This window comes from Streptomyces sp. NPDC004327, assembly GCF_042873935.1.
Taxonomy (GTDB): Bacteria; Actinomycetota; Actinomycetes; order Streptomycetales; family Streptomycetaceae; genus Streptomyces.
This window is the reverse complement of record NZ_JBIAME010000006.1, coordinates 449,348-561,331: the sequence shown is the minus strand read 5'-3', so window position 1 is coordinate 561,331 and position 111,984 is coordinate 449,348. Positions and strand designations below refer to the sequence as shown.

The 111,984-nt window shown below is 72.3% G+C and carries 102 protein-coding genes, 3 tRNA genes and 1 riboswitch (2 of these 106 only partly in view); of the genes, 51 read left to right on the top strand and 54 right to left on the bottom strand.

Translation table 11 applies throughout. The features are described 5' to 3' along the window. The 8 genes from ACFYU9_RS23320 to ACFYU9_RS23285 form a co-directional block, all read right to left on the bottom strand. Positions 1-1,285, bottom strand: the 5' portion of a protein-coding gene (locus ACFYU9_RS23320) for a sensor histidine kinase (RefSeq protein ID WP_389345865.1). The gene continues 221 nt to the left of window position 1, outside the view; the window shows 1,285 of its 1,506 coding nt (coding positions 1-1,285); it begins with the start codon at positions 1,283-1,285; its stop codon lies beyond the left edge, outside the window. 12 nt (positions 1,286-1,297) lie between these two features. After that, complete coding sequence (locus tag ACFYU9_RS23315; protein WP_389210569.1) at positions 1,298-2,038, bottom strand: response regulator transcription factor; 741 nt, start codon at positions 2,036-2,038, stop codon at positions 1,298-1,300. A 23-nt stretch (positions 2,039-2,061) separates the two neighbouring features. Continuing rightward, positions 2,062-2,979 (bottom strand): amidohydrolase family protein, encoded by a 918-nt coding sequence (locus ACFYU9_RS23310; RefSeq protein WP_389345864.1) that lies wholly within the window; start codon positions 2,977-2,979, stop codon positions 2,062-2,064. Further along, on the bottom strand, positions 2,972-3,307 hold the full coding sequence (locus tag ACFYU9_RS23305; protein ID WP_389210572.1) for an antibiotic biosynthesis monooxygenase family protein: 336 nt from the start codon (positions 3,305-3,307) through the stop codon (positions 2,972-2,974). The genes ACFYU9_RS23310 and ACFYU9_RS23305 overlap by 8 nt, the downstream gene beginning before the upstream one ends. Positions 3,308-3,433: 126 nt before the next feature. Beyond that, entirely contained in the window at positions 3,434-4,291 is an 858-nt protein-coding gene (locus tag ACFYU9_RS23300) for a DUF2797 domain-containing protein (protein WP_389345863.1), read from the bottom strand. A gap of 232 nt (positions 4,292-4,523) precedes the next feature. Next, positions 4,524-5,369, bottom strand: coding sequence for a Bro-N domain-containing protein (locus ACFYU9_RS23295; protein WP_389345862.1), 846 nt, complete (start codon positions 5,367-5,369; stop codon positions 4,524-4,526). 56 nt (positions 5,370-5,425) lie between these two features. Beyond that, complete coding sequence (locus tag ACFYU9_RS23290; protein ID WP_389345861.1) at positions 5,426-6,031, bottom strand: histone deacetylase; 606 nt, start codon at positions 6,029-6,031, stop codon at positions 5,426-5,428. A gap of 134 nt (positions 6,032-6,165) precedes the next feature. Beyond that, positions 6,166-6,645, bottom strand: a complete 480-nt coding sequence (locus tag ACFYU9_RS23285; protein ID WP_389210580.1) for a cupin domain-containing protein — start codon at positions 6,643-6,645, stop codon at positions 6,166-6,168. 113 nt (positions 6,646-6,758) lie between these two features. Between ACFYU9_RS23285 and ACFYU9_RS23280 the strand changes: the two genes are divergently transcribed. Further along, positions 6,759-7,406 (top strand): TetR/AcrR family transcriptional regulator, encoded by a 648-nt coding sequence (locus ACFYU9_RS23280; RefSeq protein WP_389210582.1) that lies wholly within the window; start codon positions 6,759-6,761, stop codon positions 7,404-7,406. A 100-nt stretch (positions 7,407-7,506) separates the two neighbouring features. Here ACFYU9_RS23280 and ACFYU9_RS23275 read toward each other — a convergent pair. Then, positions 7,507-7,579 (bottom strand) — tRNA-Arg (locus ACFYU9_RS23275). Positions 7,580-7,924: 345 nt separating this feature from the next. Continuing rightward, positions 7,925-8,015: transfer RNA gene (locus ACFYU9_RS23270), tRNA-Ser, on the bottom strand. 221 nt (positions 8,016-8,236) lie between these two features. On the opposite strand from ACFYU9_RS23270, the gene ACFYU9_RS23265 reads away from it, so the two are divergent. Both ACFYU9_RS23265 and ACFYU9_RS23260 read left to right on the top strand, forming a co-directional pair. After that, the gene (locus ACFYU9_RS23265; protein WP_389345860.1) at positions 8,237-8,671 is read left to right on the top strand and encodes an SSI family serine proteinase inhibitor; all 435 of its coding nucleotides are present in this window, start codon (positions 8,237-8,239) and stop codon (positions 8,669-8,671) included. A 187-nt stretch (positions 8,672-8,858) separates the two neighbouring features. Beyond that, positions 8,859-12,509, top strand: coding sequence for a PAS domain S-box protein (locus ACFYU9_RS23260; RefSeq protein ID WP_389345859.1), 3,651 nt, complete (start codon positions 8,859-8,861; stop codon positions 12,507-12,509). Between the two features lie 61 nt (positions 12,510-12,570). On the opposite strand, the gene ACFYU9_RS23255 is transcribed toward ACFYU9_RS23260, so the two are convergent. The 9 genes from ACFYU9_RS23255 to ACFYU9_RS23215 form a co-directional block, all read right to left on the bottom strand. Next, a complete protein-coding gene (locus ACFYU9_RS23255) occupies positions 12,571-14,223 on the bottom strand; it encodes a long-chain fatty acid--CoA ligase (protein WP_389345858.1) in 1,653 nt (550 codons plus the stop codon). Between the two features lie 204 nt (positions 14,224-14,427). Further along, positions 14,428-14,961, bottom strand: a complete 534-nt coding sequence (locus tag ACFYU9_RS23250; RefSeq protein ID WP_389211475.1) for a SigE family RNA polymerase sigma factor — start codon at positions 14,959-14,961, stop codon at positions 14,428-14,430. A gap of 238 nt (positions 14,962-15,199) precedes the next feature. Beyond that, positions 15,200-16,312 carry a DUF1906 domain-containing protein gene (locus ACFYU9_RS23245; protein WP_389345857.1) on the bottom strand — a complete coding sequence of 371 codons (1,113 nt, stop codon included), beginning with the start codon at positions 16,310-16,312 and terminating at the stop codon, positions 15,200-15,202. Positions 16,313-16,364: 52 nt separating this feature from the next. Further along, the gene (locus ACFYU9_RS23240; RefSeq protein WP_389210593.1) at positions 16,365-17,531 is read right to left on the bottom strand and encodes a lipid-transfer protein; all 1,167 of its coding nucleotides are present in this window, start codon (positions 17,529-17,531) and stop codon (positions 16,365-16,367) included. Next, a complete protein-coding gene (locus tag ACFYU9_RS23235) occupies positions 17,528-17,935 on the bottom strand; it encodes a MaoC family dehydratase (protein WP_389345856.1) in 408 nt (135 codons plus the stop codon). The genes ACFYU9_RS23240 and ACFYU9_RS23235 overlap by 4 nt, the downstream gene beginning before the upstream one ends. Further along, positions 17,935-18,927, bottom strand: coding sequence for an acyl-CoA dehydrogenase family protein (locus ACFYU9_RS23230; protein WP_389210597.1), 993 nt, complete (start codon positions 18,925-18,927; stop codon positions 17,935-17,937). The genes ACFYU9_RS23235 and ACFYU9_RS23230 overlap by 1 nt, the downstream gene beginning before the upstream one ends. Position 18,928: 1 nt before the next feature. Continuing rightward, positions 18,929-19,990 (bottom strand): bifunctional MaoC family dehydratase N-terminal/OB-fold nucleic acid binding domain-containing protein, encoded by a 1,062-nt coding sequence (locus ACFYU9_RS23225; RefSeq protein ID WP_389345855.1) that lies wholly within the window; start codon positions 19,988-19,990, stop codon positions 18,929-18,931. Then, positions 19,987-21,153, bottom strand: a complete 1,167-nt coding sequence (locus tag ACFYU9_RS23220; protein ID WP_389210601.1) for an acyl-CoA dehydrogenase family protein — start codon at positions 21,151-21,153, stop codon at positions 19,987-19,989. Before ACFYU9_RS23220 ends, ACFYU9_RS23225 begins: the two co-directional genes overlap by 4 nt. Before the next feature lie 261 nt (positions 21,154-21,414). Next, positions 21,415-21,723: a hypothetical protein gene (locus ACFYU9_RS23215; protein ID WP_389210603.1), complete on the bottom strand. Its 309-nt coding sequence runs from the start codon at positions 21,721-21,723 to the stop codon at positions 21,415-21,417. A gap of 362 nt (positions 21,724-22,085) precedes the next feature. On the opposite strand from ACFYU9_RS23215, the gene ACFYU9_RS23210 reads away from it, so the two are divergent. After that, on the top strand, positions 22,086-23,084 hold the full coding sequence (locus tag ACFYU9_RS23210) for a bifunctional DNA primase/polymerase (RefSeq protein ID WP_389345854.1): 999 nt from the start codon (positions 22,086-22,088) through the stop codon (positions 23,082-23,084). 128 nt (positions 23,085-23,212) lie between these two features. Here ACFYU9_RS23210 and ACFYU9_RS23205 read toward each other — a convergent pair. The 3 genes from ACFYU9_RS23205 to ACFYU9_RS23195 all read right to left on the bottom strand — a co-directional run bounded on the left by ACFYU9_RS23205 (position 23,213) and on the right by ACFYU9_RS23195 (position 25,248). After that, positions 23,213-23,297, bottom strand: a tRNA-Ser gene (locus ACFYU9_RS23205). 69 nt (positions 23,298-23,366) lie between these two features. Beyond that, positions 23,367-23,768, bottom strand: coding sequence for a hypothetical protein (locus tag ACFYU9_RS23200; protein WP_389345853.1), 402 nt, complete (start codon positions 23,766-23,768; stop codon positions 23,367-23,369). A 16-nt stretch (positions 23,769-23,784) separates the two neighbouring features. Then, positions 23,785-25,248, bottom strand: coding sequence for a S1C family serine protease (locus ACFYU9_RS23195; protein WP_389345852.1), 1,464 nt, complete (start codon positions 25,246-25,248; stop codon positions 23,785-23,787). A 151-nt stretch (positions 25,249-25,399) separates the two neighbouring features. On the opposite strand from ACFYU9_RS23195, the gene ACFYU9_RS23190 reads away from it, so the two are divergent. The 3 genes from ACFYU9_RS23190 to ACFYU9_RS23180 all read left to right on the top strand — a co-directional run bounded on the left by ACFYU9_RS23190 (position 25,400) and on the right by ACFYU9_RS23180 (position 28,272). Then, positions 25,400-26,221: a glycerophosphodiester phosphodiesterase gene (locus ACFYU9_RS23190; protein WP_389345851.1), complete on the top strand. Its 822-nt coding sequence runs from the start codon at positions 25,400-25,402 to the stop codon at positions 26,219-26,221. Positions 26,222-26,450: 229 nt separating this feature from the next. After that, positions 26,451-27,056, top strand: coding sequence for an ATP-binding protein (locus ACFYU9_RS23185; protein WP_389210612.1), 606 nt, complete (start codon positions 26,451-26,453; stop codon positions 27,054-27,056). Between the two features lie 238 nt (positions 27,057-27,294). Further along, entirely contained in the window at positions 27,295-28,272 is a 978-nt protein-coding gene (locus ACFYU9_RS23180; protein WP_389210614.1) for a DUF5926 family protein, read from the top strand. A 219-nt stretch (positions 28,273-28,491) separates the two neighbouring features. Here the strand turns inward: ACFYU9_RS23180 and ACFYU9_RS23175 are convergent, their stop codons facing one another. Together ACFYU9_RS23175 and ACFYU9_RS23170 are read right to left on the bottom strand one after the other, a co-directional pair. After that, on the bottom strand, positions 28,492-29,106 hold the full coding sequence (locus ACFYU9_RS23175; RefSeq protein WP_389345850.1) for a hypothetical protein: 615 nt from the start codon (positions 29,104-29,106) through the stop codon (positions 28,492-28,494). Positions 29,107-29,293: 187 nt separating this feature from the next. After that, positions 29,294-30,049: a bifunctional DNA primase/polymerase gene (locus ACFYU9_RS23170; protein WP_389210617.1), complete on the bottom strand. Its 756-nt coding sequence runs from the start codon at positions 30,047-30,049 to the stop codon at positions 29,294-29,296. 380 nt (positions 30,050-30,429) lie between these two features. Between ACFYU9_RS23170 and ACFYU9_RS23165 the strand changes: the two genes are divergently transcribed. Together ACFYU9_RS23165 and ACFYU9_RS23160 are read left to right on the top strand one after the other, a co-directional pair. Then, positions 30,430-31,962, top strand: coding sequence for a PP2C family protein-serine/threonine phosphatase (locus ACFYU9_RS23165; RefSeq protein WP_389345849.1), 1,533 nt, complete (start codon positions 30,430-30,432; stop codon positions 31,960-31,962). A 183-nt stretch (positions 31,963-32,145) separates the two neighbouring features. Then, a complete protein-coding gene (locus ACFYU9_RS23160) occupies positions 32,146-33,621 on the top strand; it encodes an aminopeptidase P family protein (protein WP_389210621.1) in 1,476 nt (491 codons plus the stop codon). A gap of 58 nt (positions 33,622-33,679) precedes the next feature. On the opposite strand, the gene ACFYU9_RS23155 is transcribed toward ACFYU9_RS23160, so the two are convergent. After that, a complete protein-coding gene (locus tag ACFYU9_RS23155) occupies positions 33,680-34,132 on the bottom strand; it encodes an ATP-binding protein (protein WP_389345848.1) in 453 nt (150 codons plus the stop codon). Positions 34,133-34,387: 255 nt separating this feature from the next. Here ACFYU9_RS23155 and ACFYU9_RS23150 point away from each other — a divergent pair, with 255 nt between their 5' ends. From ACFYU9_RS23150 to ACFYU9_RS23110, 9 genes are all read left to right on the top strand, one after another. Next, positions 34,388-35,206, top strand: a complete 819-nt coding sequence (locus tag ACFYU9_RS23150; RefSeq protein ID WP_389210625.1) for a hypothetical protein — start codon at positions 34,388-34,390, stop codon at positions 35,204-35,206. 116 nt (positions 35,207-35,322) lie between these two features. Further along, positions 35,323-36,087: a YcnI family protein gene (locus tag ACFYU9_RS23145; RefSeq protein ID WP_389210627.1), complete on the top strand. Its 765-nt coding sequence runs from the start codon at positions 35,323-35,325 to the stop codon at positions 36,085-36,087. 31 nt (positions 36,088-36,118) lie between these two features. Beyond that, positions 36,119-36,838, top strand: a complete 720-nt coding sequence (locus tag ACFYU9_RS23140) for an SCO family protein (protein ID WP_389210629.1) — start codon at positions 36,119-36,121, stop codon at positions 36,836-36,838. Next, positions 36,835-37,308: a copper chaperone PCu(A)C gene (locus ACFYU9_RS23135; protein ID WP_389345847.1), complete on the top strand. Its 474-nt coding sequence runs from the start codon at positions 36,835-36,837 to the stop codon at positions 37,306-37,308. Before ACFYU9_RS23140 ends, ACFYU9_RS23135 begins: the two co-directional genes overlap by 4 nt. A 39-nt stretch (positions 37,309-37,347) precedes the next feature. Further along, positions 37,348-39,399, top strand: a complete 2,052-nt coding sequence (locus tag ACFYU9_RS23130) for a copper resistance CopC/CopD family protein (protein WP_389345846.1) — start codon at positions 37,348-37,350, stop codon at positions 39,397-39,399. 73 nt (positions 39,400-39,472) lie between these two features. Further along, positions 39,473-40,705, top strand: a complete 1,233-nt coding sequence (efeB, locus tag ACFYU9_RS23125; protein WP_389345915.1) for an iron uptake transporter deferrochelatase/peroxidase subunit — start codon at positions 39,473-39,475, stop codon at positions 40,703-40,705. A 61-nt stretch (positions 40,706-40,766) separates the two neighbouring features. After that, positions 40,767-41,702: a prephenate dehydratase gene (gene pheA / locus ACFYU9_RS23120; protein WP_389210635.1), complete on the top strand. Its 936-nt coding sequence runs from the start codon at positions 40,767-40,769 to the stop codon at positions 41,700-41,702. Positions 41,703-42,018: 316 nt separating this feature from the next. Then, the gene (gene serS, locus ACFYU9_RS23115; protein WP_389210637.1) at positions 42,019-43,308 is read left to right on the top strand and encodes a serine--tRNA ligase; all 1,290 of its coding nucleotides are present in this window, start codon (positions 42,019-42,021) and stop codon (positions 43,306-43,308) included. Then, a complete protein-coding gene (locus ACFYU9_RS23110; protein WP_389210639.1) occupies positions 43,305-44,111 on the top strand; it encodes an HAD family hydrolase in 807 nt (268 codons plus the stop codon). Before serS ends, ACFYU9_RS23110 begins: the two co-directional genes overlap by 4 nt. 77 nt (positions 44,112-44,188) lie before the next feature. On the opposite strand, the gene ACFYU9_RS23105 is transcribed toward ACFYU9_RS23110, so the two are convergent. Together ACFYU9_RS23105 and lpdA are read right to left on the bottom strand one after the other, a co-directional pair. After that, complete coding sequence (locus ACFYU9_RS23105; protein ID WP_389210641.1) at positions 44,189-44,845, bottom strand: rhomboid-like protein; 657 nt, start codon at positions 44,843-44,845, stop codon at positions 44,189-44,191. Positions 44,846-44,977: 132 nt separating this feature from the next. Next, positions 44,978-46,381 (bottom strand): dihydrolipoyl dehydrogenase, encoded by a 1,404-nt coding sequence (gene lpdA / locus ACFYU9_RS23100; protein WP_389210643.1) that lies wholly within the window; start codon positions 46,379-46,381, stop codon positions 44,978-44,980. Positions 46,382-46,516: 135 nt separating this feature from the next. Here lpdA and ACFYU9_RS23095 point away from each other — a divergent pair, with 135 nt between their 5' ends. Together ACFYU9_RS23095 and ACFYU9_RS23090 are read left to right on the top strand one after the other, a co-directional pair. Then, positions 46,517-47,200 (top strand): FadR/GntR family transcriptional regulator, encoded by a 684-nt coding sequence (locus tag ACFYU9_RS23095; RefSeq protein WP_389210645.1) that lies wholly within the window; start codon positions 46,517-46,519, stop codon positions 47,198-47,200. Further along, positions 47,197-48,459 carry a CynX/NimT family MFS transporter gene (locus tag ACFYU9_RS23090; protein ID WP_389345845.1) on the top strand — a complete coding sequence of 421 codons (1,263 nt, stop codon included), beginning with the start codon at positions 47,197-47,199 and terminating at the stop codon, positions 48,457-48,459. The genes ACFYU9_RS23095 and ACFYU9_RS23090 overlap by 4 nt, the downstream gene beginning before the upstream one ends. 64 nt (positions 48,460-48,523) lie before the next feature. Here ACFYU9_RS23090 and ACFYU9_RS23085 read toward each other — a convergent pair whose 3' ends face one another. The 4 genes from ACFYU9_RS23085 to ACFYU9_RS23070 are packed head-to-tail and all read right to left on the bottom strand — an operon-like array spanning position 48,524 to position 52,057. Further along, complete coding sequence (locus ACFYU9_RS23085; protein ID WP_389210649.1) at positions 48,524-49,243, bottom strand: ABC transporter permease; 720 nt, start codon at positions 49,241-49,243, stop codon at positions 48,524-48,526. Between the two features lie 14 nt (positions 49,244-49,257). Beyond that, complete coding sequence (locus tag ACFYU9_RS23080; protein ID WP_389210652.1) at positions 49,258-50,169, bottom strand: ABC transporter ATP-binding protein; 912 nt, start codon at positions 50,167-50,169, stop codon at positions 49,258-49,260. Beyond that, positions 50,166-51,098 carry an ABC transporter permease gene (locus tag ACFYU9_RS23075; protein ID WP_389345844.1) on the bottom strand — a complete coding sequence of 311 codons (933 nt, stop codon included), beginning with the start codon at positions 51,096-51,098 and terminating at the stop codon, positions 50,166-50,168. Before ACFYU9_RS23075 ends, ACFYU9_RS23080 begins: the two co-directional genes overlap by 4 nt. After that, a complete protein-coding gene (locus tag ACFYU9_RS23070; RefSeq protein ID WP_389211479.1) occupies positions 51,095-52,057 on the bottom strand; it encodes an ABC transporter ATP-binding protein in 963 nt (320 codons plus the stop codon). The genes ACFYU9_RS23075 and ACFYU9_RS23070 overlap by 4 nt, the downstream gene beginning before the upstream one ends. Positions 52,058-52,297: 240 nt before the next feature. Here ACFYU9_RS23070 and ACFYU9_RS23065 point away from each other — a divergent pair, with 240 nt between their 5' ends. The 5 genes from ACFYU9_RS23065 to ACFYU9_RS23045 all read left to right on the top strand — a co-directional run bounded on the left by ACFYU9_RS23065 (position 52,298) and on the right by ACFYU9_RS23045 (position 57,150). Beyond that, complete coding sequence (locus tag ACFYU9_RS23065; RefSeq protein ID WP_389210656.1) at positions 52,298-53,158, top strand: M24 family metallopeptidase; 861 nt, start codon at positions 52,298-52,300, stop codon at positions 53,156-53,158. After that, positions 53,158-54,948 carry an SDR family oxidoreductase gene (locus tag ACFYU9_RS23060; RefSeq protein ID WP_389345843.1) on the top strand — a complete coding sequence of 597 codons (1,791 nt, stop codon included), beginning with the start codon at positions 53,158-53,160 and terminating at the stop codon, positions 54,946-54,948. The genes ACFYU9_RS23065 and ACFYU9_RS23060 overlap by 1 nt, the downstream gene beginning before the upstream one ends. 62 nt (positions 54,949-55,010) lie before the next feature. Next, positions 55,011-56,006 (top strand): MerR family transcriptional regulator, encoded by a 996-nt coding sequence (locus ACFYU9_RS23055; RefSeq protein ID WP_389345914.1) that lies wholly within the window; start codon positions 55,011-55,013, stop codon positions 56,004-56,006. Between the two features lie 89 nt (positions 56,007-56,095). Further along, positions 56,096-56,641 carry an RNA 2'-phosphotransferase gene (locus ACFYU9_RS23050; RefSeq protein ID WP_389210660.1) on the top strand — a complete coding sequence of 182 codons (546 nt, stop codon included), beginning with the start codon at positions 56,096-56,098 and terminating at the stop codon, positions 56,639-56,641. A gap of 47 nt (positions 56,642-56,688) precedes the next feature. Next, the gene (locus ACFYU9_RS23045; RefSeq protein ID WP_389210662.1) at positions 56,689-57,150 is read left to right on the top strand and encodes a hypothetical protein; all 462 of its coding nucleotides are present in this window, start codon (positions 56,689-56,691) and stop codon (positions 57,148-57,150) included. 16 nt (positions 57,151-57,166) lie between these two features. On the opposite strand, the gene ACFYU9_RS23040 is transcribed toward ACFYU9_RS23045, so the two are convergent. Then, positions 57,167-58,054: an LLM class flavin-dependent oxidoreductase gene (locus ACFYU9_RS23040; RefSeq protein WP_389345842.1), complete on the bottom strand. Its 888-nt coding sequence runs from the start codon at positions 58,052-58,054 to the stop codon at positions 57,167-57,169. Positions 58,055-58,127: 73 nt separating this feature from the next. Beyond that, positions 58,128-59,039, bottom strand: coding sequence for a serine/threonine-protein kinase (locus ACFYU9_RS23035; RefSeq protein WP_389345841.1), 912 nt, complete (start codon positions 59,037-59,039; stop codon positions 58,128-58,130). An 87-nt stretch (positions 59,040-59,126) separates the two neighbouring features. Here ACFYU9_RS23035 and ACFYU9_RS23030 point away from each other — a divergent pair, with 87 nt between their 5' ends. From ACFYU9_RS23030 to ACFYU9_RS23015, 4 genes are all read left to right on the top strand, one after another. After that, complete coding sequence (locus ACFYU9_RS23030) at positions 59,127-59,672, top strand: RNA polymerase sigma factor (protein ID WP_389210669.1); 546 nt, start codon at positions 59,127-59,129, stop codon at positions 59,670-59,672. Then, positions 59,669-60,547 carry a hypothetical protein gene (locus ACFYU9_RS23025; protein WP_389345840.1) on the top strand — a complete coding sequence of 293 codons (879 nt, stop codon included), beginning with the start codon at positions 59,669-59,671 and terminating at the stop codon, positions 60,545-60,547. The genes ACFYU9_RS23030 and ACFYU9_RS23025 overlap by 4 nt, the downstream gene beginning before the upstream one ends. Before the next feature lie 95 nt (positions 60,548-60,642). Next, positions 60,643-61,338: a hypothetical protein gene (locus ACFYU9_RS23020; RefSeq protein ID WP_389345839.1), complete on the top strand. Its 696-nt coding sequence runs from the start codon at positions 60,643-60,645 to the stop codon at positions 61,336-61,338. 116 nt (positions 61,339-61,454) lie between these two features. Continuing rightward, positions 61,455-62,318: a Cof-type HAD-IIB family hydrolase gene (locus ACFYU9_RS23015; RefSeq protein WP_389345838.1), complete on the top strand. Its 864-nt coding sequence runs from the start codon at positions 61,455-61,457 to the stop codon at positions 62,316-62,318. 60 nt (positions 62,319-62,378) lie between these two features. On the opposite strand, the gene ACFYU9_RS23010 is transcribed toward ACFYU9_RS23015, so the two are convergent. From ACFYU9_RS23010 to ACFYU9_RS22995, 4 genes are all read right to left on the bottom strand, one after another. Next, positions 62,379-64,091, bottom strand: coding sequence for a GAF domain-containing protein (locus tag ACFYU9_RS23010; protein ID WP_389345837.1), 1,713 nt, complete (start codon positions 64,089-64,091; stop codon positions 62,379-62,381). A 149-nt stretch (positions 64,092-64,240) separates the two neighbouring features. After that, positions 64,241-67,894 carry a thiol reductant ABC exporter subunit CydD gene (gene cydD / locus ACFYU9_RS23005; RefSeq protein WP_389345836.1) on the bottom strand — a complete coding sequence of 1,218 codons (3,654 nt, stop codon included), beginning with the start codon at positions 67,892-67,894 and terminating at the stop codon, positions 64,241-64,243. 42 nt (positions 67,895-67,936) lie between these two features. Next, positions 67,937-68,938 carry a cytochrome d ubiquinol oxidase subunit II gene (cydB, locus tag ACFYU9_RS23000; protein ID WP_389345835.1) on the bottom strand — a complete coding sequence of 334 codons (1,002 nt, stop codon included), beginning with the start codon at positions 68,936-68,938 and terminating at the stop codon, positions 67,937-67,939. A gap of 18 nt (positions 68,939-68,956) precedes the next feature. Continuing rightward, positions 68,957-70,462 (bottom strand): cytochrome ubiquinol oxidase subunit I, encoded by a 1,506-nt coding sequence (locus tag ACFYU9_RS22995; protein WP_389345913.1) that lies wholly within the window; start codon positions 70,460-70,462, stop codon positions 68,957-68,959. 214 nt (positions 70,463-70,676) lie between these two features. On the opposite strand from ACFYU9_RS22995, the gene ACFYU9_RS22990 reads away from it, so the two are divergent. Further along, complete coding sequence (locus ACFYU9_RS22990; RefSeq protein ID WP_389210683.1) at positions 70,677-71,054, top strand: cyclophilin-like fold protein; 378 nt, start codon at positions 70,677-70,679, stop codon at positions 71,052-71,054. Between the two features lie 66 nt (positions 71,055-71,120). Here ACFYU9_RS22990 and hisC read toward each other — a convergent pair whose 3' ends face one another. Continuing rightward, positions 71,121-72,233 carry a histidinol-phosphate transaminase gene (gene hisC, locus ACFYU9_RS22985; RefSeq protein WP_389210685.1) on the bottom strand — a complete coding sequence of 371 codons (1,113 nt, stop codon included), beginning with the start codon at positions 72,231-72,233 and terminating at the stop codon, positions 71,121-71,123. 358 nt (positions 72,234-72,591) lie between these two features. Between hisC and ACFYU9_RS22980 the strand changes: the two genes are divergently transcribed. The 3 genes from ACFYU9_RS22980 to ACFYU9_RS22970 all read left to right on the top strand — a co-directional run bounded on the left by ACFYU9_RS22980 (position 72,592) and on the right by ACFYU9_RS22970 (position 76,408). Next, positions 72,592-73,698, top strand: a complete 1,107-nt coding sequence (locus ACFYU9_RS22980; RefSeq protein ID WP_389210687.1) for a LacI family DNA-binding transcriptional regulator — start codon at positions 72,592-72,594, stop codon at positions 73,696-73,698. 460 nt (positions 73,699-74,158) lie between these two features. Next, on the top strand, positions 74,159-75,445 hold the full coding sequence (locus ACFYU9_RS22975) for a metallophosphoesterase (protein ID WP_389345833.1): 1,287 nt from the start codon (positions 74,159-74,161) through the stop codon (positions 75,443-75,445). Between the two features lie 162 nt (positions 75,446-75,607). Then, positions 75,608-76,408 (top strand): hypothetical protein, encoded by an 801-nt coding sequence (locus tag ACFYU9_RS22970; RefSeq protein WP_389345832.1) that lies wholly within the window; start codon positions 75,608-75,610, stop codon positions 76,406-76,408. A 69-nt stretch (positions 76,409-76,477) separates the two neighbouring features. Here ACFYU9_RS22970 and thiC read toward each other — a convergent pair whose 3' ends face one another. After that, complete coding sequence (thiC, locus tag ACFYU9_RS22965; protein WP_389345831.1) at positions 76,478-78,277, bottom strand: phosphomethylpyrimidine synthase ThiC; 1,800 nt, start codon at positions 78,275-78,277, stop codon at positions 76,478-76,480. Continuing rightward, a riboswitch (TPP riboswitch) is annotated at positions 78,272-78,386 on the bottom strand. Its footprint overlaps the gene before it by 6 nt. A gap of 71 nt (positions 78,387-78,457) precedes the next feature. On the opposite strand from thiC, the gene ACFYU9_RS22960 reads away from it, so the two are divergent. After that, positions 78,458-79,891: a YibE/F family protein gene (locus ACFYU9_RS22960; protein WP_389345830.1), complete on the top strand. Its 1,434-nt coding sequence runs from the start codon at positions 78,458-78,460 to the stop codon at positions 79,889-79,891. A gap of 252 nt (positions 79,892-80,143) precedes the next feature. Here ACFYU9_RS22960 and ACFYU9_RS22955 read toward each other — a convergent pair whose 3' ends face one another. The 4 genes from ACFYU9_RS22955 to ACFYU9_RS22940 form a co-directional block, all read right to left on the bottom strand. Then, positions 80,144-80,578 carry an SsgA family sporulation/cell division regulator gene (locus tag ACFYU9_RS22955; RefSeq protein WP_389211484.1) on the bottom strand — a complete coding sequence of 145 codons (435 nt, stop codon included), beginning with the start codon at positions 80,576-80,578 and terminating at the stop codon, positions 80,144-80,146. A 73-nt stretch (positions 80,579-80,651) separates the two neighbouring features. Beyond that, complete coding sequence (locus ACFYU9_RS22950; RefSeq protein WP_389210697.1) at positions 80,652-81,422, bottom strand: IclR family transcriptional regulator; 771 nt, start codon at positions 81,420-81,422, stop codon at positions 80,652-80,654. A 203-nt stretch (positions 81,423-81,625) separates the two neighbouring features. Beyond that, positions 81,626-81,838 (bottom strand): DUF5326 family protein, encoded by a 213-nt coding sequence (locus ACFYU9_RS22945; RefSeq protein ID WP_389211486.1) that lies wholly within the window; start codon positions 81,836-81,838, stop codon positions 81,626-81,628. Between the two features lie 180 nt (positions 81,839-82,018). Then, positions 82,019-82,336 carry a cupin domain-containing protein gene (locus ACFYU9_RS22940; protein WP_389210699.1) on the bottom strand — a complete coding sequence of 106 codons (318 nt, stop codon included), beginning with the start codon at positions 82,334-82,336 and terminating at the stop codon, positions 82,019-82,021. A 59-nt stretch (positions 82,337-82,395) separates the two neighbouring features. Between ACFYU9_RS22940 and ACFYU9_RS22935 the strand changes: the two genes are divergently transcribed. From ACFYU9_RS22935 to ACFYU9_RS22915, 5 genes are all read left to right on the top strand, one after another. After that, the gene (locus ACFYU9_RS22935; protein ID WP_389210701.1) at positions 82,396-82,773 is read left to right on the top strand and encodes a phage holin family protein; all 378 of its coding nucleotides are present in this window, start codon (positions 82,396-82,398) and stop codon (positions 82,771-82,773) included. Positions 82,774-82,781: 8 nt separating this feature from the next. After that, entirely contained in the window at positions 82,782-83,273 is a 492-nt protein-coding gene (locus ACFYU9_RS22930) for a low molecular weight protein-tyrosine-phosphatase (RefSeq protein ID WP_389345829.1), read from the top strand. Beyond that, positions 83,270-84,445: a cystathionine gamma-lyase gene (locus ACFYU9_RS22925; protein ID WP_389210705.1), complete on the top strand. Its 1,176-nt coding sequence runs from the start codon at positions 83,270-83,272 to the stop codon at positions 84,443-84,445. The genes ACFYU9_RS22930 and ACFYU9_RS22925 overlap by 4 nt, the downstream gene beginning before the upstream one ends. 240 nt (positions 84,446-84,685) lie before the next feature. Next, positions 84,686-85,582, top strand: a complete 897-nt coding sequence (locus ACFYU9_RS22920; protein WP_389210707.1) for a LysR family transcriptional regulator — start codon at positions 84,686-84,688, stop codon at positions 85,580-85,582. Positions 85,583-85,634: 52 nt separating this feature from the next. Next, positions 85,635-86,114 carry an NUDIX domain-containing protein gene (locus tag ACFYU9_RS22915; RefSeq protein WP_389210709.1) on the top strand — a complete coding sequence of 160 codons (480 nt, stop codon included), beginning with the start codon at positions 85,635-85,637 and terminating at the stop codon, positions 86,112-86,114. A 33-nt stretch (positions 86,115-86,147) separates the two neighbouring features. Here ACFYU9_RS22915 and ACFYU9_RS22910 read toward each other — a convergent pair whose 3' ends face one another. Beyond that, on the bottom strand, positions 86,148-87,392 hold the full coding sequence (locus tag ACFYU9_RS22910; RefSeq protein WP_389345827.1) for a globin domain-containing protein: 1,245 nt from the start codon (positions 87,390-87,392) through the stop codon (positions 86,148-86,150). Positions 87,393-87,495: 103 nt separating this feature from the next. Continuing rightward, positions 87,496-88,158 (bottom strand): HAD family hydrolase, encoded by a 663-nt coding sequence (locus ACFYU9_RS22905; RefSeq protein ID WP_389210713.1) that lies wholly within the window; start codon positions 88,156-88,158, stop codon positions 87,496-87,498. A gap of 153 nt (positions 88,159-88,311) precedes the next feature. Here ACFYU9_RS22905 and ACFYU9_RS22900 point away from each other — a divergent pair, with 153 nt between their 5' ends. From ACFYU9_RS22900 to ACFYU9_RS22890, 3 genes are all read left to right on the top strand, one after another. Continuing rightward, positions 88,312-89,187 (top strand): GNAT family N-acetyltransferase, encoded by an 876-nt coding sequence (locus tag ACFYU9_RS22900; RefSeq protein WP_389345826.1) that lies wholly within the window; start codon positions 88,312-88,314, stop codon positions 89,185-89,187. Between the two features lie 132 nt (positions 89,188-89,319). Further along, positions 89,320-89,778, top strand: coding sequence for a MarR family winged helix-turn-helix transcriptional regulator (locus ACFYU9_RS22895; protein ID WP_389210717.1), 459 nt, complete (start codon positions 89,320-89,322; stop codon positions 89,776-89,778). Further along, complete coding sequence (locus ACFYU9_RS22890) at positions 89,775-90,227, top strand: GNAT family N-acetyltransferase (RefSeq protein WP_389345825.1); 453 nt, start codon at positions 89,775-89,777, stop codon at positions 90,225-90,227. Before ACFYU9_RS22895 ends, ACFYU9_RS22890 begins: the two co-directional genes overlap by 4 nt. A 69-nt stretch (positions 90,228-90,296) precedes the next feature. On the opposite strand, the gene ACFYU9_RS22885 is transcribed toward ACFYU9_RS22890, so the two are convergent. Further along, a complete protein-coding gene (locus ACFYU9_RS22885) occupies positions 90,297-91,679 on the bottom strand; it encodes a serine hydrolase domain-containing protein (protein WP_389345824.1) in 1,383 nt (460 codons plus the stop codon). Positions 91,680-91,800: 121 nt separating this feature from the next. On the opposite strand from ACFYU9_RS22885, the gene ACFYU9_RS22880 reads away from it, so the two are divergent. Further along, positions 91,801-92,367 carry a dihydrofolate reductase family protein gene (locus ACFYU9_RS22880; RefSeq protein WP_389210723.1) on the top strand — a complete coding sequence of 189 codons (567 nt, stop codon included), beginning with the start codon at positions 91,801-91,803 and terminating at the stop codon, positions 92,365-92,367. Positions 92,368-92,379: 12 nt separating this feature from the next. Here the strand turns inward: ACFYU9_RS22880 and dnaB are convergent, their stop codons facing one another. Next, complete coding sequence (gene dnaB, locus ACFYU9_RS22875) at positions 92,380-93,867, bottom strand: replicative DNA helicase (protein WP_389210725.1); 1,488 nt, start codon at positions 93,865-93,867, stop codon at positions 92,380-92,382. A 375-nt stretch (positions 93,868-94,242) separates the two neighbouring features. On the opposite strand from dnaB, the gene ACFYU9_RS22870 reads away from it, so the two are divergent. Further along, positions 94,243-95,580, top strand: coding sequence for an MATE family efflux transporter (locus ACFYU9_RS22870; RefSeq protein WP_389345823.1), 1,338 nt, complete (start codon positions 94,243-94,245; stop codon positions 95,578-95,580). Between the two features lie 117 nt (positions 95,581-95,697). Here ACFYU9_RS22870 and rplI read toward each other — a convergent pair whose 3' ends face one another. The 4 genes from rplI to rpsF all read right to left on the bottom strand — a co-directional run bounded on the left by rplI (position 95,698) and on the right by rpsF (position 97,399). Next, the gene (gene rplI, locus ACFYU9_RS22865) at positions 95,698-96,144 is read right to left on the bottom strand and encodes a 50S ribosomal protein L9 (protein WP_389210728.1); all 447 of its coding nucleotides are present in this window, start codon (positions 96,142-96,144) and stop codon (positions 95,698-95,700) included. A gap of 18 nt (positions 96,145-96,162) precedes the next feature. Next, positions 96,163-96,399 (bottom strand): 30S ribosomal protein S18, encoded by a 237-nt coding sequence (gene rpsR, locus ACFYU9_RS22860; protein ID WP_128983236.1) that lies wholly within the window; start codon positions 96,397-96,399, stop codon positions 96,163-96,165. A gap of 58 nt (positions 96,400-96,457) precedes the next feature. Then, on the bottom strand, positions 96,458-97,036 hold the full coding sequence (locus ACFYU9_RS22855) for a single-stranded DNA-binding protein (RefSeq protein WP_389210730.1): 579 nt from the start codon (positions 97,034-97,036) through the stop codon (positions 96,458-96,460). Positions 97,037-97,108: 72 nt separating this feature from the next. After that, positions 97,109-97,399 carry a 30S ribosomal protein S6 gene (rpsF, locus tag ACFYU9_RS22850; RefSeq protein WP_004950685.1) on the bottom strand — a complete coding sequence of 97 codons (291 nt, stop codon included), beginning with the start codon at positions 97,397-97,399 and terminating at the stop codon, positions 97,109-97,111. Between the two features lie 249 nt (positions 97,400-97,648). Between rpsF and ACFYU9_RS22845 the strand changes: the two genes are divergently transcribed. From ACFYU9_RS22845 to ACFYU9_RS22835, 3 genes are all read left to right on the top strand, one after another. Continuing rightward, positions 97,649-97,963 (top strand): hypothetical protein, encoded by a 315-nt coding sequence (locus ACFYU9_RS22845; RefSeq protein WP_389210732.1) that lies wholly within the window; start codon positions 97,649-97,651, stop codon positions 97,961-97,963. 98 nt (positions 97,964-98,061) lie between these two features. Further along, positions 98,062-99,180 carry a lipid II:glycine glycyltransferase FemX gene (locus tag ACFYU9_RS22840; RefSeq protein WP_389210733.1) on the top strand — a complete coding sequence of 373 codons (1,119 nt, stop codon included), beginning with the start codon at positions 98,062-98,064 and terminating at the stop codon, positions 99,178-99,180. A 110-nt stretch (positions 99,181-99,290) separates the two neighbouring features. Next, complete coding sequence (locus tag ACFYU9_RS22835; RefSeq protein WP_389210735.1) at positions 99,291-100,322, top strand: alanine racemase; 1,032 nt, start codon at positions 99,291-99,293, stop codon at positions 100,320-100,322. A 70-nt stretch (positions 100,323-100,392) separates the two neighbouring features. On the opposite strand, the gene ACFYU9_RS22830 is transcribed toward ACFYU9_RS22835, so the two are convergent. Together ACFYU9_RS22830 and ACFYU9_RS22825 are read right to left on the bottom strand one after the other, a co-directional pair. Beyond that, positions 100,393-101,871, bottom strand: a complete 1,479-nt coding sequence (locus tag ACFYU9_RS22830; protein WP_389210737.1) for a glycosyltransferase family 87 protein — start codon at positions 101,869-101,871, stop codon at positions 100,393-100,395. Between the two features lie 129 nt (positions 101,872-102,000). Beyond that, entirely contained in the window at positions 102,001-104,736 is a 2,736-nt protein-coding gene (locus ACFYU9_RS22825) for a transglycosylase domain-containing protein (RefSeq protein ID WP_389345822.1), read from the bottom strand. A 407-nt stretch (positions 104,737-105,143) separates the two neighbouring features. Between ACFYU9_RS22825 and ACFYU9_RS22820 the strand changes: the two genes are divergently transcribed. From ACFYU9_RS22820 to ACFYU9_RS22810, 3 genes are all read left to right on the top strand, one after another. After that, complete coding sequence (locus tag ACFYU9_RS22820) at positions 105,144-105,833, top strand: PadR family transcriptional regulator (protein ID WP_389210740.1); 690 nt, start codon at positions 105,144-105,146, stop codon at positions 105,831-105,833. A 47-nt stretch (positions 105,834-105,880) separates the two neighbouring features. Further along, positions 105,881-106,963: an inositol-3-phosphate synthase gene (locus tag ACFYU9_RS22815; RefSeq protein WP_389210742.1), complete on the top strand. Its 1,083-nt coding sequence runs from the start codon at positions 105,881-105,883 to the stop codon at positions 106,961-106,963. A gap of 91 nt (positions 106,964-107,054) precedes the next feature. Further along, a complete protein-coding gene (locus tag ACFYU9_RS22810) occupies positions 107,055-108,317 on the top strand; it encodes an MFS transporter (protein ID WP_389210744.1) in 1,263 nt (420 codons plus the stop codon). Positions 108,318-108,376: 59 nt separating this feature from the next. Here the strand turns inward: ACFYU9_RS22810 and ACFYU9_RS22805 are convergent, their stop codons facing one another. Then, complete coding sequence (locus ACFYU9_RS22805; RefSeq protein ID WP_389210746.1) at positions 108,377-109,822, bottom strand: CCA tRNA nucleotidyltransferase; 1,446 nt, start codon at positions 109,820-109,822, stop codon at positions 108,377-108,379. 203 nt (positions 109,823-110,025) lie between these two features. On the opposite strand from ACFYU9_RS22805, the gene ACFYU9_RS22800 reads away from it, so the two are divergent. Further along, a protein-coding gene (locus ACFYU9_RS22800; RefSeq protein WP_389345821.1) for a DUF6049 family protein crosses the window boundary here: on the top strand, positions 110,026-111,984 show its 5' portion. The gene runs 453 nt beyond the window's last position; the window shows 1,959 of its 2,412 coding nt (coding positions 1-1,959); the start codon lies at positions 110,026-110,028; the stop codon falls past the right edge of the window.

Here is a 111,984-nt window from a genome sequence, read left to right as displayed (position 1 = left end):
CGACCTCGACGACCGCGTGGCCGGGCGCCTCGTGCAGGCGGGCGGTGACGGTGGTGCCGGGCGGGGTGTGGGTGCGGGCGTTGGCCAGCAGGTTGACGAGCACCTGGTGGAGCCGGGCGCCGTCGGCCGGGACCTTCGTGTCGGCGGGGCCGGGGAGTTCGAGGCGCCAGTGGTGTCCGGGGCCCGCGGCGCGGGCGTCGGAGACGGCGTCGACGACGAGCGGGGCGAGATCGGTGCTCTCGTACGAGAGCGGGCGTCCGTTGTCGAGCCGGGCGAGCAGCAGCAGGTCCTCCACCAGGCCCGTCATGCGGACCGCCTCGGACTCGATCCGCCCCAGGGCGTGCCGGGTGTCGGGCCCGTGCTCCTCGCTGCCGCGTTCCTCGGCCCAGCGGATCAGCTCCGCGTAGCCGCGGATCGAGGCCAGCGGCGTGCGCAGCTCATGACTGGCGTCCGCGACGAACTGCCGGACGCGCGTCTCGCTGCGCTGACGGGCGTCGAGCGCCGAATGCACGTGGTCCAGCATGTGGTTGATCGCCGCGCCGACCTGCCCGACCTCCGTGCGCGGATCCGCCTCGGCCTCCGGCACCCGGTGGTCAAGCGCCACCTCCCCGCTGTGCAGCGGCAGCCGGGACACCTGCGCGGCGGTCGCGGCCACCCGCCGCAGCGGCCGCAGCGCGACCCCCACGAGCACCGTCCCGGCGAGCGAGGCGGCGACGAGCCCGGCGGCCGTGACGCTCAGCTCGACGACGACCAGGGTGGACAGGGAGTTCTGCAGCTCGGCCAGCGGCACGCCGGTGAGGAAGTCGCCGCGCTTGCCGCTCGTGTACTGCACCCGGTAGTCGCCGAGCCCGCCCGGCAGGGCGACGGTGTGCGGGTCGCCGTCGCGCGGGACGGAGGCGAGGGCCGCGGTCTGGGCGGCGTCCAGCGGCAGGGCGAGATACCTCGGCCCGTACGGCCCGTCCCCCGGCTGCGCCGACACCGACGCCGAGGTCACCTCACCGTCGACCACCAGCGCGCCGACCGTGCGCAGCGGCGCGCCCGGCCCTATGACGAAGCCCAGCGGCGTGTCGAAGCCGCCGGGCACCGGCCCGGGGGCCGTGGGCGGCGGGCCGGCGGCGCGGTGGGAGACGCCGAGGAGCTGCTCGTCGACCTGCTCGTACAGGTACGACCGGAACGCGATCGTCGTCACCGTCCCGATGACGGCGCAGACGACCGCGATCAGGCCGACGGCGGACAGGACGAGCCGGGTGCGCAGCGACCACGGACCCCGGGGGCGAAGACGCACGCCCACCGGGGCCTACTCCGCCGCCTTGATGAGGTAGCCGGCCCCGCGCCGGGTGTGGATCATCGGCTCGCGCCCGGCGTCGATCTTCCGCCGCAGGTAGGAGATGTACAGCTCGACGACGTTGGCCTGGCCGCCGAAGTCGTACGACCACACCCGGTCCAGGATCTGCGCCTTGCTGAGCACCCGGCGCGGGTTGCGCATCAGATAGCGCAGCAGCTCGAACTCGGTGGCGGTGAGGTGGATCGAGTCGCCGCCGCGGGTCACCTCGTGGCTGTCCTCGTCGAGCGTGAGGTCGCCGACCGTGAGCAGCGACTCGCTGCGCTGCTGGGCGGCACCGGAGCGCCGGATGAGCCCGCGCAGCCGGGCCACCACCTCCTCCAGGCTGAACGGCTTGGTGACGTAGTCGTCGCCGCCCGCCGTGAGCCCGGCGATCCGGTCCTCGACGGCGTCCTTCGCCGTCAGGAACAGCACCGGCACGTCGGGCAGCTCGCGCCGCAGCCGCCCGAGGACCGAAAGACCGTCCATGTCGGGCAGCATCATGTCGAGCACGACGACGTCGGGCCGGAAGCTCCGCGCCGTTCGCAGCGCCCCGGCACCGTCACCCGCGCTGTGCACCTGCCAGCCCTCGTAGCGCAGGGCCATCGACAGGAGCTCGGCGAGCGACGCCTCGTCGTCGACGACGAGGACACGGACGGTGGCGGCGTCGGGGACGCGCGCGGTGGTGCGCGAGCGGGAGGTGGTCGCAGCAGTCATGCGGATCACGGTGTCCGCCGCACTTAAGACGTTTCTTTCGCTTCCCTGTGAATTCCCTGAGAAAGCGCGAAGAGGCGGACGGCGTTGTCGTGGCAGACGGCCCGGAGCCAGTCGCCGCCGAGGCCGAGCCGTTCGAGGGCGTGCAGCTGGTGCCCGTACGGATAGGGGATGTTGGGGAAGTCGGTGCCGAGGAGGATGCGGTCGCCGAGCGCCTCCAGACGCTTCAGCTCGCCGGCCGGGAAGGGCGCCAGTTCCTCGGCGAAGTCGGTGAACGCCATCGTCGTGTCGAGGTGGACGCCCTCGTACCGCTCGGCGAGGTCCAGGAACTCCGCGTACTCCGGCATCCCCATGTGCGCGACGATCAGCCGCAGCCGGGGATGCCGGGCCAGGAGCGCCGCGACCGGCCCCGGGCCGGTGTGCGCGCCGGGCGCGGGCCCGGATCCGCAGTGGATGACGACGGGGGTGCCGGAGTCCGCGAGCAGTCCCCAAACGGCGTCGAGCAGCTCGTCGTTGGGGTCGAAGCCCCCGACCTGGACGTGCACCTTGAAGACCCGGGCGCCGTCGTCCAGGGCCCGGCGGACGTACCCGGCGGCCCCGGGCTCGGGGAAGAGGGTCGCGGTGTGCAGACAGCCGGGGGTGCGGGCGGCGAAGCCGGCGGCCCACTCGTTGAGCCAGCCGGCCATGCCGGGCTTGTGCGGGTAGAGCATCGAGGTGAAGGCGATCACCCCGAACTCCCGCAGCAGCTCGACCCGGCGCTCCTCCTCGGCCCGGTAGGTGATGGGCCACGGCCGGCCGGTGAGCGGCCCGGCGGAGTCGAAGTAGGCCCACACCTTGTCGAGGACGTTCTGCGGCATGAAGTGCGTGTGGACGTCGACGAGCCCGGGCAGCCCGAGCCCGTCGGTCCAGGCCCGCACCCCGGCCGCCTCGGCCGGCTCACTCACGGACGAAGCCGTAGGCCCGCTCGACCTTGCCGACGTGCAGGCTGTACGCGTCGTACCACTCGGCGCGGCCGCGGCGGATGGCGGCGGCGTGCTCCGGGTTCTGCCGCCAGGCGGTGAGGCCGTCCTCGTCGCGGAAGTAGGCGACGGTGATGCCGATGCCGCCGGGGGTGCGGGCGGACTCGTAGCCGAGGAAGCCGGGGATGTCCTTGACGATCTCGCCCAGCCGGGCGGAGGTCTCGGCGTAGCCCTCCGGGGCTTCCGGCCGGATCGAGGTGAAGACAGCGGTGTAGTAAGGCGGTTCGATGCCCGCCACCAGGCTCTGGGTCATGTGATCACCCTGCGGGGGCGGGGCGGCGGGTGTCCATGGATGCCCACTGAAGGGATCCAAGACTTTACGGTTCGGGGCGGCGGGGGCGCGGGTCGGGGCTTCGGGCGGCGGGGGCGGTTCAGGACGTCAGAACAGCGCCGCCTGGCTCTGGCCGGCGGCGGCCAGGGGCACGGTCACGGCCTCGTCGGAAGCGGCGCGGTGCAGCTCCCATCCGGTGAGCAGCCGGGTGTCGAGGACGACGGTCCGTCCGGCGTGGTCGAGCAGGTGCAGATCGGGTCCGGCGGCGGCGAGGAGCCGGCCGGCGACGACACCGCCGTCGACGAGCCCGGTGACCGCGGCGGCGTACGAGGCGAGGGCGTCGAGCCGGAAGAGCCGCCCGTGGTCGTGGACCTCGCAGGGCAGCGCCTCCAGGGTCTCCGCCCAGGCCGGGACGCCGAGCGCCCGCCCGTACAGCTCGGCGACCTCGCGCTCCCGCTCCGCGGCCGGCGGAAGGGCGTGCCGGACGGCGCGCTTGCGGGCGTACGGGACGCGGTCGGGCACGTCGAGCGCGTGCCGCAGCACCTCTTCCGTGCGCCGCGCGGCCATGAGCGGCCCGCGTCCGAGCCAGCTGAACGCGACCGCGCCCTGTTCGAGCAGCCGGGCGTCGCCGCGCTCCTCGGCGGTGATGCCGACCTTCACCATCCCGGGCCCCGACCAGGCGAGATACACGCGGTACGGACGCGGGTCGTCGGCGATCGTGTCGGCGGCCACGGAGTGCGCCCGGTCGAGCCGCGCGCACTCGGCGCACCGCCCGCCCGTACTGCGCCCGGGCACGACGGCGGCGAGCGCGCAGGCGTTACCCCGGGCGCCGGCGCACCGCCGCTCGCCGACGGCCCGGAACGCGATGTCCCGCCCGTACGCGAGCGCGCTGACGCGCCCGCCCGCCCAGCGCAGGGCGGGTGCGCCGCCGCGCCAGGAGATGCCCTTGCTCCGCCAGCCGCTCATGCGTCCAGTGTCGTACGGGCCACTGACAGCGGGGTCGCTCGCGAGGGCGGGTGGGTCGGGGCGGTGCGTGGTGGCGGGAGCACGAGGGCGAGGCCGGGGCGGTACGGGGGCCGGGGCTGTACGAGGGCGCGGCCGGGGCAGCCCGCGGACCGCGGGAGCACGAGCGCCGGGTCACGGCAGCACGCGGGCCGGGTCACGGCAGCACGCGGACCGCGGGAGCACGCGGGCCGGGTCACGGCAGCACGTACAGCAGCCCGCCGTCGCCGCCTCCGTCGCCGCCCGCGCCACCGCCCGCGTACCGCATGCAGCCGCGCTCGACGAGCACCCGGACGCAGTCGCGGACGCGCTCGGCGGTGAGGCCGGTGCGGCGGGCGACCTCTTCGAGGCGGTAGCGGACGCCGCCGCGGACGAGCGCGGGCGCGAGGTAGGCGGCGACGGCGTGGACGTCGGGGCTGACGACGAGGTTGCGGGCGCACCAGGAGTCGAGGAGCTCCTGGGAGGTGAGGGCGGGCGCGCCGCGCTGGGCGGGGATGGCGGGGAGGGGGACGCGCTGGAGGGACTCGGCGATCCGGTGGAGCGTCTGTCCGGCCTCGCGGAGGAGGGCGGTCTGCTCCTCGTCGAGCCGGAGTTCGCCCTCCTCCAGGCGGACGAGGACGTCGAGGAGGGACTGCGGCAGGACGAACCCGGCCGCACGGAGGGGCGAGATCTCCAGCCCGTACGAGCCGTCGCGCTGCAAGCCGGCGACGACCTCGGCGACCCACGCCTTGAAGGGCGCGGCGTCGGAGCGGGTGGAGGCGTTGACGAGCTGGACGAGCCCTTCGAGGCAGACGACCCGGGTGGACGGCTTCAGTCCGGAGTGGTCGTCGTCGCCGTCGCCGGGCAACTCGCCGACGGTGGTGTGGAGTGCGGGGGCGACATGGGCCCGGAGGGCCTGGCGGGCGCTGGCGTATCCGAGCCGGCGGGCCGCGTCCACGGCGGGGAACCAGTGCGTCCCGTCGGGCAGCGTGAGCCTGCGGAGCCGCGCTCCGGTGGCGGCGTACACGAAGTCGTCGACGTCGATGGCATCGGTGGCGTTCATCGGACTTCACCTCCGTATGCACGTTAGGCCGAGGGCATATTCAACTGACATGGAAATCAGCCCGGTTCACTCGAAGGTGTGGGAGCGATCCCAAGAATCGCCTCGGCGGACCACCGCCCGGCGGCACCCGGCCGGGTCGCGAGATAGCCGGCGATCTCGCCGGCGCTCCAGGCGCCGGCCTCCCGCAGCCCGGTCACGATCGTCCGCAGATACGCCTCCGAGGGCGCCAGGTGCTCCACCTCGTCCATCGCCCACGGCGCGGTGAGCGTCAGCAGCGGCAGCCCGTCGAGCTCCCCGGCGCACACCACCGTCTCGTACCGCCCCGGCCCGAACGCCGCCCGCCCGCGCGCCGCGACCCGGGCCAGGTCCCATTCCCCGCCCGCCCCGGCCTCCCGGTACATCTCCTGCGCGGCGATGTCCGCGAACTGCCCCGCGGTCAGCAGATGCGCCCGCGCCCACACGGCGCCGTCGGCGCCCGGGTCGTAGAACGCCCGCCCGCCGCCCCACACGGCCGACTCGGTCGCGAAGTACACGGCCCCCGGCAGCACGACGGCCCGCGACTCCCGCGGCGCCCGCCGGTCCCGGCACTTGGCGAGATAGCGCCCGAGCCGCGCCCCGGACATGTTCGACCCGTAGGCCACGTACCAGACCTCGACGACCATGCCGCCGGACGCTACCGCTTGCGACGCCGGGGCCCGCGGTAGCCGTAGGAGGGCGGGCGCGTCGGGCGGAGGGCGGCGGGACGGGTGCGCCGACCGACCGCCCCCTGGCCCATGGGCCCGAGGCCGGACCTCGGCTAGTCGAGCGTCATCGTCCCCTGCGTGTAGCGCATGCCGTACGGCTCGCCGATGACGTTGACCTTCGCCAGGTCCATGGCGCCCTCGGCGGTCCGGACGGCGGGGCCGGCCGCGAAGAGGTCGGCCAGGAAGTGGTCCCAGCCGCCGGGGGCGGAGATCTGCAGGACGCGGGCCGGGGGTTGGGAGGCGTTGCGCATGGCGTGCGGGATGCCGTGGGGCAGGAGCGCGCACGTGCCGGGTGCGAGGCGATGGGTGGTGCCCTGGAAGTCGATCTCCATCGCGCCTTCGAGCACGTAGACGAACTCGTCCATCTTCTCGTGCACATGGGACGGGATGTCGACGTCGAGACGGTTCTCCAGGACGGCGAGCCGGCCCTCGCTGTCGGTGGTGCCGACCTTGACGCCGAAGCCGGGTGGCAGCGGGACGCGGGTCTGCCGGGTCTCTTCGGGCTGGAGAAGGAAGAAGCGGTCTGCGGACATGCGTGAGTCCTCCCTGGCGGCCGTGGCCATGCCGATGCGTGACCCCACCGTACGCCTGAACCGGAGAAATATCTCCGGTTCGAGCGCAGATCCGTGCCGCCTACGATCGTCGGATGACGACTGAGCCGCCCCTGCGAGCCGACGCCCAGCGCAACAGGGAGAAGATCCTCGCTGCCGCCCGCGCGCTGTTCCGGGAGCAGGGCACCGCGGTCGCCCTCGACGACATCGCCCGCCGCGCCGGCGTCGGCCCCGGCACGCTCTACCGCCGCTTCCCGGACCGCGATGCGCTGGTGCGTCAGGTCGTCGTCGACGGTTTCGAGATCTGTCTGGCGGCGGTGGAGGCGGCCCGCGCGGAACCGGCGGACCCGACGGGCGCGTTGGAGCGGCTCTTCCGGCGCGTGCTCGAACAGCGCGACCGTCTCGTGCTCCCGCTGCTCGGCGGCCCCGTCGTCCGCGACCCCCGCGTCCAGGAACTCCAACACGCCATCCGCGACGCGGTGGAGGACGTTCTCGCGACCGCCCGCGCGGCCGGCGCCGTACGCGACGACATCACCCCGGAGGACCTGATCACCGCGGCCGCCATGGCCTGCCGCCCGATGCCCCACCTCCCGGACGAGGTCACCGCGGCCCTCGCCGCCCGCCACGTGGCCGTCTACCTCCACGGCCTCCGCCCCGAAGCCGCCCGCCCCCTGCCCGCGGCACCGCCCGCCCCCGACGCGATCGGCCGCCACGTGGCCATGGATCCCTCTGCCGAGGAGTGAGCCCCTCGGCCGCCCGCACTCCCGGCGGCGCACGGCGGGCGACGGCACGGGACGACACAACGCAAGAGGCCCGGACTCTCGTCCGGGCCTCTCGACTCTGTGCACTCGGCAGGATTCGAACCTGCAACCTTCTGATCCGTAGTCAGATGCTCTATCCGTTAAGCTACGAGTGCTTGTTTTTAGTTCTTGTCTCCGTTTCCCGGCCCTTTCGGCCCGCTGTCCCGGCGACAGGAAGAACATTACATGAGTCCCGCCGTCATGTGAAATCCATTGGCCGCACCCCCTCTGACCTGCGGAAACGCCATGTTCGGCCGAGTCGGACGGACGGGCTCCAGGCCGAAGCGGAAGGGGCTCGCACGCCGAAAACGAGGCAGAAGAGACCGGGGTCACATCGGTGCCGCGGAAACGTGCCCGGCGGCCGGGCCCGGTGCCGCGGATCGGTGCCGCGTCATCCGCGGCGTGCGTACGCGAAAACGATCGAAGCCCCGGCCGTGAGGGCCGGGGCTTCGATCGTCGTGCGGAGGCGGAGGGATTTGAACCCTCGATGGGCTTTAAGACCCAAACCGCATTAGCAGTGCGGCGCCATAGACCGGACTAGGCGACGCCTCCATGCACCCCGCGCGTACGCGAGTGGTGCGTGCAGATGATGACACAGACGAGCCTCGCGCCACCAATCGCTTTCACCGTACTAGTCCCCGGGGGCCGAGGGCAAAGCCCTCGGGCATCCTCGCGCGCCCCCCGCCCAGGCGCGTCCCGGTTGCGCAACGGAGCGGGGGCGGGAGCGTTAGTCAGGGAAGAACGCCCCGCCCCGCCCCGCTCCAGGAGTCCGCATGCTCAGTCCCCTCCTCCTCGCGACCGTCGCCGCCTCCGCCATCGGGGTCGGGCCGCTGCCGCCGCTGCCGCTGCTCTCGGCACCGGCGCCGGACGCGCTGACGGTCAGCATCGAGCGCAGCGGGTACGCGGAGGCGGACGGGACCTTCCGCCTCGAGTGCGACGAGAACGGGGGGAGGGCGGCGGGCGGGACGCATCCGGCGGCGGAGAACGCGTGCAAGCGGCTCGGACAGCTCGCGGCGGGCGGCGGGGATCCGTTCGCGCCGGTGCCGGAGGGGCAACTGTGCACCCAGCAGTACGGCGGGCCGGCCACCGCGCGCATCACCGGGAACTGGCAGGGGCGGAGCATCGACGCCCGCTTCTCCCGCGCGAACGGCTGCGAGATCGACCGCTGGGAGAACCTCCGGCCCGTACTTCCGCACGTCAAAGGCTGATCACCAAACCCCCACCCCGTGTCCCCAGGCGGAGCGCCGTCCTCCCTTAGACTCCCTCCGTGACAGGCCGGGGCCCCCGGCGGCAAGATGGGGCCCGTCAGCCGGTCGTCGCACACGCACCAGGCACCACGCACCAGGCAGGGGCTGCAGGCACATGCATGCAGTGGGTTCAGGAGGGAAGCGTCTCGTGAGCAGCAGGCCATCCCGAGGCGCTGCTCGCCTCGCCGCCATACTCGACGCGCTCCCCGACGGTCTCGTGCTCGTCAACTGCAACGGCACGGTGGTCAACGCCAACACCATCGCACTCGGCATGTTCGAGACACCCGGCACCGCGCTCGTCGGACGCGGGCTGCTCGATCTGCTGCCGGAGTTCGACTCGCGGCTCATCCCCGGTTCGATGCGCCGGCCCGACCCGGCCGACGACCGGGGCCGCACGCGCCCGAGCCGGATGGTCGCGCGCCGCACGGACGGCAGCGAGTTCCCGGTCGAGGTGACCAGCGCCAGCCTGGAGGACGGCCGCGAGGCGTACGACTCGTACAGCGGCTACACCGGCGACGAGCTGCTCATGCTGGTCGTGCGGGACCTCACCGGCACCGTCGACACCGAGGCCGAACTCGCCCGCTCCCAGCGCCAGACGGAGATGATCCTGCGCGCCGCGTCCGAGGGCGTCGTCGGCACGGACACCGACGGCCGGGTCGTCCTCGTGAACCCGGCCTTCGCGCAGATCCTCGGCTACCGGGCCGGCGAGCTCGGCGGCGCCGAGCTGCACCCGCTGATCCTCGCCAAGCGCGCGGACGGCACCGAGTTCCCGTACGACGAGTCGCCGCTCGCCGACACGCTCAAGTCCGGCCGCAAGCACCGGGTCCGCGGCCAGGTGCTGTGGTCGAAGAGCGGCGACCGGGTGCCGGTCGACCTGACCACCGCGCCGGTGCGGGACGGGGACCAGCTCGTCGGCGCCGTCATGACCTTCAGCGACCGCAGGCCGCTGGAGCAGCTGGCCGAGGAGCACGCCGCCGAACTCGCCGACCGCGCCGAGCGGTACGCGACCGAGATCGAGCAGCAGCAGGAGCGGTACGAGGCGCTCGCCGCCCGGCACGCGCAGCTGACGGCCATGCTCGCCGGCTCGCTGCGCGGGCCGCTGGAGCAGCTGCGCACCGAACTCGGCACGCTCGCCGCGGACGACGCCGGCCAGCTGTGGCCCGAGGCCAACCAGCTGCTGCACCACCTGGCCGCCGGCTACGCCCGGATGACCACCCTCGTCGACAACGTCCTCGCCTTCCAGCGCCTCGACGCGGGCGCGGAGGAGCTGGCGAAGGCCCCCGCCCTGCTCCATCCGGTCGTCACCGGCGGCATCGACGCGGCCGCCGAGCTGATCGGTCCCGGCCGTGCGCAGTTCGCCGTGCACGCGCCGCCGATCGAGGCCGAGGTGGACGCCGCACGGCTCACCACCGCGCTCGCGCACCTCGTCGCGGACGTCGCCGGCGTCGACGCCACCGGCAAGAGCAAGGCCGCGCCCGGCGAGGCGGCCGGCGACTCCACGATCGTCGTGGCCGCCGCCCAGCGCGGTGACGTCGTACGGATCGAGGTGCGCGGCCCGTACGCCGGCGGCGACCCGGTCCACCAGCCCGTCGTGCGCGGGATCGTCGCCGCGCACGGCGGTGTCGTGCAGACCCACGAGGTGCCGGGGACGACCGGCGTCGCCTACGTCGTCGAGGTGCCGATCGGCGCCGGGCGCGGAACGGTCCCCGCGGAGCCCGCACCCCAGCCGGAGTCCGCGCCGCGGACGGCGGAGGAGGGCGGCTCCGAGCAGCTCGCGCTGCCCGCCGCCGCTCCCGTCCTGCCCGCGCAGGCGTCCGCCGACGCCACCCTCGGCAGCGGGCGCCGGCGCGCCCGCCGGGCCGCCTCCACGGACGCCTTCCTGGAGAGCCCGCTGGCTCCCGAGGACGCCCGGCCGACCGGCCGCCGCCGCGGCCGCATGGACGACACCCCGGCCGGCGGTACGCCCAACGAGCTGATCCCGGCCCAGAACGCCGGCGGTACGGACCCCTCCGGGACCGGGCGGCGCCGTGGCCGGCCCGCCGAGGGCGCCGTCGTGACCGCCGCCGAGGGCGCGCAGGCCCGGCCGGCGCTCGGCGCCGCCGTGCCGCCGCAGGGCGTGCCCGTCGAGGCCGCGCCCGCGCACGCCCCGGCGCCCGCCCAGGCGCTCGCGCTGCCCGCCGTCGCGTCGGCCCCGGTGGCCCCCGTGGCCCCGGAAGCCGCCGAGGAGGGCGCACAGCCCACCGGGCGGCGCCGCCGGGCGCTCGCGGCCGCCCAGGAGCGCGCGGCCGCGCAGGAGGCCGGGCCGCGCACGCCGTTCGCGCTGCCGCCCGCCGACGCCGACCGTGGCCCCGAGCAGGAGCAGGAGCAGGCGACCGGGGCGCCGCAGGACGCCCACGGGGCCGTAGGGGCGCTGCCGGAGGACGACCACACGCCGCCGCGGCCGCACCCGCTGTCCGCCACCGCTCCCGCAGCCGCGGGCATCGCCACGGGCACGGGTACGGGCTCGATCCCGCTCCCGCCGGAGGTCCCGGCGGCACCGGCACCGGCCGCACCCGTGGCCCCGGCCCCGGCACCAGCCCCGATCCCGGCCGCCCCCGTGGCCCCGGCCCCGGCGGCCCCTGCGGCCCCGGCACCGGCCGCACCCTCTGCCCCGGCACCTGCCGCTGCCGCCGCGCCCATGCCCGTCCCCGCGCCCCCGCCCACGCCCGCACCCGCACCCGCGCCCAAGGACGCCGCTCAGGGCCGTGCCTTCAGCGTCCGTACGCTCGGCCAGGGCGTGCCCCTCGCGCCGCCCGCGAGCGCCTCCGGCCGCCGCCGCAAGCTCGGCAACCCGGCCGAGGAGAACCGCCCGGAGCCCGCCGTCCAGGAGCAGCCCCAGGCCGTACCGGCCCCGGCGGCCGCGCCCGCTCCCGTACCGGTGCCCAAGCTGAGCCCGGCGCCCGCGCCCGAGGGCCGCGCGTACGCGATAGAGGCGCCCGCCGAGGGGTCGGCGGAGGGGCCGGAGCCGCTGGACGGGCCCGGCGGGGCCGTGGAGGTGGCGAACCAGCCGCAGCCGCAGCACCTGGACGACGAACTGCCCCCGGAGCCGCTGGACAACCCGCGCCGGCTGCTCGTCTGGCCCGCGCCGGACGTCTCCACGCAGCAGGCGCTGAGCGACCGCGGCTACCGGCCCGTGATCGTGCACTCCCGCGAGGAGGTCGACGCGCAGATCGCCGCCTTCCCGGCCGCGCTCTTCGTCGACCCGCTGACCGGGCCCATCACCCGCACCGCGCTGCAGTCGCTGCGTCAGGCCGCCGTGGCCGCCGAGGTGCCCGTACTGCTCGCGGCGGGTCTCGGGCAGGCGACGCGGGAGGCCGCGTACGGCGCCGATCCGGCCGTCCTGCTCAAGGCGCTCGCGCCCCGGGACAGCGAGCAGCACCCGTCCCGGGTCCTGCTGATCGAAGAGCACGAGGACATCGCGCAGGCGCTCGCGGCGACCCTGGAGCGGCGCGGGATGCAGGTGGCGCGGGCGGCGACCGACACGGAGGCGGTCACGCTCGCCCAGCAGCTGCGGCCGAACCTGGTGGTGATGGACCTGATGCAGGTGCGCCGCCGCCGGGCCGGGATCATCGACTGGCTGCGCGCGAACGGGCAGTTGAACCGCACCCCGCTCGTCGTCTACACCTCGGTCGACCTGGACGAGGCCGAGCTGCCGAAGCTGTCCTCGGGCGAGACGGTGCTCTTCCTCGCCGAGCGGTCGAACAGCGGCGAGGTGCAGGCCCGGATCGTGGACCTGCTCGCGAAGATCGGCACCAACTGACCCCTGGGCGGGGCCGGTCGGTGCCGACTGATGCCGACCGGTGCCGGTCGGGCGTCGCGGACTACAGCTGGGTGACGTCCAGTTCGCCGTCCGCGTACTGCTTGCGGATCACCTTCTTGTCGAACTTGCCGACGCTCGTCTTCGGGACGCTCGGCACGATCGCCCAGCGCTCCGGCAGCTGCCACCGCGCGATGCCGCCCTCGGCGGCGAGGAAGGCGCGCAGCTCCTCGTAGCCCGCGTTCGTGCCCTCCTTGAGGACGACGGTCGCGAGCGGCCGCTCGCCCCACTTCTCGTCCGGGACGGCGACGACGGCGGCCTCGGCGACGGCCGGGTGGCCCATGAGGGCGTTCTCCAGGTCGACGGAGGAGATCCACTCGCCGCCGGACTTGATGACGTCCTTGGCGCGGTCGGTGAGGGTGAGGTAGCCGTCGGCGCTGATGACGCCGACGTCGCCGGTCTTGAGCCAGCCGTCGGCGCTGAACTTGTCCTCGGGGCGGAACGCCTCGCCGTTCGCGCCGCCGTAGTAGGCGCCGGCGATCCAGTTGCCGCGGACCTCCAGCTCGCCGGCGGACCGGCCGTCCCAGGGCAAGACCTCGCCGCCGGCGCCGATCAGACGGCCCTCGACACCGGCCGGGAAGCGGCCCTGCGTGACGCGGTAGGACCACGCCTCCTCCGGGGTGACGCCGGCCGGCGGGTGGGCCACGGTGCCGAGCGGGGAGGTCTCCGTCATGCCCCAGGCGTGGACGAGGCGGACGCCGAGCTTGTCGTACGCCTCCATGAGGGAGGGCGGGCAGGCGGCGCCGCCGATGATGACGTCGGCCATCGAGCTGATGTCGCGCGGGCGGGCGGTGACCTCGGCGAGCAGGCCCTGCCAGATGGTGGGGACGGCGGCCGCGTGGGTCGGCCTCACGCTCTCGATCATCTCGGCGAGCGGGGCCGGCTGGAGGAAGCGGTCCGGCATCAGCATGTTGACGCCGGACATGAAGGCGGCGTGCGGCAGTCCCCAGGCGAGCACGTGGAACTGCGGGACGACGATGAGCGAGGTGTCCTCGGCGCTCAGACCCATCGACTCCGTCATGTTGACCTGCATGGAGTGCAGGTAGATGGAGCGGTGCGAGTAGACGACGCCCTTCGGGTCGCCGGTGGTGCCGGAGGTGTAGCAGAGGGCGGCGGCGGTGCGCTCGTCGAGCTCGGGCCAGTCGTACGTGGTGGGGCGGCCGGCGATCAGCTCCTCGTAGTCGTGCACCCGGGGCTCGACCCCGTCGAGGACGGAGCGGTCGCCGGGGCCGGTGACGACGACGTGCTCGACGGTCGGGAGGTGGGCGAGGAGCGGGGCGAGCAGCGGCAGCAGCGAGCCGTTGACGACGACCACGCGGTCGGCGGCGTGGTTGACGATGTACGCGAGCTGCTCGGCCGGCAGGCGCAGGTTGAGGGTGTGGACGACCGCGCCCATGGCGGGGATCGCGAAGTACGCCTCGACGTGCTCGGCGTTGTTCCACATGAGGGTGGCGACGCGCTCGCCTTCGGTGACCCCGAGTTCGTCGCGCAGGGCGCGGGCCAGCTGCGCGGCGCGCGCGCCCGCCTCCGCGAAGGTGCGGCGCTGCGGCTCGGGCTCTCCCGTCCAGGTGGTGATGGTGGACTTCCCGTGGATCCTCGTCCCGTGTTCCAGGATGCGGGTCACGGTCAGCGGTACGTCCTGCATCGTGCTCAGCACGGCGTCCTCCCGGTGGGCGCTACGCGGCAGTAGTGATGGGGTTGACCAGATTCTGGTCACGTACCTCGCGGTATGTCACTACCCGGGAGTAGGGAATTTGCCAGTGATCACTGGCGTAACTGAGGGTAACGCGCCGGGCGCGGGGATTCTCGATGCCGGGCGGGCGTGCGGCGATCGCGCACTCGCCCCGCGGTCACCGCGAGGTCACCGCACGGGGGACAGCTCCGGGTCCTCGCGGAGCTTGCCCAGCGCCCGCGAGACCGCGCTCTTGACCGTGCCGACGGACACCCCGAGCACCTCGGCGGTCTGCGCCTCGCTCAGGTCCTCGTAGTACCTGAGGACGACCATCGCCCGCTGGCGGTCCGGGAGCTTCATGACCGCGCGCCACATGGCGTCGTGCAGCACCTGCCGCTCCGCCGGGTCGGCCTCCGGCAGCCCGGCCGGCTCCGGCAGCTCGTCGCCGCACGCGTACTCCTCGACCTTGCGCTTGCGCCACTGCGAGGTACGGGTGTTCAGCAGCGCGCGGCGGACGTAGCCGTCCAGGGCGCGGTGGTCCTCGATGCGCTCCCAGGCGACGAACGTCTTGGTGAGCGCCGTCTGGAGCAGGTCCTCGGCATCCGCCGGGTTCGCGGTCAGCGAGCGCGCGGTGCGCAGGAGGACGGGGCCGCGGGCCCGTACGTACGACGTGAACGACGGGAACGCGGCCGTGGAGGCGCCGGCGCAGACGGGGCCAGACAGTGGCGGAGTCATGCCTCCACGCTAGGAGCGCGGGGCCGTACCGGGGATCGGCCGCAGGTCCCGACCCGCACTCCCCCTCAGGTTGTAGGGGTGGGGCCAGCCTCACCTCCTCTGGGTGGAGCCGCGCACGCCACGCCTCAGGGTCAGGGGCCCGGGGCCGCGGTCCGTGGTGGCACGGCCGCGGTCTCTCGGCGCGGTCTGTCGGCGCGGTCTGTCGGCGCGATCTGACAGCGCGGTCTCACATCTGCGGGATGACGCGGGCGACCGGGGCGTCGACGACGCTGCGGTCGATCGTCATCCGCCTGCCGCCGTACGTCTCGGTGACGTTGCCCGCGTACTGGTGGATGCGCGCGTGCGGCTGCCAGGCCGACGGGCTCAGCGCGCTCTCCGTGTCGAGCGCCGGCCCGCCGCCCCAGCGCGCGAACCACACCACGGACGGCAGGTCGGGCGTCCCCGCCACCCGCTGCCGCTCGATGTCGCGGATGCCGGTGTCGGCGCTGCTGTAGAAGCCGGGCACGTAGCCGAGCCGGCGGACCTCGCGGTCCCAGGCGCGGACGAAGGTGACGGTGGTCGAGCGGCAGGCGGCGTCGCCGGCGCGGTACGCCTCGATGTCCAGGTAGAGCGGGCTCGCCGCGTCGATCCCGAGCGCCTTCGCGGCCTTCACCGCGTCCCCCGCCTCCTGGGTGCCCTGCCGCCAGGGCGTGCGCCCGATCGCGTACTTCCGCTTCGCCTCGGAGTTCACGCACGGCGCCTGCGAGCCGACGAACAGCGGCAGGAGGTGGAAGCCGAGGGTGTGCACGGTGGAGACCCAGGAGCGGCTGAGCTCGCGCTGGCCGGGGCAACCCCGGCCGCGGCCGCCGAAGTAGATGCCGACGGCCCGGTACGGCGAGGCCCGCCAGGCCCGCATCACCGTGACGGACGGCGCCTCGCAGGTGTCGAAGGCGCCGCCGGAGAAGTAGCTGAGGGCGGGGGACAGGTCCGGGGCCGCCGCCCCCGGAGCGCCCTGGGCAGGGGAGCCCACGGCCGGGGAGCCCAGGGCCGGGGAACCCTGGGCCCGGGAGTCCTGGGCCGGGGAGCCCTGGGCCGGAGAAGGGGTGGTCAGGAGGGCGGTGGTCACGGCGACGAGGGTCACGGCGGCGGCCACGGCGGCGCGGCGGAGAGAGGCCGGGCGGAGGGCGCGAAGGCGGAGGGCGCGCGGGTGGAGGGCGCGCGGGCGCGGGTGGCGGCGGCGCGGCGGGGCGCTCTCGACCGCGGACGGGGCGGGCGGCGGCTGGACGGCAGGCGGCGACGGGATGACGGCGGGCGGCGGCTGGACGGCGGGCGGGGGCGTCATGGGATGCATGGCACTCATGGCGTGAGTGAAGAGCCCCCGGCCCCGACCGGCCACCGCTCAGGCCGTCGCCTCAGCCGTCCGTGCCCAGGATCAACCCGGACGTGGGAACCCCGGTGCCCGCCGTGACCAGTGCCCGGGCCGCGCCCGGCACCTGGTTCACGGAGGTCCCGCGCAGCTGCCGCACCGCCTCCGCGATCCCGTTCATGCCGTGCAGATACGCCTCGCCGAGCTGCCCGCCGTGGGTGTTCAGGGGCAGCGCGTCCGCCGCGACGAAGTCGGCCGCCTCGCCCCGGCCGCAGAAGCCGAACTCCTCCAGCTGCATCAGCACGAAGGGCGTGAAGTGGTCGTAGAGGATGCCGACGTCGATGTCGCCGGGCGCGAGCCCCGAGCCGCGCCACAGCTGACGGGCCACCACACCCATCTCGGGCAGCCCGGTCAGCTCGTCCCGGTAGAAGCTGGTCATCGCCTCCTGGTTGCGGCCCGCGCCCTGGGCGGCCGACACGATCACGGCGGGCGGACGGGCGAGGTCGCGGGCGCGCTCGGTGGAGGTGACGACGATCGCCTGGCCGCCGTCCGTCTCCTGGCAGCAGTCGAGCAGCCGCAGCGGCTCGGCGATCCAGCGGGAGGCGGCGTGGTCGGCGAGGGTGATCGGCTTGCCGAAGAAGTACGCGGCCGGGTTGGTGGCGGCATGACGGCGGTCGGTCACGGCGACGTGCCCGAAGGCGTCCGGCGTCAGCCCGTACGTGTGGAGGTAGCGCTGGGCGATCATCGCGACCCAGGAGGCCGGGGTGAGCAGTCCGAACGGCAGCTGCCAGCCGAGCGCCGCGCCCTCGGCGGACGGCTCGCGCCGCTGCACGCCGGAGCCGAAGCGGCGGCCGGAGCGCTCGTTGAAGGCGCGGTAGCAGACGACGACCTCGGCGACGCCGGCGGCGACGGCGAGGGCGGCCTGCTGGACGGTGGCGCAGGCGGCGCCGCCGCCGTAGTGGACGCGCGAGAAGAAGGACAGCTCGCCGATGCCGGCGGCCTGCGCCACCGTGATCTCCGGGCTGGTGTCCATGGTGAAGGTGACCAGGCCGTCGACGTCGGCGGGGGCGAGCCCGGCGTCGTCGAGGGCCGCGTGCACGGCCTCCACGGCGAGCGTCAGCTCGCTGCGGCCGGAGTCCTTGGAGAACTCGGTGGCGCCGATGCCGGCGATGGCGGCGCGGCCGCCGAGGGTGTCGGGGGAGCGCAGGCTCATCGGATCTCCTCCGCCGGGATCTCCACGACGACGGTGCCGGTGACGTGGTGGCCGATGCCGTTGGCGCCGACGACCCGGACGTGGACCGTGGATCCGCCGGGGCGGGCCTCGACCGCCGTCACCGTTCCGGTCAACGTCATCGTGTCCCCGGGGTAGTTGGGGGCGCCGAGCCGGATGGCGACCTTGCGCAGGACGGCGCGCGGGCCGAAGTGGTCGGTGATGTAGCGGCCGACCAGGCCGTTGGTGGTGAGGATGTTCATGAAGATGTCCGGGGAGCCCTTGGCCCGCGCCAGCTCGGCGTCGTGGTGGACGTCCTGGTAGTCGCGGGAGGCGATGGCGCCGGCGACGATGAGGGTGCGGGTGACGGGGACGGTGAGCGGTGCCAGCTCGTCTCCGGGTGTCATCAGATGTCTCCCTGTGCGAGCAGGTCGCCGAGTTCGGCGAGGAGTTCGGTGCCACTGCCCAGATACGCGTCGAGCTGCCGTCCCCACAGGAAGTGCCGGTGGACGGGGTGGTCGAGGTCGGCGCCCAGCCCGCCGTGCAGGTGCTGCCCGGCGTGCACGACCCGCTTCCCGGCCTCCGAGGCCCACCACGCGGCCGTCAGGGCGTGCCCGGCGACCGGCAGGGCCCGGTCGTGGCGCCAGGCCGCCTCGTAGGCGGTGACCCGGATGGACTCGGTGTCCATGTGGGCGTCGGCGGCGCGGAGCTGGACGGCCTGGTTCGAGGAGAGCGGGCGGCCGAACTGCTCGCGGACGGAGGTGTACGCGACCGCGCGGGCCAGGGACCCGGCACAGACGCCCGCCTGGAGCCCGGCGAAGGCGATCCGGGCGGCGGCGAGCACGTCGTCGTACGCCTCCGGGCCGCCCAGGCGCTCGCCGGAGGCGCCGTCGAGGAGGAACGCCGGCAACCGCCCGGCGGACCAGGGCGCGGTGAGGTCGACGGGCTCGACGGTGCCGGTGACGGGCACGAGGCGAAGGGTCTTCGCCTCGTCCGGTACGAGGACGTGCGTGGCGTCCCGCAGCCAGGGCACCCACGCTCCTTCGTGCGCCGGGAACGCGCCGGTCACCACGGTCGTACCGGCCCGCAGGCCGGGCAGCAGCCGGGCACGCTGCTCCTCGGTGCCGTGGCGGGCGACGGCGAGCAGCCCGTACACCGCGCTCGCCGTGAACGGCACCTGCGCCGTCGTGCGCCCCTGCTCCTCGGCGAGCAGGACCAGGCCGAGCAGCCCGGTCTCCTCGACGGCCTCGACGAGACCGGCCGCGCACAGCGCCTTCCACAGCTCGGCGTCCGTGCCGGTGCCGGCGGCCGCGAGGCGTTCGTGGGTGGCGAGGTCGCCGAAGATGCGGGCGGCGAGGTCGCGGGCGGCCGCCTGCTCCTCGGTGGGTTCGAACTCCATGTCAGCCCTCGACTCCCTCGGACAGCGCCCGGAACACCGGCAGTTCGAGCTCGTCGTCCACGCGCAGGAACTCCAGCCGCACCGGCATCCCGATGCGGACCTTGTCGTACGGAACGCCGACGACGTTGCTGATCATCCGGACGCCCTCGGCGAGTTCGACGAGCGCGACCGCGTAGGGACCGGCCGCGTCGCCGGCTTCGTCGGACACGGTGAAGGCGGGGAACGGCGGGTGGTGCATGACGACGTACGAGTAGACGGTCGCCTCGCCGCATGCCTCGACCGTGTCCCAGGCGCGCGAGCCGCAGGCGTTGCAGCCGGGCAGCCAGGGGAAGCGGAGGGTCGCGCAGTCGCCGCAGCGCTGGACGAGCAGGCGGTGCTCGGCGACGCCCGCCCAGAAGCCCGCGTTGTCGCGGTTGACGACCGGCCGGGGCCGCAGGGGCCTCGCTTCGGGCTTCCGCCGGGCGGGGGCGTACTTGAGGACGCGGAAGCGGTGCGTGCCGGCGGGTTCGCCGCCGGCGCGGATGTCCATGCGGGTGGTGATGAAGTGGCCGGTGCCGAGCTTGGTGGTCTTGCGGGGCGAGACCGACTCGATGACGGCGTCGAAGGTGATCGTGTCGCCGGGGCGCAGCGGGCGGAGGTACTCCTGCTCGCAGTCGGTGGCGACGATGGAGGTGTAGCCGGCGCCGTCGAGGAGGGCGGACAGCTCCTCGTACGCGCCGGAGGAGCCCTGCGGGGCGGTGGGGTGGCCGGAGAGGCCGCCCATCGTCCACGCCTGGAGCATGGTGGGCGGCGCGACGGCGTCCGGCCCCGCGTACGCCGGGTTGGTGTCGCCCATGGCCTCGCACCAGTGCCGGATCATGGGCGCGTTGACCGGGTCCCGGCCGACGGAGGCGGCGGAGGTGGTCCGGCCCTCGTAGGCCTTGAGCCGCTCGTAGGACAGCTCGGGCGGGGGATCCGTGGTCAGGGGGTCCGTGGTCGCGGGATCCGTGGTCGCGGGATCCGTGGTCCGGGAATCCTCCGTCCGGGAGTCCGTTGTCCGGGAATCCCTCGTCTCCGGGCTCATCGTCGTCCCCGTCCCTTCATCCCGAGCCGCATCGTCGCGACGAGCTCGCGCTGCACCTCGCTGACGCCGCCGCCGAAGGTGTTGATCTGGGCGGCCCGGTTCATCCGTTCGAGTGCGCCGCCGTCGAGCGTTCCGGGGGCGCGGACCAGCGCCTCGGGGCCCGCGATCTCCTGGCAGATGCGGTAGACCTCGACGGCCGACTCCGTGCCGGCGAACTTCACCCCGCTCGCGTCCCCGGGCGCGAGCCGCCCGGCGCCCACGTCGCCGACGAGGCGCCAGTTGAGCAGCCGGGTCGCGGCGAGCCGGGCGTGCGCCTCGGCGGCCCGGATCCGGACCCAGGGCTCGTCGATCCGGCGCCGGCCGGTGGCCGGGTCGGGGGCGCGGGCGGCGGCGAGGGCGGCCTCGTAGAAGTCCTCGGCCTGCATGCCGATGGCGGCCAGCGCGACGCGTTCGTGGTTGAGCTGGTTGGTGATGAGGCCCCAGCCGCCGTTCTCGGGGCCGACGAGGTGGCCGGCGGGGACGCGGACGGAGTCGTAGTAGGTGGCCGTGGTCATCAGGCCGCCGACGGTCTCGATCGGGGTCCAGGAGAAGCCGGGCGCGTCGGTGGGCACGAGGACGATGGAGATGCCCCGGTGGCGGGAGGTCGCCGGGTCGGGGTCGGTGCGGCAGGCGAGCCAGATCCAGTCGGCGTTGTGGGCGTTGGAGGTGAAGATCTTCTGCCCGTCGACCACCCAGTCGTCCCCGTCCCTGACGGCCTTCGTCCTGAGCGAGGCGAGGTCGGTGCCGGCCTCGGGCTCGCTGTAGCCGATGGCGAAGACGGTCTCGCCGCGCAGGATGCCGGGCAGGAAGCGGTCCTTCTGCTCGTCGGTGCCGTACTTCATCAGGGTCGGGCCGACGGTGTTGAGGGTGACCATGGAGACCGGGGCGCCGGCGCGGTACGCCTCGTCGAAGAACACGAACTGCTCGTCGGGCCCGCGGCCCTGGCCGCCGTACTCCTCGGGCCAGCCGATGCCCAGCATGCCGTCGGCGCCGATGCGGCGCAGCAGCGCGCGCTGGGCTGCGGTGTCGGCCGGGGGCGGGGGGCCGTCGGGCATCAGGGCGCGGAAGTACGCGCGGAGCTCGGCGCGCAGCCGCAGCTGGCGTTCGGTCGGGGCGAGGTGCACGGCGTGGCCCTCTCGTCAGGACTGCCCACTAAGGTTTCTGACTGTCCGTCAGATGAGCGAGCCCTGTCAAGGTCACGGAGCCGGTCCGGGGCGGGCCCGGACCGGTCCGCACCGGTCCGGGAGCACGGAGAGGGCCACACCCGCCCTGGAACACGGTAAAGCCCGCGCTCCGGTACCGAAGTACCGTCGCGCGGGCCGTCGTTCACCCCGCGGTCATGCCCCCCGTCGGGCCGGCCGGGCCGTGGTCGGGCCCCGGGCCGGCTACCACCACAGCGGGGAGAAGTTGACCGACGTGGTGTCCTGGTCGATGGCCGTGAAGGCGGAGCCGTTCACGCTCGCCGTGTTGTTCTGGTTGGAGGCACCGGAACCGGTCGCCACCTGCTGCGTGGTGGTCGAGTTGCCGAGGTTGCTGCCGCCGACGCCACTGCCGAGGATCGTGGCGACGCTGGCGTTCGATCCGTTGTCCGCGAATCCGCCGTTGTCGGCCTGGGCCACCCCGGTGAAGAGCGCGGCGGCGAGGGGCAGGGCGGCGGCAGCGGCGAGGACGCGGGCGGTACGGATGCTTGCCATGTGTGTGTTCCTCCAGGAACTGAAGCTCTGTGGCTGAGTGCACTGAACTACTGCTGTCACCAAGGCAGTTGGCCGACTGCTTCGGTCGTTGTGCTCGACGTCGCGAGACCAGAGTTGCCCACCGGATCACCGTCGAACCACCCCGGAGTGCCCGATTCCCCCTCAAGCGTGAGGACAAGTCGATAAACCCCCTCACCACCAAGAAAGCCGCAGGTCGGGCGTGTCGCGATGGAGGAAGGGGAGGAAATCCGGACGGGGCAAGAGAGGAAGCGTTTCGCCGCCTTCCGCCTGATTCGCCCCTCATTCCTCAGGTCGGACCCGCCCCTCTTCCCTTACTCGAACTCGTGTACGAAAATGAATCCATGGCCGCTTCTGCCCGGCGGACCACCGCCGCAGCCCAGAGCACCCCCCCGAGCACCACCCGGGACACCACCTCGCACAGCGCCCGGGACACCGCCCCGAGCACCGCACAGCTCGCGGCCCTGGCCCTCGCGCACGCGCTGACCGCCGCCGAGCACGGACTCCCCGTCTTCCCGCTCTCCCGCTCGAAGCTCCCGGCGCTGCGCTCACCGCACCGCGGCGAACACCGCCCGGTGCCGTGCCGCGGCGAGTGCGGCCTGCCCGGCCACGGGGTGTACGACGCGACGACGGACCCGGAGGCGGTACGGGCGCTGTTCGCGGCGGCGCCATGGGCGACCGGCTACGGCATCGCGTGCGGGAGGGCGCCGCACCGGCTGATCGGGGTGGACCTGGACGTGAAGGAGCCGGACACCGACGGCGTCGCGGCGCTGGACGCCCTCGCCCGCCGGCACGGCTTCGCGCTGCCCCGCACGGTGACCGTGCTGACTCCGGGCGGCGGCCGCCACCTCTGGCTCACCGGCCCGCCGGACACGGTCGTCCCGAACTCGGCCGGCCGCCTCGCCCCTGGCATCGACATCCGCGGCGCCGGCGGCTACCTGGCCGGCCCGGGCTCGACCACCCCGCGCGGCGCCTACCGCCTGGCCCCCGACACGGCGGACCTGCCGCCCGCCCCCTGTCCGCCGTGGCTGCTCGCCCTGCTGGCCCCGGCCCCGCCGCCCGACCCGGCACGCGCCCCGTCCCGGGCGCGCGGCCCCCACCGCGCCCAGGCCCTGCTCGACTTCGTCGCCGCCTCCCCACGCGGCCAGCGCAACACCCGCCTCTTCTGGGCGGCCTGCCGCATGTACGAGAACGGCCTCACCGACCGCCTCCTCGCCCCGCTCACCACCGCGGCCCTCGCCACCGGCCTCACCGGGCCGGAGATCGACGCGACGCTCGCCTCGGCGGCGTCCATCACGGGCCTGCGGCCCCAGTCGCCGGAGAACGCCAACAGCGGCCACTGACACCGCCGTTCGAGCGCTCGACCGGGGTCCGGGTCCGAGGGCCGGCAAACAGGGAGGGCGGACAAACGGAGGAGGCGGGCAAACGGGAGGGCGGGCCCCGGTAACGGGGCCCGCCCTCTTCACTGTTGCGGTGGGTGTGGGATTTGAACCCACGGTGACTCTCGCCACGACGGTTTTCAAGACCGTTCCCTTAGGCCGCTCGGGCAACCCACCTCACTCCCCGCCGCCGGGCGGCCGGGTTGCTACAGCGTACCGGCTGGGGGGGAGGGGGGTGAGCCGCGCTCAGTTCGCGGTCTCGTAGGCGGTCGTCGCGCCGGACACGGCCTTCTGCAGGGGGCCGAGGCGGTCGACGAGCTTCTGGAAGTCGCCGGTGCGGCCGTCGGACCACTGGCCCAGGGTGACGATCATGGCGCGGCCGGTGCCGGCGAAGGACTGCACCATGCCGCTGGTGGGCGGGAGGGTGCGCAGGCCGGAGCCGGCCGGCGTCGCCGGGGCGGTGGTCGGGGTGGAGTCGTCCTCCGGGGCCGCGCCCGTGAACTTCAGGGCCAGGAAGGCCGCGCCCGCCGCCGGCAGTGCCAGCGCCGCGTTGCGCGGCCACACCCGTCGTATGTCGCCGTTGCCGGCGTTGTCGGCGTTGTCGGCGTTGTCGGCGTTGTTGCCGTCGTTGTGATCGTTCCTCGCCATGGCGAGGAACTCCAGGTCAGCTGTCGCCCGTGCGTTCACCGAGGGTGACGGTGGCGGTGGCGGTCTTGCCGCCGCGGACGTAGGTGATCTTGACGGTGTCGCCGGGCTTGTGGGTCCAGATCTCGCTGATGAGCGTCGGGCCGCTGTCGATCTGGCGGTCGTCGAAGGCGGTGATGGTGTCGCCGGCCCTGAGACCGGCCTTCGCGGCCGGGCCGTTCGGGGTGACGGCGGCGGTGCCGCCGGAGCCCTGGTCGGCGATGGTGGCGCCCTCGCCCTTCTCCTGCATGTTCACCGTGGCGCCGATGACCGGGTAGACCGGCTTGCCCGTCCTGATCAGCTGCTCGGCCACGTTCTTGGCCTGGTTGACCGGGATGGCGAAGCCGAGGCCGATCGAACCCGCCTGGGACTGGCCGTAGCCGCTGCTCGCCGACTGGATCGCCGAGTTGATGCCGATCACCGCGCCGCTCGCGTCGAGCAGCGGGCCGCCGGAGTTGCCCGGGTTGATCGAGGCGTCGGTCTGCAGCGCGCTCATGTAGGAGTTCTTGCCGCCGGAGCCGTCACCGGAGGCGACCGGGCGGTTCTTGGCGCTGATGATGCCGGTGGTGACCGTGTTCGACAGGCCGAAGGGCGCGCCGATCGCGATCGTCGAGTCGCCGACGGCGACCTTCTCCGAGTCGCCGAGCGGCAGCGGGGTCAGGTCCGACGGCGCGTTCTTCAGCTTGATCACGGCCACGTCGTAACCCTGCGCGCGGCCGACGACCTCCGCGTCGTAGGTCTTGCCGTTGGAGAAGGTCGCGGAGAGCGTGCCGCCGTCCGCCGCGGAGGCCACCACGTGGTTGTTGGTGACGATGTGGCCTTCCTTGTCGTAGACGAAGCCGGTGCCCGTACCGCCCTCGCCGTCGGCGCCGCCGGACTTCGCCGTGATGGTGACGACGCTGGGCAGCGCCTTCGCGGCGACCGCGGCGACCGTGCCCGGGTCGCGCTTGAAGGAGGACGGGGCCTCGCCGGAGGCGACCGTCGTCGAGCTCGTGGAGTCGCCGTCGCGCTGGGACGCCGCCCAGTAGCCGATGCCGCCGCCGACGCCGCCGGCCACCAGTGCCGCGACGAGGACCGCCGCGACCAGGCCGCCGGTCCGCTTGCGCGGCGGCTCGGGGGCGTACGGCTGGGGCACGCCCCAGGCCGGGGTCGCGGGCGGGGCGGGCGGCCAGCCGCCCGCTCCGGCCGCGTGGGCAGTCGCCGGCGCGGCCGGGGAGGGGGTCGCGTGGGCGGCTGCCGGCACCGGCTCCTGGACCGCCGTCACCGGCTCGGTCGGCGCATCGGCCGGCGGCTCGGCCGCCGGCCGGTCCGCCTGCGGTGCGGGCCCCGCGGGCGCCGCCGCCGGAGGGGTGGCGGGCGGCGCGGGCGGGGTGGGAGGAGTCGCGGGGGCGGACGGGGCAGTCTGGTCCGCCGGAACCGCCGTGCCCTCGTTCTCGGTGCTCACAGCTCTCTCCTCGCTCACTGGCGATCGGTCGTTTGTCGCAGGTGCTGGGGTCAGCTTTTCCCACAGCACGTCAGGCCACTGTAAGCCGGAGCTGTGCGTCCGCACCCTATTGTTTACTTGCGGGCAAACCGGACGCCCGTACCATGACGCGGTGACCCACGCACCGCAGCCGCCGAGCCGCCCGCTCCCCGTCCAGGTGGTCGCCCACCGCGGCGCCTCCGACGACGCCCCCGAGCACACCCTGGCCGCCTATGTGAAGGCCATCGAGGACGGGGCCGACGCCCTGGAGTGCGACGTCCGGCTCACCGCCGACGGCCACCTCGTCCTCGTCCACGACCGGCGCGTCAACCGCACCTCCAACGGTAAGGGCGCCGTCTCCGCGCTGGAGCTCGCCGATCTCGCCGCGCTCGACTTCGGTACGTGGAAGGGGCGCGACGAGTCCGGCGAGAGCCCCGACTGGGGCGACCCCGAGGCGACCTCCGTGCTCACCCTCGAACGGCTCCTTGAGCTGGTCTCCGACGCCGGCCGGCGGATCGACCTGGCCATCGAGACCAAGCACCCCACCCGCTGGGCCGGACAGGTGGAGGAGAAGCTGCTCCAGCTGCTCGACCGCTTCGGGCTCGCCAAGCCGGCCACGCCCGAGGAGTCGCCCGTACGCGTCATGAGCTTCTCGGCGCGCTCCCTGCACCGCGTCGCCGCCGCCGCGCCGACGCTGCCGACGGTCTCGCTCTCCCAGTTCCTCACGCCCCGGCTGCGCGCCGGCGCTCTGCCGGCGGGCGCGCGGATCGCCGGGCCCTCGATCCGGATCGTGCGGCACAACCCGGCCGTGATCCTGCGCCTGCAGAAGGCGGGCCACCAGGTCCACGTGTGGACGGTGGACGATCCGGAGGACGTGGAGCTGTGCGTACGTCTCGGGATCGACGCGATCATCACGAACCGGCCGAAGCAGGTCCTCGCGCAGCTGGGCCGCTGACGGGCACCGATCCGGACACCCGGGCGCACATCGGCACGGGCACCGATCCGGACACCCGGGCGGGCATCGGCGCAGGCACCGATTCGGTCACAGGTGCGGGTGCCGATAAAGGCGCCGATAGGGTCGTCGCTTCGGCCGTCGCTTCGGCCGCTTGAGCCCCTTCTGTCACGGCTGTCACGGGCGTGCGGGGTGTGCACCGGCGCGTTCGGAACGTACGCGATCGTCACGAGTGCGTCACCGGAGGCGTACTGGCCGGTTTCCGGTCCAGGCCATTGGGGCATTCACCTCGTGGCGTGGGGCAAAGGAGGTCTCGGGGGTGGCGTTGGTGGTGGCACAGGAGGTGCCCACGTCGTCGAGCATGGCCGTACCTCATGGTCCTGCGGGCGTGGGTGAGGCGCGACACCGGATGCGGGAGCAGCTGAGCCGCAGCGGGATGTCCGAATCGGTCGTCGACGACGCGGTGCTGATCCTTTCCGAACTGCTGAGCAATGCCTGTCGGCACGGCAGGCCGCTGGGCCCCGGCACGGACGTGGGCGACGGTGACGTACGGGCCGCGTGGAGCGTCGACAGACGCGGCGGGCTCACGGTCGAGGTGACGGACGGCGGCGGCCCGACCCGCCCGATTCCGGCCACCCCGTCGGTGACCGCGCGCGGCGGCCGCGGGCTGAACATCATCAGCGCGCTCGCCCAGGACTGGGGCGTCCGCGACAGCGCGACCGGCGAGGTCACCGTCTGGGCCTTCGTCGCCGACAGCCATCGCCGCGAGGACTTCGCGGCGCGCGTGGGCGTCGGCTCGGGCCTGGACTTCCTCGACGCGTACGACGAACTGGACTGAGGCGCGGGGCGTTCGGACGCCAGGGCGCGCGCGTACGGACTGAGGCGCGGGGCGATCGGACGCCACGCGCGTGCGTACGGATCGGGGCCGGGTGCCGAGGGCGCCCGGCCCCCTCCCGTACCCGGGACGCGCGCCCCCCGTCCCGTACGCCACACCGCTCGCCCCGCGCCCCGCGCGGCCCCGGGCGGCTAGGCTCGCGGCCGATACTGGATCGCCGCGATCGGGAGAAAGACCCACCATGGCCAAGAAGCGCCCTCAGACGAAGTCCGGCAAGGCCGGGCAGGCACAGGTCACGAGCGGGGAGATCCCGGTCGTCGGTGCGCGTGAGCCGTGCCCCTGCGGTTCGGGCCGCCGTTACAAGGCGTGCCACGGGCGGGCCGCCGCGCACGCCGTGGCCGAGCTGGTGCAGCGGCCGTTCGAGGGGCTGCCGGGCGAGTGCGACTGGGTCGCGCTGCGCGAGCTGGTGCCGGCCGCGACCGTGCCGCTCACGCTCAAGGACGGGCTGCCCGACGGCGTGCCGTCCGTGACGCTCGCGACCGTGCTGCCGATGGCGTGGCCGGCGCTGCGCCGCGACGACGGCTCCGTGCTGCTCGCGCTGCAGAACGAGTCGTCGACCGGCGACCTGGCCCGCGACCTCGCCGACACCCTGCAGCGCGCCCTGGTGGCCGAGCCGGGCACGCCGGTCGCCCCGCGCCGCGTGGAGGCCGAGGGACCGCGGCTGCAGGAGCTGCTCGACCCGAACAGCGATTTTGCGCCGGAGGTGCACTCGGGATTCGAATTCTGGATTCCGGAGACCGCGGACAATTCCAGCCCGGAGGTAGCCGCCTCCCTGGAGCGCGCCAACGCCGCCGCCATCCCCACCGTGAAGCTGACGAGCGTCGACTCCGCCTACTGGTGCGAGACCCCGGACAAGAACCACCTGCGCTGGGTCATGCCGCACCCGGAGGAGCGGCTGCTCGACGCGCTCGCCCGGCTGCAGGCCGCCGGCACCACCTCGATCGGTCCGGACACCCGCCTGGTGGGCTCCTTCCGGGCGCACGGTCTGATGGTTCCCGTGTGGGACCTGCCGACCTCGATGACCGCGGAGGAGTGCGAGAAGCCGGCCGCCGAGTTCGCCGAGCGGCTCGCCGAGGCGCTCGCGACCGACGCTCCCCTCACGGTCGAGGAGCGTCGTGCGCGCGGCGGTCTCACCAACCGTCAGGTGACGCTCAGCTGATACCCCAGGTGGTATCCGTGACTGACAGACCGACCAGTCGGTGACGTCTGCCACAAGATCTCGCCGTAAGGGCTAAATCCCTGTCCGAATAACCGAGATCGAATTTGCGAACGGCCAATCTCTTGTTACCGTTCTGGAAGCCCGGTCGCTGGTGCATCCCCCGTCGCCAGCGATCGGGCCTTTCCATGCCCTGGATCCGCTCCCGGATCCGTACGAGGCTCAACTTCCCTCCGGCTCCGCCGTGTTGCTCCCCGAGCGCAGCAGCAGCGGCGTGCTGTCACCCTCGCCGGCTCCCGCGAATTCCGCCACGGCCGAATAGTCCTCGTGATCCGCGACCGCACCGCGCCGCCGCCGTTCCCGCGGCGTCTCGCAGGTCCCCGCGTCGTCGCGCGCCGGCGCCGCGCACCGCACCTGCACGGTCCGCCCGGGCGCCATCAGGGTGAGCACGGCGTCGAGCGCCTGACCCGTCGCGTTGCGGTAGTACGTCCGCGCCCAGGTGTCGGCGCCCTCGCTCACCACGCACGTCTGCGCCTCCACGCCGTCGGGAGAGGCGAGTTCGGGGCCGCAGTGGGTGCCGGAGGAGGAGACGGGGGAGGGGGAGGGGGCGGCGGAGAGGCCGGAGGTGCGGGCAGTGGTACGGGCGGCGGTCAGGCCGAGTTCCGCCAGGAGGCCCCGCCCGGACGTCGCGCCCTTCGCACCGTCGCTCGCGCCGCCCTTCGCGCCGCCTTCCGGGACCGCGGTTCCCGACGGGCCGGCCGTCGCCGCGATCAGCACCAGGACGGCGATCGACACGACGGCCCCGAGGGCCGGCACGCGCAGCCGCGCCGGTCTCACGCGCCCTCCTCCGGAAGATCCCCCGCATGATCCTCCGGCGAAGATATCCGCGACCGGCGGGCTCCCGGCCGGCCGCGCGCCCGATTCCCCGGGATGACCGGGCGTTCCTTACCCGTACGGGTGAGCCCGCGGGCGCGTGCTCCGTGCGTGCTCCGTGCGTGTGCCGCCGCGCGGGTCGGCGCCAGGGTCAGTACGCGAGCCGGCTGCCGCCGCCCGGCGTGCTCGTGCTCGCCTCGACGAGGGCGTCCAGGACCGCCTCGACGTCCGGCAGCCACGGCCGCGCCGAGCCTTCGAGCGGCGCCCGCTCCCAGCGGACCTGACCGGTCCCGGTGACCGAGGGCGGCAGCGGCAGATGGCCGCCGTCGCCGTGGAAGCGCAGCGAGCCGGGCACGCTGTCCTTCGCGTAGAGGAGTTCGCCGAGCCGTTCGAGGCCGTAGGGGGCGACGAGGACGGCCAGCCGGTTGGGCGTGGCCACGACCGGGCCGAGCCGCATGCCCTGCGCGTCGAGCGCGGCCAGCGCGCGGGCGCCCGCGGCGGCCGGCAGGCTCACGGCGCACGGGGCGCGGCCGCCGGTGGCGAGCAGGACGGGGGCGTCGGGGCGGCCGCCGAACCACCAGCGGATCATGCGGGCGTCGGTGGTGGCCGCGAGGAGGCCGGGGTCGAAGGGGTGCGCGCCGGGCGCGACGCACTCGGGGTCGGGACACGCACAGCCCGCGGCGACGAGGTCGCCCGCTCCCGTACGGGCCTCGGCGCCCGCTGCCGTCGGACGCGCTCCGCCCGACCGCAGCCCCACGCCGGGGAGCACCGGCCAGGCCCAGGCGGTGGCGTACAGCAGCGCCGCGTCGAGCTGACCTGGGACGGTCTTCGCCACACCCTCCATGCCCGCATCGCGCTTGCCGCGCCGGAACCGGAGCCCGCGTCGCCTTCCGGGGATCTCGCGCATGAGCGCTCGTCCTTTCCGTTGAACGCCAGAATCCACATCACACCACGCGCACATCACACCATGTGCACGTCTCTTCACTGTGCGTACGAGCTGCGCCCGAGCTCCGTGGGCAGTCCTGCCGGAACACGTTCCCCGCCATTCGGGGAGAGGGGTGCGGCCTGCGGTGATGAGGACGCCCGGGTTCCGCGTCCGTATTCAGGGGCGTCGTCAACTGCCCCTGCCCGTCACCGATTACGTACCCGTCACGCTCGGAATGACGCTCTTTCAAACGACGCCAGTCGACCGCAAATGGTGCACACCGGGGGCAATTTTCAGCCAACTTCCCCTAGTCTTCAACCCTCTCGCCCGATCCCGCGGACACCAGAAGTCCCATCGTGACAATGCTGGACATCGATCTACATGTGCGTGTAGATGTGGATCGATGGATAGCTGCGCAGAATGACTTGGGGGTTTGCCATGCTATTGCTGGAAACGCGCAGGTCGGAAAGCCGCATGCCATGACTACACCTCGCGCGCCGAAAGTGGCCGGAATCGATTCCACCGTTCCCTCTCCCCCGCACACTGCGGCGGCCGTCGGCGCGCCGCTCGCCGCACAGGTCTCCTCCATGCCCCTGGGCACGCCGCTGCAGGACCGGCTGGCGGGCTGGGTCTCCGACCTCACCCTGCTCCACGAACTCACCGAGTCCCTGATCAGGACCGCCACGCTCGACGAGGCGCTGCGCGAGCTGCTGCGCGCCGGCGCCGCCCTGGTCGGCGCGCGCCGCGGGATGGCCGTGCTCGAACCGGCCGACGGCCTCGGCCCCGCCAGCACCGTCGGCCTCGGCCTCGCCCACGCCGAGCTCGGCACCATCGAGACCGTGCCGCGCAGCGTCACCTCCTACGGCCGCATCCTCGACGGCCTCGACCCGCTGCCCGAGGGCGCCCTGCCCCGCCCCGTCGCCGTCCCCGACCTGCGCTCCGAGGAGGACCTCGACCCGCGGCTGCGCGAGGTCGCCGCCCGGCTCGGCTACGCCGCCAGCTACGCCCTGCCGCTCGCCACGGCCGAGGCCGGGAAGCTCGGCGCGGTCGTCTGGCTGTACGACGAGCCCGCCGAGCCGGCCGAGCGCCAGCGCCACCTCATCGGGCTCTACGGCCGCTTCGCCACCGAGCACCTCGCCCGCCTCCTGGAGGTCGAGCGGGCCCGGGTGCGGGCCGCCACCATCGCCGAGGAGCTGCTGCCCAGCCGGCTCCCGCGGGTCCCGGGCGTGCAGCTGGCCGCCCGGCACCGCACCGGCCCGCGCGGCGGCGGCGACTGGTACGACGCGCTGCCGCTGCCCGAGGGCGCCCTCGGGCTCGCCGTCGGCTCCGTCACCGGCAGCGGGCCGAGCGCCCTGGCCGCCATGGGCCGGCTGCGCGCCTCGCTGCGCGCTTACGCCGTGATGGAGGGCGAGGACCCGGTCGCCGTCCTGTCCGACCTGGAGCTGCTGCTCCGGGTCACCGAGCCCGCCCGCTCGGCCACCGCGCTCTTCGCCTACTGCGAGCCGGCCGCCCGCCGGATCGTCCTCGCCGGCGCCGGGCACGCCCCGCCGCTGGTCGTCGGCGAGCAGCGCACCACGTACGTGGAGACCTCGCTGTCCGCCCCGCTCGGCATGCTGGCCTGCTGGGAGGCGCCCAGCGTGGAGCTGTCGCCCGCACCCGGAGAAACGGTGCTGCTGTACACCGACGGGCTCCTGCGCCGCACCGGCGAGCCCATGGACCGGGCCTTCGCGCGGCTGCACGCGGCCGCCGCGAGCGTGCCCCGGGCGGACCGGGCCGACCCGGGCGCGGTCGCCGACCACGTCCTGCGGACGCTGTTCCCGGAGTGCCTGGACGGCCCCGAGGGAGTGGCCGCCGACGGCGAGGACGTGGTGCTGCTCGCCGCCCGCTTCGAGTGAGCCCTGGATGAGCCTCGGGTGAGCTCAGGGCGATCCCAGGGCGGTCCCCGGTGGTCTCGGGGTGATTCCCGGGTGAGAAGTGCCACCCGGTGACTTACCGGAAGCGGGGCTTCCGCCTCCGGGTTGCTTCCGCACGAACGTACGATGGTGATGGTTCAGTGTCGTACCAAAGGAGGCAGAACCGTGGCCGATGAGCTCACGACGGAGACCCCGGAGACCCCGGAAGGTTCCGAAGAGCAGGCGATCAAGCAGCGGAAGAACGGTCTGTACCAGGACGTCTCCGACGAGCTCGCCGACAACATGAAGTCCGGCTGGGCCGACACCGAGCTGCACGACCTCGCCCCGATCGCCCAGGCCGCGCACACCGCCGCCCGCCGCGCCGCGCTGTCCGCCCGCTTCCCGGGCGAGCGCCTGGTGATCCCGGCCGGCAACCTGAAGACCCGGTCCAACGACACCGAGTACGCCTTCCGCGCCTCCACCGAGTACGCGTACCTCACCGGCGACCAGACCCACGACGGCGTGCTCGTCCTGGAGCCCGTCGCCGGCACGGACCGCCACGAGGCCACGATCTACCTGCTGCCGCGCTCGAACCGCGAGAACGGCGAGTTCTGGCTCGACGGCCAGGGCGAGCTGTGGGTCGGCCGCCGTCACTCCCTCGCCGAGGCGGAGCAGCTGCTCGGCCTGCCGGCCAAGGACGTCCGCGAGCTGCCCGCGCGGCTGACCGAGGCCACCGGCCCGGTCCGCGCCGTCCGCGGCCACGACGCCGGCATCGAGGCCGCCCTCGCCGACAAGGTCACCGCCGAGCGCGACGAGGAGCTGCGGATCTTCCTCTCCGAGGCCCGCCTCGTGAAGGACGCCTTCGAGGTCGCCGAGCTGGAGAAGGCGTGCGCGTCGACCGCGCGCGGCTTCGAGGACGTCGTCAAGGTCCTCGACAAGGCCCAGGCCACCAGCGAGCGCTACATCGAGGGCACGTTCTTCCTGCGCGCCCGCGTCGAGGGCAACGACGTCGGCTACGGCACCATCGCCGCCTCCGGCCCGCACGCCTGCACCCTGCACTGGGTCCGCAACGACGGCCCGGTCCGCTCCGGCGACCTGCTGCTGCTCGACGCCGGCGTGGAGACCACCGAGCTCTACACCGCCGACGTCACCCGCACCCTGCCGGTCAACGGCCGCTTCACCGACGTCCAGCGCAAGATCTACGACGCCGTGTACGAGGCCCAGGAGGCCGGCATCGCCGCGGTGAAGCCGGGCGCCGCCTTCCGTGACTTCCACGACGCCGCGCAGCGCGTGCTCGCCGAGAAGCTCGTCGAGTGGGGCCTCGTCGAGGGCCCGGCCGACCGCGTCCTGGAGCTCGGCCTGCAGCGCCGCTGGACCCTGCACGGCACCGGTCACATGCTCGGCATGGACGTCCACGACTGCGCCGCCGCGCGCACCGAGGCGTACGTCGACACGACCCTGGAGCCGGGCATGTGCCTGACCGTCGAGCCGGGTCTGTACTTCCAGGCCGACGACATGAGCGTGCCGGAGGAGTACCGGGGCATCGGCGTCCGCATCGAGGACGACATCCTCGTCACGGACTCCGGTCACCGGAACCTGTCCGACGCCCTGCCGCGCACCTCCACCGAGGTCGAGGCGTGGATGGCCGGCCTGCAGGGCTGACCCGTCACCCGCGCGAGGGGCCCCCGCCGACGTCGTCGGCGGGGGCCCCTCGCGTACGTCATGTCAGGGCGAGCGGCGCGTCCGGGCGCCATTTGAGGAGCTTGTCGAAGCTGACCAGCGCGCCGCCGCGGCCCGTACGCCCGACGTGCACGTGGTCGGCGAGCTCCTCGATCAGCCGCAGACCGCGCCCGTTCTCGGCGTCGTCCGCGGCGGGCGGTGCCGGGGCGCCGCCGCGCTGGAAGCCGGGGCCCGAGTCGGCCACCTCGATGCGGCAGGTCTCGCCGTCGAGATAGGCGGTGACGCGGTACGCCTCCGAGGCCGGACCGCCCCGGCGGGCCGGGCCGCCGCCGTGCTCCACGGCGTTCGCGCACGCCTCGGTGAGCGCCACCGACAGGTCGTAGGAGACGTCCGGGTCGACGCCCGCGGTCTCCATCGTGCCGAGCAGCAACCGCCGGGCGAGCGGCACGCTCGCGGCCTCGCGCCGCAGATGCAGGGACCACCAGATGCTCATGCTCCAGCCTCCTGGCTGCGGCTCGACCTGCTGCGGCACGACATACCGATACGTATTGCCCCACCGCGTGGTCCATAAGCCCCCTGGGACCGCGAGCACGCCCGTTCAGCGGATGCGCGGATCCGTGTGCCGGTGTATGCGAGCGGGTGTCAGCTGACCGGTGTGCGCCCGGGTATGCCGCCTGAAGGGGCACAAGGGTGACCTTCCGGACCTGCCGTATGGGCGGGGTGGGCCTGGTGCGATGATGGGCCCGCCATGTCTGCCCCCGCGCTCGCGCCACGCATGCTGAGGGCCGCGGTGTTCACCGCGGTCTGTGTCGTGCTGTCCGCGCTCGGCCACGCGCTGGCCGCCTGTGCGGGGATCGCGCTGTGGTCGCTGGTCGCCGGCTTCCTCTTCGTCTTCGGATGCACGGTGCTCGCCGCGGGACGCGAGCGCTCGCTGGCGTTCATCGTCGGCGCGCTCACCACCGGACAGCTCGCCCTGCACGCCCTGTTCGGGCTCGGGCAGCGGCCGCTGGCCCTGGGCCCGCGGTCGGACGACGCGCTCGTGAACCTGGCCGCCAAGCTGGTCTGCGGGCGCGGCGCCTCCGCGCTGGGACCCGCCGACGCGGCCCGCATCGTCGACGCCGCCGGGATCGCCCCCGCCGCCCCGGTCACGGCCGGCGCGCACGCGCACATGGCGGGCATGACCGGTCTGGTGACCGACTCCGCCGGGGCCGCCGGCGCACCCGCCGAACTGCTGCCGAGCCTGCCGATGCTGCTCGGTCACCTGCTCGCCGCGCTCGCCACCGGCTGGCTGCTGCGCCGCGGCGACCTGGCCCTCGGCCGGCTCGTCCGGCTGTCGGCGGAAGGCGCCGCCGAGTTCGCCTCGTGCGCGCTCGTCCGCTCGCTGCGCGCCGCGCTCTCCCTCGTCCGGGCCCTGCTCGCCGGCCTGCCGGGCGCTCCGGCCACCGGGCCGCGCGGGCCCGCGCGCACCGCCTTCGACTCCTCGCCGCCGCCGGTGGCCGAGGCACTTCAGCACACGGTGATCAGGCGCGGCCCGCCGGCCGCCGCCCGCTGCGTCCTCGCAGCCTGAGCGGACCGCTCCAGCCACGAAGCAATTCGGGAGGGGCGGGTCCGCGGCCGTCCGCGTCCGCACGCGGACCGCACACGCCTGTCTTCCGACCCTTCCCATGAGCTGGAGTGTCCGCCATGAGCGTTTCCCGTACGTTCGTCTCCCGTGCCGCCGTCGCCGCCGGTGTCGCCGCCTCCTCCGTCCTGCTGCTGTCCGGCACCGCGTTCGCGCACGTCAGCGTGCAGCCGCAGGGCCAGGCCGCCAAGGGCGGCTACGCGACCGTCAACCTGAAGGTGCCGAACGAGCGCGACAACGCCTCCACCGTCAAGGTCGAGCTCTCCTTCCCGACCGACCACCCGCTGGCCTCCGTGATGCCGCAGCCGGTCCCCGGCTGGAAGGTCGAGGTCACCAAGGCGAAGCTCGCCAAGCCGCTGGAGATGCACGGCAACAAGATCAACGAGGCCGTCTCCAAGGTGACCTGGACGGCGGACGGTTCGAAGATCGGCCCCGGCCAGTTCCAGCAGTTCCCGCTCTCCCTCGGCCAGCTGCCCGAGGACACCGACCGGCTCGTCCTGAAGGCCCTGCAGACCTACGACAACAACGAGGTCGTGCGCTGGATCGAGGAGCCCAAGGACGGCGCCGCCGAGCCCGAGAACCCGGCGCCGGTCCTGAAGCTGTCCGCCGCCGCGGGCGACGACGACCACCACGACGACGGTGCCGCCAAGGCCGCCGACGACAAGGCCGGCGCGCACGAGGACGGCGAGCACAAGGACGGCGACCACAAGGAGGCCGCCGCCTCCGGGACCGACAACGCGGCCCGCGTGCTCGGCGTCGTCGGCATCGTCATCGGCCTCGCCGGCGTCGCCTTCGGCGTCCTGGCCGGCCGCCGCCGTTCGGCCTGACGCACATCCCCTCCCGAAAGACGCACCAGCCATGTCTGACACCAAGACTGACGGCGGCCGCCCCGGCCGCCGTGCGCCGCTGATCGCCGCCGCCGTGGCGATCGTCGCCGCGATCGGCATCACGGCCGCCGTCGGCCTCGGCGGCGGCAGCGACAGCCCGGACGGCACGTCCGGCAGCAACGCGCCGGTCGCCGACGTCTCCGGCGGCACCGACAACACCAAGGCCGCCACCGTCCTCGACCGGCCGTTCACCAAGCCCGACCTGGTCCTGACCGACACCAAGGGCCAGAAGTACGACCTGCGCGAGCGCACCAAGGGCAAGCCGACGCTGATCTACTTCGGCTACACCCACTGCCCCGACGTGTGCCCGCTGACGATGAGCAACATCGCCATCGCGCGCAAGCAGCTGCCCAAGGCCGACCAGGACAAGCTCCAGGTCGTCTTCGTCACCACCGACCCGGAGCGGGACACCGCCGCCGAGCTCGGCAAGTGGCTGCCCGCCGCCGGCGACCCGTCGTTCACCGGCCTGACCGGCGACTTCTCCGCCATCCAGGCCGGGGCGCGCTCGATCGGCATCGGCATCGACCCGCCGGCCAAGGAGAAGGACGGCACGGTCGTCTCCATGCACGGCGCCCAGGTGATCGCGTTCTCGCCGACGACCGACCAGGGCTACGTCCTGTACGGCGAGGACACCACCGCCGACCAGTACGCCGCCGACCTGCCGAAGCTCATCAAGGGGGAGAACCCGTGACCCGCCGCACCACCACCCTGTCCGCCTCCGCCTCGGCCGTGGCGCTCGCCGCCGCGCTCGCGCTGACCGGGTGTTCGTCCTCGTCCTCGGACGCCAAGAGCGGGCCCGAGCTGAAGGTGAGCGGCGCGTTCATGCCGCAGCCGGTGATGGACATGGCCGGCGGCTTCCTCACCATCACCAACGGCGGGAACACCGCCGACAAGCTCACCTCGGTCACCAGCTCGCTCTCGGACGACATCACGATCCACGAGTCCAAGAACCAGAAGATGCAGGAGGTGAAGTCCTTCGACATCCCGGCGAACGGCGAGCTCAAGCTCGAACGCGGTGGCAGCCACATCATGTTCATGGAGCTGAAGAAGCAGCCCAAGCAGGGCGAGAAGGTCGGCATCGAGCTGCACTTCGAGAAGTCCGCCCCCATCAAGGTCGAACTTCCCGTCGAGGCCCCCAACCACAACCCGAAGCAGCACTGAAAGCCCTGACGGAGTGACAGGAAGGGAGTGACCAAGCCCGTGACCACCACCGCCCCGCGCCTCGGACCGGCCCTCGCCCGGCTGCTGCTCGTCGCCGCCGCGCTCCTGGGCGCCCTGCTCGCCACGGCGGGCCCCGCGTCCGCGCACGCGGCACTGACCGGCAGCGACCCGCAGGACGGGGCGGTGGTCGCCACCGCCCCCAAGGAGGTCGACCTCACCTTCTCCGAACAGGTCGCCATGAGCGGCGACTCCATCCGGGTCCTCGACCCGGCGGGGAAGCGGGCCGACACGGGCGAGATCCGCGACCGGTGCAGCGGCTCGACCGTCCGCTACGGGGTCGCGCTGCTGCCCGGACTGCCCGACGGCACCTACACCGTGGCCTGGCAGACCGTCTCCGCCGACAGCCACCCCGTCTCCGGCGCCTTCACCTTCTCGATCGGCGCCCCGTCGAAGACCGCCGTCGCCCTGCCGGACACCCCGGTGGGCGGCGGTGTCGTCGGCGCGCTGTACGGGATCGCGCGCTACCTGTCGTACGCCGCCTTCGTCGTCCTCGTCGGCGGCGGTGCGTTCGTGCTCGCCTGCTGGCCGCGCGGCGCGGCCGTGCGGCCGGTGCAGAAGCTCGTGGTGCGCGGCTGGCTCACGCTGACCGCGTCCACCCTCGCGCTGCTGCTGCTCCGTCACCCGTACACCCGCACCGGGAAGCTGGCCGACGTCTTCGACCTGGCCGGGCTGCGGGCCGTCCTGGAGACGAAGACCGGGGCCGCGCTCTCCTCGCGGCTGCTGCTGCTCGGCGCGGCGGCGCTGTTCGTCGCCGTGCTGTTCGGCGCGTACGCCCGGAAGGTGGAGCCGCGCGACGAGGAGAACGAGGGCGAGGCGCGGGAGGAGCGCGGGGACCTCACCTTCGGGCTGGCGCTCGGCGGCACCGTCGTCGCCGCCGGCATCGCCGGCACCTGGGCGCTCGCCGAGCACGCCTCGACCGGGCTCCAGCCGGGCATCGCGATGCCCGTCGACATCCTGCACCTGCTGGCCGTGGCCACCTGGCTGGGCGGTCTGACCGCACTGCTCGTGGCGCTGTACCGGGCGCCGTCGGTCGAGCGGTCGGCCGTCGAGCGCTACTCGAAGGTGGCGTTCGGCTCGGTCGTCGTCCTCGCCGCCACCGGGATCTACCAGTCCTGGCGGCAGGTCGGCACCTGGTCGGCCCTCACCGACACCCGGTACGGACAGCTGCTCCTGGTCAAGATCGGCCTGGTCGCCGTGCTCGTGGGCCTCGGCTGGGTGTCGCGGCGCTGGGTGCGGCGCCTCGCCGAGCCGGCCGGATCCGTACAGGCCGGATCCGTACGGGCCGGATCCGTACGGGCCGGGGCGACCGGGGCCGCCGAGGAGACCGGGGAGTCGGCGGAGGGCGCGGAGTCGGCGGAGGGCACCTCGGCCGGGGCGCCTTCGAAGGCCGGGGGCGCCGACGCCGCCGGGGCCGACGAGACCGCCGAGGCCGCCGAGACCGCCGAGATCGACGAGAAGCGGGCCGAGCAGCTCGCCCGGCAGCGGGCCGCCGTCGCCACCGCGCGGCGGAAGAAGGCGCGGGACGCCGACCCCGAGCGGGCCGGGCTGCGCCGTTCGGTGCTCACCGAGGCCGCCGTCGCCGTCGTGCTGCTCGCCGTGACCACCGTGCTGACCGCCACCGAGCCCGCCCGCACGGAGGAGGAGACGGGCGCCGGCCGGGCCGCGGCCGGCTCCACCGCCGTCCCCAACCGCCCGATCGACGTCCGGCTGCCCTTCGACACGGGCGGCGTCGACGGCAAGGGCACCGTCCAGCTCACCCTCGACCCGGGCCGTACGGGCGCCAACGCGCTGCACATCTACGTACTGCGGCCCAACGGCCGGGGCCTGGACGTGCCCGAGGTGAAGGTCGCCTTCACCCTCAAGGAGAAGAACATCGGCCCGCTGCCGGTGCTGCCCGACCGGGTCCAGACCGGACACTGGAGTGCGGCCGGCGTGCAGCTCCCGATGCCGGGCGAATGGCTGATGCAGGTCACGGTCCGCACCTCCGACATCGACCAGACCACCATCGAGAAGAACGTGAAGATCGGCTAGCCCCGTGAACAACCCGAGCAACCCGAGCAACCCGAGCAACCCGAGCAACCCGAGCAGCGACAACACCCTTGAGATCTCCCGGCGACGGGTGCTCGGCACGGTCGGTGCGGCCGGTGCCGCAGGACTGGTGATCGGCGCGGCCGGCGGCGCCGGGATCTCCGCGGCCGTGTCCGGTGACGGCTCCGCCCCCGGCGCGGCGGGCCCGCAGGCCCTCGCCTCGGTCGGTTCGACCGAGGTGATGTTTCACGGGAAACATCAAGCGGGGATCACCACTCCGCTTCAGTCCCGCGGCCATCTGATCGCCTTCGACCTCGCCCCCGGCGCCGGCCGCAAGGAGGCCGCCGCGCTGCTCCGCCGCTGGTCGGCCACGGCCAGGGAGCTGATGGCGGGCAGGCCCGGGACCGACGACACCGGGATCGCGCTCGACGCCGGGCCGTCCTCGCTGACCGTGACCTTCGGCTTCGGCCGCAGCTTCTTCGACCGCACCGGGCTCGCCGCGCGCCGCCCGGCGCAGCTCGACCCGCTGCCCGCCTTCTCGTCCGACGCCCTCGACCCGAAGCGCTCGGAGGGCGATCTGTGGGTGCAGATCGGCGCGGACGACGCGCTGGTCGCCTTCCACGCGCTGCGCGCGGTCCAGAAGGACGCGGCGGGGGCGGCCCGGGTGCGCTGGCAGATGAACGGCTTCAACCGTTCCGCCGGGGCCACGGGCCGGCCGATGACGGCCCGCAATCTGATGGGCCAGGTCGACGGCACGAACAACCCCAAGCCGTCCGAGCCCGACTTCGACCACCGCGTCTTCGTCCCCCAGGGCGCGCCGGAGTGGATGGCGGGCGGCTCGTACGCGGTCGTGCGGCGGATCCGGATGCTGCTCGACGACTGGGAGAAGCTGCCGCTCGACAAGCAGGAGAAGGTCATCGGACGGCGAAAGTCCGACGGCGCGCCGCTGAGCGGCGGGACCGAGACCACCAAGCCGGATCTGAACAAGCTCGGCCCGGACGGCAAGACCGTCATCCCCGACAACGCCCACGCCCGGATCTCCGCCCCCGAACAGAACGGCGGGGCGGCGATGCTGCGCCGGCCGTTCTCCTTCCACGACGGGATCGCGCCCGACGGCACCCCGGACGCCGGTCTGCTGTTCGTCTGCTGGCAGGCGGACCCGCTCCGCGGCTTCGTACCCGTGCAGCGCAAGCTCGACCGGGGCGACGCGCTGTCCGCGTTCGTACGGCACGAGTCGAGCGGTCTGTTCGCGGTGCCGGGCGGTCCGGCCGAGGGCGAGTACGTGGGCCAGCGGCTGCTCGAGTCGTAGGCGGCTTCTCAAGGCGTAGAACGGCCCCGTCGGGACGGACCCGCTCCATTAGGGTGACCGTATGTCCGCCACCCGGTATACGTATCTCGGTCCCGAAGGCACTTTCACGGAGGCCGCGCTGCGTACGCTGCCCGAGGCCGCGACGCGGGAGCTGGTCCCGATGGTCTCGGTGCCCGCGGCGCTGGACGCCGTGCGCAGCGGTGAGGCGGCGGCGGCGCTCGTGCCGATCGAGAACTCGGTCGAGGGCGGGGTGACCGCCACGCTCGACGAGCTGGCCTCGGGCGAGCCGCTGATGATCTACCGCGAGGTGCTCCTGCCGATCGCCTTCGCCCTGCTCGTACGGCCGGGGACGAAGCTGTCGGAGATCAAGACGGTCACCGGCCATCCGGTCGCCCAGCCGCAGGTGCGCAACTGGCTGCGGGCGCACCTCCCGGACGCGGTGTGGGAGTCGGCCGCCTCCAACGCGGACGGCGCCCGGCTGGTGCAGGAGGGCCGTTTCGACGCGGCCTTCGCGGGCGAGTTCGCGGCGGCGACGTACGGGCTCGAACCGCTGGTCACCGAGATCCACGACGCCGAGAACGCGGAGACGCGTTTCGTCCTCGTGGGCCGGCCGGCCCGGCCGGCGGCGCCCACCGGCGCCGACAAGACCTCGGTGGTGATCTGGCTCGGCGAGGACCACCCGGGCGCCCTGCTCGAACTCCTCCAGGAATTCGCGGTGCGCGGGGTCAACCTGATGCTGATCCAGTCGCGTCCGACGGGCGCGGGCATCGGCAACTACTGCTTCGCCGTCGACGCGGAGGGCCACATCTCGGACCGGCGGGTCGGCGAGGCGCTGATGGGCCTCAAGCGGATCTGCCCGAAGGTGCGCTTCCTGGGCTCGTACCCGCGCGCGGGCGTCGCGCCCGAGGACGTGCGGCCGCTGCGGCGCGGGACGACGGACACCGAGTTCACGGCGGCGTCGGACTGGCTGGCCCGGGCCCAGGACGGCCGGGCCTGAGTTATCCACAGGCTCGCCCCCAGGCCTGGGGACAAGTCGACAAGGCGGTCCGCATAGGTCGACAAATCGTCGTCACCCCAGGTCCGGGGCCCCACACTTTGGAGCGAGCAATTCCCACCCGAAGGGGTGGGAAAATGCGTCAAAGATCGACGACTCGCATTCGTCCACAGATCTTTCGCACAGCCTGTGGATAACTCGCCCCGCTGTGCAGAACTCCGGAACAGCTAATTCACCGGAAAGCAAAGCAATTCGGGCAAAGTGACATGCAATCCCATATCGGCTAGGGGCGCCCCTGCCGCACCGGTAGCCTGGTGGGGTGATTGACCTTCGCCTGCTCCGTGAGGACCCCGACCGTGTTCGCGCCTCCCAGCGCGCCCGTGGAGAGGACGTCGCCCTCGTCGACGCCCTGCTCTCCGCCGATGAGCGGCGCAGGTCGTCCGGCGTCCGCTTCGACGAACTCCGCTCCGAGCAGAAGGCGCTCGGCAAGCTGATCCCCAAGGCGTCCCCCGAGGAGCGCGCCGAGCTGCTGCAGAAGGCCGAGCAGCTCAAGACCGACGTCAAGGCCGCCGAGGCCGAGCAGAACGAGGCCGACGAGACGGCCCGCGCGCTGCTGCTCCAGCTCGGCAACATCGTCCACCAGGACGTGCCGGTCGGCGGCGAGGAGGACTTCGTCGTCCTCGAGACGCACGGCACCATCCGCGACTTCGCCGCCGAGGGCTTCGAGCCCAAGGACCACCTGGAGCTCGGCGAGGCCCTCGGCGCCATCGACGTCGAGCGCGGCGCCAAGGTCTCCGGCTCGCGCTTCTACTACCTGACCGGCGTCGGCGCGCTCCTGGAGCTCGCCCTGGTCAACGCGGCGATCGCGCAGGCCACCGAGGCCGGCTTCATCCCGATGCTCACGCCCGCGCTGGTCCGCCCGCGCGCCATGGAGGGCACCGGCTTCCTCGGCCAGGCCGCCGAGAACGTGTACCACCTGGAGAAGGACGACTACTACCTGGTCGGCACCTCCGAGGTCCCGCTCGCCGCGTACCACATGGACGAGATCATCGAGGCCGACAAGCTGCCGCTGCGCTACGCCGGCTTCTCGCCGTGCTTCCGCCGCGAGGCCGGCACGTACGGCAAGGACACCCGCGGCATCTTCCGCGTCCACCAGTTCGACAAGGTCGAGATGTTCTCGTACGTCGCGCCGGAGGACGCCGAGGCCGAGCACAAGCGGCTCCTGGACTGGGAGAAGCAGTGGCTCACCTCCCTGGAGCTGCCCTTCCAGGTCATCGACGTCGCCACCGGCGACCTCGGTGCCTCCGCCTCGCGCAAGTTCGACTGCGAGGCGTGGATCCCGACCCAGGGCAAGTACCGCGAGCTGACCTCCGCCTCCAACTGCGACGGCTTCCAGGCCCGCCGCCTCTCCGTGCGCATGCGCGAGGAGAAGGACGGCAAGAAGACCGTGCAGCCGCTGGCCACCCTGAACGGCACGCTGTGCGCCGTCCCGCGCACCATCGTGGCGATCCTGGAGAACCACCAGCTCCCCGACGGCTCGGTGCGGGTGCCCGAGGTGCTGCGCCCCTACCTCGGCGGCCGCGAGGTCCTGGAGCCGGTCTCCAAGTGACCACGTTCCCCTACCGCCTGGTCGCGACGGACCTCGACGGCACGCTGCTGCGGGCCGACGAGTCCGTCTCCGAGCGGACGCGCGCGGCGCTCGTCGCCGCGACCGAGGCCGGCGCCGCGCACATCGTCGTGACCGGTCGGGCGGTGCCCTGGACCCGGCACATCCTCGACGACCTCGGCTACGAGGGGATCGCGGTGTGCGGGCAGGGCGCGCAGGTCTACCACGCCGGCGAGCACCGGCTGCTGACCTCGCTCACCCTCGACCGGCAGCTCGCCGGGCTCGCCCTCTCCAAGATCGAGGCGGAGGCCGGGCCGCTGGCCCTGGCCGCCAGCCGCGACGGCCTGGAGGGCGAGGTCCTGATCGGCCCCGGCTACCGGACCCAGGACGGGCCGCTGCCGTACGTCCCGTACGAGGACCCGGCCGAGCTGTGGGCGGCGCCGCTGACCAAGCTCTACATCCAGCACCCGACGCTGACCGACGACGAGCTGACCCGGCTCGCCCGGGAGACCGTCGGCGGGCTCGTCGACGTCGTCATGGCCGGCCCGGGCATCGTGGAGATCGTCCCGCTCGGCCTCAGCAAGGCCACCGGGCTCTCGCTGGCCGCGCGCCGGCTCGGCGTGAAGGCCGCGGACACCATCGCCTTCGGCGACATGCCCAACGACATACCGATGTTCGGCTGGGCGGCCCGGGGCGTGGCGATGGCCAACGCGCACGCGGAGCTGAAGGCGGTCGCCGACGAGGTGACCGGCTCGAACGAGGAGGACGGCATCGCCGTCGTCCTGGAGCGTCTGCTCCGGTCCTGACGCGGAAAACGAGAAGCGGGGCGGCCCGCGCGGTTCGCCTCCGCGCGCTCGAAGCGGCCGCCCCGTTTCTCGTACCCCTAGTGTGCGCCGCCCTCCCCGCCGCCCACCAGCGGTTTTCGCCCCGGTCCCGGGCCCGGCCCGCTGCCCGGACCGGGACCCGGCCCCGGTGATCTCGTGAGCGGCCAGAAGGCCAGGCCGATGGCGAGCGAGATCGCGTGCCCGAGGTCCGTGTAGGTGCGGTCGGTGAGCAGCGGCACGACGAAGAAGGCGACCGCCCCGGCGAGGTAGAGCCAGCGCCAGGGGCGCGGCAGCCGGTAGGTGAGGATGCCGGCCGAGGCCGCGAGCCCGTAGCTCACCCCGATGTCGACGACGTGCGCCATGCTGCGCGGCACGTCCTGGTCCCGGATGGCGAGGAGGACCACCTCCTGGCTGACGAGGGTGGCCGCGACGTGCGCGGTGGCGACGACGGTCAGCCATTTCAGCGTGCCGAGCCAGCGCTCGACGGGCGCGTGCAGGACCTCGAAGAGGACGGCGTAGAGGAGCAGGCTCTCCGGGTTCTCGATCCAGAAGGCGCTGCCCAGCAGGGCGCGCATCGGATGGTGGGAGAGCTGGAAGAGATTGCTGCTGTTGCGGTGCAGCAGATAACGCTCCAGCCGGTCGGGCGAGAGCGCGATGACCAGGCTGGTGACCGCGATGACGAACAGCCAGAGGTGCGTACCGGGTGACGAACGCACCCACGACCTGATCGGCCGGGACGGTTCGCCACCCGGGGAGGTTTTGCTCAGCACATATCAGTGCCTATCACCCCGAGCTGGGTGATTTATGAGAGAAACCTTCGCGGTCCCGGAGAAACTCCGGGGAGGACCTCAGAAATTGATCATGTGACCGGCGATGCCGTGGATCGCTTCCTTCACGGCCTCGCCCAGCGTCGGGTGCGCGTGCACGTTGCGCGCGACCTCGTGGACCGTGAGGTCCCACTGCTGCGCCAGGGTCAGCTCGGGCAGCAGCTCCGTGACGTCGGGGCCGATCAGGTGGGCGCCGATGATCTCGCCGTACTTGGCGTCGGCGACGATCTTCACGAAGCCGGTCGAGTCGCCGAGGCCGTGCGCCTTGCCGTTCGCCATGAACGGGAACTTGGCGACCTTGACGTCGTAGCCCTTCTCGCGGGCCTGCGCCTCGGTGTAGCCGAAGCTCGCGATCTGCGGCTGGCAGTACGTGGCGCGCGGGATCATCGGGTAGTCGAGCTCCATCGTCTCGGCGTCCGCGATGGTCTCGGCGGCGATGACGCCCATGGCCTCGGCGGTGTGCGCGAGCATCAGCTTCGCGGTGACGTCGCCGATGGCGTAGATGTGCGGCACGGAGGTGCGGGCCCGGCCGTCGACGTCGATGGCGCCGCGCTCGGTGAGGGCGACACCGGTGTTCTCCAGGCCGTAGCCGGAGACGTTCGGCGCGAAGCCGATGGCCTGCAGGACCTTGTCGGCCTCCAGGACCTTCTGCACGCCGTCCTTGCCGGTGACGGTGACGCGGACCTGCGGGCCGGACTCGTCGATGGCCTCGACCCGGGTCGAGGTGAGGACGTCGATGCCGAGCTTGCGGTACTGCTTCGCGAGCTCCTTGGACACCTCCTCGTCCTCCAGCGGGGCCATGCGGTCGAGGAACTCGACGATGGTGACCTTGGTGCCGTAGTTGTTCAGCACGTACGCGAACTCGATGCCGATCGCGCCGGCGCCGGCGATGATGATCGACTGCGGGGCGTCCTCGGCGAGGATCTGCTGCTCGTACGAGACGACCCGGTCGCTGAGGGCGGTGCCGGGCAGCAGGCGCGGGGAGGCGCCCGTGGCGATGATGCAGTTGTCGAAGGTGATCGTCTGCGTGGTGCCGTCGGCCTTCGCCACCTGGAGGGTGTTCGCGTCGAGGAAGGTGCCCCGGCCGTCGAACTCGGTGATGCCGTTCTTCTTCATCAGGAAGTGGACGCCCTTGACGCGGCCGTCCGCCACCGTGCGGCTGCGGCTGAACGCCTCGCGGTAGTCGAAGGTGACCGTGCCGTCGACCTTGATGCCGAAGGTCTTGGCCTCGTGGTTGAAGATGTGGGCGAGCTCGGCGTTGCGCAGCAGCGCCTTGGTGGGGATGCAGCCGACGTTCAGGCAGACACCGCCCCAGTACTTCTCCTCGACGACCGCGACCCGCTTGCCCAGCTGGGCGGCGCGGATGGCGGCGACGTAGCCGCCGGGGCCAGCTCCGAGTACGACGACGTCGAAGCGGTCTGACATGACTGACTCCCGAGGGTGGTGAGGGTGTTCGGCACACGTACGAGCCCACAGTAGTCCGGTCGGTGCGACGTGGTCGGGGAGGCGAGGGAGGTCACTTGTAGGATGACTGGGCAACCGGGCGAATAGGGGTTTTCGATGGCACTTCAGGCGGCGGGACGGACCTCGCTGGTGGATTCCGTGGTGGGGCAGTTGCGGGCCCAGCTCGCCGACGGCGAGTGGTCGGTGGGCGACCGCATCCCCACCGAGCACGAGCTGGCGGCGCTCCTCGGCGTCGGCCGCAACACCGTCCGCGAGGCCGTCCGGGTGCTCGTGCACGCCGGGCTCCTGGAGTCCCGCCAGGGCAACGGCACCTTCGTCAGGTCCACCGCCGATCCGGCCGCCGTGCTCGGCGCCGTGCGGCACGCGGGCGCCCGCGACGTCCTGGAGCTGCGCGCCGCCCTGGAGGCGGAGGCGGCCCGGCTCGCCGCCGTCCGGCGCGACACCCACGACCTGCTGCGGCTGCGGGCGGCCCTGACCACCCTGCGCGAGGAGGGCGACCGGGACGCGGACGCCGACCTCGCCTTCCACCTGGCCGTCGTCGAGGCCACCCACAACACGGCCTTCCGCGAGGTCTACCGCTTCTTCTCCACCCAGGTCCACGAAGTGCTCGTCGAGGCGCTGTGCGACGCGGAGATGCCGGCGGTCGACATCGACCTGCACGAGGCCGTCGTGGTGGCCATCGAGGAGGGCGACGCCGAGGCGGCGGAGGCGGGCGCCCGGGAGCTGCTGCGGCTGCCGATCGAGACGCACGCCGCGCTGGCCGGGGACGATGCCCGATGACGCGCGACTCCTCGGCCCCGGTCCTCGTCGACGCGGAGGCCGACGTCCTGCCCTCCGCCGCCGGCACGGCCGCCCGGCGGGCCCTGCTCGCGCACCCGGCACTGCTCCTGGCCGGCATCGTGCTCGCCTCGCTCAACATGCGGGCCGCGCTCGCGAGCGTGTCACCGCTGGTGAGCGAGCTGGCGCGGACGTACGGGCTGTCGTCGGCGGCCAGTTCGCTGGTGACCTCGGTGCCGGTGCTCTTCCTTGGCCTCGGCGCGCTGGTGGCGCCCTGGCTCGGCCGCCGCTTCGGCGCCGAGCGGGTGCTCCTCGCGGCGCTGCTGCTGCTCGGCGCGGGCATCCTCGTGCGGATCCTGCCGTCGGCGGCCGCGCTGTACGCGGGCGGTGTCCTGGTCGGCACCGCGATCGCCCTGCTCAACGTCCTGATGCCGGGCCTGATCAAGCGTGACTTCCCGGACCGGGCCGCGTCCATGACCTCCGTCTACACCGGCGCCATGATCGCCGGCGCCACCGTCGTCGCCGCCTCCTCGGTGCCGCTGGAGCGGGCCCTCGGCGGCTGGCGGGCGTCCCTCGGCGTCTGGTCGCTGCTCGCGGTCGTGGCGGCGCTCGCCTGGCTGCCGCAGGTGATCGTCGCCCGGGGCCGTACGGGCCACGAGGTGCGGGCCGCCCGGGCACCGGCCGCGCGGCCGGTGAACGTGTGGCGGTCGGCACTGGCCTGGCAGGTCACGCTCTTCATGGGGCTTCAGTCGCTGTGGACGTACGTGCTGATCGCCTGGATGCCGACGATCTTCACCGACCACGGGATGAGCCGCTCCGCCGCCGGTGTGGTCTTCGCCTTCAACAACCTGCTGCAGGTGGTGGGCGCCTTCGCCGTCCCGCTGCTCGCGGGCCGGATGCGCGGCCAGCGCCCGCTGATCGTGCTCGTCACCTCGCTGGTGGCGGCCGGCTACGCGGGCCTCATCGCGGCCCCGGTGGCGGGCGCCTGGCTCTGGTCGGCGCTGCTCGGCGTCGGGCAGGGCGGGGCGGTGGGCCTCGCGCTCACCCTGATCGTGCTGCGCACGGGCGACGCGGTGACCGCCGCCCGGCTCTCCGGCATGGCCCAGACCGTCGGCTATCTCCTGGCCGCCGCGGGCCCGCTGGCCGCCGGCGCCCTGCACCAGGCCAGCGGCTCGTGGACGCTGCCGCTGGCCGTCGTGCTCGGCGTGTGCGCGACGGCGCTCGGGGTGGGACTGCTCGCGGCCCGGAACCGTACGGTCTGAGGACCTCGACCGGTCCTGCCGTACGCCTCCGGGCCGCGGGCCGGGCGTCAGGGTGCCGTACGGCCTACTCCTCGCCCGCCAGCGTCATCGTCCGCAGCTTGGCGGCCGCGCACCAGGTCGCTCCGACGGTGACCGCGACGAGCAGCACCACGGCCGTCGGCAGCGCCACCTCGGAGGTGATCAGGGCGTCGCCGGTGACCTTCTCGGCGAGCGCGAGCGCCCACTGCTGGACGCTGAGGGTCTTGGCGCCGGAGATCAGGGAGCCGAACAGCGCCTCCCAGACCAGGGCGTAGACCAGGCCGATGACGACGGCGTGCCGGCTGACCGTGCCGAGCAGCAGGAACAGCGCGCTGTAGGCGATGGAGGCCACCAGGGCCGCCACCGTGTAGGCGACCGCGACCTGCTGGCCGTTGCCGTTGAGGATGAAGCCGGCGATCAGGGTCGGCACGGCGGAGAAGACCATCGTGACGGCGACGGCCACGAACAGCTTGGTGACGATGATCGTCGACCGCTTCACCGGCTTGGCGAGGAGATAGACGATCGAGCCGTCGTCGATCTCCGGTCCGATCGCGCCGGTGCCGGCGATCACGCCGATCAGCGGCACCATCGTGGCGAGCGCGAAGCCGCCGAGGACATTGGCGGCGACCTGGTCGTCGGCGCCGTTGAACATCCGGATCGCGGCGGCGATCACGATCAGCATCGCGGGCAGCGCGAAGAGGATCAGTGCCCGCCTGCGGCCGAGGAGGGCCCGGTAGGTGAGCCGGGCGACGGTGGGGTGATACATCGGTCGGGCTCCTTTCAGGCCGCTACGAGGTACGAGAAGACGGATTCGAGGGACTCGTCCGAGGGCGAGACCGTGTGCAGCCGGATACCGCGCTCCTTGGCGACCTTCGGGAGGAGTGCGGTGAACCGGCCGAAGTCCACGGCCTGGACGCGCAGTCCGCCCTCCGTGTGGTCGACCTCGATGCCGGCCGTCGACGGATCGGCGATGAGCGCGGCCGCGAGGGCCCGGTCGTCGCTGGAGCGGACGAGATAGCGGTGCGGCCGGTCGGTCATCAGCCGGCGGATCCGCCGGAAGTCGCCGGAGGCGGCGTGCCGTCCGGCCACGATCACCTCGATGTGCGAGGCGAGCTGCTCGACCTCCTCCAGGATGTGCGAGGAGAACAGCACCGTGCGGCCGTCGGCGCCCATCCGGCGCAGCAGGTCCATCAACTGCATGCGCTGGCGCGGGTCCATGCCGTTGAACGGCTCGTCGAGCAGCAGCACCGACGGCTCGTGGACGAGGGCCGAGGCCATCTTCACGCGCTGCCGCATGCCCTTGCTGTACGTGGCGATCTTGCGGTCCTGCGCGTACTCCATCTCCACCGTGGCGAGGGCCCTGCGGGCCTCCGCGTCGCCGAGGCCCTGCAACTCGGCGTTGGCGACGACGAATTCGCGGCCGGTGAGGAAGTCGTACATCGCCTCCCGCTCCGGCACGACGCCGATCTTCGTGTAGACCGACTCGTTGCGCCAGATCGTCTCGCCGTCGAGGGTGACGGTGCCGGTGGAGGGTGCGAGGAAGCCGCCCATCATGTTGATGAGGGTGGACTTCCCTGCGCCGTTGGGGCCGAGCAGGCCGGTGACGCCCGGACCGATGGTCATGGTGACGTCGTTGACAGCCACGACATTGCCGAACCAGCGCGAGGCGTGGTCGATGTTGAGCACTGTCACAGCCCGACCTTTCGGTAGCGGCGCATCAGCACGCCGTACGAGCCGGCGATGAGCGCGAGGACGACCAGCAGATAGATCGCGCCGACTCCGGTGCCGGGCGCCGCGCCCTCACCGCCGGGGAACTGGGTGGGCGCGCCGAGGAAGGCCGACTGCACGCCGCCGATGAGGGTGACCGGCGAGAACAGGCCGATCCACTTGACGGCGCCGATGTGGTCGGTGCCGTAGGCGATGCCCTGGAGGGTGGAGACCGCCCCGTACGAGATCACCAGCGTGGCGATGACGGCGGCGACGCCGAAGCCGCGGCGCGGGGTCAGGGCCGCCATGACGAGCCCGATGCCACCGAAGAGGAGGGAGAGCAGGGCCACGGACACCAGGCCCTGGCCGAACATCTCGGCCTGGTCGGCGAAGTCCATCTTGGCGAGCAGCGATCCGATCCACATGATCAGCAGGGGTGAGGCGGTCAGGATGAAGAGCGCCGAGGTCATCGCGGCGAACTTGGCGAGGACGTAGTCCACGCGCTCGATCGGGCGGGCGAAGTACAGCGGCACGGTCCGGAAGCGCAGGTCGCGGGAGACGGACTGCGGGGCCTGGGACGCCACGAAGATGCTGATCACCATCTGGAGGAAGACGGCGTACTGGGTGTACTCCATCACCAGCTTCGAGGACTTGGTGAAGACCGCGACCGCGACGATGATCAGCGCGGGCACGCACATCACGGCGAACAGCAGCATCGGCAGCACCTTCGACTTGGCGCTGCGGCCAAGGCCGTACGCGCCGCGCAGCGACTGCGAGAACAGCGCCCGGCGGGCGGCGGAGCGGCCGAGGCGCGGGCCGTCGTAGCTGCGGTAGCCGATGTTGTGGATGCGGGTGTCCGCCGGCGTCGCGGCGGACGCCGCGGCCTGGGCGGGCCCGGGGGTCTGGGGGCTCATCGCGCCGCCACCTCCTCCTGCTGCTTGTCCGCGGCCTTGAAGACCTCGGCGATGTGGTGCCGGCGCTGCTCCATGCGGACCAGGCCGAGGCCGAGGCCGGCGACGGTGTCGCGGACCAGGTCGTAGGTCTCCTCGCCCGGGGCCTCCAGGAGCAGGATGTGCCCGGCGCCCGGCAGCCCGTCCTCCACGCCCGCGTGGAGCGTGACGCCGGCGGCGGTGAGGGCCGTGCGCAGCGCCTCGGTGCCGTCGGGGTGCTCGTCGGAGTCGGTGACCTCGACGGCGAGGGTGGTCGTGCTGCGGGTGAAGTCGCGGGTGGCGCTGGACCGGAGCAGCTTGCCGCCGTCGATGACGACGACGTGGTCGCAGGTGCGCTCCAGCTCGCCGAGCAGGTGCGAGGTGACCAGGACCGAGATGCCGAAGTCCGTCCACACGCGGCGGATCAGGCCGAGCATGTCGTCCCGGCCGACCGGGTCGAGGCCGTTGGTCGGCTCGTCGAGCAGCACCAGCTGCGGGTCGTGGACCAGCGCCTGGGCCAGCTTCACGCGCTGCTTCATGCCCGTCGAGTAGCCGCCCATGGGGCGGTAGCGCTCCTCGTACAGGCCGACGTGGCGCAGGGTGTCGGCGGTCCGCTCGCGGGCGGCGGTCGGCGGCAGCCCGGACATGCGCGCCATGTGCACGACGAACTCGGTGGCCGAGACGTCGGGCGGCAGGCAGTCGTGCTCCGGCATGTACCCGACCCGCTCGCGGATCCGGTCACCGGCGGTGGCGACGTCGAGTCCGAGGACTTCGGCGCGGCCCTCCGTGGCCGGCGACAGACCGAGCAGGATCTTGATCATCGTGGACTTGCCGGCTCCGTTGGCACCCACGAGTCCGGTCACACCGGGCCCGATGTCCAGGGAGAGCCGGTCAAGAGCGGTCACCCGGGGGAACCGCTTGCTGAGGCTTTCGGTCGCGATCACAGTCACGTTTCGAAGGTAGTGGCGTGCGTCACGGCAGTCGTCAGCCCAACGGCTCGATCCCTCTCCGACTCCAGGTGTACACGCCCGCGCGGAAGCCGAGACGAAGGTCTCGTTTTCCACAGGCCGGTGCACACCCCTTGACGCAGCCGCCGGGCATTGTCACATTCATCGATGTCAAGTTACGGACGCGTAGGGCTACCGGGCGCTCACGCGCGCCCACACACGGACGGGCGGGGTGGCATGGCCTCAACAGGCACGGCGGAGACGCGCGGACTCACCGCGGAACTGCGGGGATTCAGGGAGGTCCAGCGGCTCTCCTACGAGTGCGCGGAGGCCGTCTCGGCCCAGCTCAAGCCGGGCGTGACGGAGCGCGAGGCGGCGCGGATGCAGCGCGACTGGCTGTACGAGCGCGGGGTGAAGGACTGGTTCCACCGGCCCTTCGCCTGGTTCGGCGACCGCACCGCCTTCGTCGACTTCAAGATCCCGCTCCAGTTCTTCCCCACGAACCGGCGGCTGGAGGCCGGGATGCCCTTCATCCTGGACATGGCCCCGGTCCACCGGGGCTACACGGCGGACATCGGCTACTCCGGCTGCCTGGGTCTCAACCCGGTCCACGACAAGCTGCTCGCCGACCTCCGGGACCACCGCGAGCTGATCCTGCGCGAGGTGCGCGAGCGCCGCACGCTGCGGGAGATCTACGAGGACGTGGACCGCCTCATGGTCCGCCAGGGCTACGCCAACCGGCACCGCGCCTATCCCTTCGGCGTCATCGCCCACAAGATCGACCGGGTGAAGGAGCGCCGCTGGGCGCCCACCCTGTTCGGCTTCGGCACCCAGTCCCTCAAGGGCCTGGCGAGCGACGCCCTGCACGGCCACCGCGACGGCTGGTCGCCGCTGTGGTCCCCGTACAAGTTCTCCGACCACCCGCCCAGGCCGGGCCTGTGGGCGGTCGAACCGCACCTCGGATTCCGGGGCACGGGCGCGAAGTTCGAGGAGATCCTGGTCGTCACCGACTCCAAGGACCCCGAGCAGAGCGCCTTCTGGCTGGACGACGACCTGCCGCACGTGCGGCGCTGGAACGAGGAAGGGGTGACCGCGTGATGGCGGGGATCGCGACGCTCAAGGGGGCGCGGGAGCGCTGGGTCCGCACGGGCGGGATCGAGCTGTGCGTGGCCGAGCTGGGTGACGACAGCCGGCCCACCGTCCTGCTCGTGCACGGCTATCCGGACTCCAAGGAGGTCTGGTCGGAGGTGGCGGTCCGGCTCGCCGAGTCCTTCCACGTGGTGCTCTACGACGTGCGGGGCCACGGCCGGTCGACGGCGCCGGCGCCGCTGCGCGGCGGGTTCACCCTGGAGAAGCTGACGGACGACTTCCTGGCCGTCGCGGACGCGGTCAGCCCGGACCGCCCGGTCCACCTGGTCGGCCACGACTGGGGCTCGGTGCAGTCCTGGGAGTTCGTGACCGTGCCGCGCACCGAGGGCCGGATCGCCTCCTTCACCTCGATGTCCGGGCCGTCGCTCGACCACTTCGGGCACTGGATCAAGGGCCGGATGGCCCGGCCCACCCCGCGCCGCGTCGGCCAGCTCCTCGGCCAGGGCGCCAAGTCCTGGTACGTGTACATGCTGCACACGCCCGCGCTGCCGGAGCTCGCCTGGCGCGGGCCGCTCGGCAGGCGCTGGCCGCGCATGCTGGAGCGGGTCGAGGGGATCCCGGCCGGCGACTACCCGACGTCCTCGCTGCCCACCGACGCGGCGCACGGCGCCTGGCTCTACCGGGACAACGTGCGCGCCCGGCTGCTCCGTCCGCGCCCCGACGCGTACGCGCACGCGCCGGTGCAGCTGATCACGCCGACCGGCGACGCCTTCCTCTCCGAGCGGCTCTACGACGACCTGGCCTCCTGGGTGCCGGACCTGACCCGGCGCACCCTGCCGGCCAAGCACTGGGTGCCGCGCACCCGGCCCGACCAGCTGGCGGCCTGGATCACCGGGTTCGCCCTGGCCAACGAGGACCCGGCGACCAAGGCCCCGAAGACGGCGGCGAAGAGCGGCGTGCGCCCGGAGTACGCGGAGCGCTTCGGCGGCCAGCTGGTCCTGGTGACCGGCGCGGCCAGCGGCATCGGCCGGGCCACCGCCTTCGCCTTCGCCGAGGCCGGCGCCCGGGTGATCGCGGTCGACCGGGACGCCGAGGGCGCGGCCCGTACGGCGGAGATGTCCCGGCTCATCGGGGCGCCCGCGGCCTGGGGCGAGACCGCCGACGTCGCCGACGAGCAGGCGATGGAGAAGCTGGCCGCGAAGGTCGCCGCCGAGTACGGCGTGGTCGACGTCCTGGTCAACAACGCGGGCATCGGCCTGACCGGCTCCTTCTTCGACACCACGAGCGAGGAGTGGAAGCGGGTCCTCGACGTCAATCTGTGGGGCGTGATCCACGGCTGCCGGGCCTTCGGCGCGCAGATGGCCGAGCGCGGCCAGGGCGGCCACATCGTCAACACGGCGTCGGCGGCGGCCTTCCAGCCCTCGCGCGCGCTGCCCGCGTACAGCACGTCGAAGGCGGCGGTGCTGATGCTCAGCGAGTGCCTGCGGGCCGAGCTCGCCGAGCAGGGCATCGGGGTCTCGGCGATCTGCCCGGGCATCGTGAACACGGGCATCACGTCGACCGCGCGCTTCGCCGGCGTGACCGACGAGGCCGAGGAGAAGCGCCGCCAGAAGAAGGCGTCGCGGCTCTACGGGCTGCGCAACTACCCGCCGGAGAAGGTCGCGGACGCGATCCTGCGCGCGGTGCTGCGCAACGAGGCCGTGGTCCCGGTGACCCCGGAGGCCCGCGGCGCCCGCGCCCTGTCCCGGCTCGCGCCGGGCGTGCTGCGCGGCCTCGCGCGCGTGCAGCCGCCGGCGTAGGCGGGGGGCGGGCGGTCGTACGATCCCTCGACGGGTGAAGGGAGCGGTCGGTGGGAGCGGTTTTGTCGGAGCAGTCGTCGGAGCGGTCGTCCGAACGGTCGCCGGAGCATGCGCCTGAGCGGGCGGGGCATCCGGAGTACCGGATCGAGGATCTGGCCCATCGCAGCGGGGCCACCGTGCGGACGATCCGCGCCTACCAGGACCGCGGGCTGCTGCCCCGCCCGGAGCGCCGCGGCCGGTCGAACGTGTACGGGGACACGCATCTGGCCCGGCTGCGGCAGATCGCCGACCTGCTCGACCGGGGCTACACCCTCGCCTCCATCAAGGAGCTCCTGGAGGCGTGGGACGCCGGGCGCGGGCTCGGCGGAGTCCTCGGCCTGGTCGCCGAGGTCGACGGGCCGTGGACGGACGAGGAGGCCGACCGGATCTCGCGCGCCGAGCTCGACGCGAGGTTCGGCGGCGAGCCCGACGAGGACGCGGTCCGGGAGGCCGTCGAGCTCGGCGTCCTGGAGCGCATCCCGGACCGGGAGGGCGAGGAGTACCTCGTCCCGAGTCCCCAGGAGCTGGCGGTGGCGGCCGAGTTGCACGCGGCCGGCGTGCCGCTCGCCGCGATCACCGGTCATCTGCGGGAACTTCGCGGCCAGGTCGAGCACATCGCCGCCCGTTTCCTGGAGTTCACCAGCGAGCACGTCTTCGCCCGCTACCTGGAGCACCGGCCGCCGACGGACGCGGACGCGGAGGAGGCGACGGACCTGGTGCGCCGGCTCCGCCCGCTCGCCCAGCAGACCGTGGACGCCGAACTGGCCCGTGCGATGCGTCTGTTCGCCACCGCTCACCTGCAGTTCCACCTGTCCCCGGACGCACCCCCGCCGGGCGGCCGCGAGCCGCGCACGGTCGCGCTGCCGCCGGAGACGATCCGGGCCGTACAGCGGCTCGTCGGCCAGGAGAACGTGTCGGCGTTCATCACGGCGGCCGCCGAACGGGAGGTGCAGACCAGGACATTGGACATACTCGCCTCAAATGGCGCAAAAGACAGCCAAGTCGGCCAATCCCCCTGAATCCACACGGCCGTTGTCCACAGAAGCGCCAACTTACCTGTGGATAAATGCAGTTGGCTGTGGATCAAACCCGGAGCTTCAATGAATTCATGAACGACGAGAAACGCACCGTGAAGGTGTCGAAATACCTCTCGAAGCACCTGCGCCACCAGCCCGAAAGGATCGGGCTCGTGCTCGACGCCCACGGCTGGACCGAGATCGACGCGCTCCTGCGCGCCGCCGCCGCGCACGGCTTCCCGATCACCCGTGCCGAGCTCGACCACGTGGTCGCCGCCAACGACAAGAAGCGCTTCGCGGTCGAGGGCACCCGGATCCGGGCCAGCCAGGGCCACACCGTCCCGGTCGACCTCGCCCTGCCGGCGGCCGAACCGCCCGCGTACCTCTTCCACGGTACGGTCGCCGCCCGGCTCCCCGCCATCCGGGCCGAGGGCCTGCGCCCCATGACCCGGCACCACGTCCACCTCTCGCCCGACCGCGAGACCGCCACCCGCGTCGGTGCCCGCCGCGGCCGCCCGGTGGTGCTGAGCGTCGACGCCGGCGCGATGCACCGGGCCGGGCACGTGTTCCACGTCAGCGCCAACGGCGTCTGGCTCACCGACGCCGTACCGCCGCGGTTCATCCGCTTCCCCGGCTGAGGACCGCCACGGGCCCCCTTCCCCGTCCTTCGGGCATGATCGTTCCCATGGGACGACACCAGCACCCGCACCTGCCCACGACCGAATCGGCCGTCGGGGCCATCCGCGCCGTCGCCCAGGAGTTCCATCTGGAGATGCTCGTCACCGACGACATCGGCGCCGACCAGACCTCCCGCCGCACCTCCGCCGGCGCCTTCACCGTCCTCGACCCGGACGGCACCCTCCCCCACGAGGCGTTCGTCGAACTCGGCGGCACCCCCTCGGTCAGCATCCGCCTCTACCCCGAGGACGACGCGCAGATCACCGTCGAAGGAGTCGTCTTCGACGACGTGCCGCGCGACGCCGTCCCCGCCTTCCTCCGCTCCGCCTTCGGCGGCCTCGCCCACGTCAAGGGCCGCTTCTTCCCGCCCGGCTGGTGGCTGGTCGTCCCGCTCCCCGGCGACGAGACCTACAAGGAACTCGTCACCCTCCGCATGCTCTCGCCCTGGCTCTCCGGACGGGTCCGCTGACCCGTCCGGCGCCGCCTCAGCGCAGCTGGTCCAGCGCGTCCGTGGCGATCTTCTCGAAGACCGACTCGTCGGCCGCGAACACCGAGTCCGCGATCGGCATGTGGACGACCAGCTCCGTGAAGCCCAGCTCGAAATGCTTCCCCGCGAAGTCCACGAAGGCGTCGAAGGAGTCCAGCGGGCGGTCCGGGGTGAAGCCCGTGAGCAGGACCTTCTCCATCGGCTCGACGTCCCGGCCGATCTCCGCGCATGCCTTGCCCAGCTTGGCGATCTGCCCGCGCAGCGCCTCCAGGGACTGCTCCGGGGTGCCGTCCTCGAACAGCTTCGGGTCCCCCGTCGTCACCCACGCCTGCCCGTGCCGCGCGGCCAGCCGCAGCCCGCGCGGGCCCGTCGCCGCCACCGCGAACGGCAGCCGGGGGCGCTGCACACAGCCGGGGATGTTGCGGACCTCGTCCGCCGAGTAGAACGTGCCCCGCTCCGAGACCACGTCCTCGGTGAGCAGCCGGTCCAGCAGCGGCACGAACTCGGCGAACCGGTCCGCACGCTCCTTAGGCGTCCACGCCTCCTGGCCCAGGGCCGTCGCGTCGAAGCCGTTGCCGCCCGCGCCGATGCCGAGGGTGATCCGCCCGCCCGAGATGTCGTCGAGCGTGATCAGCTCCTTGGCGAGCGTGACCGGGTGCCGGAAGTTCGGCGAGGTGACGAGCGTGCCCAGGCGCAGCCGCTCGGTGGCCCCGGCGGCGGCGGTCAGCGTCGGGAGGGCCCCGAACCAGGGGCCGTCCCGGAAGCTCCGCCAGGACAGGTGGTCGTAGGTGTACGCGGTGTGGAAGCCGAGGTCCTCGGCCCGCCGCCAGATCTTCTGTCCCTCGGCCCACCGGTGGATGGGAAGGATCACCGTACTCAGACGCATACCACCGACCCTACGGGAACCGCCGGCGCATGGTCGGGGCGCTGGTGGGCGCGGCCCCGGCTCCCCGTCGGATTCAGCGCAGCAGCCAGCTCAGCAGCGTCGTGGCCGTGAACACCGCGCCCGACGCCAGACCGACCGCGCGCGGGGTCAGCAGCCCGGGGCCTTCCGAGGGCGGGGACTGCGGCACCGGAGCCAGCAGCGCGTCCGCGAAGGCCCGTGCGGTCGGCGGGCGGTCCGCCTGCTCGACGGACATCGCGGCCCGCAGCAGCAGGGCGACGTTCGCGGGGAGCTCCGCCTCGGCCGGGAGCGCCGGCAGCGTCGAGGCGGCCGGCTGGTCGGTCATCAGCGCGGTGGCCCGCCCGCCCGGGCCGAACGGCTTCTTCCCGGTCAGCAGCTCGTAGGCCACGACGGCCAGCGCGTACACGTCGGCCCTGCCGTCGAACCCACCGGTCTGGAAAGCCTGTTCCGGTGCCATGTACGCGGGCGTGCCCGTGGTCACCGTCAGCCCGGACGCGTCGGCCAGCTGCTTCGCGCTGCCCAGATCCGCCACCAGCACCGCGGCGGGCGCGGGGCCCGTGGCGAGCAGCAGGTTGGACGGCTTGACGTCGCGGTGCACCACACCCGCCTCGTGCAGGACCTGGACCGCGTAGCCCGCCTCCGCGGCCAGCCGCAGCGCCTCCTGCGGGTCGCACCGGCCGACCCGGTCCTCCAGAGTGCCGCCGCGCACGTAGTCCATGACGAAGTAGGGCCGGTCCTCCTGCACCCCGACGTCGTGCACGCGGACCACCCGCGGGCTGGCGATCCGGCGCAGCAGCCTCGCCTCCGCCAGGAACCGCTCGCGCACATCGGCGTTGGCGGCCCAGTTGTCGGCCAGCACCTTCACCGCGACCTCGGTGTCGAGCTCCGGATCGTAGGCCTTCCAGACCGTCGCGAAGGAGCCGGCTCCGAGCCGCTCCAGGAGGAGGTAACGGCCGAGCTTGCGCATGTGGCAGCATTCTGCCGGAGTCGACGGGGAGTGGGGAACTCCCGTTCGGCGGGCGGGAAGCCAAGCAGGACGAAACGGGGGATCCGGGTGTTCGAGGAAGGCGAGCTGGAACGGCTCGTGGCGGCTGCCCAGGCGGGGGACCCGGGGGCGATGGAGTACCTGCTGGCCAAGCTGCGGCCGATGGTGCTGCGACGCTGCTCGCGCTTCCTGCCCCATCACGCCGACGCGGAGGAGGCCGCGCAGGACGCCCTCCTGGCCATCAGCACGCACCTGGGCGAGTACGGCGGCCACGGCTCCTTCCTGGGCTGGGTGACGGTGATCGCCTCGAACGCCGCCCGGTCCACCTACCGCTCGATGCGCCGACGCGCCGAGGACAGCCACGCCGACCTCCCCGAGTCCGTCGACCCGCGCACCACCAGCGTCATCGCCGGAAGCCGGCTCGACCTGATGGAGGCGTTGGCCGCGCTGGAGCAGCAGCACCCCGCCCTGGTGGAGTCCTTCGTGCTGCGCGACCTGGGCGACCTGACCTACGACCAGGTGGCCGAGCAGCTGGACGCCCCGTTGGGCACGGTCAAGGACCGCATCCACCGGGCCCGCCGCTTCATGCGCGAGCGCCTGGTCGCCGGTCCGTGAAGGGCGGTCCCGCGAGGGGCGGCGGCCGCGCCGTCGTCCGGCCCCGGTCCGCCGTCGCCGCCCTGGTGGCAGCCGCCGCGCTCGGACTGGTGACCGGCCGGTTCGTCCTGCCCTCGCCGCCCGGCGCCGACGCGCACCCGCCGGAGCGGTCGGTCGCCGCGGCCGGCGGGGCATCCCAGGGCGCGTCCGCTCCCGCGACGCCCGGCGCGTCCACCCCGACGCCCTCGGCCTCCGGCTCGGCCTCGGGCTCGGGCTCGGCCTCCGGCTCCGGTTCCGGTGCGCCGGCCGGTGCGACCGGGCCGGTGACGAAGGCGAACCTGCTGGCACCCTCGGCGTTCGGCCCGGACGCCGGCATCGGGAAGATCCACGTCACCGACCGGTACGGCGACGGGCATTACGCCAACGCGGCCTGCACCGGGGAGAAGACCCTCGAGGAGACCCTGGGCGGGCCCGGTGCCCACTTCCGCGGACTGATGACCAGCCCCCGCACCAACCCGAGCGACCCCACGCTGGCCTTGGACGGCGCCGACCAGGTCGCCCGCGAGGTCGCCGCCGAGGCCCGGAGCGCTTCCCTGGCTCAGAACTTCGCCCAGCGCCTGCTGCTGGAGCAGGTGCCCTGCCAGGAGGAGACGCCAGGGCACTGGGTCTACGGAAGGACCACGACGCTGCGGCTCGCCCCGGACGTCACCGCGAGCTGGATGGGCGCCTACCAGGGAACCCTCAACACCACCGGCACGGCGCCCGAGGGCAAGGAGCCCTGCGGCGGCATCGCCGTGCTGCGCAGCGGCACCCACTACGGGGTGCTGGAGGTCAACGCCTGTCTGGGGACGGCCGCGATGGACCGCGTCGTCAGGACCGCTCTGTCACAGCTGTGAAACAGGCGGTCGGCGCTCCAACTTTCCGCTCCCCGCCGGCATCTCCCCCGGTTGTACGAGGACGCAGCAGGCGTCCCGACCAGCAGGGGGACCAGATGACCGAGAACCAGACCGTCCAGCAGAAGTCCGTCCGCCGCAACCGTTTCGCCGCCGCGGCCTGCTTCGCCGCCGCGGTGATCACGGCCACCTTCGTCGGCACCCAGTCGGCCAGCGCCGACGGTGCCGCGGGCGGCGCCACGGCCGGCGCCCGCCCGGCTGCGGTCGCGGTCGCCGCGCCCGGACTCGGCTCCGCCGACCTCGTCCAGAGCGAGGACTACGTCCGGCGGGGCCTGAACCCGGTCGGCGCGACCGTGACGCTGAACGGACGCCAGGGGCTGTCCGCGTGCTCCGGCGAGGAGACGATGCGCGACCTGACCAAGGGCAAGGCCACCGCCTACGCGTCCGTGACCTGGACCTTCGACACCAGCGGCCTGCTGACCGAGTCGGCCGCGAGTGCCCCCACCAAGGCCGCGGCCGCCACGTGGGAGAAGCAGCTCGTCGCGCTCGTCCAGGACTGCCGGCACGAGCCCGCCGGCCACTGGTACTACGGCGCGGCCCACACCCTGACCACCACCGGCGGCACCGCCCGCTGGTACCCGGCCCACAACGGCGACGGCACCGTCAGCGGCGGGGTCGCGGTGCTGCGCAGCGGCACCAAGGTCGCCGTCGTCGAGCTCAGCGGCCGGCCCGCCTACGCCCCGAACTCCTTCGCGGGCCTCGCCGGCGCGGCGCTGAACCGCCTCTCCTCCTGAACGGCCAGTCCCGCTCCGCCCGCGCCGCCGGGCGGAGCGGGACCGCGTCCCACCCCGCCGCACTCAGATGTGCGGCCCCTCGCACGCCCGTGCAGATTGTGCGGAACAATGGGCCGGTGACCTCACCCCACCTCGCGCGCCCCGAAGGCCCCGCCGTCCGGCTGATCGCCACCGACCTCGACGGCACCCTGCTGCGGGACGACAAGTCCGTATCGGAGCGCACGGTCGCCGCGCTCGCCGCCGCCGAGCGGGCCGGCATCGAGGTCTTCTTCGTCACCGGCCGCCCGGCCCGCTGGATGGACGTCGTCAGCGAGCACGTCCACGGCCACGGCCTCGCCATCTGCGCCAACGGCGCCGCGGTCGTCGACCTGCACGCGGGCGGCACGTTCGTGGAGGTCCGCCCGCTGGAGCGGCCGACCGCCCTGGAGGTCGTCCGGACGCTGCGCGCGGCCGCCCCCGGCACCACCTTCGCCGTCGAGCTCACCACCGGCATCCACTACGAGCCGCAGTACCCGCCGTTCTTCCTCGACCCCGGCGCCACCGTCGCCACGGCCGAGAAGCTCCTCTTCGAGGAGGCGCCGGGCGCCGCCGCCCCCGTCCTGAAGCTGCTCGCCCAGCACCCCGAGCTCGACCCGGACGTCTTCCTCGCCACCGCCCGCGAGGCCGCCGGCGACCTGGCCTCCTTCACCCGCTCCAGCCCCACCGCGCTCATCGAGATCAGCGGCCACGGCGTCTCCAAGGCCTCCACCCTCGCCCAGTGCTGCGCCGCCCGCGGCATCGCGCCCGACCAGGTCGCGGCCTTCGGCGACATGCCCAACGACATCGAGATGCTCAGCTGGGCCGGCCGCTCGTACGCCATGGGCAACGCCCACCCCGACGTGATCGCCGCCGCCTCCGGCCGCACGGCCGGCAACAACGAGGACGGCGTGGCCGTCGTCATCGAGCAGCTGGTCGCCGAGGCCGTGCGGAACGCCAGCTAGTCCGGGGCGGGATCGGGCCGGGAGCAGGCCGGGAGCAGAGCGGGGCTCAGGCGGCCGGGATCAGAGCGGGGCCTCCCACACCACCGTCGTACCGCCGCCGTCCTCACCGATGCCCGGGCCGACCCGGCTCGCGCCGCCGAGCGACTCGGCGCGCCGGGCCAGGTTGCGCAGTCCGCTGCGGCGGCCGCCCTCCGGGATGCCGACGCCGTCGTCGGCGACCGAGAGCCGCACGCCCCGGGTGCCGTCCGGCAGGGTGACGCCGGCGTCGACGACCACCTCGATCCGGGTGGCCTCGGCATGCCGGAAGGCGTTCGACAGCGCTTCGCGCAGTGCGGCGATGAGGTTCTTGCCGGTGAGGTCGCCCACGGACGCGTCGATCGCGCCGACGAAGCGGTGCGCGGGCTTGAAGCCGAGCGGCACGGCGGCCATGTTGATCTCCCGCAGCACCCGGGTGCGCAGCCCCGACGGCGCCTCCGCCGGGCCCTGCTGGAGCGCGAAGATCGCCGTACGGATCTCCTGGATGGTCACGTCCAGCTCGTCCACGGCCTTGCCGACGCCCTCCTGCACGGCCGGCACGACCGACTTGCGCTGCGCGCTCTCCAGCATCATCCCGGTGGCGAACAGCCGCTGGATGACCAGGTCGTGCAGGTCCCGGGCGATCCGGTCGCGGTCCTCGTAGACGGCCAGCCGCTCCCGGTCCCGCTGCGCGTCGGCCATCATCAGCGCGAGCGCCGCCTGCGAGGCGAACTGGGTGGCGAGCGTCCGCTCGGCCTCGGTGAACTGCCGGGCGCCGCGGGCCCGCGGGGTGGCGAGCGCGCCGAGCACCCGGCCGCCGCTCTGCAGCGGCAGCAGCATCGCGGGGCCGTAGGCGGCGGAGAGCCGGTTCAGCATCCGCGGGTCGGAGGAGGCGTCGGCGAGGAACACCGCCTCGCCCTCCATCAGCCGCTGCACGACGGCGCTCTCGGGCCCGATCACGACCCCCAGCCACTTGGCCGGCCCCGACGAGGAGACGGCGACGATCTCCAGGCCGCCCTCCTCCGCCGGCAGCAGCACGATGCCGGCGGCCGAGTCGGCGAGCCTGCGGGCCTGTTCGGCGACGACGGTGAGCGCGTCGTCGGCGTCGCCGCCGGACAGCAGGGCGGTGGTGACGGCCACGGAGCCGTCGATCCAGCGCTCGCGCTGCCGGGCCGCCTCGTACAGGCGGGCGTTGCCGATGGCGATCCCGGCCTCGGTGGCGAGCACCCGGACCATGTGGACGTCGTAGTCGTTGAACTCGCCGCCGCCGTTCTTCTCGGCGAGGTAGAGGTTGCCGAAGATCTCGCCCTGGACCCGGATCGGGACGCCGAGGAAGGTCCGCATCGGCGGGTGCCCGGGCGGGAAGCCGGCCGCGCGCGGATCGGCGGACAGATCGGCGAGCCGGATCGTCTGCGGCTCCCGGATGAGCGCCCCGAGCAGGCCCGCGTGCCCGTCCGGGCGGCGCCCGATGCGGCGGGCGACGTCGTCGCCGACGCCGTGGGTGACGAAGTCGGAGAGGCCGTCGCCCTCGTCGTCGACCACGCCGATGGCGGCGTAGCGGGCGTCGGCGAGCTCGGCGGCGGTCTCGCAGATCCGGTCGAGCGTGGAGTGCAGTTCGAGGCCGGTGCCGACGGACCGCATCGCCTCCAGGAGCTGCGGCACCCGCGCGGTGAGCTCGGTGGACAGGCCGTGCAGGCTGCGCGTGGCCCGGGTCGCGGCTTCGAGCGGGTCCGGGGCGTCCGGCACGGCGGCTGTCATGGGGATGAGCCTAGTAAGTCCCATTTGACGGGGAAAGTCGGCTACCTGTTCGGCTACAGGGCCGGCCGCCCGCGTCCGGCTACGGTCCGGTCGCGGGTCCGGCTACGGTCCGGTCGCGGATCCGGCCACAGGTCCGGTCGCGGGTCCGGCTAGCCGGCGGAGGCCAGGTGGAGATCGCTCGCCCGCTCCTGCTCCAGCATCCGCCGCAGCGGCCCGTCGACCGCCGCCAGCTCCGCGTACGTCCCGCGCTGCACGGTCCGGCCGCGCTCCAGGACGACGACCTCGTCGACGGCGTCGAGGCCGTACAGCCGGTGGGTGATCAGGACGGTGGTGCGGCCCTCGGTGGCCCGCAGCAGGTCGTCGGTGAGCGCGTCGGCGGTGGCCAGGTCCAGGTGCTCGGCCGGCTCGTCCAGGACGAGGACCGGGAAGTCGGCGAGGAGCGCGCGGGCCAGCGCGAGGCGCTGCCGCTGACCGCCGGAGAGCCGCGAGCCGTGCTCGCCGACGAGGGTGTCGAGCCCGTCGGGCAGGTCGGCCACCCACTCCAGGAGCCGGGCCCGGCGCAGCGCCTCGCGCAGCTCGTCGTCGCCCGCGCCGGTCCTGGCCAGGCGCAGGTTCTCGCGCAGCGTGCTGTCGAAGAGGTGGGCGTCCTGCGCGCACAGGCCGACGAAGCGGCGTACGTCGTCGCCGTCGAGCTCCGTCGCGGCCGTGCCGCCGATCCGGTACGTGCCCCGCTCCGCGTCCAGGAAGCGCAGCAGCACCTGGGCGAGCGTGGTCTTGCCGGAGCCGGACGCGCCGACGACGGCGACCCGGCGCCCGGCCTCGAGCCGCAGCCCGAAGCCGTCGAGCGCGGGCCGCTCCTGCCCGGCGTGGCGCGCCGTGAGCCCGGCCAGCTCCAGCGGGAACGGGCTCGCCGGGGGAGCGGCGGGCGTGGCCGGCTCGGCCACGGGGACGGGCGCGTCGAGCACGTCGAGGACCCGCTCGGCGCTGCGGCGCACCCGCTGGCGGTACTGGACGGCGAGTGGGAGTCCGGTGACGGCCTCGAACGCGGCGAGCGGGGTGAGCACGACGACGGCGAGCGCGACGCCGTCGAGGCGCCCGTCCCGTACCGCCTGGACGCCGACGAGCGCGGCCCCGGCGACCGTGAGGCCGCAGACCAGGGCGGAGAGCCCGGCGCCGAGGGCGGTGGCGGCGGACTGCCGGGAGGCGATCGCGGTGAGGGTGCGGTCGGCGGTCCTGGCCCCGGCCACACGGCCCTTCAGGGCGCCGGCGACGGTGAGTTCGGCGCAGCCGCGCAGCAGGTCGACGACGGCGGCGGTGAGCCTGCCGCGCGCGGGGGCGAGCTGCCGCTCGGCGCGCCGGGCGAGCGCGCCGGCGGCGAGCGGCACGGCGATCCCGGCGAGCAGCAGGCCCACGGCGAGCACCGCCCCGGCCTCGGGCAGCAGCCAGGCCGTGAACCCGACCGACCCCAGGCCGACAACGAGCGCGGCGCCCACCGGCAGCAGCCAGCGCAGCCAGTAGTCCTGGAGCGCGTCGACGTCCTGGACCAGGCGGTCGAGGAGGTCGCCGCGCCGGGTGCGGCGCAGCCCGGCGGGCGCGATCCGCTCGAGCCGCCGGTAGACGGCGACCCGCAGGTCCGCGAGCATCCGCAGCACGGCGTCGTGCGACACCAGCCGCTCCGCGTACCGGAACACGGCCCGCGCGATGCCGAAGGTGCGGGTGGCGGTGACGGCGACCATCAGATAGAGCACGGGCGGCTGCTCGGACGCCCGCGAGATGAGCCACCCGGACACGGCCATGAGCCCGACGGCCGACCCGAGCGCCACGCTCCCGAACAACAGCGCCAGTACGAGCCGCCCCTTGAGCTGCCCGGCCATGGCGCGGACGCGCCGGAGGGCACTCGACGCGGAGCCGCCCCCGGTGACGGAGCCGCGGTCCCGGTCGTCGCCCCGGCCGTCGGCTCGGTCGTCGGCCCAGTCGCCGCCCCGGCCCTCGGTCCAGTCGCCGTCCCGGCCCTCGCCCCGGCCGTCGGCCCGCGCGTCGTGCCGGTCGGCTCGACCGGCCTGCGCCGGCACGCTCCCGGCACCCGGCACCGTGCCCGCGTCGCCGCCCTGGGGATCGCGCGAGCGTCCCGCGCCGGCCTCTTCGGCCCCCTCGCCGTCCGCCGGAGCCAGCCGCACCACCCGGTCCGCCACCGCCAGCAGCGCCGGCCGATGGACCACGAGGAGGACCGTGCGGCCCACCGCCAGGCGGCGGACCGCGTCCACGACGGCCGCTTCCGTCTCGCCGTCGAGCGCGGCGGTCGGCTCGTCGAGGAGGAGGACCGGGCGGTCGGCGAGGAACGCGCGGGCGAGCGCGAGGCGCTGGCGCTGGCCGGCGGAGAGACCGGCACCGTCCTCACCGAGCAGGGTCCGGTCGCCGTCCGGGAGTTCGGCGACGAAGTCGCCGGCGCCCGCGTCGCCGAGGGCCCGGCGGACGTCGGCGTCGGAGGCGTCGGGGCGGGCCAGGCGGACGTTGTCGGCGATGGTGCCGGCGAAGAGGTAGGGGCGCTGGGGCACCCAGGCGATCCGGGAGCGCCACTGCTCCGCGTCGAGCGTGCCGAGGTCGGCGCCGCCGACCCGGACCGTGCCGCCGGCCTCCGGGACCGCGAAGCCGAGCACCACGTCGAGCAGCGTCGACTTGCCGACGCCGCTCGGCCCGACGAGGGCCACGGTCTCGCCGGGTTCGACGGTGAGCGAGGCCGCGTCGAGCGAGGGCCGCGCGCGGCCCTCGTGCCGCACCGTCACCCGGTCGAGCTCGATCCGCACGGACGGGGGCACCGCTCCCGTACCGCCGGCCGGGAGGGGGTGCTCCAGGACCGCGAAGATCTCATCGGCGGCGGCGAGCCCCTCCGCCGCCGCGTGGTACTGCGTCCCGACCTGTCGCAGCGGCAGATACGCCTCGGGCGCCAGGACCAGGATGACGAGCCCGGTGTAGAGGTCGAACTCGCCGTGGACCAGGCGCATGCCGATGGTGACGGCGACCAGCGCGACTGAGAGCGTCGCGAACAGTTCCAGGGCGAAGGAGGAGAGGAAGGCGATCCGCAGCGTCCGCAGGGTCGCCTGCCGGTAGTCGCCGGTGATCTTCCGGATGTTCTCGGCCTGCGCCTTCGCACGGCCGAAGACCTTGAGGGTGGGCAGCCCGGCGACCACGTCGAGGAAGTGCCCGGAGAGCCGGGAGAGCAGCTGCCACTGACGGTCCATCCGGGCCTGGGTGTACCAGCCGATGAGGATCATGAAGACCGGGATCAGCGGCAGCGTCACCACGATGATCGCGGCCGAGACCCAGTCCTCGGTGACGATCCGGGCGAGGACCGCCACCGGCACCACGACCGCGAGCCCCAGCTGGGGCAGATAGCGGGCGAAGTAGTCGTCGAGCGCGTCCACGCCCCGGGTCGCGAGCGCGGCCAGCGAGCCGGCCCGCTGCCCGCCGAGCCAGCCGGGGCCGAGCCCCGCGGCCCGCTGGAGCAGCCGGCCGCGCAGCTCGGACTTGACCGCCGCGCTCGCCCGGTGGGCGGCGAGTTCGGTGAGCCAGGAGACCAGTGCCCGGCCCGCCGCCACCGCGACGAGCAGCAGCAGCGGGGTGGAGAGCGCGGAAACCGACCGGCCCTGCTGGAAGGCGCCCACCACGACCTCGGCGATGAGCATCGCCTGGGCGATGATCAGCAGCGCCCCGACGAAGCCGAGGGCGACGACCGCCGCCAGGAAGAGGCGGGTGGCCCGGGCGTACCGGAGCAGTCGCGGATCGATCGGTTTCACGTGAAACATCTCCCTGAGGAGCGGGCCGGAGGAGCCGGTTGCTGGAGCTGGCTAGTGGGCGTCGGCGATGTGCCGCGTACCGATCCGCTTGCGGAACACCCAGTAGGTCCAGCCCTGGTAGAGCAGCACCAGCGGGGTCGCGATGGCCGCACACCAGGTCATGATCTTGAGCGTGTACGGGGTCGAGGACGCGTTGGTCACCGTCAGGCTCCACGCCGGGTTCAGCGAGGAGGGCATGACGTTCGGGAAGAGCGTCAGGAACAGCATCGCCACGGCCGCGACGATCGTGATGCCCGAGAGCGCGAACGACCAGCCCTCGCGTCCCATCCGGATCGCCCCGATCGCGCCGACCAGCGCCAGCACGGCGATCACCAGAGCGACCAGGCTTGCGCCGTCCCCCTTGTCGACCTGGGTCCAGACGAGGAAGGCGAGCGCCACCGCGGCGGTCACCACGCCCAGCTTCAGCGCGAGCGCCCGGGCCCGCACACGGATGTCGCCGACCGTCTTGAGCGCCGCGAACACGGTGCCGTGGAAGGTGAAGAGGGTGAGCGTGACCAGGCCGCCGAGCAGGGCGTAGGGGTTGAGCAGATCCGCGACGTTGCCGACGTACTCGTGGTTCTGGTCGATCTTCACGCCGTGGACGATGTTGCCGAAGGCCACGCCCCACAGGAAGGCCGGGAGCAGCGAGGACCAGAAGATGGCCTGCTCCCAGTTGCGCTGCCAGTTCTCCTCGGGCCGCTTCGCCCGGTACTCGAAGGCGACACCGCGGATGATCAGGCAGACCAGGATGAGCAGCAGCGGCAGGTAGAAGCCGGAGAACAGCGTCGCGTACCACTCGGGGAAGGCGGCGAAGGTCGCGCCGCCCGCGGAGAGCAGCCAGACCTCGTTGCCGTCCCAGACGGGACCGATGGTGTTGATGAGCACCCGCTTCTCGACCCGGTTCCGGGCGAGCAGCTTGGTGAGGACTCCGATCCCGAAGTCGAAGCCTTCGAGGAAGAAGTAGCCGGTCCAGAGGACGGCGATGAGTACGAACCAGACGTCGTGGAGTTCCATGCCTCGATCTCCTGAGCCTCAGTACGAGAAGGCCATGGGCCGGTCGGCGTCGTGGTCCCCGCCGATCCGGGTGGGCGGGTTGAGGTCGTTCTCGGTGAGCTCGGGCGGGCCGGCCTTCGCGTACTTGCCGAGCAGCCTCACCTCGATCACGGCGAGCACGGCGTAGAGGAGCGTGAAGACGATCATCGAGGTGATCACCTCGCCCTGGGAGACCCCGGGGGAGACGGCGTCACGGGTGCGCAGCACGCCGTAGACGACCCACGGCTGACGGCCCATCTCGGTGAAGATCCAGCCCCAGGAGTTGGCGATCAGCGGGAAGACCATCGTCCACAGGGCGGCGATCCAGTACCACTTGCCGATCCGCGGGCTGAGCGCCTTGTTCTTGAACAGGACCAGATGCGGTGCCTCGTCCTCGCCCGTCCTCAGGCCGGGGGCCAGCATGAACTTCTTGCGGGTCAGCCAGAGCCCGAGCAGGCCGAGGGCGAAGGACGCCATGCCGAAGCCGATCATCCAGCGGAAGCCCCAGTACGCCACCGGGATGTTGGGCCGGTAGTCGCCGGGCCCGAACTGCTGCTGCTCGGCCTTGTTGATGTCGTTGATGCCCGGGACGTACGAGGTGAAGTCGTCGTTCGCGAGGAAGGACAGCAGTCCCGGGATCTCTATCGCGACCGTGTTGTGGCCCTTGTCGACATCGCCGACGGCGAAGACGGAGAAGGGCGCCGGCTTCTCGCCGTCCCACAGCGCCTCGGCCGCGGCCATCTTCATCGGCTGCTGCTGGAACATCACCTTGCCGAGCAGGTCGCCGCTGACCGCGGTGAGCATGCCGGCGATGACGACGGTGATCAGGCCGAGCCGCAGCGAGGTCTTCATCACCGGGATGTGCCGCTTGCGGGCCAGGTGGTAGGCGGCGATGCCGACCATGAAGGCGCCGCCGGTGAGGAAGGCCGCCGAGAGGGTGTGGAAGACCTGGTTGAGGGTGGTGTTCTGGGTGAGCACCAGCCAGAAGTCGGTCAGTTCGGCGCGGCCGCGGGCCCCGTTGATCTTGTAGCCGACGGGGTGCTGCATCCAGGAGTTGGCGGCCAGGATGAAGTACGCCGACAGGGTCGTGCCGATCGACACCATCCAGATGGTGGCCAGGTGGATCTTCTTGGGCAGCTTGTCCCAGCCGAAGATCCACAGACCGATGAAGGTCGACTCGAAGAAGAACGCGATCAGCGCCTCGAAGGCGAGCGGAGCGCCGAAGACGTCACCGACGAAGCGGGAGTAGTCCGACCAGTTCATGCCGAACTGGAACTCCTGCACGATGCCGGTGACCACACCCATCGCGATGTTGATCAGGAAGAGCTTGCCCCAGAACTTCGTCGCCCTGAGGTACTTCTCCTTCTCGGTGCGCACCCAGGCCGTCTGGAGCCCGGCGGTGAGCGCGGCGAGCGAGATCGTCAGAGGGACGAAGAGAAAGTGGTAGACGGTGGTGATACCGAACTGCCAGCGCGCCAGAGTCTCTGGCGCCAACGCGAGGTCCACATGGTCCACGTCGTCTTCTCCTTACGTCGCCGTGGTGCACATCGGCAGTTTGCCCCTTTGATCCACCCCATTTCGGGAGGAACAAGGACACGCTTGTGAACGCGTTCACATTCACAAGCATTATGGCTCATACGAAATCCGTACCTTTGCTCGGGGGTCCCGTACCGAAGGTCACCTCTTCCCAAGGCCTTCAACATATTGTTGAATCCGGGCCATGAACCTTCGGATACGCATCTCCTGGCCGGCCGGTCACACCACGGCCACCCTCGACGAAACCCCCACGAGCAAGGTGCTCGTGGGGGCTCTGCCGATCTCCGCCACCGCCCGGACCTGGGGCGAGGAGGTCTACTTCGACACTCCGGTCTCGGTCCCGCTGGAGTCCGACGCGCGCCAGGTCGTCGCGCCGGGCACGGTGGCGTTCTGGACGGAGGGCGACGCGCTCGCCCTCCCCTACGGCCCCACCCCGATCTCCACGGGCGACGAGCCGAGGCTCGCCAGCCCGTGCAACCTCCTGGGCACGCTGGACGGGGACCCCAGGATCCTGGCCACCGTCCGGTCCGGCGACCCGATCCGGGTGGAACTCGCCGACTGACCGAACCGGCCGACCGGCCCTGACCGACCGAACCGCCGGCCGACCAGCCCTGCCTGAACCGGCCGATCAGCCCTGGCGGAAACCCTCCGCCGTCTTCAGGAACAGGTCGTTCGCCTCGGACTCACCGATCGTGATGCGCACGCCCTCCCCCGCGAACGGCCGCACCACCACGCCGTGCCGCTCGCACTCCGCCGCGAAGTCCATGGTCCGCTCGCCGAGCCGCAGCCAGACGAAGTTCGCCTGGGTGTCCGGCACGGTCCAGCCCTGGGCCACGAGCCCCGCATGGACCCGCTCGCGCTCGGCCACCAGCGAGCCGACCCGCCCGAGCAGCTCGTCCTCCGCCCGCAGCGAGGCCACCGCCGCGTCCTGCGCGAGCTGGCTCACGCCGAACGGCACCGCCGTCTTGCGCAGCGCCTCCGCCACCGGCTCGTGGGCGACGGCGAAGCCCACCCGCAGACCCGCGAGCCCGTACGCCTTCGAGAAGGTGCGCAGCACCGCCACGTTCGGCCGGTCACGGTAGAGCTCGATGCCGTCCGGGATGTCGGTGTCGCGGACGAACTCCCGGTACGCCTCGTCGATGACGACCAGGACGTCGGAGGGCACCCGGTCCAGGAAGCGCTCCAGCTCGGCCCGGCGCACCGCGGTGCCCGTCGGGTTGTTCGGGTTGCAGACGAAGATCAGCCGGGTCCGGTCGGTGATCGCCGCCGCCATCGCGTCGAGGTCGTGCACCTCGCCCTCGGTCAGCGGCACCTGCACCGAGGTGGCCCCGCTGATCTGCGTGATGATCGGGTACGCCTCGAAGGAACGCCAGGCGTAGATCACCTCGTCGCCCGGGCCCGCGGTCGAGTGGATCAGCGACTGGGCGACACCGACCGAGCCGGTGCCGGTGGCGATGTGCGAGACCGGGACGCCGAAGCGGTCGGCGAGCTCGTTCATCAGCCCGGTGCACGCCATGTCCGGGTAGCGGTTGAAGCTGGCGGCCGCGGCCAGCGTGCTCTCCATGACGCCCGGCAGCGGCGGATACGGGTTCTCGTTGGAGGAGAGCTTGAAGGCGACCGGCCCGCCCGCGGCGGCCGGCTTGCCCGGCTTGTAGGTGGGGATGCCGTCCAGCTCGGCGCGCAGCTTCGGGCCCGCCGTGCCCGTGGTGCCGACCCCGCTCGTCCCGCTGGTCTCGCTCACTGTGGGTCCTCCTCGACCGTCCGTACCACCAATACTCCTCACCTTATGAGGATTCGGCGCTCCTGCGAATGGGCTGTGGACAACGGAGCGGCAACGAGGGGAGCGCGCGCCGGGGTGGCGCGCGCCGGTGGCGGGCGCGGTGGCGCGCATCCCTCGTAGAGGTGAGTTGAGACCTCTTCGAGACCTCGCACCCTCGCCAGGTGCATGGCGGCCAGAGGTACCAGCTCCCATGATCACCCCCAGAACACCCTCTGTTTCCCAGGCTGTTGGGCATTTTTGATCATGCAGAAACGTGCCTGCTGCTGCCTGCATATGCGACCGGCCCGACCCACTCCCTTCGCCCTACTATCGGCTCGCCATGACAGCAGCAGGGAAGCACCAGGTGAGCCGGGCACAGACCCGGGGAAGCCGGCAGGGCCGGGCGGGCATTCGGGACGTGGCCGCCGCCGCCGGGGTCTCGATCACGACTGTCTCCGACGCGCTCAACGGCAAGGGGCGGCTCCCGGACGCCACCCGCCGTCACGTCCGCGAGGTCGCAGACAGGCTGGGCTACCGCCCCTCCGCGGCCGCCCGCACCCTCCGTACCGGCAAGTCGGGGCTCATCGGCCTGACCGTGACCACGTACGGGGATGAACCTTTCACCTTCACCGAGTTCGCGTACTTCGCGGAGATGGCCAGAGCCGCCACCTCGGCCGCGCTCGCCCGCGGCTACGCCCTGGTCATCCTGCCCGCCACCTCCCGTCACGACGTCTGGTCGAACGTCGCCCTCGACGGCACCGTCGTCATCGACCCCTCCGACCACGACCCCGTCGTCACCGAACTCGTCCGCCAGGGCCTGCCCGTCGTCTCCGACGGGCGCCCCGCCGGCACGCTGCCGGTGACCGCCTGGGTCGACAACGACCACGAGGCCGCCGTCCTCGACCTGCTCGACCACCTCGCCGCGGCCGGCGCCCGCCGGATCGGGCTGCTCACCGGGACGACGACCGACACGTACACCCGGCTGTCCACCACCGCGTACCTCAACTGGTGCGAGCGGGTCGGCCAGGATCCCGTCTACGAGGCCTATCCGGCGCACGATCCGTGCGCGGGCGCCGTCGCGGCCGACCGGCTGCTCGCCCGCCCGGACCGCCCCGACGCCGTCTACGGACTCTTCGACCCCAACGGCACCGACCTGCTCGCCGCGGCCCGCCGCTACGGGCTGCGGGTCCCGGACGACCTGCTGCTCGTGTGCTGCAGCGAGTCCACGATGTACGCCAACACCGAGCCGCCCATCACGACGCTCTCGCTCAAGCCGCGCCGCATCGGCACGGCCGTCGTGCAGCTGCTCATCGACGCGATCGAGGGCATCGAGACGGACGGACCGGTCGAGCAGGTGATACCGACCGAGCTGATCGTCCGCACCTCCTCGCAGCGCCGCTCGCCGAGGACAACCGTGAGCCCGCCACGGTCTCCCTCGAAGGACTGAACCGGGAACGAGGGACGGCGACCGCCCGCGAAAGCCCGGAAACAGCAGGAAGAGCCCGAGAAGAGTCCGGGAAAGTCGGGGAGAGGTCCGCGAGGGAGATCGGGAGGGGGCGGGGAGGGGAGCCCTGACGGGGGGCGGGAAAAGGAGCCGGACGGGGCGGCAGGGGCGCCGGACGGGGGCGGGAGGAGGGGCCGGGGAAGGCTGGGGGGAGGGTCGCGGAAGACCGTGGCTCTTCCGGCCGGGTCGGCGCAAACCTTTCGGTGCCCCCGGCCCGACCCTGGTCCGGACCTTCCCAATTCGGGCGAAACAACCGGTGAACCCGGAGTGGACCCGGATTCACCACCCCTGGTGCGTCACACAGGCGGACCCTCATTCCTATGATGGGCGGACGACACCGCGGACCATCACGACCAGACCGGTCCGCGATGTGCAGGGCATCGCGACGGTGGTGGAGGGGTCGATGACACAGGGGGCCGGGCAGGAACCCGTGGTGCGCACAGCGACGTTGCGTGACTTCCGTGTACCTCCGTACGCCCGGGTGCCCGTCCAGGGCCATGCCCCCGAGCCGGTTCCCACGGCCGCCGACGCCACGCTCCACCTGGGCCGGGCGCCCGAGCCGTACGAGCCCCGCGAGGCGCCCGAGCCCCGTGAGCCGTACGAGGCGCCCGAGCCGTACGACTTCTTCGCCGCCGGGTCCGTCGGACCGATCGGCACCGCCGGAGCGACCGGCACCGCAGGACCGGCCGGAGCCGTCGAACCGAGCGGGGCCGTCGGCTCCGGACACCCCGGCAACGCCTTCCCCGACGACGAGCCGCCCGAGGGGTACACGCCGACCGAGCGCGACCTCCCGGTCATCAACCGCGGCGACACCGTCCAGGTCCACGTCACCCCGGTGCCCCAGCCGGCCGCCGCGCGCCCCGACGGCCGCGGCCCGCTGTACGTCGTGGGCGACGTCCACGGCTATCTCGACGAGCTGCTCGAAGCGCTGCGCGCCCAGGGCATCATCGACGAGAACGGCGGCTGGGCCGCCGGCAACACCCGGCTGTGGTTCCTCGGCGACTTCACCGACCGCGGCCCCGACGGCATCGGCGTCATCGACCTCGTGATGCGGCTGTCCGCCGAGGCGGCGGCCGCCGGCGGCTACTGCAAGGCCCTGATGGGCAACCACGAGCTGCTCCTCATCGGCGCCAAGCGCTTCGGCGACACGCCGGTCAGCTCCGGCGCCGGCACCGCCACCTTCCAGGCCGCCTGGCTGCTCAACGGCGGCCAGAAGCACGACATGGACCGCCTCCAGGACGTCCACCTCCAGTGGATGTCCCGGCTCGACTCCATGGCGGAGGAGGACGGCCACCTGCTGCTGCACTCGGACACCACCGCGTACCTCGAGTACGGCGACACGATCGAGGACGTCAACGAGACGGTCAAGGAGACCCTCAACCGCAACGACGCCGACGAGGTCTGGGACCTGTTCCGGAAGTTCACCAAGCGCTTCGCCTTCCGCGACGAGGAGGCCGGCCCGCCGGCCGTCCGCGAGATGCTCGGCACCTACGGCGGCAACCGGATCGTGCACGGCCACAGCCCCATCCCGTACCTTCTCGGCCAGGTCGGCACGGAGGACGGCGAGGAGGGAGAGCGCCCGCAGGTCGAGGGTCCGCACCTCTACGCGGACGGGCTCGCCATCGCGATGGACGGCGGAGTGACCATGGCCGGAAAGCTGCTGGTCGTCCAACTCCCGCTGTCCGCCTGACGCATAACCGTACGCATCCGGGGAAGGCGATTTCCCGAAACACCCTGTCACCACGTGCCGTGACCGCAATACCATCGGCTCATCCGTAGCAGGCTCTCCTCCGTTTCTGCCCGAACCCGCCGTCGAAGACGGCTGGTTCCGGCCCCCACGGAGCATCGGGGGATGCACATGAACGTGGCTCCGCACCTGCTGACCGAGGACCGTGCCGAGTTCGAGCGCGTCCTCGACGAGGCACTGCGCACCGCGCACGACCATCCGGATCTGGCCGGATCCGGGTCCCGGCTGACCACCACTCAGCTGCGCTCGATGGCGCTGAACGCCACGACGCTGATCACGACCGCCGCCGCGGTCGAGTACGACCACTTCGTGAAGGTGCGGGAGCAGGTCCGCGAGCGGGCCCGCGCGGCGAGCGGCACGGACGGCGCGGACGACACCGGTGGTGCGGGCGGCGCCGGCCTCGTCGCCGTCGTCACCGTCCTCGGCCCGCTCCTCGCGGGCACCGCGGCCGTGATCTTCCTGTTCGTCGGCGCGGTCCTGAAGATGCTCGACCCGGCGCCCGCCTTCGCCGACACCCTGCTCACCGCGGGCCTCCTCTTCGGCGCCGTCGCCGCGGCCGGGCTGCTCTTCGCGGCGGCCGGACTGCTGGTCACGGCCCTGCGCAACAGCGCCACCGAGCTCCCCGCCCAGACCCCCGACGACGAGCTGACGCGCGCCCGGGAAGCCTGGTGCCGGGCCCTGACCGAGCGGGGCATCCACCCCTTCCTGCGCGACGCCCTCGCCGCGGCACCGGACGTGCCGCAGCAGTCGGCCCCGCAGTCGCCCCGGTCGCCGGCCGGCCGCATACCCAAGGTCGGCTACAGCGGCCCGGACTTCACCAGCCCGAACGAGGGCTCCCCGGCCCCGCGCCCGACCTACACGAGCCCCGGTTTCACCAGCCCGGACTTCACGAGCCCTGACGCGTGACGCGCCTGACGGCGGGTCACTCACCCCCCGATGAGCGACCCGCCGTCAGTGCCTGTCCGTGCGCGTGCCTCAGTCGGCCAGCGGCAGGTACACCCGGTTCCCGGACGCCGCGAACTCCGCCGACTTCTCGGCCATGCCGGCCTCGATCTCGTCGGCCTTCAGATCCCCGCCGTGCTCGCGGCGGATGTCCTGCGAGATCTTCATCGAGCAGAACTTCGGCCCGCACATCGAGCAGAAGTGCGCCGTCTTCGCGGGCTCCGCCGGCAGCGTCTCGTCGTGGAACTCCCGGGCCGTGTCCGGGTCGAGGGCCAGGTTGAACTGGTCCTCCCAGCGGAACTCGAACCGCGCGTCCGACAGCGCGTCGTCCCACTCCTGCGCGCCCGGGTGCCCCTTCGCCAGGTCCGCCGCGTGCGCCGCGATCTTGTACGTGATGACACCGGTCTTCACGTCGTCGCGGTTGGGCAGGCCCAGGTGCTCCTTGGGCGTGACGTAGCAGAGCATCGCGGTGCCCCACCAGGCGATCATCGCGGCGCCGATGCCCGAGGTGATGTGGTCGTACGCCGGGGCGACGTCCGTGGTCAGCGGGCCGAGCGTGTAGAACGGCGCCTCCTCGCAGATCTCCTGCTGGAGGTCGATGTTCTCCTTGATCTTGTGCATCGGGACGTGGCCCGGGCCCTCGATCATCGTCTGCACGTTGTGGCGCTTGGCGATCGTGTTCAGCTCGCCGAGCGTGCGCAGCTCGGCGAACTGCGCCTCGTCGTTGGCGTCCGCGATCGAGCCGGGCCGCAGGCCGTCACCGAGCGAGTACGTGACGTCGTACGCCGCCAGGATCTCGCAGAGCTCCTCGAAGTGGGTGTAGAGGAAGTTCTCCTTGTGGTGCGCGAGACACCAGGCGGCCATGATCGAGCCGCCGCGCGAGACGATGCCGGTCTTGCGGCGCGCGGTGAGCGGCACGTACGGCAGCAGCACGCCGGCGTGCACCGTCATGTAGTCGACGCCCTGCTCGGCCTGCTCGATGACCGTGTCCTTGTAGATCTCCCAGGTCAGCTCCTCGGCCTTGCCGTCGACCTTCTCCAGGGCCTGGTAGAGCGGCACGGTGCCGATCGGCACGGGGGAGTTGCGCAGCACCCACTCACGGGTGGTGTGGATGTTGCGGCCGGTGGACAGGTCCATGACCGTGTCGGCGCCCCACCGGGTCGCCCAGGTCATCTTCTCCACCTCCTCCTCGATCGAGGAGGTCACGGCGGAGTTGCCGATGTTCGCGTTGACCTTCACCAGGAACCGCTTGCCGATGATCATCGGCTCGATCTCCGGGTGGTTGACGTTGGCCGGCAGCACCGCGCGCCCGGCCGCGATCTCCTCGCGAACGACCTCGGGGGAGACGTTCTCGCGGATCGCGACGTACTCCATCTCCGGCGTGATCTCGCCACGGCGGGCGTACGCGAGCTGGGTCACCGCCTGCCCGGCGCGGCCCCGGCGGGGCAGCCGCGGCCGGCCCGGGAAGACCGCGTCGAGGTTCTTGAGCCCACCGCCGCGGGGCGAGGTGTGCTTGACGCCGTCGTCCTCGGGGCGGACCGGACGGCCCGCGTACTCCTCGGTGTCGCCGCGCGCAATGATCCAGTTCTCGCGCAGCGGCGGCAGTCCGCGCCGCACGTCGGTCTCGACGGCGGGATCGGTGTACGGACCGGACGTGTCGTACAGCGTCACGTCCTTGCCGTTGGTGAGGTGCACCTGGCGGACCGGCACCCGGAGGTCGGGGCGGGAGCCCTCGACGTACCCCTTGTGCCAGCCCGGCGTGCGCTCGCCCTGGCCGCTGCCCTGCGGGGCGTTCTGGTCGGAGGCAGGCGTGCGTGCATCCTGAATGGTCATGAGACCGAATCTCCCTACGCCGGCATTACCCGGTAACAGGTTCGGCGGTCGGCGCAGCGATCTTCAGCGCCCTCTCAGCCCGGTGCTCCGAGCTCCCGCGTGTGCAAAGGTGCCACCACGCTAGCGTCAACCCTGGCGTGCTGAACAGTGGGCCCCCAGCGTTCTTGCGAGGATCGAGCAGTGACTTCGACGCAGCAGACCCCCGAAACGCATGGCCACGAGGGCCATGGCGGCCACGGCCACTCCCCCGGTCCGGCCACCGGCCACTCCGGCCAGTCCCCCGGGCACGGCCATGACCACTCCGACCGCTCCGACCACTCCGCGCCCTCGGGGCACTCCCACGGACACAGCCACAGCCACGGGCCGGCCGCGCCCGTCTCCCGGCATCTGCGGAAGGTCATCGCCGCGATCCTCATCCCCTTCGGCGCCGCCGTGCTCGTCGGGCTCGTGGTGCTGTGGCCGGGCGGCTCGCCGGCGCACCAGCGCACGGGCGTCGGTTTCGACCGGCAGACCGAGCAGGGCCGGGTGGTCGCCGTCGTGCACGTCGACTGCAAGAACGGGAACGCCGAGTCCGCGACGGGCCAGTGCGAGAAGGCCACCGTCGAGGTCGGCACGGGGCGCGACAAGGGCCGCAGGTTCACCGAGATCGTGCAGCCGGACGCGCCCCGGCAGCTCCACGAGGGCCAGGGCGTGGTGGTCGCGTACGCGCCGGACGCGCCGCGCGAGCTGCAGTACTCGGTCACCGACGTGGACCGGAAGTTCCCCGTCGCACTGCTCGCCGGCATCTTCGCGCTCGCCGTCGTCATCGTCGGCCGGATGCGCGGGGTGATGGCACTGGTGGCGCTCGCCGCGAGCTTCCTGGTGCTGACCTTCTTCATCCTGCCGGCGATACTCCAGGGCTCGAATCCGCTGGTGGTGGCCGTCGTCGGGGCGAGCGCGATCATGCTGATCGCCCTCTACATGTGCCACGGGCTCTCGGCGCGCACCTCGGTCGCGGTGCTCGGCACGCTGGTCTCGCTGCTGCTGACCGGGCTGCTCGGCTCGCTCTTCGTCGGCTGGGCCTCGCTCAGCGGCAACACCGACGACAGCACCGGTCTCATCCACGGCCTCTACCCGCACATCGACATGTCGGGCCTGCTGCTCGCCGGCGTCATCATCGGCTCGCTCGGCGTGCTCGACGACGTGACGGTCACCCAGACCTCGGCCGTCTGGGAACTCCACCAGGCCGACCCGGGCATGGGACCGCGGGCGCTCTACCGGGCCGGCATCCGGATCGGCCGGGACCACATCGCCTCGGTGGTGAACACCCTGGTGCTCGCCTACGCCGGCGCGGCACTGCCGCTGCTGCTGCTCTTCTCCATCGCGCAGAGCAGCATGGGGACGGTGGCCAACAGCGAGCTGGTGGCGGAGGAGATCGTCCGCACGCTGGTCGGCTCGATCGGTCTGGTCGCCTCGGTGCCGGTCACCACCGGCCTCGCGGCCCTCGTGGTCGCGGCCGACCGGCCGGCGACCGGCCTCCCTGGGCCGGCGGGACAGCCGGTTCCGGCGGGACGGGCGGCGCGCGGAGCAGCGGCGCGAGGGGGACGGGGCGGCCGGCGGCGACGGGCGAAGTGACCTTGCTGCGCGGGGCGCCTAGCGGGCGGAACGGACGCGGGGACGTACGCGCGAGCGGACGCGGGGACGTACGCGGGGACGTACGCGAGGGAACGGACCGCATGAGCGGGCGCGGGGACGTACGCGCAGGAACGGGTGCGTAGGAATGGGCGCGCAGGAACGGACGCGCAAGAACAGGCGCGCAGGTGGACGCGGTGCGAACCCGGCAGGGGGGCCGGGCGCACGGCCGGGGCTCGGAGACCCGGCCGTGACTCAGCCCGCGTTCTCCTCCGCGAGGATCCGGCCGAGTGCCTCCTCCAGGTAGTCCTCGAAGTCACCGAGGGTCCGCTCCTGACCGAGCGGGACGAGCTTGTCCGTCCGGTCGAGGAACGCGACCAGCGGCGGTGCGCTGGCCCGGAACAGGGCGCGGTCGCCGCCGACCTGGAGCCGGATCATCACGTCGGAGAGGCCCTCGGGGTCGGTCGGCGCGATGTGCACGTCGCCGTCCCCGCTCGGCCTGTTGATCCCGTCGAGCAGCAGCTCCCGCCCGAACGCCCAGGTCACCGGGGCGTCCCCGGGCAGGTGGAAGGTCATCCGCACCGCGTACGGATCGCGGGTCTCGTATCGCAGTTCCACCGGGATCCTGAAGGAGAGCTCCTCGGAGACGAGGAAGCTCATCAGGACCTCGGCCTGAACCGTCTCTCGCATCATGTACCCCGCAGTAGTGGAAGTTTTGACGCAATCGTGCTGTAAGCCCTAGCAGATCACAAGGAGTGATTTTTCAGATACTGATAGAGAACGCGAGTGACGAGAAGAGTCTTCCGATCTCATTACGTAGCCATTCGACTGCGGGAAGCAACCGTTCTTGCTGGTGGAGCGGGAGTGAAATCGCCATCGTGGCCGCCGTGGAGCCCGCGGTGATGGGGATCGCGGCACAGACCGTGCCGAGCGCATATTCCTGACGCTCCACCAGGGGCTCCATTCGCCCCATACCGCCCAAACGCTCCAAAAGAGCACGCTGATTACGCACCGTATATGGGGTGATGGCTTCCACCGGGTGGCGATCGAGGTGGTCTTGACGGCTCTTCGGATCGAGTTGAGAGAGCAGACACTGGCCGATCGCGTGCGCGTGGCCGGTCTCCTTGAAGTTCGCCCATTCCTCGACCGCGGGATTGGACGGGGTGTCGGCGACCGAGACCAGCTCGATCTCGCCCTCGCGGTAGACGGCGAAGTAGACGGGGACACCGATGGTGTCGCGCCAGCGGGCGAGAGAGTCTTCGATCTTGGTGCGACGATTCTGCACAGCTCCGCCGCCGACCAGACGGGCGGCGGCGTCTCCGAAGACGAACACACCCTTGTCGCGGCGCAGATAGCCCTCGTGCGTCAGGGTGCGGAGCAGGTGGTACGCGGTGGGAAGCGGGAGTCCCGCCTCGCGCGCGAGCTGTTTGGCGGGGGCCCCGTCCTCGTGGGAGCCCACGGCCTCGAGGAGTCTCAGGGCCCGCTGCACCGAGCCGATCAGAGTAGGAGCAGCGGGCTGCGAAGCAGTGGCCAAAGGTCACCCCCAGGCGTGTCGACGAGTGCGTCGCACCCGCCCGCGGGGGCCGCCCCCGCGCGCCCGCCGCGGCCTGGGACCGCGGAGGTTTCGCCTGTGGTTCCCGGGGCGGCAGAGGATTTCCACTCTAATGGCAGGCCTCGGAGCCACAGGGGTTTCGACCTGCGCGTTCCCCCGGCCGGGCTAACGCCCGACGGGCAGTGCTACCAGTCCCCGCGCGAGCTGTTCGACGCCGTGACCTTCTTGACGACGTAGATCAGACCGCCGACCAGCGCCACGAAGACCAGCACCTTGAAGAGCAGCCCGAAGACGATGCTCAGGACCGTGGTGATCAGACCGCCGAAGACGGCCAGCGCGATGACGGGTATGGCGATCCACTTCACCCACCACGGCATCCCCGCGAGAATCTCCTTCACCGCCATGGCGCTTACCTCATCTCCGAAGTGCCGGGCCCAGCGGCCCGGTCGGCGCGCTCTGCGCCGGACACACTTCGATGCTAGGGGTGCACCCGGTGTCCGCGGGGGCCTCACGGCCCCCGGTCTTCCCTGATCCGACCCCTAGGGGTCCGGGCCCGCGACCGGGCCGGCCCGTCGGGGTCACGCCTCCGGCGGCGAGAACACCACGAGCACCCGCAGGTCCTCGCTGATGTGGTGGAACTTGTGCGGCACCCCCGCCGGCACGTAGACCACGCTGCCCCGGGCCACCGAGGTCGTCTCGTCCCCTACCGTGATCGAGGCCCGTCCGCTCACCACGAAGTACACCTCGTCCTGCCGGTGCGTCCCCTGCGGGTCGGTCTGTCCCGCATCGAGCGCGTACAGGCCCACCGACATGTTCCGCTCGCGCAGGAACTGCAGATAGGCGCCCTCGTTGGCGGCCCGCTCCGCGTCCAGCTCGTCCAGCCGGAATGCCTTCATCGCTCGTTCCCGTCCTTAGTCCTTGGCTGTGGCCGGATAGTGCTGCCACGATCTGGCACATGAAGAATTTCGTCCTCAAGACCCTCGCGAACGCGGGTGCCCTCGGGGTTGCCGTCTGGCTGCTCCAGGACATCACACTGACCGGTGAGAGCACAGCCAAGAAGGCATGGACGCTGATCCTGGTCGCCCTGGTCTTCGGCCTGGTGAACTTCCTGGTGAAGCCGATCGTGAAGCTGCTGACATTTCCGCTCTTCATCCTGACGCTCGGTCTGATCACCCTCGTCGTCAACGCGCTCATGCTGCTCCTGACGTCCTGGCTGGCCGACAAGCTGGACCTGAGCTTCCACGTCGAGGGCTTCTGGACCGCCGTGCTCGGCGGCCTGATCATCTCGGTCGTCTCCTGGGCGCTGAACGTCGTCCTCCCCGACGGCGACTGAGGCGGGGCATGACGTACCGCGTCTGTTTCGTCTGCACGGGCAACATCTGCCGCTCGCCGATGGCCGAGCACGTCTTCCGGGCCCGGGTCGCCGAGGCCGGGCTCGCCGGCCTCGTGGAGGTGGACAGCGCGGGCACCGGCGGCTGGCACGAGGGCGACGGCGCCGACCCGCGCACGGTCGCCGTACTGGACGAGCACGGCTACGGCTCCGCGCACACCGCCCGGCAGTTTCGTGCCTCCTGGTTCCCCGCGCTCGACCTCGTGATCGCCCTCGACGAGGGCCATGTGCAAGAGCTGCGGCGGCTCGCCCCGACCTCCGAGGACGCCGCGAAGATACGGCTGCTGCGCTCCTACGACCCGGGCGCGGTGGCCGGACTCGACGTGCCCGACCCGTACTACGGCGGCCGGGACGGCTTCGAGGAGTGCCTGGAGATGGTGGAGGCGGCGAGCGAGGGCCTGCTCGCCGCCGTACGCGACCGAGTGAAGGAGCGCACGGCATGAGCGGCGACACGACCGCCGACCGGGGCGGGAGCGGCCGGACCGGCGGCATCGGCGACGGGACCCGGGCGGTACGGGCCGGCCTGCCCGAGCCCGTGAAGTACGAGCCCACCCTGCCGGGCCCCGTCTTCGCCGCCCACTTCCACCTGCCCGGCGAGCCCACCGGCCCGTACACCTACGGGCGCGACGAGAACCCCACCTGGACCCACCTCGAGCGCGCCATCGGCGAGCTGGAGGCACCGGGGGAGAGCGGCGTCGAGACACTGGTCTTCGCGTCGGGCATGGCCGCCATCTCCGCCGTGCTGTTCTCCCAGCTGAGGGCCGGCGACACCGTCGTCGTCCCGTCCGACGGCTACCAGGCCCTGCCGCTGGTGCACGAGCAGCTGCGCGCGTACGGCGTCGAGGTGCGCTCAGCGCCGACCGGCGGCGACGCCCAGCTGACCGTGCTGGCCGGGGCGAAGCTGCTGTGGATCGAGACCCCGTCCAACCCGGGGCTCGACGTGTGCGACCTGCGCCGCATGGTCGCCGCCGCCCACGAGCAGGGCGCGCTCGTCGCCGTCGACAACACCCTGGCCACCCCGCTCGGCCAGCGGCCGCTCCAGCTCGGCGCCGACTTCTCGGTGGCCAGCGACACCAAGGGCATGACCGGGCACGGCGACGTCCTGCTCGGCCACGTCAGCTGCCGCGACCCGCAGCGGGCCGCCGAGGTCCGGCGCTGGCGCAAGATCGTCGGCGCCATCCCGGGCCCGATGGAGGCATGGCTCGCCCACCGCTCCCTGGCCACGCTCCAGCTGCGCGTCGAGCGGCAGTGCGGCACCGCGCTCGCCCTCGCCGAGGCGCTCGCCGCGCACCCGGACGTCACCGGCCTGCGCTACCCGGGCCTGCCCGGCGACCCCGCGCACGAGGTGGCCGCCCGGCAGATGCGGCGCTTCGGCTCCGTCGTCTCCTTCGAACTGCCCGACCGGCAGCGGGCCGAGCGCTTCCTGGAGGCGCTGCGCCTGGTCGAGGAGGCGACCAGCTTCGGCGGGGTGCGGTCCACGGCCGAGCGGCGCGGCCGCTGGGGCGGGGACGCGGTGCCGGAGGGCTTCGTCCGCTTCTCGGTGGGCGCGGAGGACCCCGAGGACCTGATCGAGGACGTCCTGCGCGCCCTCGACGAGGCGGCCAAGGCCGCCTGACGGCCCGCCCGGCAGCCTGCCGCGCAGCGCCGCCGGACAGGGTGACAGGGGCGCTCCGAGCCTCCCCCCTCGTGGTTCGGAACGCCCCTCGCCCCCTGCGGGTGCCCTTGCGGACAACCGCGCGAACAAGGCTAGTTGACTCTGCGTCAGTGTCCAATCACGGTAGCGACAGCGACCTATCGACTTATTTATAGTTGGACGGATCTGTCGTACGGACGCAGGGGCCGGGAGGGCGCGGACATGGATCTGACCCTGCTGCGCACCTTCGTCGCCGTGCACCGTGCCGGCTCCTTCACCCGCGCCGCCGCCCTCCTCGGCCTCTCCCAGCCGGCCGTCACCAGCCAGATCCGCACGCTGGAACGGCAGCTCGGCCGCCCGCTCTTCCTCAGACGGGCCCGCGGGGTCACCCCCACCACCATCGGCGACGAGCTCGCCCACCGCGCCGCCCCGCACCTGGACGCGCTCGTCGAGATCGCCGAGACCGGCCTGGACGAGCGGAGCGGGGTGCGCACCCTGCATGTCGCCGGGCCGCCCGAGTTCACCTCCGCGCGGGTGCTGCCCGCGCTCACCCCGCTGGTCGCCCAGGGCCTCGCCGTGCGCGTCTCCCTGCTCGGCGACGCGGCCGAGACCCTGGACGGGCTCGCCGCCGGCCACCACGACCTGGCCGTCGCCACCGCCCGGCCCCGCGGCGGTCTCCTCTCCGCCACACCACTCTGCGACGAGGAGCACGTCCTGGTCGCCGCCCCGCGCTGGGCCGCCCGGCTCTCCCCCGGCGTGCTGCGGGGCGCGGGCGCGCTCGTCCTGGAGCAGCTGCCGGTGGTCGAGGTGCACGAGTCGCTGCCCTTCGTCTCCCGCTACTGGACGGCCGTCTTCGAGACCAAGCCCGCCGCCGCCGCGACCGTGATCGTCCCGGACCTGCGGGCCGTCCTGGAGTCCGCCGCCTCCGGCGCCGGCCTCGCCGTGCTGCCGCGCTATCTCTGCGAGCCGGAGCTGGCCCGGGGCCGTCTGGTGGCGCTGCTCGACCCGCCCGTGCCGCCGCTGCGCACCTATTTCCTCGTCGTCCGCACCGGCACCCTCGCCCTGCCGCACGTGGCCCGGGCCCATGAGCGGCTGCTGCGGGCCGCGGGGGAGTGGTGAGTTTCGAGCGGGCGGGCGTTTCAGGACAGCGAGGACGGGCCATTTTCCTTCCATGACCGAACGACCAGTGGTCAAGCGCACCGCACGCGCCATCCTGCTCGACGGGGACGACCTGATCCTCATCAAGCGCACCAAGCCGGGAGTGGATCCGTACTGGGTGACGCCCGGCGGCGGGGTCGAGGCCTCCGACCCGACGGTCGTCGAGGCCCTGCACCGCGAGGTCCACGAGGAACTCGGCGCCAAGATCACCGATGTGGTGCCCTGTTTCGTCGACACCGTCGAGCACATCGTCGACGGCGGCGTCTCCGGGGTGAAGGTGCAGCACTTCTTCGTCTGCCGCCTCGAATCCATGGACACCGCGCAGCGGCACGGCCCCGAAGTCGACGAGCCACTGGGCGAGTACGAGATCGTCCGGGTGCCGTTCAGCCGGGTCGGGATCGCCGCCGTGCACCTCGTCCCGCTCTCGCTGCGCCACTACCTGGACGGCAACATCGAGGGCGTTCGCGCGATGCACGCGCCCGACCTGGGCTGACGGCACGTTTCTGCAGACTTCGACGGTCTGCGCTCAGGCCGAGGCGACCAGCTCCGACACGTAGTCGTGACGGATCCGGTCGGTGGGGATGCCGGCGCCCTTCAGGGCGTCGACCCCGCTGCGGATCATGCCGAGCGGCCCCGACAGATAGGCGTCGTACTCGGCCCACGGCCCGTAACGGCACACCGCGTCCGGCAGCCGCCCCTGGTCCTCCGTGACCGGACGGACCGAGAGCCAGGGGAAGGTCTGCTGCAGCCGCAGCATCGTGTCGATGTCGTAGAGGTCGTGGCCGTTGCGGGCGCCGTAGAACACCTCGACGGGCCGCCGGTCGCCGTGCTCCGCGACGTCCTCCACCAGCGCCTTGATCGGCGCGATGCCGGTCCCTCCGCCCAGGCAGAGCAGTCCGTTGTCGGTCGAGTGGTCGACCGTCATCGACCCGGCGGGCGGGCCGAGCCGCAGTACGTCCCCGGGCCGCGCGCGGTGGACCAGGGCGTTGGACACCCAGCCCGCCGGCACGGCCTTCACGTGCAGCGAGAGCAGCCCGTCCGGCCGGGGCGCCGAGGCGAAGGAGTAGTGCCGCCATATCCGCGGCCACCACGGGGTCTCCAGGGTCGTGTACTGCCCGGCGAGGAAGGGGTACGGCTGGTCGGGCCGGAGCGTCACCACGGCGATGTCCCGGGTGCGCAGATCGTGGCTGACCACCTCGGCCTGCCACCAGGCCGGCGCCTGCGCCTCGTTCTCGGCGGCGGCGTCGATCATGATCTGCGAGATCGTCGTGTACGTACGGACCCAGGCCGCCTCGGTCTCGGCGTCCCAGACGCTCTCGGCGTACCGGGCGAGGGCACCGATCAGCGCCTCGCCGACCGCCGGGTAGTGCTCCGGCCGGGTGCCGTACTTGCGGTGCCCGCGGCCCAGGTTCTGCAGGTACTCGGTCAGCACCCTGGTGTTGTCGAGGTGCTCGGCCGCCGTGAGCAGCGCCTTGAGCAGCCGGTCGCGCTGGGTGTCCATGGCCGCCGGGAACATCTCGCGCAGTCCGGGGCTGCCGATGAACAGCAGGGCGTAGAAGTACGAGGTCACCCGGTCGGCGACGGGGGCGATCTCGGTCAGGGTGCGCCGGACCAGCACGGCGTCGGGCGAGGGATCGCCCTGACGGACGGCCGCCGGCGGTGCCGGTGGTCCGTCCGGTGACGCCTCGGCTGACGCCTCCGTCTCGTCCGGTGATGGTGCCGCTATCCGGGGCAGCGGCGCGTCCGTGGCCGCAGCCGGAGCTTCCGTCATGTGCTTGCCTCCCCGCAGTCGGCCTCCGTGTTCGCAGGATGGCAGTCCTGGGGTCGCTACGGACAGAAAGTGGGAATCCCGGCCAATAGGTGCCCTCGGAGGGCTAGGCTGCGCTCTTTCGCACCAGTGCGTATGCCTCGCGCAGGTCGGCTCCGCCGTAACGGTGGGTCGCCAGGCCGGCGAGATGGTGGTCCGCGTTCACCGCCACGCTCTCCGGGACGACCGCGAAGAGCTCGGCGTCCGACATCGAGTCCCCGTACGCCACGCAGTCGGCCAGGCCGAGCCCGAAGCGCTCGCAGAGCTCGCCGGCGATCCGCACCTTCGCCGAGGCGTCGAGGATGCCGGGCCGGTGGATCGGCTCGGTGAAGGGGACGGAGGGCCAGCGGGAGCCGTGAGCCGCGTCGAGTCCCCACTCCAGGAGCCGTTCGACGAAGAAGTCGGGCGAGAGCGAGATGACCGCGCAGCGCCCGCCCCCGGCCCGGATCTCCGCCCACACCTCCCGGATGCCGGCCAGCCAGGGCGCTCCCTCGAAGGCGGCGGTCACCTGCTCCAGCGTGAGCTCGGCCCACAGAGCATGGGCCCGCACGGCGAACTCGTCGGGTGTCATCCCGCGCAGCAGGAAATCCTGCTCCAGCCGCTCGATCTCCTCGCTCAGCCCGAGCTGCCGGGAGATCTCCACCGCGGCCGCCGAGCCGCGGATCAGCGTGCCGTCGAGGTCGAAGAGATGCAGTCTGCGCCCGTCACGGGCATGCGTCAGGTCAGCCACGTGTGCCGAGGCTAGTACGGGTGGCGCGGCGGCGACGTCGGCGGCGGTGTTTCACGTGAAACATCTCCAGGTCAGCCCCGCTCCACCGCGCCCCCGGGTCACGGCCCGTAAACCGGTGGACGTGCCCTCGGCGCGTCGGTAAGCCTGATCACCATGCCGATTTCGCAGACCTCACTCGACAAGCTCCCCATCCGGCACCTCACCTCCGACGACCTCCTCGCTTGCGCCGATCTCTCCGAGGACCGGGGATGGGACCGGGAGGAGTACAAGTGGGGGCTGCTGCTCGCCGCAGGCACCGGCTACGGCATCGACGACCCCGACGGCAAGGGGCTGCTCACGGCCTGCGTCGTCACCTCCTACGGGCCCGGGCTCGCCGCGATCGGCATGGTCCTCGTCGCCGAGCGGTACGCCCGCCAGGGCGTGGGACGCCGGCTGATGCAGCACGTCCTCGCGGAGTACGACGGCACCCCGCTGACGCTGTACGCCACGCCCAACGGGCAGCCGCTCTACGCACAGCTCGGCTTCACCGAGATCGGCAGGTCCGAGCTGCTCAAGGGCCGCTTCAACTTCGCCGAACCGGCCGCGGAGGCCCCGGCGGGCACCTCGGTCCGGCCCGCGACCGCGGAGGACCTCCAGGCGATCCTGAGCCTCGACCACGAGGTCTTCGGCGCCGACCGCACGCACCTCATCACCCGGCTGCCCGCCTTCGCCGACGTGCTGCGCGTCGCGGAGCGGGACGGCGGGCTCACCGGCTTCGGCGCCCTCTGGCCCAACATGGACACCCATGTCATCGGCCCGCTGATCGCCCGCGATCCGGCGACCGCCCAGCACCTCGTGACGGCCCTGGCCGAGGCCACCGACCGGCCGCTGCGCACGGACGTCGAGGCCGGCCACACCGCCCTGCTGACCTGGCTGGAGGCGAACGAGGTGGGCAGCGTCTTCACCACGAGCCTCATGGTCCGCTCGGCCCCCGACCTGCCGGGTGACGCAAACCGCCGCTTCGCTCCGCTGACCGTCGCCGCGGGGTGACCTCGGTGGGGCCCGGCAGTGGCCCCACCGCCGGAGCGATTAATTGCACACGCGGACTTTTGCGCCTCCTCGACTACCCTGGGGAGGAACCGCTCCGCATCGAGGAGAGACCGAGGAAGCGAGGAAAGACCCATGACCGCGACGGACCCCGCTCTGACGGCCCTCGCCCAGGGCTGGTGTGCCCTCTCCCTGCTGCACGGCAGGATCGAGTCGCACGTCGAGCGCGCCCTGGAGTCCCAGCACGGTCTGAGCGTCCGCGAGTACTCGCTGCTCGACGTCCTCAGCCGCCAGCACGAGGGCCCCGGCGGCCACCTCCAGATGAAGCAGGTCGCCGACGCCGTGGTGCTCAGCCAGAGCGCCACCACCCGGCTCGTCACCCGCCTGGAGGACCGCGGTCTGCTCACCCGGTACCTCTGCGCCACCGACCGGCGCGGCATCTACACCGATGTCACCGAGGCCGGCCTGCAGCTGCTCGCCGAGGCCCGCCCCACCAACGACAAGGCACTGCGCGAGGCGCTGGACGAGGCCGCCCGCAACCCCGAGCTGGCCCCGTTCGTCCGTGTCGTCGAGGACCTGGGCGTCCCGGCATGAGCGAGCTGACGATCCGGCCCGCGGAGCGCGGCGACCTCCCCGCGGTCGTGGCGATGCTCGCGGACGACCCGCTGGGCGCCCGGCGCGAGTCGCCCGACGACCTCACCCCGTACACCGCCGCCTTCGACCGGCTCGACGGTGATCCCCACCAGCATGTCGTCGTGGCCGTGCGCGCGGAGAAGGTCGTCGGCACCCTCCAGCTCACGATCGTCCCCGGGCTCTCCCGCCGGGGCATGACCCGCTCGATCATCGAGGGCGTCCGCATCCACGCCGACGAGCGCGGCAGCGGCCTCGGCACCCGGCTCATCGAGTGGGCCGTCGAGGAGTCCAGGACTCAGGGCTGCGGCCTGGTGCAGCTGACCTCGGACGTCACCCGCGCCGACGCCCACCGCTTCTACGAGCGGCTCGGCTTCAAGCCCTCGCACGTCGGCTTCAAGCTGAGTCTCTGACCAGGACTCCGCAAGCGCGCTGTTTCACGTGAAACAGCGCGCTTTGCCATGGCGCCGGCGCCTCGGCGGTCAGAGACCGCGCCAGCCGGCCTCGTCCACACCGCCCGGCACGGCGTCCCCCTGCTCGTACGGCTCCCGGGTGAAGACGAAGGAGCCGAGGTCGAGATGGCTCACCGAGCCGTCCGGGCGCCGCACCACGCGCAGCGTCTCGCCCTGGTAGTAGCCGTCGAGGCCGATCCAGCCGCCCTCGGGCAGCGCCCGGAAGCTCGCCCGCCGCCCCACGCCCTTCAGCGGCTCCAGGGTCACCCCGCGCCCGGCGCCGACCCGCAGCCCGTACGCGTACGTCCCCCAGTACCAGGGCCCGGTGAGCGCGAGCAGCTCGGCGTCCACCTCGGTCTCGGGAAGGGGCCGCCAGGGCTCCGGAAGACGCGGCTCGGCCTCGGCGACGATCCGCACGAGATCGGCGGCCACGAGGGACGGCAGGGGGCCGGAGGTCGCGTTCGCGAGGCATACCGCGGCCAGACCGTCCTCGACGCTCACCCACAAGGTCGCGACGAAGCCCGGCAGCGAGCCCGTGTGGCCGACGAGCGTACGGCCGTCCCGGCGCAGCAGCTGGAGCCCGAGGCCGTAGCCCCCGTCCGGGTCTCCGGCGGCCGGCGGCACCGACGGCACCCGCATCTCCTCGACGGACGCCCGGGAGAGCACCCGGTCGTCGCCCTCGGCCAGGAACGCGGCGAACCGGCAGAGGTCGCCGACCGTCGACCAGAGCTGTCCGGCGGGTGCCATGATCCCCAGGTCCTCCGCCGGCTCCGGCATCATCACATCGGCCCACGGGTGCACCGCCCAGCCATCGGCGGCCGGGGCGACCGGCCAGACCGTCGTCCGGCCGAGGCCCAGCGGCTCCAGGATCCCGGTACGCAGCGCCTCCTCCCAGGACACCCCTCGGACGGCCTCGACGAGCGAACCGAGGAGCGTGTAACCGGGGTTGGAGTAGTGGAAGAGCCGCCCGGCCGGATGCACCGACGGCCGCTCCCCAAGCACGTCCGCCAGCTCCGGCCTGGTCGTCCCCGGCGTCCGCTCCCACCACGGCGCGGGCGACTCGGCGGCGAGACCGGAGCCGTGGCCGAGGAGTTGAGCGATCGTCACCTCGCCCACGCCCGTGCCGGGCAGATGCTTCTCCAGCGGGTCCTCCAGGCCGATCAGCCCTTCGTCCCGCAGCCGCATCACCAGAACCGCGGTGAACACCTTGGTGATCGAGCCGATCCGGTACTGCGTCTCGGCGTCGGGCGCGTGCCCGTCCCCGCCGGTGCGCGACCCGGACCAGACCGTCCTCCCGTCGCGCACCACACCGGCCGCGAACGAGGGCGCCCGGCCCTCGCGCTGGGCGACGGCGATGCGGTGCAGGAGGGCACGTTCGGTGCCGGGAAGCAGGGTTTCGAAGGAGGACGTCATGTGACGATCATGCCGCGTGACCGCACCGGTGCGGGGACCGGCGAGCCCCGGTCGCGCACCGATGAGTTTCCCGGGCCACGCTGGTCTGTACGCCGGACCCCCACGGACGGAAGGCTGGGCCATGCGGAAACTGATCTACGGCATGAACCTGACTCTGGACGGCTACATCGCCGCGGCCGGTGACGACATCGGCTGGAGCGGACCGCCGAGCGAGGAGCTGTTCCAGTACTGGCTCGACCACGAGCGGGCGAGCGGCCTGACGCTGTACGGGCGCAGGCTGTGGGAGACGATGAGCTCCTACTGGCCGACCGGCGACCAGCAGCCCGACGCCACCCCGGCGGAGATCGAGTTCGCGCGGAACTGGCGGGACACGCCGAAGGTGGTGTTCTCCTCGACGATCACCCGGGTCGACTGGAACACCCGCCTGGTCACCGGCGACGCCATCGCCGAGATCACCCGGCTCAAGGCCGGGGACGGCGGCCCCATGAGCATCGGCGGCGCCACGCTCGCCGGGGCGGCCCTGCGCGCCGGGCTCATCGACGAGTACGTGATCGTCACCCATCCGGTCCTGGTGGGCGGCGGCACGCCGTTCTTCACCGCACTGGACAGCTGGGTGAACCTGAACCTGGCGGAGACGCGGACGTTTCCCGGCGGCGTGGTCCTGACCCGGTACGAGACGAGACGCTGAGCGGCTTCCCGATCAGGTCTGTGCCATGTCCACGAAGCGCGAGTAGTGGCCCTGGAAGGCCACGGTGATCGTCGCCGTCGGGCCGTTACGGTGCTTGCCGACGATGATGTCGGCCTCGCCCGCGCGCGGGGACTCCTTCTCGTAGGCGTCCTCACGGTGCAGCAGGATGACCATGTCGGCGTCCTGCTCGATCGAGCCGGACTCACGGAGGTCGGAGACCATCGGCTTCTTGTCCGTGCGCTGCTCGGGGCCTCGGTTCAGCTGGGAGAGCGCGATCACCGGGAGCTCCAGCTCCTTGGCGAGGAGCTTCAGGTTTCGCGACATCTCGGAGACCTCCTGCTGGCGGCTCTCGGCGCGCTTGGAGCCACCGGCCTGCATCAGCTGGAGGTAGTCGATGATGACGAGCTTGATGCCGCTGCGCTGCTTGAGGCGGCGGCACTTGGCGCGGATCTCCATCATCGACAGGTTCGGCGAGTCGTCGATGTAGAGCGGGGCCTGCGAGACGTCCGGCATCCGGCGGGCGAGCCGGGTCCAGTCCTCGTCGGTCATGGTGCCTGAGCGCATGTGGTGCAGCGCCACCCGGGCCTCGGCCGAGAGCAGACGCATCGCGATCTCGTTGCGGCCCATTTCGAGGGAGAAGATGACGCTGGGCAGGTTGTGCTTGATCGAGGCGGCCCGGGCGAAGTCCAGCGCGAGCGTGGACTTACCCATGGCGGGACGGGCCGCGATGATGATCATCTGACCCGGGTGCAGGCCGTTGGTGAGCGCGTCGAGGTCGGTGAAGCCCGTGGGCACACCGGTCATCTCGCCGCTGCGGGAGCCGATCGCCTCGATCTCGTCGAGGGCGCCCTCCATGATGTCGCCGAGCGGCAGGTAGTCCTCGGTGGTGCGCTGCTCGGTGACCTGGTAGATCTCCGACTGGGCGCGGTTGACGATGTCGTCGACGTCGCCGTCGGCCGCGTATCCCATCTGCGTGATCTTGGTGCCGGCCTCGACCAGACGGCGCAGCACCGCGCGCTCGTGGACGATCTCCGCGTAGTAGGAGGCGTTGGCGGCGGTCGGCACCGACTGGACGAGCGTGTGCAGGTAGGAGGCGCCGCCGACCCGGGTGATCTCGCCGCGCTTGGTGAGCTCTGCGCCCACCGTGATGGGGTCGGCCGGCTCGCCCTTCGCGTACAGGTCGAGGATCGCCGCGTAGACGGTCTCGTGGGCCGGCTTGTAGAAGTCGTGGCCCTTGATGATCTCGACGACGTCGGCGATGGCGTCCTTGGAGAGCAGCATGCCGCCGAGGACTGACTGTTCGGCGTCCAGGTCCTGCGGGGGGACGCGCTCGAACGCGGACACCCCGCTGTCCCAGCCGCCCTCGCTGCCGCGCTCGTGCTGGTCCTCGCGGCCGCGACCACGGCCGCGGCCCTCGCCGCCACCGCGGGTGCGGGTGGGCAGGCGGTCGCTGGGTCCGCTCTCGGCCCAGGGATCGTCCATGGGCTCGGGCATGCTCACCAAGCCACCTCCTCCCGTCCGCTCCGCGGACAACCGTGCCACTCTCGCGCGTCGGGCGCCGGTCCACGGTAGGCCCGCCGGGACCGTCAGCCAATCTGGTTATCCACAGGCCCTGTGGGTGAAGGCCCAGATGCTGTGGAGAACTCCCCGGAACCTGTGCACGGACCGGGGGACAGCCATGTGGACAAACTCATAACGCGACCCAACTAACGCCCCTGACCTGCTCTTTTACCATCCACGGGCTGTGGGGGAGAAAAACTTCCACCCCTGGACCAAGATCAGAACAAACGGCGCACACACGAAGACGCTCTCGCGCTAAATGTAAGGACTCTAGGAGCATTGCATCTCTTACCTGTGGACGATTAGATTGAGCGCATGCATCAGGCTCCCGCGACTCCCAAGACCGCCCGGCGGCAACACGACCGCGAGATCGTCTCGCTCGCCGTCCCGGCCTTCGGCGCACTCGTCGCCGAGCCCCTCTTCCTCATGGCCGACAGCGCCATTGTCGGCCACCTCGGCACCCCTCAGCTCGCCGGACTCGCCATTGCCTCGGCCCTGCTCTCCACCGCGGTGAGCGTGTTCGTCTTCCTCGCCTACGCCACCACCGCGGCCGTCGCCCGCCGCGTCGGCGCGGGCGACCTCCAGGCCGCCATCCGCCAGGGCGTCGACGGCATCTGGCTCGCCCTGCTCCTCGGCGCCGGTGTGGTCGCCCTCACCCTGCCCACCGCACCCTGGCTCGTCGGCCTCTTCGGCGCCTCCGACACGGCCGCCCCCTACGCCGTCACCTATCTGCGGATCTCCAGCCTCGGCATTCCCGCCATGCTCGTCGTGCTCGCCGCCACCGGCGTCCTGCGCGGCCTCCAGGACACCCGGACCCCGCTCTACGTCGCCATCGCCGGCTTCGCCGCCAACGCAGGACTCAATCTCGGCCTCGTCTACGGCGCCGGACTCGGCATCGCCGGCTCCGCCTGGGGCACGGTCATCGCACAGCTCGGCATGGCCGCCGCCTATCTGTACGTGGTCGTACGCGGCGCCCGGAAGCACGGCGCCTCCCTGCGCCCCGACGCCGCCGGAATCCGGGCCTGCGCCCAGGCCGGAGCCCCGCTCCTGGTCCGTACGCTCTCGCTGCGGGCCATCCTGATGATCGCGACCGCCGTCGCCGCCCGGCTCGGTGACGCCGACGTCGCCGCGCACCAGATCATCCTGTCCCTGTGGAGTCTGATGGCCTTCGCCCTGGACGCGATCGCCATCGCCGGACAGGCGATCATCGGCCGCTACCTCGGCGCCGACGACGCGAACGGCGCCCGCCAGGTCTGCCGCCGGATGGTCCAGTGGGGCGTTGTCTCCGGTTTCGGCCTCGGCGCGCTGCTGATCCTCACCCGCCCGCTCTTCGTACCGCTCTTCACCAACGACTCCGCGGTACAGGACGTTCTGCTCCCGGCCCTCCTGGTCGTCGCGCTCTCCCAGCCGATCTCCGGCGTGGTCTTCGTCCTCGACGGCGTCCTCATGGGAGCGGGCGACGGCCCCTATCTCGCCTGGGCCATGCTGCTCACCCTGGCCGTCTTCGCTCCGATCGCCCTGCTGGTCCCGGTGCTCGGCGGCGGACTGACCGCGCTGTGGGGAGCGATGACCGTGATGATGACCGTGCGGATGGCGACGCTGTGGTGGCGCACCCGCTCGGGACGCTGGCTGGTCACCGGCGCCACCCGCTGACGCTCCGCGCTGTTTCACGTGAAACGGTGCAGAGCATCACGACGGTGATGTTTCACGTGAAACAGCGAAAGGGCCGCACCCCGTGGGGTGCGGCCCTTCGTGCTGCTGAGATCAGCGTTACGCGGCGATGACCTCGACGCCGAGCTTGGCGACGACGTCAGCGTGCAGACGCACGGACACCTGGTGCGAGCCCAGGGTCTTGATCGGCGAGCCGAGCTCGACGCGACGCTTGTCGACGTCCGGGCCACCGGCCGTCTTGATCGCGGCGGCGACGTCGGCCTGGGTCACAGAGCCGAACAGGCGGCCGGCCTCGCCGGAGCGAACGGCCAGACGGACCTTCGTGCCCTCGAGCTGAGCCTTGACCTCGTTGGCCTGCTCGATGGTCGCGATCTCGTGGATCTTGCGGGCGCGGCGGATCTGCGCCACGTCCTTCTCGCCACCCTTGGTCCAGCGGATCGCGAAACCGCGCGGGACCAGGTAGTTGCGAGCGTAGCCGTCCTTGACGTCAACGACGTCGCCGGCGGTGCCGAGGCCGGAGACCTCGTGGGTGAGGATGATCTTCATTTTTCGGTCACCCTTCCCTTATCGCGCGGTGGACGTGTAGGGCAGCAGCGCCATCTCACGGCTGTTCTTGACGGCCGTGGCGACGTCACGCTGGTGCTGCGTGCAGTTGCCGGTCACTCGACGGGCACGGATCTTGCCGCGGTCGGAAATGAACTTCCGCAGCATGTTCGTGTCCTTGTAGTCGACGTACGCGACCTTGTCCTTGCAGAACGCGCAGACCTTCTTCTTAGGCTTGCGCACAGGCGGCTTCGCCATGGTGTTTCTCCTGTGTGATCAAGAAGTTTGGGTACGAGCTGCTTCCGGGGCGCAGGCCCTAGAAGGGAGGCTCGTCCGAGTAGCCGCCGCCGGAGTTGCCACCCCAGCCACCGCCGCCGCCCTGCTGGCCGCCGGACGGGGCGCTGGAGGCCCAGGGGTCGTCGGAGGGAGCTCCGCCGCCCTGCTGGCCACCGCCGGAGTTGCCACCCCAGCCACCGCCGCCGCCACCCTGCTGCTGACCGCCGCCGCCGTAGCCGCCCTGACCACCGCGACCGGTGGTACGGGTGACCTTGGCCGTGGCGTTGCGCAGGCTGGGACCGACTTCCTCGACATCCAGCTCGTAGACCGTGCGCTTGACGCCCTCGCGGTCCTCGTAGGACCGCTGCTTCAGACGGCCCTGCACGACGACGCGCATGCCCTTCTGAAGGGATTCGGCGACGTTCTCCGCCGCCTGCCGCCAGACCGAGCAGGTCAGGAACAGGCTCTCGCCGTCCTTCCACTCGTTGGTCTGCCGGTCGAAGGTGCGGGGGGTGGACGCGATGCGGAACTTCGCGACCGCCGCACCGGACGGGGTGAAGCGCAGCTCGGGGTCTTCGACAAGGTTGCCGACGACCGTGATGACGGTCTCGCCTGCCATGGGTGAACCTCTCGGCGGGATTGCTTACGGCTGCTTACTGCTACTCGGACCCGAGAACACGTGAGCCGAGGCTCAGTGGGTCTCGGGGCGGAGGACCTTGGTCCGGAGGACCGACTCGTTCAGGTTCATCTGGCGGTCGAGCTCCTTGACGACCGCAGGCTCGGCCTGCAGGTCGATGACCGAGTAGATGCCCTCGGGCTTCTTCTTGATCTCGTAGGCGAGACGACGACGGCCCCAGGTGTCGACCTTCTCAACCTTTCCGTTGCCCTCACGGACGACGGAGAGGAAGTTCTCGATCAGCGGGGAGACAGCGCGCTCCTCGAGATCGGGGTCGAGGATGACCATCACCTCGTAGTGACGCATGTGGAACCCACCTCCTTTGGACTCAGCGGCCACGGTCGTTCCGTGGCAGGAGGGTCGTGATGCGTGAGCATCGGTGTCGGCCGACAGTGGTCCTGGACGGACCTGGGCAGACACCGGTGCAGACCGTACAGAGTACCCGCACATCGCCCTGCGGTTGAAATCCGGCGGTGAGGGGACGCAATCTGTACACAACGGATGTCGGCGGCGTCACAGACGCCGCCGTCCGGCAGCCACGCCAGGAGGTGCCCCATGGCACAGGCAATGCGACCCGATCCCGGACACTCCCTCTTCGCCACCGACGGCAAGCCCCACCCGCTGCAGGACACTCTGATGGCCGTGACCCTCGTGCTCGGCCTCGTCTCCTTTGTCACAGGCTTCTTCGACAACCTGCACCTGCTGGCTTCCTGGACCGGTCTGATCGGGATCCTCACCGGTGCCTACGGTCAGTTCATCTCCGTCACGACCCGCGAACGCTTCGCTCTGATCGTCGGACTCGGTGCGGCCGGGGTCGGCTTCTACCTCGGCATGGCCCACGGAGGGCTCTTCGGCGGGGTGATCAGCTAGACGCGGCCATTCGGGGCGCTCCAAGGTCGCAGTAGGCTTCGGCGCGAGAGCCGGAGCCCCTGACCGATGGGGACACACCTGCCGAGGAGCGCCCCGACATGAGCCTGACCCTGAGGACCATCAGCCGTGAGCAGCATCTGGCATTCATCCAGAGCCAGCCCTCGGCGAGCCACTGCCAGGTCCCGGCGTGGGCTGATGTGAAGACCGAGTGGCGCTCGGAGAACCTCGGCTGGTTCGACAAGTCCGGTGAACTCGTGGGCGTCGGCCTGGTGCTCTACCGCCAGCTGCCCAAGATCAAGCGCTACCTGGCCTATCTGCCCGAGGGCCCGGTCATCAACTGGTACGCGCCCAACCTGGACGACTGGCTGCAGCCGATGCTCGCGCACCTGAAGAACCAGGGCGCGTTCTCCGTGAAGATGGGCCCGCCGGTCGTCATCCGCCGCTGGGACGCCCCCGCGATCAAGGCAGGCATCCAGGACCCGGACGTCAAGCGCCTGCGCGACGTCGAGGCCACCCACATCGAGCCGCGCGCCTTCGAGGTGGCCGACCGGCTGCGCAAGATGGGCTGGCAGCAGGGCGAGGACGGCGGCGCCGGCTTCGGCGACGTCCAGCCCCGCTACGTCTACCAGGTGCCGCTCGCGGGCCGCTCGCTCGACGAGGTCCTCAAGGGCTTCAACCAGCTGTGGCGCCGCAACATCAAGAAGGCCGAGAAGGCCGGCGTCGAGGTCGTCCAGGGCGGCTACGAGGACCTGGCCGAGTGGCAGCGGCTGTACGAGATCACGGCCGTCCGCGACAAGTTCCGGCCGCGCCCGCTGTCGTACTTCCAGCGCATGTGGACCGTCCTCAACAACGAGGACCCCAACCGCATGCGGCTCTACTTCGCCCGTCACGACGGCGTGAACCTCTCCGCGGCGACCATGCTCGTCGTCGGCGGCCACGTCTGGTACTCGTACGGCGCCTCCGACAACATCGGCCGCGAGGTCCGCCCGTCGAACGCCATGCAGTGGCGGATGCTGCGCGACGCCTACGCGATGGGCGCCACCGTCTACGACCTGCGGGGCATCTCGGACTCGCTGGACGAGACCGACCACCTCTTCGGCCTCATCCAGTTCAAGGTCGGCACCGGCGGCGAGGCCGTGGAGTACGTGGGCGAGTGGGACTTCCCGCTCAACAAGCTCCTGCACAAGGCCCTGGACATCTACATGTCGCGCCGCTGACGCGCCCGCCGTCGCTTCGCTGACGGCGCGACGAGGCTTGCGTAGTCTCGTACCCAGCCTCGTACACACTTTTGACACACCGCAGCCACCAGAAAGGTCCCGGGCCGGCCATGGCGCTCTCCCTCTATGTCGACACCGCTCGCTGGCGGGCGCACCAGAAGACCGTCATCGACCAGTTCCCGGGACTCATCCCGGTCTGCAAGGGCAACGGTTACGGCTTCGGCCACGAGCGGCTCTCGGACGAGGCCGGCCGCTTCGGCGCCGACATGCTCGCGGTGGGCACCACGTACGAGGCCGCCCGGATCAAGGACTGGTTCAGCGGCGACCTGCTCGTCCTCACCCCGTTCCGGCGGGGCGAGGAGCCGGTGCCGCTGCCGGACCGGGTGATCCGCTCCGTGTCGTCCGTGGACGGCGTGCGCGCCCTGGTGGGCGCCCGGGTCGTCATCGAGTGCATGAGCTCGATGAAGCGGCACGGCGTCCACGAGGAGGAGCTGCCCCTGCTGCACGCGGCCATCGAGGACGTGCGCCTGGAGGGCTTCGCCCTGCACCTGCCGCTCGACCGCCCGGACGGCACCGACGCCGTCGAGGAGGTCATCGCCTGGATGGACCGGCTGCGCGCCGCCCGGCTGCCGCTGCACACCATGTTCGTCAGCCATCTGCGCGCCGAGGAGCAGGCCCGGCTCCAGCAGCAGTTCCCGCAGACCCGCTTCCGCGCCCGCATCGGCACCCGGCTGTGGCTGGGCGACCACGAGGCCACCGAGTACCGCGGCGCGGTCCTCGACGTCACCCGCGTCGCCAAGGGTGACCGCTTCGGCTACCGGCAGCAGAAGGCCGCCTCCGACGGCTGGCTCGTGGTGGTCGCCGGCGGCACCTCGCACGGTGTCGGCCTGGAGGCCCCGAAGGCGATGCACGGTGTGATGCCGCGCGCCAAGGGCGTCGCCCGCGCCGGCCTCGCGACCGTCAACCGCAACCTCTCGCCGTTCGTCTGGGACGGCAAGCAGCGCTGGTTCGCCGAGCCGCCGCACATGCAGGTGTCCATCCTGTTCGTGCCGGCCGACGCCCGGGAGCCCCGGGTCGGCGACGAGCTGGTGGCCCACCTGCGGCACACCACCACCCAGTACGACCGGCTCGTCGAGCGCTGAGCCGGCGCGGCACCTGATGCGGAAGCGGCCCCCGGGGATGTCCCCGGGGGCCGCTTCCGCGTTCAGGAGGTCATTCGCGGGGCACGCCCCACTCCACGCGCGGCCCCTCCGTCAGCGGCGCCGCGTGCCGCGCCGGGTGCGCCGCACGGCCGAACACGAAGACGTCCTCGGCGCCGTCCAGGACACCGCCCGAGGGGTCGTCCGAGCCGTCCCGCCGCACCCCGTCCCGGTCGGGCACCAGGATGTCGCGGACGACGAGCGCGCACAGGTAGAGCGTCCCGAGCACGTGCAGGACGATCGCGAACTGGTAGCCGTCGGTCGGCAGGCCCTGCTTGTTGCCGCTGGTGGTGTAGGCCAGGTACAGCCAGATGGCGAGGAAGTACATGACCTCGCACGCCTGCCACACCAGGAAGTCCCGCCAGCGCGGCCGGGCGAGCGCGGCCAGCGGGATGAGCCACAGCACGTACTGCGGCGAGTAGACCTTGTTGGTGAGGACGAACGCGGCCACGATCAGGAAGGCCAGCTGGGCGAGCCGGGGCCGGCGGGGCGCGGTGAAGGCCAGGTACGCGAGCCCGAGGGCCGCGAGCATCATCAGGAACAGCGCCCAGTAGTTGGCCGTCTCGGGGCGGATCGCCTCGCCCGTGGTCTGGCTGATGAGCAGCCACACGGAGCCGAAGTCGACGTTCCGCTCGGTGCTGAAGACGTAGAACTGCTTCCAGCCCTCCGGCGCGAGCAGCATCACCGGCAGGTTCACCACCAGCCAGGCCCCGGCCGCTCCCAGCATCGCCATGCCGAACGCCCGCCACTTCGCGGCCCGCCAGCACAGCAGGAACACGGGCACCAGCAGCAGTATCGGGTAGAACTTGGCGGCCGTCGCGAGCCCCAGGAGGACACCGAAGCCGAGCGGGCGGCCGCGCGACCACAGCAGCAGCGCGGCGGCCGTGAGGGCGACGGCCAGCAGGTCCCAGTTGACGGTGGCGGTGAGCGCCAGAGCGGGCGCGAGCGCCACGAGCAGGCCGTCCCAGGGGCGCCTGCGATGCGTCCGGGCCACACAGACCACGAGGACGGCCGCGCAGACCATCAGCAGGCCCGCGTTGACCATCCAGTACGCCTGCTGCCGCTCGGTCAGGTCGTGGGCGTCGGGCGTCAGCCAGGCGGCCACCTGCATGAACAGGCCGGTCAGGACCGGGTACTCCAGGAACGGTATGTCGCCGCCGATCCGGTCGAAGTACGGGACCAGGCCGTCCGCGAAGCCGCGCCCGGAGAACAGGTGCGGGATGTCGGAGTAGCAGGCGTGGGTGTACTGGGAGGTGGAGCCCCGGAACCAGGCCCAGTTGTAGCAGGGCAGCTTCTGCACCATGCCGAGCGCGAACATCCCGAGGGCCACCAGGGCGATGACCCGCACCGGGGTGAGCTGCCCGGTGCCGAGCAGCGCCCGGCGCCCGATCGGCCCGCCGATCAGCTCGCTTCCCTTGGCCGCCACGTCGTCCGTGCGGGTGGGGCACACCACCGGGTCCTGCGGTGCGCTCGTCTTCTGGAGGCTCGGCATGGGGGACATCCTGCCGTACGCACCTGGGAAAACGCCGAGGGCCGCCGCGCCCGGTCCCGTACGTGGTGTACGGACCGGGAGCGGCGGCCCTCGAAGGCGCCGGCGTGGCGGGCTGCGGAGCGGCCTCGATCAGCCGCCCAGGCCGCCCCAGGTGGTGCCGCCGTTGGGCTTTCCGCCTCCGCCGGCCCCGCCTGTGGTGGGGGAGGTCGGGGTGTCGGTCGGTCCCGTCGGCGGTGTCGTGGTGGGTCCGCCGTTGGATCCGCCCTGGGCGTTGCCGCCGGTGTTGGTGCCACCGGTGGTGGTGCACGGCCAGTCCCAGACGCTGCAGGTCTTGCCGGGCTTCCCCGTCTTGGTCGGGTCCGCGGTGGGCGACTCGGTCGTCGGCGTGGCGCTCGGGCTCTCGGTGGTCGCCGTCGGCGTCGGCGTCGGGCTGACGGCGCCGCCGCCGAAGACCGCCTCGCCGCCCAGGTCCTCGGGCGCCGGGAAGGTCGACGGGTCCGTGTTCTTGAGCGCCTCGGTCATGTAGTTGTGCCAGATCTGCGACGGGAACGACGAACCGTGGATCTTCGGCTGGGCACCGGTGCCGTACATGGACTCGAACTTGCGGTCCTTGAGCGTCTCGTCGTCGGCGAAGCGGTACATGTCGATGGCGGTCGACAGCTCGGGGGTGTAGCCCACGAACCAGGCCGAGTTGTTGCCGTCGGTCGTACCGGTCTTGCCGGCCGCCTCACGGTCGTCGAGCGCCGCCTTCGTACCGGTGCCCTTCTTGACGACGTCCTTCAGCACGTCGGTGACGTTGCTGGCGACGGCGGTCGAGAAGACCCGCTTGGGCTTGTCCTCGTGCTGGTAGACGACCTCGCCCTTCTGGAGCACCTTGGTGACGGAGTAGACGTCGTTGCGCTCGCCCTGGTTGGCGAAGGTCGAGTAGGCGCCGGCCATCCGGATCGCGCTCGGCGAGGAGATACCGAGGGAGAACGAGGGCACGTTGGCCTTCACCAGCGAGGACTCCAGCAGACCCGCGTCGATGGCGGCCTGGCGGACGTTGTCGATGCCGACGTCCATGCCGAGCTGCACGTACGGCGAGTTCGCCGAGTGCTCCATGGCCTCACGCAGGCTGATGTTGCCGTAGCTCGCGTTGTCGTCGTTGGTCTGGTACCACTCGTTGCCCTTCTCGTCCTGCCAGACCGTGCGGTCATAGTTCTTGATCTTCAGCTTGTTCTGACCGTTGTACCGGCTCTTGTCCGGGTCGACGATCGTGCGGCTGCTCGGGCCCTGCACCTTGCCGAGGGTCGGATTACGCACACCGTCGCGCATCGCGGCGGCCAGCACGAAGGGCTTGAAGGTCGAGCCGACCTGGGCACCGGTCTGGTCCGCGTTGTTGGTGAAGTGCTTGGTGGCGTCCGCGCCGCCGTAGAGCGCCACGATCTTGCCCGTCTTCACATCCACCGAAGCGCCGCCGAACTGGACGTGGGTGTCCGTGTCCGGGCGCTTCTTCGGGTCGATGTGCTCCTTGTAGACGTCCTTGATGGCGTTCTCGAGGGCCTTGACCTTCTTCTTCTCGAAGGTGGTGTGGATCTCGAAGCCGCCCTTGGCGAGCGTCTGCGCCGTGATGCCACGGTCGTTGCTGTTGAGGAAGTTCGCCTCGGCCGTGCGCACCAGGTAGCCGATCTGGCCGCCGAGCTGCGCGCCCTGCGTCCGGCCCTTCACCTTGGGGAACTCGGTGTACTTGGCCCGCTCGGCGGCGTTGAGCTTCCCGTCCTTGACCATCTCGTCGAGGATCCACGTCCAGCGCTTCTTGGCGCGCTCCGTGTTCGCCGCGGCCGTGGCCTGCGGGTCGATCTCGGGGTAGCCGGCCGGGTCGTAGTACGTGGCGCCCTTGAGCAGCGAGGCCAGGAAGGCGCACTGACTGGGGTCGAGCTTGCTGGCGTCCTTGCCGAAGTACGCGCGGGCCGCCGCCTGGAGACCGTAGGCGCCGCGGCCGTAGTACGAGGTGTTGAGGTAACCCGCCATGATCTCGTGCTTGTCCATGTCGTTGCCGACGCGCATCGAGATGAAGAGTTCCTTGACCTTGCGGGTCACCGTCTGCGACTGGTCGTCGAGGCGGTTGTTCTTCACGTACTGCTGGGTGATGGTCGAGCCACCCTGGGTCTGGCCGCCCTTGGCCATGTTCCACACGGCGCGGGCGATGCCCATCGGGTCGATGCCGGAGTCGTCCCAGAAGGTCTTGTTCTCGGCCGAGACCACCGCGTCCTGCATGGCCATCGGGATCTGCGCGTACGCGATGATCTGGCGGTTGACCTCACCGCCGCTCGCGGCCATCACCGAGCCGTCGGACCAGTAGTAGACGTTGTTCTGCTGCTTGGCGCTGAGGGCCTCGTTGGGGATGCCCACCATGGCGTACGCGATCGATGCCGCGCCCATCAGGCCGCCGAGGAACGTCAGGAAGAGACCCGTCGTGAGCTTCCACGAGGGCATCCAGCGGCGCCAGCCGTACTTGTCGTACCGCGGGTAGTCGATGAACCGCTTCTTGCCGGGCGGGCGGCCACCGCCGCCACCGCTGCCGCGGCCTCCGGGACCGGTGCCACGGCCGCCCCCGCCACGCCGGCCACCGCCGGCACCGCCCTCGGGAGCGCGCCTGCGTCCGCCGCGCTGGGCCGCGCGCCGGGCCTCGGCCCGTCCTCCGTAAGGACGCTGCTCCTCTCCATAGGTAGAGGGCGGCCCGTACGAAGCCGACGGGGACCCCGTGGCGGCCTCATGGCCAGGGGCCGGCCTGCGGCCCATCGGCTGCTGGGCGGCGCGCCGGGCCGCAGCGCGGCCGCCACTCGGCGGCTGCTGCTGCGGCATTTTGCGACGGTGCTCGCTCATCGAACGACTACTCCTCGGGCAGGCGTGTACGCCTGGAAGCGGCAGTTGAGTTCCGGTCCCCCCGAAATGCACACGGCGTGACCTGGGACGAAGTCCCGCCGTGCCGCAGCCGGTCACCGGGTTCACTGACGCGCTGCGGCATCGCTCGGTTCCCGGTGGTCTGCATGCCGCACAGACTACGCACGGCCAAAACCTGCCTAGAGACCGACTTCCCCCCAAATCCGGCAACTCGATTACTGAGAATTGACGATGTGACGCCGGTCACCCGCCCCCCACTTGTCGCGACCGGAGGGCCGTTCTATCGTCGGGATGTATCGAGTCGATACATCAGTACGTCACATCGGCTCGGCATAAGAGTTTTCCCACGGGGTCCGAGAGACACATCGCGAGAGCGGAGGAGGCGGCGGATGAGCAGGCGCTCAGGAATCCTCGAGTTCGCCGTCCTCGGCCTGCTCCGCGAGGCCCCGATGCACGGGTACGAGCTGCGCAAGCGGCTCAACACCTCGCTGGGGATCTTCCGGGCGTTCAGCTACGGGACCCTCTATCCCTGCCTCAAGACGCTGGTCGCCAACGGCTGGTTGATCGAGGAGCCGGGCAGCGCCCCCGAGGAGGCCGTGGCGGCCTCACTCGCGGGACGCCGCGCCAAGATCGTCTACCGGTTGACGGCCGCAGGTAAGGAGCACTTCGAGGAGCTCCTCTCCCACACCGGCCCCGACGCCTGGGAGGACGAGCACTTCGCCGCCCGCTTCGCCTTCTTCGGCCAGACCGAGCGCGAGGTGCGGGTGCGAGTGCTGGAGGGCCGCCGCAGCCGGCTGGAGGAGCGTCTGGAGAAGATGCGCGCCTCCCTGAACCGGACGCGCGAGCGCCTCGACGACTACACGCTTGAGCTGCAGCGCCACGGAATGGAGTCCGTGGAGCGCGAAGTGCGCTGGCTGAACGAGCTCATCGAGAGCGAGCGGGCGGGACGGGATCAGCGATCCAGCCCCGACGCCCCTGAGGGCACCGCTCAGCAGCACGGAAATTCTGGAGAGACGGGCGGCCTGCCCCGGCACGGGGGCAGTACCCGGCCGGATCCGTCCGACGACACCGCCAAGTGAAACCCTGCTGCCGCAGGGCTTCCACGATCACACAGGGAGCAACCGGAATGGGTTCGGTTCGCGTAGCCATCGTCGGCGTGGGCAACTGCGCCACCTCGCTGGTGCAGGGCGTCGAGTACTACAAGGACGCCGACCCGGCGTCCAAGGTGCCCGGCCTGATGCACGTCCAGTTCGGCGACTACCACGTCGGTGACGTGGAGTTCGTGGCCGCGTTCGACGTGGACGCGAAGAAGGTCGGCCTCGACCTTGCGGACGCCATCGGCGCCAGCGAGAACAACACCATCAAGATCTGCGACGTGCCGCAGACCGGCGTCACGGTCCAGCGCGGTCACACCCTCGACGGTCTCGGCAAGTACTACCGCATGACCATCGAGGAGTCCGCCGAGGAGCCGGTGGACGTCGTCCAGGTCCTCAAGGACAAGCAGGTCGACGTCCTCGTCTGCTACCTGCCCGTGGGCTCCGAGGCGGCCGCGAAGTTCTACGCGCAGTGCGCCATCGACGCCAAGGTCGCCTTCGTCAACGCCCTCCCGGTCTTCATCGCCGGCACCAAGGAGTGGGCGGACAAGTTCACCGAGGCCGGTGTCCCGATCGTCGGTGACGACATCAAGTCCCAGGTCGGCGCCACCATCACGCACCGCGTGATGGCGAAGCTCTTCGAGGACCGCGGTGTCCGCCTCGAGCGCACCATGCAGCTGAACGTCGGCGGCAACATGGACTTCAAGAACATGCTCGAGCGCGAGCGCCTGGAGTCCAAGAAGATCTCCAAGACGCAGGCCGTCACCTCCCAGATCCCGGACCGGGAGCTCGGCGAGAAGAACGTCCACATCGGCCCCTCGGACTACGTGGCCTGGCTGGACGACCGCAAGTGGGCCTACGTCCGCCTTGAGGGCCGCGCCTTCGGTGACGTCCCGCTGAACCTGGAGTACAAGCTCGAGGTGTGGGACTCCCCGAACTCCGCGGGTGTCATCATCGACGCCCTGCGCGCCGCGAAGATCGCCAAGGACCGCGGCATCGGCGGCCCGATCCTCTCCGCGTCGAGCTACTTCATGAAGTCCCCGCCGGTCCAGTACTTCGACGACGAGGCCCTGGCCAACGTCGAGAAGTTCATCAAGGGCGAGGTCGAGCGCTGACCTGACGGTCCGCCGGACCGTTCGACGGCTCGATGACGAGGGTCCCCGTGGCACTGCCCGGGGGCCCTCGTCGTATGTGAGTCTTGCTGCCATGTCCGTCGTGCGTGATCTGCGCGTCCTGCTGCGCCTGCACAACTTCCGCCGCCTGCTCGCCGTACGGCTGCTCTCCCAGTGCGCCGACGGCGTCTACCAGGTCGCCCTGGCCACCTACGTCGTCTTCTCTCCCGAGAAGGAGACGAGTCCCGCCGCCATCGCCTCCGCCATGGCCGTCCTGCTGCTCCCCTACTCGCTCGTCGGGCCCTTCGCAGGAGTCCTGCTCGACCGCTGGCAGCGCCGCCAGGTCTTCCTCTACGGCAACCTGCTGCGCGCCGTCCTGGCCGGCGGGACCGCACTGCTCATGCTGGCCTCGGTGCCCGACTGGCTCTTCTACGCCTCCGCGCTCTCCGTCACGGCCGTCAACCGCTTCGTCCTGGCCGGACTCTCCGCCGCGCTTCCGCGCGTGGTCGACGACGAGCGGCTGGTCATCGCCAACTCGCTCTCCCCGACCGCCGGCACCCTGGCCGCGACGCTCGGCGGCGGACTCGCCTTCGGCGTGCGGCTCGTCGCCGACGACTCCGACGCCGCCGTCGTCCTCCTGGGCGCCTTCCTCTATCTCTGCTCCGCCCTCACCTCGCTGCGGATGTCCCGCGAACTCCTCGGACCGGACCCGGAGCTGGTCCAGCCCCGGCTCGCCGCGGCACTGTCCTCCACCGCGCGCGGTCTGGTGAGCGGGCTGCGTCATCTCGCCGAGCGCCGTCCGGCCGCCCGGGCGCTCGCCGCGGTCACCCTCATGCGCTTCTGTTACGGCGCGCTGTTCGTCACCGTGCTCATGCTCAGCCGGTATGCCTGGAGCACCACGCAGTCACAGGGGCTTGCCGTGCTCGGCCTCGCCGTCGCCGCCTCCGGTGCCGGCTTCTTCGCCGCGGCGGTGCTCTCCCCCGCCGCGGTGGGGAAGCTCGGCCCGTTCGGCTGGATCACGCTCTGCGCCGCCGTGGCCGCCGTGCTGACCCCTGCCCTGGGCCTGACCTTCGCCCGGGCACCGTTCCTCGTGGCGGCCTTCTCGCTCGGGCTGATCACCCAGGGAGCGAAGATCGCCACGGACACGGTCGTCCAGATCTCCGTGGACGACGCCTATCGCGGCCGGGTGTTCTCCCTCTACGACGTGCTCTTCAACGTCGCCTTCGTGGGCGCGGCCGGAGTCGCGGCGCTGATGCTCCCGCCGGACGGGCGGTCGCCCGCCATCGTCCTGCTGGTGACCGCCGTCTACGCGGTGATCGCACTGGCCCTACGACGAGCGGGGCGATGTTTCACGTGAAACATCGCCCCGCTGGTTCGAAACTCCGGTGACAGTCCGCCGGTGTTTCACGTGAAACATCAGGCGTTCTGGGACGCCCACCACTCCTTGAGCGCGGCCACGGCGGCATCGCGCTCCATCGGCCCGTTCTCCAGGCGCAGCTCCAGCAGGAACTTGTAGGCGCGCCCGACGGCCGGCCCGGGAGCGATGCCCAGGGTCTCCTGGATCTCGTTGCCGTCGAGGTCGGGACGGATCGAGTCCAGCTCCTCCTGCTCCTGGAGCTTGGCGATGCGCTCCTCCAGGCCGTCGTAGGCGCGGGAGAGCGCGGCGGCCTTGCGCTTGTTGCGGGTGGTGCAGTCGGAGCGGGTCAGCTTGTGCAGCCGGGAGAGCAGCGGACCCGCGTCGCGGACGTAGCGGCGGACGGCGGAGTCGGTCCACTCGCCGGTGCCGTAGCCGTGGAAGCGCAGGTGCAGCTCCACCAGGCGCGAGACGTCCTTGATCATCTCGTTGGAGTACTTCAGCGCGGTCATGCGCTTCTTGGTCATCTTCGCGCCGACCACCTCGTGGTGGTGGAAGGAGACCCGGCCGTCCCGCTCGAAGCGGCGGGTGCGCGGCTTGCCGATGTCGTGGAGCAGGGCCGCGAGGCGCAGCACCAGGTCCGGGCCGTCCTCCTCCAGGTCGATGGCCTGGTCGAGGACGGTGAGCGAGTGCTCGTAGACGTCCTTGTGCCGGTGGTGCTCGTCGCTCTCCAGGCGCAGGGCCGGAAGCTCGGGGATGACGTGCGCGGCAAGACCGGTGTCGACGAGGAGACCGAGGCCCTTGCGGGGGTGCGCGGAGATCAGGAGCTTGTTGAACTCCTCACGGACGCGCTCGGCGGAGACGATCTCCAGCCGGCCGGCCATCTCCGTCATGGCGGTGACGACCTCGGGGGCCACCTCGAAGTCCAGCTGCGCGGCGAAGCGCGCGGCCCGCATCATGCGCAGCGGGTCGTCGGAGAAGGACTCCTCGGGCGTGCCGGGGGTGCGCAGCACCCGCTCGGCCAGGTCCTCCAGACCGCCGTGCGGGTCGATGAACTCCTTCTCCGGGAGTGCCACGGCCATGGCGTTGACGGTGAAGTCGCGGCGGACCAGGTCCTCCTCGATGGAGTCGCCGTAGGACACCTCGGGCTTGCGCGAGGTGCGGTCGTACGCCTCCGAGCGGTAGGTGGTGATCTCCACCAGGTAGCCGTGCTTCTGGCAGCCGACGGTGCCGAACGCGATCCCGACCTCCCAGACGGCGTCGGCCCAGGGACGGACGATCTTCAGTACGTCCTCGGGTCGGGCGTCGGTCGTGAAGTCCAGGTCGTTGCCGAGACGGCCGAGGAGGGCGTCCCGTACCGAGCCGCCGACCAGCGCGAGGCTGAACCCGGCCTCCTTGAAGCGGATGGCGAGGTCGTCGGCGACGGGGGACACGCGCAGCAGCTCGCTGACGGCGCGGCGCTGCACCTGGCTCAGCGCGGTGGGGGTCTCTTCATTGGCGTTCGGCACAACAGAAAAGGGTACGTGCCCCGGCTCACCGCCATGCCCTCGTTTTCCCCCGGGCGGCCGCGCCGCGGCCCCCTGCCGCGCTCCCGTGCGCGCCTTCACCTGGAGCAGTCCCCGGCACTTGCTCCCCGCGTGCCTCGTTACCATGCCTGGACACAGCAACCGGGAACCACCACACCACTGACAACGACGAGGACGGGCGACGCGTGGCCGAGGCGGCAGCTATCCAGGGGACCACTCCCTCACCTGCCCGCCGCTGGCTGCGGCGTACGGCCTCCCTCGCGGTGGCGGCCCCGCTCCTCGCCGGGCTCCTCCAGGGCCTTCCCGCGCCCGCCGCGCAGGCGGCCGAGAGCGCCGGCGGCAACGGGGGCGTGGACGTGTCGGTGGACACATTGGCCCCGAAGGCGCCTGTGGAGGGCGACACACTCACCATCACGGGCACGGTCACCAACGAGACCAAGCAGTCCGTGAGCAATGCCACGGTCGATCTGCGAGTCGGCCCGCGGATGACCAGCCGCAGCGAGATCGACGAGGTCGCCGACCGCGACGGCGTCCGCTACGGCAGCGACCCGGCCCCGCTGGGCGGGCCCTACACGGTCAAGATCCCCACGCTGGGTGCCGGGCTCAGCCGTGAGTTCACGCTCTCCGTGCCGGTGTCCAAGCTGGGCCTCGACGACGCGGGCGTCTACCAGCTCGGTGTCTCGCTGTCGGGCCAGACCGGCGGCCAGTCCTACGAGCGGCTGCTCGGCATCGAGCGCACCTTCCTGCCGTACCAGCCGGACGAGGCCGAGAAGAAGACCAAGCTCACCTACCTCTGGCCGCTGATCTCCACGTCCCACGTCTCCGCCGAGACGGGCCCGAACCTCCAGCAGACCCCGGTCTTCGAGAACGACGACCTCGCCGCCGAGCTCGCCCCGGGCGGCCGGCTGAACGAGATGGTCACGCTCGGCAAGGACCTTCCGGTCACCTGGGTGATCGACCCGGACCTGCTGGCCAGCGTCGCCGCCATGGCCGAGCCGTACCGGGTCAAGAGCGGGGCGACCGAGGTGCCGGGCCGCAACCAGGCCATCGCCGAGAACTGGCTGGACGCCCTGGAGAAGGCGGTGCAGGGCCACAAGGTCGTCGCCCTGCCGTTCGCCGACCCCGACCTGGCCTCCCTCGCCCATCACGGCAAGGAGGTGCCGGGCTCGCTCAGCCACCTCCAGCAGGCGACCGCGCTGGCCTCGACCACGGTCGAGACGATCCTGCACGTCAAGCCGTCCACCGACTTCGCGTGGCCCGTGGACGGGGCCGTCGACGCCTCGATCATGGCCGTCGCCACCTCTGCGGGCGCGCACAACGTGATCGCCCGCAGCGACAGCTTCCGCGACGATCTCTCGTACACTCCGACCGCGGCGCGCCCGGTCGGTGGCGGCACCACCGCGGTGGTCAGCGACGCCGGTCTGTCGAAGGCGTTCCAGGGCGACCTCATCAGGGCCGAGAACTCCACCCTGTCCATCCAGTCCTTCCTCGCCCAGTCGCTGGCCACGACCCTGGAGCTGCCGGAGAAGCAGCGCAGCGTCGTGGTCGCCCCGCAGCGCATGCCCACCGCGGCGCAGGCGCAGAGCATGGCGACGGCGCTGCAGGCGCTCGGCGCCAAGCGCTGGACGGAACCGGAGGACCTGCCGGCCGCCTCGGCGGAGACGCCCGACCCGGACGCCTCGACGCGGATCCCGAGCAGCCACGCGTACCCGAAGAAGCTGCGCGCCCAGGAGCTCGACACCAAGGCCTTCCTCAAGATGAAGGAGACCCGGGACGAGCTGGACGACTTCCGGGTGATCCTGACCGCCCCGGACCGTGTGGTGCCGCCGTTCACCAACGCGATCAGCCGTGAGATGTCGACGTCCTGGCGCGGTGAGGCGCCCTCGGCCGCCCTCTACCGCGAGGAGGTCCTGCGCTATCTGCGGAGCCTCACCGAAGAGGTGCAGCTGATCAAGAAGTCGGACCTCACGCTGTCCGGGCGGAGCGCCACCATCCCGGTGACCGTGCAGAACCGGCTGCTGCAGGGCGTCGACCATCTGGTGCTGCGGCTGCAGTCCGGCAACAAGAACCGCATCAAGCTCGACGGCGAGGGCACGGCCGAGCAGCCCGTGAAGATCAACGGCGGGCACAGCCAGTCGGTGAAG

Bases quoted from the DNA above. Each gene is read 5' to 3' on its own strand.
- ACFYU9_RS22940 (WP_389210699.1), bottom strand. From the start codon at position 82,336: ATGAAGGCATTCCGGCTGGACGAGCTGGACGCGGAGCGGGCCGCCAAC.
- ACFYU9_RS23090 (WP_389345845.1), top strand. From the start codon at position 47,197: ATGACGCGCGACTCCTCGGCCCCGGTCCTCGTCGACGCGGAGGCCGAC.
- ACFYU9_RS23170 (WP_389210617.1), bottom strand. From the start codon at position 30,049: ATGCGCGAGATCCCCGGAAGGCGACGCGGGCTCCGGTTCCGGCGCGGC.
- thiC (WP_389345831.1), bottom strand. From the start codon at position 78,277: ATGACCATTCAGGATGCACGCACGCCTGCCTCCGACCAGAACGCCCCG.
- ACFYU9_RS23035 (WP_389345841.1), bottom strand. From the start codon at position 59,039: ATGCGCAAGCTCGGCCGTTACCTCCTCCTGGAGCGGCTCGGAGCCGGC.
- rpsF (WP_004950685.1), bottom strand. From the start codon at position 97,399: ATGCGTCACTACGAGGTGATGGTCATCCTCGACCCCGATCTCGAGGAG.
- ACFYU9_RS22815 (WP_389210742.1), top strand. From the start codon at position 105,881: ATGGGTTCGGTTCGCGTAGCCATCGTCGGCGTGGGCAACTGCGCCACC.
- ACFYU9_RS23150 (WP_389210625.1), top strand. From the start codon at position 34,388: ATGTCTGCCCCCGCGCTCGCGCCACGCATGCTGAGGGCCGCGGTGTTC.
- ACFYU9_RS22885 (WP_389345824.1), bottom strand. From the start codon at position 91,679: ATGACGTCCTCCTTCGAAACCCTGCTTCCCGGCACCGAACGTGCCCTC.
- ACFYU9_RS23050 (WP_389210660.1), top strand. From the start codon at position 56,096: ATGAACGACGAGAAACGCACCGTGAAGGTGTCGAAATACCTCTCGAAG.
- ACFYU9_RS22930 (WP_389345829.1), top strand. From the start codon at position 82,782: ATGACGTACCGCGTCTGTTTCGTCTGCACGGGCAACATCTGCCGCTCG.
- ACFYU9_RS23225 (WP_389345855.1), bottom strand. From the start codon at position 19,990: ATGAGCCCGGAGACGAGGGATTCCCGGACAACGGACTCCCGGACGGAG.
- ACFYU9_RS22970 (WP_389345832.1), top strand. From the start codon at position 75,608: ATGCACATGAACGTGGCTCCGCACCTGCTGACCGAGGACCGTGCCGAG.
- lpdA (WP_389210643.1), bottom strand. From the start codon at position 46,381: ATGTCAGACCGCTTCGACGTCGTCGTACTCGGAGCTGGCCCCGGCGGC.
- ACFYU9_RS22840 (WP_389210733.1), top strand. From the start codon at position 98,062: ATGAGCCTGACCCTGAGGACCATCAGCCGTGAGCAGCATCTGGCATTC.
- ACFYU9_RS23155 (WP_389345848.1), bottom strand. From the start codon at position 34,132: ATGAGCATCTGGTGGTCCCTGCATCTGCGGCGCGAGGCCGCGAGCGTG.
- ACFYU9_RS22870 (WP_389345823.1), top strand. From the start codon at position 94,243: ATGCATCAGGCTCCCGCGACTCCCAAGACCGCCCGGCGGCAACACGAC.
- rplI (WP_389210728.1), bottom strand. From the start codon at position 96,144: ATGAAGATCATCCTCACCCACGAGGTCTCCGGCCTCGGCACCGCCGGC.
- ACFYU9_RS23235 (WP_389345856.1), bottom strand. From the start codon at position 17,935: ATGACACCCGGAGACGAGCTGGCACCGCTCACCGTCCCCGTCACCCGC.
- ACFYU9_RS22990 (WP_389210683.1), top strand. From the start codon at position 70,677: ATGAACCTTCGGATACGCATCTCCTGGCCGGCCGGTCACACCACGGCC.
- ACFYU9_RS22920 (WP_389210707.1), top strand. From the start codon at position 84,686: ATGGATCTGACCCTGCTGCGCACCTTCGTCGCCGTGCACCGTGCCGGC.
- ACFYU9_RS22980 (WP_389210687.1), top strand. From the start codon at position 72,592: ATGACAGCAGCAGGGAAGCACCAGGTGAGCCGGGCACAGACCCGGGGA.
- ACFYU9_RS22810 (WP_389210744.1), top strand. From the start codon at position 107,055: ATGTCCGTCGTGCGTGATCTGCGCGTCCTGCTGCGCCTGCACAACTTC.
- ACFYU9_RS23010 (WP_389345837.1), bottom strand. From the start codon at position 64,091: ATGACAGCCGCCGTGCCGGACGCCCCGGACCCGCTCGAAGCCGCGACC.
- ACFYU9_RS23280 (WP_389210582.1), top strand. From the start codon at position 6,759: ATGACGACTGAGCCGCCCCTGCGAGCCGACGCCCAGCGCAACAGGGAG.
- ACFYU9_RS23165 (WP_389345849.1), top strand. From the start codon at position 30,430: ATGCTGGACATCGATCTACATGTGCGTGTAGATGTGGATCGATGGATA.
- ACFYU9_RS23290 (WP_389345861.1), bottom strand. From the start codon at position 6,031: ATGGTCGTCGAGGTCTGGTACGTGGCCTACGGGTCGAACATGTCCGGG.
- ACFYU9_RS23215 (WP_389210603.1), bottom strand. From the start codon at position 21,723: ATGGCAAGCATCCGTACCGCCCGCGTCCTCGCCGCTGCCGCCGCCCTG.
- ACFYU9_RS23300 (WP_389345863.1), bottom strand. From the start codon at position 4,291: ATGAGCGGCTGGCGGAGCAAGGGCATCTCCTGGCGCGGCGGCGCACCC.
- ACFYU9_RS22925 (WP_389210705.1), top strand. From the start codon at position 83,270: ATGAGCGGCGACACGACCGCCGACCGGGGCGGGAGCGGCCGGACCGGC.
- ACFYU9_RS23040 (WP_389345842.1), bottom strand. From the start codon at position 58,054: ATGCGTCTGAGTACGGTGATCCTTCCCATCCACCGGTGGGCCGAGGGA.
- cydB (WP_389345835.1), bottom strand. From the start codon at position 68,938: ATGGAACTCCACGACGTCTGGTTCGTACTCATCGCCGTCCTCTGGACC.
- ACFYU9_RS23145 (WP_389210627.1), top strand. From the start codon at position 35,323: ATGAGCGTTTCCCGTACGTTCGTCTCCCGTGCCGCCGTCGCCGCCGGT.
- ACFYU9_RS23140 (WP_389210629.1), top strand. From the start codon at position 36,119: ATGTCTGACACCAAGACTGACGGCGGCCGCCCCGGCCGCCGTGCGCCG.
- ACFYU9_RS23075 (WP_389345844.1), bottom strand. From the start codon at position 51,098: ATGAGCCCCCAGACCCCCGGGCCCGCCCAGGCCGCGGCGTCCGCCGCG.
- ACFYU9_RS23285 (WP_389210580.1), bottom strand. From the start codon at position 6,645: ATGTCCGCAGACCGCTTCTTCCTTCTCCAGCCCGAAGAGACCCGGCAG.
- ACFYU9_RS22935 (WP_389210701.1), top strand. From the start codon at position 82,396: ATGAAGAATTTCGTCCTCAAGACCCTCGCGAACGCGGGTGCCCTCGGG.
- ACFYU9_RS23060 (WP_389345843.1), top strand. From the start codon at position 53,158: ATGGCGGGGATCGCGACGCTCAAGGGGGCGCGGGAGCGCTGGGTCCGC.
- ACFYU9_RS22835 (WP_389210735.1), top strand. From the start codon at position 99,291: ATGGCGCTCTCCCTCTATGTCGACACCGCTCGCTGGCGGGCGCACCAG.
- ACFYU9_RS22910 (WP_389345827.1), bottom strand. From the start codon at position 87,392: ATGACGGAAGCTCCGGCTGCGGCCACGGACGCGCCGCTGCCCCGGATA.
- ACFYU9_RS22855 (WP_389210730.1), bottom strand. From the start codon at position 97,036: ATGGCAGGCGAGACCGTCATCACGGTCGTCGGCAACCTTGTCGAAGAC.
- ACFYU9_RS22890 (WP_389345825.1), top strand. From the start codon at position 89,775: ATGAGCGAGCTGACGATCCGGCCCGCGGAGCGCGGCGACCTCCCCGCG.
- ACFYU9_RS23230 (WP_389210597.1), bottom strand. From the start codon at position 18,927: ATGGAGTTCGAACCCACCGAGGAGCAGGCGGCCGCCCGCGACCTCGCC.
- ACFYU9_RS23020 (WP_389345839.1), top strand. From the start codon at position 60,643: ATGACCGAGAACCAGACCGTCCAGCAGAAGTCCGTCCGCCGCAACCGT.
- ACFYU9_RS22825 (WP_389345822.1), bottom strand. From the start codon at position 104,736: ATGAGCGAGCACCGTCGCAAAATGCCGCAGCAGCAGCCGCCGAGTGGC.
- ACFYU9_RS22900 (WP_389345826.1), top strand. From the start codon at position 88,312: ATGCCGATTTCGCAGACCTCACTCGACAAGCTCCCCATCCGGCACCTC.
- ACFYU9_RS23065 (WP_389210656.1), top strand. From the start codon at position 52,298: ATGGCCTCAACAGGCACGGCGGAGACGCGCGGACTCACCGCGGAACTG.
- ACFYU9_RS23295 (WP_389345862.1), bottom strand. From the start codon at position 5,369: ATGAACGCCACCGATGCCATCGACGTCGACGACTTCGTGTACGCCGCC.
- ACFYU9_RS22975 (WP_389345833.1), top strand. From the start codon at position 74,159: ATGACACAGGGGGCCGGGCAGGAACCCGTGGTGCGCACAGCGACGTTG.
- ACFYU9_RS22820 (WP_389210740.1), top strand. From the start codon at position 105,144: ATGAGCAGGCGCTCAGGAATCCTCGAGTTCGCCGTCCTCGGCCTGCTC.
- ACFYU9_RS23045 (WP_389210662.1), top strand. From the start codon at position 56,689: ATGGGACGACACCAGCACCCGCACCTGCCCACGACCGAATCGGCCGTC.
- ACFYU9_RS22880 (WP_389210723.1), top strand. From the start codon at position 91,801: ATGCGGAAACTGATCTACGGCATGAACCTGACTCTGGACGGCTACATC.
- ACFYU9_RS22915 (WP_389210709.1), top strand. From the start codon at position 85,635: ATGACCGAACGACCAGTGGTCAAGCGCACCGCACGCGCCATCCTGCTC.
- ACFYU9_RS23180 (WP_389210614.1), top strand. From the start codon at position 27,295: ATGGCCAAGAAGCGCCCTCAGACGAAGTCCGGCAAGGCCGGGCAGGCA.
- ACFYU9_RS23200 (WP_389345853.1), bottom strand. From the start codon at position 23,768: ATGGCGAGGAACGATCACAACGACGGCAACAACGCCGACAACGCCGAC.
- pheA (WP_389210635.1), top strand. From the start codon at position 40,767: ATGTCCGCCACCCGGTATACGTATCTCGGTCCCGAAGGCACTTTCACG.
- ACFYU9_RS23315 (WP_389210569.1), bottom strand. From the start codon at position 2,038: ATGACTGCTGCGACCACCTCCCGCTCGCGCACCACCGCGCGCGTCCCC.
- rpsR (WP_128983236.1), bottom strand. From the start codon at position 96,399: ATGGCGAAGCCGCCTGTGCGCAAGCCTAAGAAGAAGGTCTGCGCGTTC.
- ACFYU9_RS23240 (WP_389210593.1), bottom strand. From the start codon at position 17,531: ATGAGCCTGCGCTCCCCCGACACCCTCGGCGGCCGCGCCGCCATCGCC.
- ACFYU9_RS22845 (WP_389210732.1), top strand. From the start codon at position 97,649: ATGGCACAGGCAATGCGACCCGATCCCGGACACTCCCTCTTCGCCACC.
- ACFYU9_RS23245 (WP_389345857.1), bottom strand. From the start codon at position 16,312: ATGAGTGCCATGCATCCCATGACGCCCCCGCCCGCCGTCCAGCCGCCG.
- cydD (WP_389345836.1), bottom strand. From the start codon at position 67,894: ATGTTTCACGTGAAACCGATCGATCCGCGACTGCTCCGGTACGCCCGG.
- ACFYU9_RS23305 (WP_389210572.1), bottom strand. From the start codon at position 3,307: ATGACCCAGAGCCTGGTGGCGGGCATCGAACCGCCTTACTACACCGCT.
- ACFYU9_RS23085 (WP_389210649.1), bottom strand. From the start codon at position 49,243: ATGTATCACCCCACCGTCGCCCGGCTCACCTACCGGGCCCTCCTCGGC.
- ACFYU9_RS22895 (WP_389210717.1), top strand. From the start codon at position 89,320: ATGACCGCGACGGACCCCGCTCTGACGGCCCTCGCCCAGGGCTGGTGT.
- ACFYU9_RS23210 (WP_389345854.1), top strand. From the start codon at position 22,086: ATGGCCGCTTCTGCCCGGCGGACCACCGCCGCAGCCCAGAGCACCCCC.
- ACFYU9_RS22830 (WP_389210737.1), bottom strand. From the start codon at position 101,871: ATGCCGAGCCTCCAGAAGACGAGCGCACCGCAGGACCCGGTGGTGTGC.
- ACFYU9_RS22955 (WP_389211484.1), bottom strand. From the start codon at position 80,578: ATGCGAGAGACGGTTCAGGCCGAGGTCCTGATGAGCTTCCTCGTCTCC.
- ACFYU9_RS23095 (WP_389210645.1), top strand. From the start codon at position 46,517: ATGGCACTTCAGGCGGCGGGACGGACCTCGCTGGTGGATTCCGTGGTG.
- ACFYU9_RS23265 (WP_389345860.1), top strand. From the start codon at position 8,237: ATGCTCAGTCCCCTCCTCCTCGCGACCGTCGCCGCCTCCGCCATCGGG.